The organism is Cytophagaceae bacterium ABcell3 (assembly GCA_030913385.1).
Lineage (GTDB): Bacteria > Bacteroidota > Bacteroidia > Cytophagales > Cytophagaceae > ABcell3.
Genome location: CP133159.1, coordinates 752,843 through 868,185, shown reverse-complemented (window position 1 = coordinate 868,185; position 115,343 = coordinate 752,843). Strand labels below are relative to the sequence as shown.

The window sequence follows — 115,343 nt, the reverse complement described above, 5'->3', positions numbered from 1 at the left end:
TTACGAAAAACGCTACAGCAGTGATTATGAAAAATTTTCTGGGCCATTGGAAAGGCACATGTTTGGCCCAGAGCCTTATAAGAAAAAAGCAGTTAACGCTTACGACAATAGTGTATTGTACAATGATTTTGTGGTGTCAGAAGCCATAAAAGCAGTAAAGGAATACGACAAAACGTCAGCATTGTTATATTTTTCTGACCACTCGGAAGATGTGTTACAAAACAAAGGGCATAATGCAGATGTGTTTACATGGTCTATGGTACAAATCCCCATGCTGGGCTGGTTTTCCGACGGTTACAAAAATACCTATAAAGAGAAATATGAAGCTTTTATTAATAATCGCCAAAAGCTATTTACCAATGACCTTCTTTATGATGGGCTAATAGGCATGACAGGGGTCGCATCAGATCGATACACCAGCAAACATGATGTATTTAGCCCAGACTATCGACTTCCTATTGATCAATGCTTTACCTTACATGGCCACCTGCCATATAACAAGGAAGACAATTATTACTATTATCAACATAAGAACACAAGGTTTTTAGATTCTTTAGGACAGCTTTCGCGGGTTTATCCGCACAGGGTAAACACGATCGGTAAATTAAACAACATACTGTACAATGGACATAACAGTTTTGAAATAGACATAATCTTTAGACAAAACAACGATAGCACTTACTTTGAAATTGGCCATGACGACAACTCTTTGTCAGGTATAAGCCTAAAGTATTTCCTCGAACATTGCAATGTAGATAACCTTAAAAAAATATGGCTTGACTTGAAGAACCTGAACAGCGATAACCTCCAAGCTGTAGTGAAGCAGTTGAATTTGTTGGATGAACAATTCAATATTAAAAGTAAAGCGATCGTGGAATCGAGTATCGGTTCAGAAGATTTTTCATTACTGGCAGACGAAGGGTTTCATACCTCTTTTTACCTGCCGACACATGTCATGGATTATGACAAACCTGCTATGATTAAGGAAGCCAAAATGATAGCAAACCAGGTTCACAAACAAAATGTTTCTGCTGTTTCTTTTGACGCTGGCCTATTTCCATTTGTCAAAGAACATCTGGAACCCCTTCTGCAAAACCACATCGTGTACCATACATGGGATTTACCACGAAACTTTACCATGCCGGATTTACCAGAAATTTTGTTTGATGAAGCTTATTATCATGATGAACGAGTCAAAAGTATTTTGATCAAGTATTACTCTGATTTTGAACTATAACAACGGAAGGCTGAAAACACTAAAATTTTAATTTAGAAGTATTTGAACAAATATAAGAGTATAGAAAAGTGGAGTTTCTGTCCTTGTTTGTTTGCCCCTATAGTTTCTTTTGCCTAGAAAGGCTTCCCGTGAGTTTGTTTTATAACAAAGGAAGGTAGGTAAGGAAGGTTTTTCAGAAGAGCAACAGATATATTGGAAAGCATCGGCTGGCTCATAAGCTTTTGCAGCAAGCGCCCCGCTTTAACTCTAGATGAAAACAGTTTCGTCCATGCCAGCTCATAGGCTTCTTCTAAAACAGACCGGTCAATCTCGTTATTAAAAAACTTAACAACCAACTCCGATAGAATTTTGGCAGAATGAATGGCCATTGCCATACCGTTGCCACATAAAGGCGTAATCATACCTGCGGTATCACCACACATTAAAACATGGTTTTCTATTACTTTTTTATCTGAAAATGAAATGGCATTAATAGTATATGGCCTTTTATGAAGGAACTCAGCATCAGCAAAAACCTTCCTTAAGAAAGGGTTCTGGCTGAGTACTTCTTTTTCCATATCTTTAATGGAGCGTAAGCCCTTCATGTTTTCTTTATCTGTCAGATAACAGAAGCAAAGTTTGTCATCCTCTACAGCAGATATGCCACAGTATCCTTTACTGAAATTATGAAGAGAAATAAGGTCTTTGGGGTAGTTGGGCAATTTTATATGGTACTTCACCCCCATATAAGGTGATTGCTTTTGAAAAAAATCCCTACTTAAAGTCCTGTCCAAGTTAGCTCTTTTACCATAGCACCCTATGACAATCTTGGCTTTTTTTACCGTTCCATCAGAAAGCTGAGCTGTAAAATGATCATCATTGTAACTAACATCTAACACAGACACGCCTTCTCTGATTTCAGCCCCTCTTTCTTTTGCTTTTTGATATAGAAAAAAATCTAAGCTATATCTGGTAATCCCAAAACCACCTGACTCCAATTTTTCCTGAATAATAGCCCCTGATGCAGAACTTAACAGTAGGCGGCCTATTTTTGGGGGATTTAATTCTTCAGGGTAAAGCCCTAAAGTGCGTAAAAACGGAACAGCCTCGTTAGAAACATATTCGCCACAGACCCTGTGAAAAGGATATGACTTTTTCTCAATGAGCAATACATCTATCCCACTGGAAGACAATATTGATGCATTAACTAAACCGGATACACCCCCACCAATAATTATAACATCTCTCAAGCTTGCTAGAAAAATATGACCCCAAAAATGATTAATAAATATAACAGAAAATTGTTCTGTTACCAGATCAAAAGCTACGAAAATCTTTTATATGATTCAACTTGAAAACATGCGATAGAGTTTCTATTATGTAGCAAAATAACCGGCTTCGTCATATACCTTGTAAGGTTTGCCCTTCAGGCTGTCCGTTTCTGGCTGACTGAGGCCAGCACTGTCGCCATAAATAGTTTTCTGCCAGAGGGTAAACGGCTCACCGGCAGTATCACGCGCCCATACCTTTAAGACAACAGCGAAAGAAACGAAGCTGTAGTGCTGAGTGTAGGCCTGTGCAGGAAGCTTGTTGGTGAAAACACCAACAAGTGGGAAAATAGTTTTCTGCCAGAGGGTAAACGGCTCACCGGCGACATCACGCACCCATACCTTTACAACAACAGCGAAAGAAACGAAGTAAAGCTTTCCTGATCCCGAAATTTATACTTCCTACTAATATTACAATTAAAAACAATTACAAAATTCAGGTTAAACCCATAGGCCGTCTGCCCTATGGTAATGTCTTCTAATATATTCTTTTCCGGCGAGTATTGAAAGTTTCTGGTAAAGTTTCCGCCCGTGTCTATGTGCTGCAGGCCCTGAATGTTGCCCATCTTGTCATAGCTGTAGTGTTGGGTGTAGCTGGAAGTTTGTTGGTGAAAACACCAACAAGAGGGAGGTATGCTCAAATATGCCGTCTATGTATGTGGTACTCTTAAAAGAACCGTCCTGTTTACGGACAAGCTTCTTTACCCTGTTGCCACCGCTGTCATACAGATACTGCGCATGCTGGCTTGGGTCATCCCCCCCTGCCTGCACATGAAAGGACTTCAGCCGGTCTGCGTAGTCCCATGCAAAGTGCCGGGACTCTCCTTCTCTTATGATATTGCCGTTTACATCATGTATAAAGCCATAGGCCGTCTGCCCTGTGGTAATGTCTTCTAATATATTCTTTTCCGGCGAGTATTGAAAGTTTCTGGTAAAGTTTCCGCCCGTGGCTATGTGCTGCAGGCCCTGAATGTTGCCCATCTTGTCATAGCTGTAGTGTTGGGTGTAGCTGGAAGCTTGTTGGTGAAAACACCAACAAGAGGGAGTGTATTTGTTACAAGATAACGTTTTTTTCGCCCTTCAAGTTACTGTAATGGATGATATTTCCCAATCTTCTCTTTCAACTCTTCAAGGTCGGTTTGGCGGTATCGTTCTGTAGTATAATATCCCCTAAGATATCCTTGTTTCTTAAATATTGGAAGTTCCTGGTGAAGTTCCCGCCCGTGGCCGTGTGCTGCAGACCCCACCTTGTCGTAGCTGTAGTGTTGGGTGTAGCCCTTTGCTGAAAGCTTGTTGGTGAAAACACCAACAAGAGGGAGTGAAAACACCAACAAGAGGGAACGCAGCAGAAAAGTCCATAGGGCAAAACGAAAAAAGGCACCCGTGCTAGAGTGCCCTTCAAGACTAAAACTTATGGATTTATTGAATCAAGTTTTTCTCAAGTGCTTTTCTCACCAGTTCGGCAGTATTATTTACCTGCAACTTCTTCATTATATTCAATCTGTGTGTTTCCACAGTTCTTATGCTTATGCTCAGCTTGTCTGCAATAAGCTTCGTGCTAAGCCCATCAGCCACCAAAGTCAAAACTTCCATTTCGCGAGGACTTAAGTTTTGCTCTTCCTTACTTTCCTCAATTCTTGAAAGGTTATCAATCATTATATTGGAAATAGTAGCATTAAAATATTTCTCACCCTTAGCGACAGTTTTCACTGCGAGATGCAGCTCTTCAGGTTCCACATCTTTAAGCAGATATCCATGGGTTCCAGACTGAATGGCTTTGATAATATAGTCTGGATCTGCATGCATAGTGAGCAGTATGATCCTTGTCCCTGGAAAATCTTTTTTGATAAGCGGAATTGCTTCCAAACCTGTCAAGTTTGGCATACTAATGTCAATAAGCGCCACATCGGGTTTCGCTTTTTTGAGCAGCTCCAATAATTCTTTACCATCATCAGCCTCTCCGGCTATAACAAAATCTGAACTTTTGGCCAATAAAGCCTTAATTCCATCTCTGACCAACCGATGGTCATCTGCCAATACAATTTTAATTTTACCCATAACTATTCGTGTATCAACTGGCTCTCCTCATTTTCAACTACTTGAAGAGGAACTTCAACCTTTACAACGGTACCTTTATTAATTTCGGATTGAATATAAAAAGATCCGTTCATTAAACGGGCTCTTTCTTTCATATTTTTAATGCCATTACTGATTTTTGCTTTATTATCGGCATATTCTTTCATGTCAAAACCCTTTCCGTCGTCCTTGATAATCATCATAACAAAATCTGAGCCATTGACCACTTCAAGTTCGGCATTCTTTGCTTCGGCATACTTAATCGAATTGTTCAATGCTTCCTGAGCTATTCGATAGAGACCTACTTTTACATCAAAATCAAGATTGCCGCTGGTTTCGTCTACCAAATAATTAAACTGTAAGTTCATATTGGTAAGCCTTTTAATATTGCTGCACAACTGGTTCAAGCCGGCTTCAAGGCCAAAATCCAACAATACCCCAGGCATTACATTATTAGAAATCCTCCTAACTTCCTCAATGGTATCATTCAGCAGTTTCTTTAGCTCATCTTTAGCCTCTCCGCTTTCTTCTAATGCTGCAATACGAAACTTGATGGCAACCAACATCTGCCCCAACCCATCATGTATCTCTCTGGCAAAGCGGCGCCTTTCATTCTCCTGCCCTTCTATTAGAGCTGCTGACCTCTGACGGCTAAGTTTCTTTTCCTGTTCCTTTAGCTTTTTCAGGCTGTCCCTCATGGTAAGAAGCGATTGGCCTAAAACATCTTCATCGCTTAAAGGTACATACTCAGCATCTAGGTCGTTGTTACCTATACGGCTAGCAAAATCTGATGTTCTTTTAATTCCCTCAGAAAGCTTGTTGACGGCTTTGGTCATTTCACCGATTTCATCATTATAAACAGAGTCAGGCATGTCATTGGGAAGTATACCTTTTGCCAGCTTTTCAATAACCCCTCTCAAAACCAGAATAGGATGAGTCAGGTTATTGGCTATCATTAAAGTAAACCAGATAATAAGCACAATAATGGCTACACTTACATAAATAAAATATTTACGTATGCTTAGTACAGGCTGCATAGCCTCTTCCATGTCGATTTCAGAAATAATGACCCAGTCAAGTCCATTCAAATCAAGCCGTCGCCAAACACTCAACACTTCCACGCCTCTGTAGTCATCTAAAATGTGCTCCCCCTCCACACCGCTAAAGGCACTTTTTACAGCATGGGTGTTAACTGTAATGTGCAGGGGCGGTTTAGATGGAGAAAACCGAGACGCCGACCGCATGCGCATATCCCTACCCACTATATAAGATTCTCCCGATGTACCCATTCCGGTACGCTCGAATAATATCTCAGAAACTTTATCAAAGCTCTTATGTAAAAGTACCGTTCCTAAATAAGCGCCTGTTTCAGACTTGAAAGGAAAAGCAATGGCCAGTTCTGTCTCACTTTGATTGCCATACATACTGGCATCAAATCGGGTAGTTTTCAAGTGTGCTTCTTCAAAGAAATGTTTCACGGCCTTATCCTCTGAATTTAAAAGCGTATCAAGAACAGACTCCTTCTCTCCTAGTGGATTAACGGCCTTTCCTTCTTTAGAAACAATTCTAATATCATCATAATCAAAGGATTTGAGAAGTTTCTTGATGTTCCTTTGCTGTTTATCTGTGCTTAAAGCATTAGTTTCTGACAGATGATCGCCTTCTATAAAATAAAAAAATGCTTCTTTCATAGAGGAGTCATTCATCATTAGCGAGAGCTGATTACGCCTGGTGAAGAAGAAATCATCAATTCTGGACTTTTTCAACATATTGATAGACGAAAGCTGGTTCAAAGTCTTTTCTACCACAGCATTACGAAAAGCAATATAGAATAAAGAGCCAATAATGACCACTGTAACCAAACCTATCAACAGGTAGGAGATAAACAGTCTCTGGGAAATAGTTAAATTCTTAATAAAAGACATTGATGACTTAAGAAATCCATATTTGCAATAAAACAAAAAATCCTGAACTTTAAACCTGAAATATGCAATAGATCTTACTATTGCGTAGCAAAATAACTTCAAATCAATCGCTTCGCTCACATTTGTGTCTTAACCATAGCGCTGCTATGCTTTGCGACCCAAAAGTGCTGATTTATTGTTATTTTGCTCCTCATGACAAAATCTATCGCATAACCCAGGTTAAGCAAAGAAAAACAGACAAAAGTACCACAGAATGTAAATTTAATCTATATTTAATGTGCTTGACTTTTCAGGACAAAAGGATTTTGATACAATTTTGATGTATCCTTTGTATAGTACATGAAATAGAGCAAAATAATTTCATTGCCTCTCCTTTTTCCCAAAAGCTACTATTTAAATATAAAAGCTTTCCACACTATAGGGAAAAGGCAATAAAAATCAGGGGCAATACGATTTTATCCTAAAATGGCTAAGTCAAAAAACGAATTGCCACAGATGGCAACTCACCGCAAAAGCTAAGCAAAAACTTAATTTAGTGTTTTAAATACCCTTTTTTGATAATACTTGGCTTATCCATTTCTATAAAAAGTACCTTGGCAGTGCTGTCATTGCTCACTGGGGCAGAGTAAAGATATCCTACATCTTTATTTTTTTGCAAATTAGCACTTAACTCAAGGTTATTTTCTATATTATATTCGTAAGCATCCATCACCTGCGTTTCGACCTCAGAAAGCGTTTGGTCTGCATGATCAAAAGGGGTTATGGTTTTTAATTTGATTCCTCCCGAACTGGTAAGGTCAGTAATAAACGTCAAGGAATCTTCCGAAGTTTGAAACTTAAACAAAGTGTCAGCGATAGACCTTCCTAAAGTATTTGCCAAATCTTGGAATTCAGCATCTGTAAGTCGAACAATTTTCCTTTCGTTTACTGCCTGTTTTACAGAGGACTTATCAATATCTTGACCGTCTTCACAACTAAATAGCGAAAAGAGCATGGCAATAGCCATAGCAGAAAAAGTCAATTTTTTCATAACCTTCATTTGTATCAGAACCACAAATTTATAAGATTTATTGTCAGTCTGAAAAAAAAACTATTTAGGGAATTACTATCTTTGTACTTGTGTTTTACAGAGGATTATGCTTGATAAATTAAAAGAAATAGAAAAACGGTTTAAAGAAGTCTCAGAACTTATTGTTTCACCTGATGCTGTTTCAGACATGAAACGGTACTCAGCTTTGAACAAAGAGTATAAAGATCTCGACAAAATCGTCAATGAGTACAACCGGTATAAAAATATTCTGGGGAATATTGAAAATGCAAAAAAAATCCTATCTACTGAAAAAGACCCAGAGTTCCGGGAGCTTGCCAAAGAAGAGCTTGATAATTTTTCGGAAGAAAAAGAAGAACTTGAGACAAAGCTCAAAGAAATGCTTATACCTAAGGATCCGAATGACAGCAAAAATGTTATTCTGGAAATTCGAGGAGGTGCTGGTGGCGATGAAGCAGCCATATTTGCCGGAGATCTTTTCAGAATGTACCAAAGGTTTGCTGAAAAGCAGGGCTGGCGCTTGGAGTTGATCGATTTTACAGAAGGAACTTCTGGCGGATATAAGGAAATAATTGCCAATGTATCTGGGGAAGATGTTTATGGCAAAATGAAGTTTGAATCAGGCGTACACAGGGTTCAGCGTGTTCCTGCTACAGAAACCCAAGGAAGGGTGCATACATCTGCCGCTTCTGTGGCAGTGCTGCCAGAAATGGAAGATGTGGATGTAGAGATCAACATGAATGATATACGTAAAGACACCTTCTGCTCTTCAGGCCCCGGAGGACAGTCTGTAAATACTACTTATTCAGCCATCCGCCTTACACACATCCCATCAGGAATGGTAGTACAGTGCCAGGACGAGAAGTCTCAGATAAAGAACTTTGACAAAGCCTTAAAGGTGCTTCGTTCCAGACTGTATGAAATTGAACTCCAAAAGCACAATGACCAAGTTGGAGCCCAGCGTAAGCTAATGGTTGGTTCGGGAGACCGCTCAGACAAAATAAGAACCTATAATTATCCTCAAGGAAGGGTTACAGATCACCGCATTGGATATACTGTATACAACCTTCCTAACGTTATGGATGGAGATGTCGGCGATTTTGTCGATCAACTGAGAATAGCTGAGAATGCAGAAAAACTAAAAGAAGGGGGGCAATAAGCCTCCTTTCTTGTAACATATTACTATGCCGAGAATTGCATTTAGAGTTTTTGTTATATTACTGGCCGCTTATTTGTGCTATGCTTGTAAATCCCGCGAAGACAGGATTACTACAGATCAAAGTGCGCGCCTGGAGTTCTCCGGCGATACCATTCTTTTTGATACCATTTTCACTTCCATAGGCAGTACTACCAGAAGATTGGTTGTCTATAACCCCAATGACAATGCTGTAGTTATTGGCAGTGTGCGCTTAGGCGGCTTAGCTTCTTCGGAATATCAGTTGATTATTAATGGAAAGGAAAGTGTGCATGAGAATAATTTGGAACTAAGGGGCAAAGACAGCCTCTTTGTACTGGTAAAGGTAAACATCAACCCGCAGGACAAAGATTTGCCCTACCTAGTCAAAGATTCGGTTATGTTTACGACAAACAATAACCAACAAAGGGTAATGCTGGTAGCATACGGACAAGATGCCAACTTTATCCATAATAAAACTTTATCCTGCAATACCGTATGGGACAGCCAAAAACCTTATGTAATTTCTGGACATGCTACTGTGCCACAAGGCTGTAATTTAACTTTAAAACCCGGAGTACAAGTTCTATTTGGCGATGGCGCATATTTAAAGGTAAAAGGATCGCTCAAATCTGAAGGCAAAGTTGACGATAGGGTCATTTTCTCTTCCGACCGCCTAGAATATCGGATGCGCAACCAGCCGGGGCTGTGGAAAGGAATTACTTTCACCTCTAGCAGTTCTGGAAATAGGCTTGAAGCTACCGAGGTGCGAAATGCCCAAACTGGTTTGCTGTTAGAGAACTCTATGGCCCCTTCTACACCGGTAGTTTCAATTAAACAGTCGGTAGTAGAAAACATGTCCCGATCTGGCGTAGAAGCTGTCAACTCTAACGTTTATATGGAAAATACCCTCATTAATAACTGTGCCAACTACGCTTTTGTGGCTTCAGGTGGAGGGAAAAGCAAGATTGTCCATAGCACGCTAGCTAATTATTCTTATAATTTCTTCAGAAACAACAGCACCGTCGGATTTTACAATACACGTCTAAAACCTGACGGGGGTAGGCTGAAAAACCCTATAGAGGCCGAAATTATCAATTCAATTATCTGGGGAGACAGAAGTGAAGAATTGGTCAAAAACCAATCCGCTGATTATCCGTTTAATGTGGACATACGCCACTCGCTTATAAAAAGTGAAAGCATGTCTGAAGGTGACGGTAACATAATCAATGAAGAGCCTGAATTTAAAAACCCTAAAGACAGAAACTTTAAACTACAGGAAGGCTCTCCTGCCAAAGGTGCTGGCAAAAACACAGGCATTACTACTGACCTTGTAGGAAACTCTAGAAAACCTACACCGGACATGGGCGCATTTGAGTATTATCCGGCAGAAGACTGAGCGGTTTTGAATGTAAATATGAAATAGTATCTTTAAAGATTATGAGGGTAATTCAAGAAACATTTACACTTCCAGCTTTTCAGAGAGGCTTTCATCTGGTTACTGAAAAAATCACTAGGGCTATACCAGAATTAAGTACCATAAAAAAAGGCGTGGCCCATATTTTCATTCATCACACCTCCGCGGGGCTGACCATCAATGAGAATGCAGACCCCACAGTCCGATCGGATTTTGAAAGCCATTTTAACAAAATGGTTCCTGAAAATGCGCCTTACTATAAACATACTTTAGAAGGCCCTGACGATATGCCCGCCCATATCAAATCTTCTTTGTTGGGCAGTTCGGTATCAGTACCTGTTACCAATGGAAGCTTCAACATGGGCACTTGGCAGGGAGTATATCTGTGCGAGCACCGAGATCATGCTTCAGGAAGAACGATAACTATTACGATTACAGGTGAATAAAATTCAATAGCTTATGAAAAAATTACTTTTAGTATCTGTTTTGGCTGTTTTAATGATGAGCTTTCAAATCTTTCCAATCTCCTTAAAAATTACCATTAGGGATGAATTGGGGAATCTCACAGAAGGAGCAACAGTTACCTTATATAAAACAGAAGAAGACTATATCAATAAAGAAAACCCTGTGGGCAGTGCAGAGCTTACCAACCAGAAAGGAATTGCAAGTTTTAAGAACTTAGAGCCCGCTCCTTATTTTATTTATGCAGAAAAAGGTGAGATGAACAACATAGAAAGAGGAGTCCAAACTGACACGCTTCAAAAAGGAAGAGTTAATAAAGCAACCATAATTATAGATTGATAGACACCTGCAAGGGGGAAACCCCTTGCAGGTAATACCTAAACCTTCTACAATTACTATTTCTAGCGCCAGAGCGATGACCAATACAGCGGTTTTTTAGAATAACAACCCTTGCCGGACCCGTTCCGGTATCTGTTGAGGTTTGGCAGAAGAGTGGTATATTTCATATCGCCACCTTCGGGGCTTCTTTAGTAATGTAATTTGATCCTATAATCATATCGCCCCTTTCTGGGGCTTTAAGTATCTTAAACCTGTCACCCCGAGGAATATCGGTAGAAATCATAACCTTATACCAATGAGCCCCACTCGGGGCGAAACCATTTCAAGGGTTCCATATTCCTCTTAGCGATATGCATAAACAACAGAAGAAAAGTAGTTTTTTAAATAGACCTTTTTACGGATACTGCTACTTACAAACAGCCCCCGCAACAAGTGCGGGGAGAGAGCTAAAAGGTTTTATTTTGTACTTTATTTTACCTCATGCAAAACTATTAAGGGCCATCCCCAAAAGCAACAATTGCTACGTTATTTAAAGCCCTATTGCATATTTCAAGGTTTAATCTTCTACAATTACAGCTTCCTCATCTATTGTATTAGGGTCATGGCCAGTGCCAATAATATGCTCATAAGCGGCATAAGTAGCACATAAAGTTACAGGTATGGAAATCAACAACCCGATACCAAAGGCAATGGCACCTAATATATTTATCAAAACCAACAATAGGGCAAAAGCAAAGAAGCTAAACCATTGCTTGGTAATTAACTTGCGAGAATTCTCTAAAGCAGGCCAAAAGTCCATTTTGCCAAAAACCACGAATGGCGTACCCAATAAATAGGCAATCAGCAAGTAAACTCCTGGCAGAACAAGTAAAACAAGTCCTATCAATATCAGCAAGCCACCTATCAGATTTACCATAGCCAATGGTACGAAGTTTTTAAATCCATTAAAAAAATCTGAAAAAGTATAAGTCTCATTATACTGTATTTTTCTAGAAACAATATAGAAGCCGGCAAGTAATGGTCCCTGAAGAATAGCGCTAAGTAAAAACCCTATCCCCGGTATACTGTCCAAAACAATATTGACCAAGAGCACTATCACCATATACCCTACAAACCCACCAAAGTTTTGCTTAAAAATCCCCCAACCTTGCTTTATGTAATCAGAGGGCGTTACGTCATAACCATTGGCGATTAGCCTATCCGTTTTTTCTTGCGAATATCCGTAAGTTTCCATTTAATAGCCTTTTGTGATAAAAACATATTAACCTATAACCGGCACAGTTGTTTACAGACGCTTCTTCACTTAATGTTTGGCAAAATGCTATGCAACAAAAGCAAAGTCATCGCTGCATAACGACCATCCAGCTAAACACAACGGGAGCTAACACCTTCATTAACATGCATTACTAGCAATCCCACCGCTTAGCTGTTTGGTAGAGCAACCTCTTCCTGCAATAAATTCTGATAATGGTTATACCTATTCAATATAGACTTTACATAATTAAAAGGCTCTGACCCTCTACAATATCCATATTTTACAACAGGATCATTAGAATATTTTGGTTTGGACTTGTTCAATACAAAGTATGCGACATTGTCATCCCAAACGTCTGGTTGTTTCTTGTATTTTTTAGCTAGACGGACTGCATCAGCCACATGGGCCTGACCTACATTATAAGAGGCCAAGATAAACTTCAACCTTTCGTCAGGGTCTTCTACTTTATTGCTCCAATAGTTGTCAAGCCACTTTAAATACTTAGCACCGGCTGCAATGGCTTGTTCTGGATCAAAGGGATCGTGTGCCCCAAACTCTTTGGCAGTCGCAGGCATAAGCTGCATCAGACCAGAAGCACCTGCCCAAGACCTGGCCTTAGGATCAAACCGGGACTCTTGATAAATTAATGAGGCCAGCAGCCGCCAGTCCCAACCAATTTCAGTCGCATGTTTTTGGATAATAGTGTCGTAAGGAGACAAGTTCTTGCCACAGGTCATTTCCCTACTACATTTTATTTGTTGGTCTAAGCCCTTCTTAAGTTTAAAATATTTGTTATAAATCACATAATAAAAAGGCTTATTCTTCATTCTTAACACCCAATCATTAACTGCTTCCAATAGCTCAGGAGAATTTTTCCTGACGGCCCAAGCTTGCTTTTGCGAGAAGCTTATAGGCGTAGAAATATCCAAGTCTGCATAATATGACTGGTTGAGCATAGCGATGTTTTCGTCTGCTATGGTATATTCAATCTCCCCCTCGGCTACAGCCTGAATCAGGTCCTCGACCCCTGTGTTGGTATCTTCTTCTATAATATTGATATTACTGCCTATTTCATTGGACAGGTTTCTAAGCCTCATTACGTATGGAGAGCTTTTAATGACATGTACATCCTTATTTCCCAAATCCAAAAGATCTTTGATCAGCACCTTGTTGACCTCGGAAGCTGTCATCTGCCTCCAATTTTTAGGCTTCTTCTGCACCAACACCTGACGAGAAGTATTATGGTGGTGGGTAAATTCTATATAAGGTCGTTTGTTTTTGGTTACGAGAAGGTTTGAAGCAATTATATCCCCCTCACCCTTTCGTAGCATCTCAAACATCTTATCTTTGCTGTCTACTACTTTTATATTCAGTTTTACACCTAAATGATCAGCAAGGTTTTTTAGAAGGTCATACTCATATCCCATAGGAGTTCCTTTGTATAAAAAATATCCCGTATGGGAATATCCTGTAAGTGCTATTATTTCCCCCCTTTCCTTAATATCAGCAAGATCTATTGTGCTTTCTTCTTTTATTTCATAAACCAAGTCAAAAAGTGTATTATTTTCTTCCGACTCCTCTTCTATTTCCAATGTTCCGCTTTCTAAGGCCTCCTCTTTTTCAACTGGTGCAGTCTTAGCTTTTGGCATAAGTCTTTGACCATGTATCTCTACGTTTCTTTCACACGAAACAGTAACAAAAAGCATTGGCAGCAGAACAGCCATGATCCATCTTCTGTCAATCTTCCACATAGGCTTGTTAGTCTGTTGCTCTAACAATATAACCTACCATTTTTAAAGAATGTTAAGGTATTAGCCATAAAAATAGTGACAAAAATCACCCAGGCTAAACCTGAAAACTAAAAAAAGCAGCCTACAAAAGAGGCTGCTTCAAAAAGATCATTTTTTTACTTTTTAATTATTTTTGTGGTATAGCTTTTCTCCTCGTTTGCAATATTGACGATATAAACCCCAGGAGGCAATTGGCTTACGTGGAGGTCGCTTTTGCCAGAATAAATTGTTTCGGTATATACTACACGCCCTTCAATACCTGTAATGGTAACCAAAGCCTCTCCGGTAACATCTGCCTCTATACTTAAACGGTCTACTACAGGATTAGGAAATGCTTTTACTTCCCCATTGGTCAAAGCATTGGCTACATTGGTTATAGTATATTGGTAAGGGTTAGAAGTAGCCTCACAATTTCCTTGAGAAATTAGCTGAACAGTATACTCGCCTTCCACTTCTACTGTCAACTTTCTGTTTGTCTCACCTTCAAGCAGCTCTCCGTCTCTAAACCATTGATAATCCAATGCCTCAGGGGCTTTAAGCACATTCCCTACAGCCGTTATCTCTACATTATCCAAAGGCGCTACAAACACAAGATCGCGTACTTTTACAATATCCGGACAATGCTCGAGAATGATCTCTAATGTGTAAACCCCTGTCTGAGCAGCACTAATTGCATGTACTCGTTCGCCAATGTCCCTTAAATGCTCCCCATTTCTATACCAACGGTAGGTTGCTCCTTTAATACTGTGCAGATATAGCGTAAAGCGTTCTCCCTCACATAAAAAGTATTGTCCATTTACAGGTTCAATCATATCTCCCTCTCTGTTCCTTACTTGATAGTCAACTGTTTCCTCAGTAGCGGAAAAATATGTAATCATTAACCTTTCACTTTCTACTTCTAAATCACCGTTAGTAGCTGATATAAATATTTCTACATCCTCGTTTGGCCTGGTAGGCCAAAAAGGAACATTTATCCTATTATCATTCAGTTCAGCAGGATGCCCAAGTGGAATTGTTCTTTCTTCTGTAACCATAAAAGCCCTAAAGGTTGTCCCTTCAGGGAAGTCCCCTAAAGTCTCAAACTCTATATAGTCCGGTGCGTCATCCCGGCATAATATATCTTCTACACCAGGGATATTTACGTTAACTATTTGCGGTTCTTCTTCAATAGTGTGTTTAATAATGAATAACCCATTTGTCTGTACGCTATCCTCACAAATAACATCCATGTCTCTATTTGAACCTCTGGCATAAAGCCTATAGGTTCCTTCGTCAAGATCGCTGAGAGTAAACTGCATAGGTGTATCAGACATAAACATCCAATCTGTTACACTTTCCTCATTTTCGATATGTACAATTTTGTAAAAAGTTCCATAGCTGTAATTCTGAGGAATCATAAACTCAATCGTTTCTCCTGGCTCAATATTAATTTCTCCATCCGGAAAAATTTCTTTATCAGCCGCCACAGGAGTTACAACATCTAAAGGTAAAGAAGCGCCCGTAACTAGCCCAGCGCTTTCAGGGTCAGGATAGGTAATAACTATAGAATAACTTGCCGCAGTTGGTAGGTTTTCAGGTAAAGTGACAGGCACAACCGTTCCCATACCAGCTTCTTCTACAGGGATTGTGGCCAAAACCTCATGGCCCCCAAATGTTTGTCCTAGAAACTCAATGGTTAAAATGGTTTCATCATCTAATACCCCTTGATAATCAAAACTTAATTCTAACTCCTCCCCTGGGGTATAGCACAACACACCATCATCTAGCCCTGATAAGTTAAGGTTATAAATATTTGCAGGCTCTGAATATGATACCGTAAAACTACCGTCTAGCTTCACGCTATCTTGGCAAGTGGTAGTCCCGTCATAAGTTCTAGCCCTTGCGAAAAGCTGATAAGTACCTTCTTCAGGGTCATCGATATATATAAACCTAGGTGTGTCATGCATACGCAACCATTCAGTGGCACTAGTTTCTGTCTCTAAATGCACCACCAGATATTCCATGAAAATCTGAGAAGGATTTTGAGAAGCTGTATACTCAGGTATAAGAGCGGTAAGTCTCTCACCCGGCAAAATTTCTGAAGGGCCACTTAAACCTGTTGATGTATTTATTTCAGGAAAAATGTGCATGCGTTTAGGGAAGCTTTGTATCCGTTCGTTTCCTACATGCGCTTCTATATAAATAGCTTCATTTCTAAACACGTAATTGTCCAAAAAAGATACTGGGGTAGTGAGGTTGTCAGTCCCTTCTACCCTTCCTATTTCATATGGCATACTTAGCGTACCAATATATGCCACAAATATTGTACTATCCGGAAAATCTCCTTCTATATCAAATGTCATGACAGGATCTGGGTGATCTGACAGGCATAGTACATTATCTTCAGCTCCTTCTATATTCACGTTTATGATTTTTAACCTTGGGTCAATATCAGCGTGGTCAAGTACAAATTGACCATCTACCTGCATACTGTCCTGACATAAAGTTCCATCTGAGGCACGGGCACGGGCAAATAACTGATAAGTCCCTTCTTGGGCATCGGGTATTTCAAAAGGTAAACGGACATTATCTATAGTCATCCAATCCGACACACTGGTCTCTGTTTCGATATGAACGATCTTATACTGCATAAACCGCTGTGAGGGGTTCATATTATCTCTATAAGTAGGTATAGTACCGGTAAGCGTTTCTCCAGGAGCAATGGTTTTTGCATCTGGGTTTAACCCTGTATTTGTATTAATTTCAGGGATAATATCATGATGTATGAAATCACTGGCAACAAGACTACCATCAATTTGTGTTGACACCCTGATTCGCGCATTGTTGTAAACTATATCCTCCGGAAATGTTAGTGGGATAGAAAGGTTTTCTGTTCCTTGGCTTTCGCCCAAAGTTACAGACTGCATCTGAACGGGAAACAGCTCTACTGTAAATTCTACATCTTCTGGAAAGTCTCCCTCCAAATCGAACTCAATATGAAGATCATCATGATCTATGAGGCAAATAACTTTGTCTACATCAGGAATCCTGACATTCACGATTGATTGAGCCGTAACAAAAAATGGCAGCAAAAGCATACACGAAAGCAATACAGCCTTCAAGATTTTACTGGGCACTTGTATAAGTTTCTTCATAAGAGTAAATTTTTAAATGTTGTAAGTCTTAGAAAGTAAATAGAAAAGACCAGTTGCCTGGGAAGCATGCTACGTGATTCTTATATCAGCGAAAGTTAGACGTGAGCTAGCCTAACTAAAACTCCAACTGAAAAACAACAACTTTGTTATTTATATTAATACATTAATAATCAATTCGTAAAACCAAGTACAGCTATTAAAAAGTAGAAAAAAAGGAGGGGTACATCCCTTAAGAAATACAGATGTGGCAGTTTTTGATAGAGCAAGGTTAATATTTTGCTTCAAAAAAAACGCACAGCCGTTAGAGACTGTGCGTTTGCAATAAATATAATTGTTATTGTTTACTGTTTAATAATTTTAAAAGTATATGACTCGCCGGAACTGGTAATATTCACCAGATAAACCCCAGCACTCAACAGACTTACATCCAGTTCAATATTAGTACTGCCAATAATGGTCTCTGAGTGAACCACCTGACCTTCCATGCCTGTTACTGTAATCAATGCTTCTTCCGAAATGTCAGCTTCTATATGCAGGCGATCACTTACCGGGTTAGGGTATGCGCTTACCTTTCCACCGGCCAAGGCATTGCCCACACTAGTTACCGTGTATCGGTAAGGCTCTGAGGTAGCTTCACATCCACCTTGTGTGATCAGCTCTACAGTATAAGAGCCTTCTACTTCGGCGGTATGAGTTCTTTCTGTTTCACCTTCCAATGGCTCACCATCTCTAAACCATTGGTAATTTAAAGCTTCAGGAGCTTTAAGCACATTTCCTACGGCTGTGATTTCTACATTATCAAGAGGCTCTACAAACACAAGATTGCGTTCTTTAACTATATCAGGACAATGCTCGAGAATGATCTTTAAGGTATACACACCAGACTGGTCAACGCTGATGGCATGTACCCGTTCGCCAATGTCCCTTAAATGCTCCCCGTTCCTATACCAACGGTAAGTTGCCCCCTTTATACTGTGCAGATATAGCGTAAAGCGTTCTCCCTCACATAAAAAGTATTGTCCATTTACAGGTTCAATCACATCTCCCCCTCTGTTCCTTACTTGGTAGTCGACTGTTTCCTCAGTAGCGGAAAAATATGTAATCATTAACCTTTCACTTTCTACTTCTAAATCACCGTTAGTAGCTGATATAAATATTTCTACATCCTCGTTTGGCCTGGTAGGCCAAAAAGGAACATTTATCCTATTGGCATTCAGTTCAGCAGGATGCCCAAGTGGAATTGTTCTTTCTTCTGTAACCATAAAAGCCCTAAAGGTTGTCCCTTCGGGAAAGTCCCCTAAAGTCTCAAACTCTATATAGTCCGGTGCGTCATCCCGACATAATATATCTTCCACACCCGGTATGTTCACATTGATAATTTGTGGTTCTTCTTCAATGGCATGCTCAATAATGAAATAAGCATCAGAACGGACACTGTCTTCGCAAACCACACTTGTATCACCTGATGCACCCATCACATAAAGTCGATAAGTTCCTTCTGCCGGCCCTTCTAACCTAAACTGTAAAGGTGTATCAAACATACGCACCCATCCATCTGTGGCACTTTCCTCTGTTTCTTCATGAACCAAATTGAAAAAATATCCATCGTTACTGTTTAGAAAGATAACCCCTTCCACTACTTCGTCACTTTCTATTTCCGTCAGCCCTTCTGGCGACATTCCAATATCGTCAAGATCTATCGGTGTAATTAGGTCAAACAATAGGCCATCACTAACCACTGTATGGTCACCATGCTCATTACTAAAGGTATACCTTACATTCACAGCATACTCCGCAGCTCCAACCATATTTTCAGGGAAAGAAATATCTATAGAGCTGATCCCTTCTTCAGCCTCAGCGTTTCCTACTATTGCAGTTCCTCCATAGGTAACACCACTAAAATCAACCCGTAGTTGGGCGTCTTCCGGAAGCTCTCCTTCTACGTCAAACTGTACTTCATAATCCTTTTCAGGGTCAAAGCAAATGGTGTTGTCTTCCAAGCCCGGAATATGCAGGTTGGTAATTTCCGCAGGGGCTCTGCTAATCATAAAGCTACCATCGGTTTCGACGCTGTCTTGACATACCTGACCTGTATTTTCTCCTACACCACGACCATACAGGTTGTAAGTTCCCGGCTCTGGATCTTCTAAACGAAATGTCGCAGTACCTTCTGCCAATTGCCAACCCGAAACACTATTTCCGGTTTCTTCATGAACCAGATTGAAATAATTACCATCAACGCCAGGTTGACGACTAACGCTTACAGGGATAGTCTGACCTTTGCGTACCACCACTTCTCCGTCACGGTTAAGCGTAATGGAAGGGTCTACCTCCGTTACCAAATCAAAGTATAGATATTCCCCAGCGGCAATTGTTTGCTCAGGATCCAACACTTGTGCAACAACGTAAAAAAGTGCGTTTTCGCTCCTAATTGACTGCTCTGTCCATGAAACAGGAATAGAGGTTGCCTCTTTTCCTGCAACTTGCCCAAGTTCCACAAAACCGTCCAACCCTAAAAAAACTGCCCGAAGCGTAAAAACTACATCTTCAGGAAAGTCACCTTCGGTCTCAAACTGAAACTCTTCGGGTTTTTCCTCTGACAGACAAATGACTTCATCAATTCCTGGAAAGCCAACATTAATAATCTTTGGCTCTTCACCGTTTTGTGCATAAGAATAACTTATGCTAATGGCCATAAAAAATGCCACTGCTACTGAATAGTGTAATCGTATATTCATGAGAACGCATTTATGTTGAAAAATATTTACCTATTAAAAAGTAATAGAAAAAGCTAAAAAAAGTTTAACCGGCCTAGGGGTTTACCAGCAATCTTAATTATAAAGTCACCTATTAACCAATCCATTAATCTAAGGCTTTAAAGCTTTAAACCCGGATTATGCTTAAAACATATTGCTATAAAAAAATTAAACACATACTACACATTTCCAGTTAAGCTTACATTATGGATAGCATAGGAGAAGTTTTAGTGTTAAGTATAGGTTTAGTTGCCGTTTTGGGTCTGTTTTATCTGTTCGGTCCATCTTGGAACATGCTTTTTTTCCTTGTCCCAGTTGTCTGGGTAATAAATTTTCTAAATTGGTGGGCCATCTTTCCTGCCATTTTTTGGTTTGGATGGTGGGGGAATTATTTTTTTAAAGAAGAAAAAGAAGCGCAAAAGATGTTTAGAAACTAAACCCGGCAATGGTATAGCACCTCCCGGGTTATTTTTATTTTTTATCTCTTACTTGCTAATATAAAATAGCTTTCCTGAGGAACACGGTCAGTGAAAAACGGCTTGAACTCTACGAATTGAAGTTCTGGATGATGCTTCAAGAAAACATCTTTAAGATCCCTGGTAAGTATAAATACATTTTCTCCAGCGCTTTCATATTCCTTTAATAATACAGAAGCATCATATTCTTCTTCTACATGCTGAAACCTCTGTAATAAATAAAATGGTAAGCTAGGTGGGTTAGAATAATTATTGGCTATAATAATACGGCTATTTTCGGGAGCTACCGATTCAATATGTTGTGCGATTCTCAATGAGCTATTTTTAAGCTTATCTGCTACAGGCAACAAAACCAAAGACAATACTCCTATAAAAGTCACATTCCCGACCAATAGCCTACGAACAAACCCTTCCTTGTTCCTTCTGGCAAAGTTATATACAAACAACATAATAAAACCCAGTCCACTTATGCCAAATACGATCTTTGTAAGCCAAGGCAAGTCAAGAACAAATGGAGCCGTCAATAATGCGACAAAAATAATGCTGTTTAGTATCAAATGCGCCCAGGACAAGCCATTGTTAGAAGCCAATGGCCGTCTCACCAGCAAAGTTCCAATGGTCAAAGCCATAGGTACGTGGGCTGCTACCACATATGCTGGCAGTTTACTAGGGGTAAGCTCAAAAATAAACCAACCAGCAATAAACCAAACCCCTAAAAGGAAATTACTGTCTTTTACCTTGCCAAAAAGGTTTTTGACGCTATTGATTACCGCAGCTGGGAAAAACATGAAATAGGGCAAAAAGAAAAGCATGATCCCTAAAAGGTGAGTGCCAGGAGGGCCTGTTTGGCCAAAAACACTGCCACCTACACGTTTTAAAATATACCAGTCAACCATCCATGTAATGAACTCTTTCCCCTCTTGACTTTGATAACATAAATATCCCCAAAAATAAAGCGGCAAGGCAGCCAATGGTAAGAAAAACCAAGGATGTAACCGAAAAAGGTTGGTTCTTTGCGGGTGAAACAAAAAAAGTATCGCAGCAAAAACACCTGAAAACAATATGACTGGAGGGCCTTTTACCAAAAGCGCCAACGCAAAAGATGCCCAAAACAAGAACACCCATTTCATTTCTTTATATACCAATACATAAAGCATGGAAAAAGCGCACAGGGTAGTAAAAAACAGCAGCGTTGCATCCGTAACAGATACTTTTGCCAAAGCCACAACCAAAAAAGAAGTACTTAATACTACCATGCCCAAAAAACTCTCTTTCTCTCCAAACAGCCTCCTCCCCATAAAATAGGTAACGGCTAAAGTGAGCAAAATAGATAAGGCAGCAGGCAAACGGGTGGCAAATTCATTTATCCCGAAGATCTTATAGCTTATAGCAATATTCCAGAAATGAAGTGGTGGCTTGCGGTGAACATCAGACCATATAAAATCTGGCATTAGCCAATTGCCAGACTCTACCATACCTTTGGCAAAACCAGCATAAGCGGCCTCGTCTTGATCCCAATAACTCACCCATTGATTACCAAACATCAACACAAAGGCCATCAGAGCCAAATACAGAACGGCCTTGTTCTTAACAACAAATTCTTTATAACTAGCTTTTTGCATGATATCCTTTATGCTTAACGCAGCACAAGTTTTTATATTTTGGGTATGGGTTTATGTGTGAAGTTTAACCTGAAATATGCATTAGAACTTTCTATTGCATAATCCAGGTTTAAGAACACCTCCTGATCAAAACAACAACTGACAAAAATAAATAGAATATAAGTTACTTACAAAGTATGAAAACTTTATACTTCTCCTGCCTTTAACCTTTAAAGATAAACTATACTTACAGGTTATCCTGAATTGTTACCCTTGAGGCTTTTACTGCTGGCCTATAAGAAATAAGAATAGTGATAGCGAATATTACCAGACCTGAGAAAACAAAATCGCCAGCCTCCATTTTTACAGGATATGCGTCAATAAGAGAGGTTTCCATACCCATTGAGATCAAGCCCAATTCTTGTTGTGCGAGACAAATCAAAAAGCCAAGCATCAAACCTATAATTGCGCCTGAGAAAGCGATGATGATACCCTCTGTCATAAATATCTTCCTGATAAAGCCAGGTGTTGCCCCCATAGAGAACATCATTGCCACATCTTTTTTCTTGTCTATGGCCAACATGGTCAGGGAGAAAAAGATATTAAGAGAAGCAATGGCCAGAATAACTGAGAATGTTATGAACACAAACAACTTCTCTATCTTGATAGCCCTGAGCAGACTAGCATGTTGCTCGTCGCTGTTTTGAACAAGAAACTCGCCTCCCAACACTTTTCTAAGCTCATCCCGCACTTTATTGATCTTATATCCTTCTTTTGTTTTGATCTCCAATGAAGTCCGGCGGTCTCCATAGTTCATTAGCTCCTGGGCAAAATGCAAAGGCACAAAAATGTAATTGTCATCATACTGCTTTTCGATGGCAAACACAGCGCCTGCTGGTATAATATTTCTGTTCAAGATATTAGGCGAAGTAACCTGAAGCAGTTTCCTATGATTAGGATAACTGATCTTCAATGGGCTAAGGTCGTTGTTGATGCTAATGTTCAAACTATATTGCACACCTCTACCAATAATGGCATAGTCCATATTGTTCCTGTGGAAAGCATACTCACCTGCCACAATGGCTGAGTTAAGCCGCTGCTGGTCAAGGAAATTTTCAGAAACGCCTTTGATTTTAACCACCCTTCTATCGTCGCGGTACTCTACTAAAGCATTGTCTTCAATGGCTTCGGTCACCATTTCTATACCTGAAACAGCATATACCTTATCTTTTAAGGCATCGTCATAGGTCAAGGACTTACTTTGAGCAGCGGACACTTTGATCTCAGGATCAAAAGTATTGTAAAGTGTTCGGATAAGGTCTTCCATTCCATTAAAAACGGACAGCACAATAACAAGGGCCATTGTGCCAAAAGCCACGCCTGCCATAGACATCATAGATATGACGTTTATGAAGCTTTTTTTCTTTTTAGAAAGGAAGTACCTTCTTGCTATCAGAAAGATTGTTCTCAACCTATTATTCCTCCGAGATTGTTAATGTATTGCTATTCTTTTTGTTTTTCATCGTCGTCATCTTCAGTTGCCGGCGGAATATCGATTTTTGAGAAAAGCTCATCCATCCTTGCCGCATACTCTGCAGAGTCGTCGTAGTGGAAACGTAGTTCAGGTATAATACGTGCCTGTTTACCTATCCTATTTCCCAACAAAAGTCTGATCTGTTTAGTTTGTGAGGTGATATGATCGAGCAGTGCTTGACGGTCTTTTTCCATCAAAAAACTTAAATATACGGATGCCAAACCTAGATCTGGAGAAATTTTCACCCCTGTAACTGTTATAAAAGCACCTTTAAACATGCTTTTGGCATCTTTCTGGAAAATCTCGCTCAGCTCTTTCTGGATAAGCTTTGAAAATCTTTGTTGTCTTTTACTGTCCATATAACAGAGGAATATTTTTTATCTTTATTAAATTTACCCAAACTTAGCGTAAAAATTTTAGGTTTACATATAATTCTATTAAGAATCTAACGGCACTTTTGTTTTGATCTCATATTTTAGGAACTACGGATTTTCCAGGCTACCAGTATTGTTCATCATACTGCTCTTGCTGCGCCTGCCTATGTTTTTTGCAGGCATACCATTAACAATTCCCGAGCTGACCTGGCTGACCGTTGGCGAAAAAGTCGCCAATGGCTTTGTCATGTACCGCGATGTCTGGGAAAACCTTGAACCGCTTTCTGTGGCAGTCTACCATACCATTCACCTTTTGTTTGGCAAATCGGAGACTGCTTACCGGATCATAGCGCTGTTTTTAGTCTTTGTTCAGGCATATTTTTTAAATGAAATATATAATATGCAACAAGCAAGGGAAAAAACTACTTTGCCTGCTCTGTTTTATATTATATTTTCTTTCCTTTATTTCGACTTCCTTACCCTTTCGCCCATGCTTATGGGCCTGACCTTTATTCTGGTCATGCTGTATTATGTTTTCTATTTGATGCGCTCTCCCGAAGACTATGAGAAGGTGCTATATTTGGGCTTGTCAGCGGGCATGGCTATGATGTTCTATTATCCGGCAGCCGTATTTTTCATTTTTATATTTCTAACACTGGTCATATATACTCCAGCAAATCTTGCAAAAGTACTACTGCTGTTGAGCGGTTTCCTGCTTCCTATGGCAATAGCCGCCGTTTACTTCTTTTGGTTTGATGGCCTGAGGGACTTTTACCACAATTTCATTATTACCCCCTTTTCTTTGCAGCGTTTCAGATACGTGGAAAATGAAACCCTGATCTTAGTATTTGCCGTGCCACTGCTTGTGACGGTGCTTTCTTTCTTTGTGTCTACCGGTGCAGGAGGAAAAACCAATTACCAAACCAATGTTATTAAAGTCACTTTCTTATACCTGATATTAGCAGCAGTGGCTTTTGTATTCTTTACCAGAACCATTACTACTAACCAATTATATATTTTCTTGCCTGGAATTGTAATTTACACTGCTTTTGCAATGCAGCAATTAAGGAACCGCAGGCTTCAAGAATTTTCCTTTTGGTTTACCGTATTTTTAGTAGTATTAGTAAGCTATGGCTCATTGTATGATTTTGCTGTCAGAAGCGATTTGGCAGACAATGACCATTTAATTGCTGATAGAGAAGCCTTACACGAGCATTTTACTGGGAAAAATGTATGGACCACCGGAGATGATAGGGATATCTATTTGGACAACACATTGGGCATGCCTTATTTGAACATGGTACTGGCTGAGCGTCATTTTAACAGGTTGCACAGTTTTCAAGTGCTTTCAGAAGTGTATGAAAACTTTATAAGACACAGACCGGAAGTCATAGATGATCAAGGAGGGTTAATGCCGGATATCTTTATGCGCATACCTGTGCTTGAAAACGAATACAAGCAATGGGCAGAAGACGAAAGGGTTTATATTAGAACCGATTTGGAAATTGATTAAACAAACGCAGCCGGTAAATGGCCTTTTTTCGATTTATTGGTTTGTCTCCCTTTTTGGTGTTTTCACCAACAAGAACAGAAACGCCCTACTCCACCAACAAAATTAACCTCAATAACAACCATTCTTTCAGGCTCGAGCATGACATAACAATTATCCATTTGTTCAAGAAAAGCAGAATCAAAGATCCTTTGAAAATAAAATAGACAACAAAATAATTACGCCCTCCCCCTTGTTGGTGTTTTCACCAACAAGAAAAAAAACTCACCCGCCCTATTCCACCAACAAAATTAACCTCAACAACAACCATTCTTTCAGGCTCGAGCATGACATAACAATTTTCCATTTGTTCAAGAAAAGCAGAATCAAAGATCCTTTGAAGATAAAACAGGCAACAAAATAAATTACGCCCCTTCAGGGCTCCCCCCTTGTTGGTGTTTTCACCAACATTCAACCTATAATCATATCGCCCCTTCAGGGCTATGTAGAAATCTGCGACCGTTCTTCTGAAAGTGGATCTTGACAGGACGTGCGAACATATATCTAACGAGACTGGAGCCCCCCCTTGTTGGTGTTTTCACCAACAAGAAAAAAAACTCACCCGCCAAACCCTCCAACAAAATTATCACATAAATAACACCCCTCAGCTCCAGGACATAAAAAAAGGCGAACTGTTAAAGTCCGCCTTTTTTATTAATTATGCTTAGCTTTTGACTCAGCACTGGCTGATTTTATCAACCCTGTTTGCGTGTCTTCCACCTTCAAAATCTGTATTTATAAAAGTTTCAGCAGAGGCTTTAGCTTCGTCAAGCTCCATAAAGCGAGCTGGCAGGCAAAGTACATTGCTATTGTTATGTTGCCTTGCCAGGCCGGCCAATTCCCTGTTCCAACAAAGGGCCGCCCTGATGTCTTTATGTTTATTGGCAGACATTGCCACACCGTTTCCGCTTCCACAAATCAGAATACCAAAATCAACTTCTCCTTTTTCTACAGCAGAAGCTAATGGATGGGCAAAATCAGGATAATCTACAGAAGCTTCGCTTGAAGGGCCAAAATCCTTAACTTCCATCCCTTTTTCTTGAAGAAATTTTATTAGTTGGCTTTTATACTGAAAACCGGCATGATCACCGCCGATGGCTATTTTCTTAGACATTAGTTAACATTTGAGATTATTTCCTTACTTTGATATTTCTTGAATGCCGACCTTGAGATGAAAATACTCAACTCAAAGAGCAGGTACATAGGAGCCGCTACGAGCAACTGGCTCAGTACATCAGGCGATGGCGTAAGAATAGCCGCAATTACGAAAATCAGCACAATGGCATGCTTCCGGTATTTTTTCATAAACTCTGGTGTCAACATTCCAATAGATGTAAGGAAATGTACAATAACCGGTAGCTGAAAAATCATCCCTCCACCTAAAACAATCATGCACAAAGTGGAAACGTAAGACGTGATATCGAACTGATTCATGATAGAATCATCCAGCTTATAGTTAGCAAGAAATTGAATAGAAAGTGGTGAGATCACATAATACCCAAACAAAATACCGATAACAAATAACACCGTAACAAAAAAGATCGTGCTATTGGCTGCCTTGGCTTCTTTTTGATAAAGACCTGGCCTCACAAACCGCCACAATTCCCAAAAAACATAAGGGAACGCTACGATTATACCAAACACCAATGACGCAAGAATGTGCATGGAAAACTGCCCCGACAACTGCCTGCTCTGCAAGGTAAAGTTAACTTCACTCACACATAACAAGTCGCTGATCTTGCACATCATCCGGTAAGTCCAGAAGTCTGAACTTGCAGGCCCTAGAATCACTTCCTGAAATACCCAATTCATAGAGGCAAAGCCAACGAGCATACATACGAAAACAGCTATAACAGATCGGATAAGGTGCCACCTGAATACTTCCAGGTGGTCCAGAAAAGGCATTTCTTCTGGTTCTTCGTCAAATTTACGGGGTGTTATTTCTTTTATGGCCATGCCTGATCAACGAAAATATCGTAATTGATTTTATTTATAAAGCGGAAATTCTTTCATCCACTCATTTACTTCTCCCCTAACAGCAGAAAGCTTCGCTTCGTTCTCATTATTCATAAGAACTGTATCAATCATATCAACAATACGCTCCATATCGCCTTCTTTCATGCCCCGTGTAGTTATAGCCGCAGTACCAATACGCATACCAGAAGTAACAAAAGGTGATTTATCGTCGAAAGGAACCATGTTTTTATTGATGGTGATGTCGGCTTTAATAAGGGTATTTTCCGCCACTTTACCAGTCAGCCCCTTTGATCTAAGGTCAATCAACATCAGGTGGTTGTCTGTTCCGCCTGAGATAACCTGATAACCTTTATCTATAAATGCTTTGCACATTACTTTGGCATTTTTCTGTACCTGAAGTGCATACTCCATGTATTCGTCAGAAAGAGCTTCGTGGAATGCAACTGCTTTTGCTGCAATGACGTGCTCCAAAGGTCCTCCTTGTGTACCAGGGAAAACAGCCATATCCAGTACATTCGACATCATCCTGATATCGCCTTTTGGTGTTTTCAATCCGAAAGGGTTTTCAAAATCCTCGCCCATCACAATCAGACCGCCTCTAGGCCCCCTTAAGGTCTTATGGGTAGTAGTGGTCACGATATGGCAGTGTTCGATTGGATCATTAAGCAGTCCCTTGGCAATTAATCCTGCCGGGTGCGAAATATCAGCCAAAAGCAATGCCCCAACACTATCGGCAATGTCTCTCAAACGTTCATAATCCCAGTCTCTGGAATAAGCAGAAGCACCACATATAATAAGTTTAGGTTTTTCTTTCTGCGCTATTTCCTCTACTTTATCCCAGCTAATCAAACCTGTTTCTTTTTCTACACCATAAAAGAAAGGTCTGTAATACTTTCCTGAAAGGTTCACAGGAGAACCATGTGACAAGTGGCCACCGTGCGACAAGTCAAAGCCTAAAATAGCGTCGCCAGGGTTAAGGCAACCCAGCATAACCGCAGCATTGGCCTGTGCACCTGAGTGAGGCTGCACATTGGCCCATTCTGCATCAAAAAGTTGCTTTGCGCGATCTATAGCCAATTGCTCAGCTTGGTCTACGACTTCGCAACCACCATAATATCTTTTTCCAGGAAGCCCTTCTGCATATTTGTTGGTTAAAACACTGCCCATGGCTTCCATTACCTGCTTAGAGGTGAAATTTTCAGAAGCGATCAGTTCTATACCATGTTCCTGCCTGTCAGCTTCTTTGTTGATCAGGTCAAAAATTGCGGTATCCCTTGCGATCTGTCTGCTTTTTGTTTCCATTTATGATAGATTAAGGTATGAATCAAGATGTAAAATTAGCCTAACTTATACATTATCCCAAAGGATTTTTTTAGAGATAGCATCATAAGCAAAAATGCAGCTAAGCCATGTTCTCCCTATTGGCTACTATTATACCCACATTTGCCTTTTTAACCACCGTTTCCCTCTGGCCATTAGTAGCCCAAACTGCCGTTTGAAAGGAAATGTTTTAAGATAAAAATGTATATATTGTAAATTGGAGTCTATTGAAATTTTTAGGGATATTGCTGATATGCCCTTATTTTGAAGGGTACAACAATTTTCTTAAAAGAAAACATATACCTACCCGTATATGTCTTCTTTCTTTACTGACCGCCACTCCCCTGGCTTGAGGTTGCCAAGCTGAAGATTGATGATGCGGGTGCGGACAAGTTTGACAACTTCATAGCCAAGCTTATAACACATCCTTCTGATTTGCCGGTTGCGCCCTTCGGTGAGGGTTATTTGGAATTCACTGTCGCCCATCTTTTTAACCAAACAAGGGCGGGTCATTTTATCCATAATTTTGACACCTGTAGACAAACGTTTAAGGACTTCTTCTGTGAGTGGCTTGTTTACCGTGACTAGGTATTGTTTTTCCTGAAGGGTTTTACAGTGGACAATATCTTGGTACAACGCTCCATCATTGGTAAATAAAAGCAGGCCTTCCGAGGCTTTGTCCAAGCGCCCGGCGGGAAAAACACCTTCTGGGATATCAAAAGAACAGTACAGGTTGTCGGGTATTTCCCTGTTCAACGTAGTTTCTATACCGCATGGCTTGTAGCAAGCCAGATAAATGCACTTTTTTGCCTCCTGCAACAATTGCCCGTCAAATGTCACCTCATCAGTTTCATAAATCGGTTGGTTTACCTGTGCAGGCTGTCCGTTTACCAGTAACCTTTGCTGCACGATCAAATGCGCTGCTTCTTTATTAGAAACAGAAAGCTTTTGTACGAGAAAAAATCGTGCTGGCTTTTTAGTAAGGTTCAAGGTGAAAAAAAGAGTAGCATGTTCTTACTACTCCCGTCAAATTAAAGATTATTAATAATATAATTGGTCATCATTTCGTACAAGTGCAACCTGGTATTGCCTCCATAGATACCATGATTCCTGTTCGGATAGTAGAAGGTATCAAACTGCTTTCCAGCTGCAATAAGGGCATTTTGCATCTCCAGTGCGTTTTGTATGTGCACGTTGTCATCGGCTGTACCATGTATGAGCAGGTATTTTCCTTTTAGCAAGCCTGCATGGGTTATGGGCGAGTTTTGGTCGTACCCCGCAGCGTTTTCGCTCGGCAGACCTAAGAAGCGTTCGGTGTATATGGTGTCATAAAAACGCCAACTGGTAACCGGTGCCACGGCAATAGCCATTTTAAAATGCTCAGCCCCTAAGGTAATGGCCAGCGACGACAAGTACCCACCAAAACTCCATCCAAAAATACCTATTCTATCACTATCTATATAAGAAAGAGCGGCTAAATGCTTGGCCGTGGCAATCACATCTTCAGTCTCATATTTCCCAAGGTTATGTTGCGTAGATTTTTTGAAAGCCTCACCACGGCCACCAGTACCACGGCCGTCTATACATACAACAATGTAACCTTTCTGCGCAAGCATATGATACCAAAAGTGGTTGTGTCCACCCCAGCGGTTCATGACCTGCTGATGGCCTGGTCCTCCGTAGACGGTCATTAACACAGGGTATTCTTTGTCAGCATCAAAATCCGATGGGGTAATCATAAACCCGTTCAGCTCCGTACCATCAGCGGCTGGAAAGGTTTTAAACTCAAAATTTCCCATATCGTAAGCCTTCAAACGTTGCTCCAAAGACTGGTTGTCCATTATTTTTCTGGAAAACTTCTCGTTTGTTGCATATACAGTGGAAGACGGAGCCTTTGAGATGCTCGTTTGGGTGAGAATGTAGTATTTATAAGAATTACTGAAGTTTGCTGAATAGGTACCGGCATCCTTGGTTAACTGCTTTTTCTTTTTGCCATCTAGACGTATGCTATACAAATGACGTTCCATAGAAGAAACCTCTGTAGAAGTAAAATACAAGGTATTTTGTTGATCCATTCCATAAAAATCGTCTACTTCCCACTTCCCCTTGGTAATTTGCTTTAGCTCTTTACCTTTCAGGCTATATTGGTACAGGTGCTTGTACCCATCTTTTTCACTGCTGATTATAAATGACTTGTTATCACCTACAAAAGTGAGGTCGTTATTTATTTCTATATAGGCATCGTTCTGCTCTTCGTAAACCAGTGCTTTTTCTCCATTATTTACAGAAACAGCATATATGTGCAGGTGGTTTTGGTACCTGTTCATCCGGTACACAAACAAGTCCTCGCTGTTTGGCTGCCACTTTATCCTAGGCACATAAATATCTTCATCCTCGCCAAATAGCTTTTTCTTTTCTGCACCTGCTATATCATACACAAATATCTGAACATCTGAGTTTTTCTCTCCTGCTTTGGGGTATTTCAGAGCTTGGTGTTCAGGATATAAAGTTTGCCATAATTGCATGACATACTCTCGGACATTGCTTTCGTCAAACCTGTAAAATGCTATTTTTTTGCCATCCGGAGACCATTCGAAACCTTTTACCAGTTCAAACTCTTCTTCATAGACCCAATCAGATGCCCCATTGATGATATGGTTATACTTACCATCATCCGTAATGGCCGTTTCTTCTAATGTTTTTGCATTAACTAGGTAAAGATTATTTTCCCTTACATAAGCTATGTGTTTACCGTCCGGAGACCACGTGGCATAGGAACCCTGACCGGCAGGGTTGAGCTTTTTCAATTGCTGACTCTCAGTATTAAACAAATAATAATCGGCGGTGGTGGAGTGCCTGTAGATGCTTTTAGTGTTGGTAGTAATCAATACCTGTGTAAGGTCTGTAGGGTTAAAAGCATACTCTTCTAAAGAAATTTGCTTGTTTTCAGCAACCAACTGCGCTCCTTTGACAAGTGTTTTCACAGCTTTTCCCGAACGTATGTCATACTGCACAATATCTTTAGGTTGGTTAGGTCCTGCCGATGAGAAAGCTGTATAGTAGGGATCTTCCGCCATCCACCGAAGGCCTGAGAGGCTTTGGTAATGGAAATTTCCCGTCATCCATAATTCTTCTAAAGAAATATTTTTAGAGCCTTGTGCCAATGCTTGAGACCAAACAATAACATGAAGGAGTAAAACGAAAAGCGCCCTTTTTAAGACTGATGCAACCATTTATATATAGTAAAATAATGTCCGACCTAAGTCGCCTTATAACAACAAAGAAACTGATGATTTCCCTCTATGAAACCTTTATCTTTTTATCCTGTGATTTATTAATTTCCAAAATTAATTTTTTTCTGTAAACACGAAACCGAAATATTAACTTAACGTAAATTACCCTCATCACACTACAATATATAGTTAACCTTTTGCGAACAGAAAAAATTGTCTTTGGCTAAGGGGGTAGCAATAAATTTAGGCGCTTGCTGATTGTTAGTAAACTGCAAGTAAAAAATTGAATGTAAATATTTTAGCCCTATAGTTAACGTATAAAAAAATGAGTGATTTTTTTAATGACATTTTAATAACTTTAAGGAAAATTTTAGATAATATTGTGCCGTAGAAAATTCAGTTTCTGAACCGATATAGAATAACATTAAACCAATAAATAAACCAATTAAACTTAAGTTCAAACAATGAAAAAGTTCTCGTTCTTTTTTTCAATGCTCGCAATAGCATCTGTTGCGCTTTTTACTTCATGTAGCAAAGATGAAGATCCAAAACCAGGCCCAACAATTTCTTTTACCCCAGGTGACACAGAAGTAACACTTGAAGCAGGGGAAAAGCATAAAGTAGCTGTGGTTTTTTCTGCAGAACAAAGGCTTAACAGAATAACTGTATTTAAAAAACAAGGTGCTAACGAAACCCAATATGGAGAGGCTAAAACCAGCGGATTCCATGAATCAACTAAGCACACAGAACACTATGAGCTAGAAGGTGTAGCTGGCGAAACAGTTACCTATAGGTTCCAAGTAGAAGACAGAGATGGTGTTAGCGCAGCGAAAAGCTTAACTGTTAAGGTTAAAGCTGAAAAAGGTGGAGAAATAAGCAGCTACTCAGCAAAACTATTAGGTGGCGCAAGCAACCCTAATGCAGGTAGTTTCTTCGCTACTTCTACTGGAACAGTTATGAAAATGGCTGAAGCAAACGAAAATTACACTAAAGTAGACTTTATCTATACTTATAGTGGTGAAAATGGCCACTTAATTGCTGCTCCAAATGATGACAGAATTTCTGCTGCACATAGCAACGTAGATGGATGGAGTTCTAAAAACGCTACTAAATTTAAAGCAACTTCACTTACTGCAGAACAATTTGCTGCAATTGATGATGATTTAAAAATTGTTGAAGCGGCTGAGGGTGCAAACGAAACAAGAAAGAACCAGTTATCTAAAGGTCAGGTTTTTGCATTTATCACTGAGGCTGGCAAAAAAGGCGTGGTTCACGTAAAAGAAACTGCTGGTACTGAAGCAAGCAACAGATCTATTACTATAAATGTAAAAGTTCAGAAGTAAGCCATTATAAGCTTTTCAAGAACACTTATAAGAAGCCGATCCCACAAGGATCGGCTTTTTTCGTTATGTTGAGCCATCTCTAGGCGGTCAGTTACAAGTTTGACGTTCATCTCACCTTTGTGCAATGGTAGGTTTTGGTAAGCCGCAGGCTACCCCTGGCAGTGCGTTTTATTTAGTAGTACGATGCTGTAGCTGCAAGCTACAGTAAGCGTAAAGGGGGAGGAAAGGAAAATGGGTTAGCAGTGGGTAGCTGCAAGCTACCCACTGCTAACCCCTCCTCTTGTTGGTGTTTTCACCAACAAGCCCTTCCTGTATCGGAGTACGGTGCTGTTGGAATGTATATATTTGATAGGACAGTAAGTTAAGCTCTTTTTCTTAAATTTGGAACGATAAGTAAAAGAGAAAGAAGGTCATATGACCACGAATTTAAAACCTCCTCTTGTTGGTGTTTTCACCAACAAGCCCTTCCTGTATCGGACACGTAAAAAATCACGCCCCTTCAGGACTTTCTAGATCAATATAATTTAACCTATAATCATATCGCCCCGATATTTCGTCTCTGCTACCGTTCTTCTGAAAGTAGTTTTTGCAGACTTGCAAGCACATATCTAACGAGGGCGCTAATAATGATACGTTTTGGTAGACGCAGGCTACCTCTGGCAGTGCGTTTCATTTGGTAGTACGGTGCTGTAGCTGCAAGTTACAGGGAGCGTAAAGGAGAGGAAAGGAAAATGGCAAGCAATTTCTACTTCATCTAAAAAATACCCCCCCCCACTGCTAACCGTAGCTTCTAGCTACGGAACATCCATATTAGTACGTTTCTGTAGCTGCAAGCTACAGTGAGCCTTGGATATATTTTAGGTTTCGCCCCTACAGGGCTATGTAATAGTGCACAACTCTCCCTACCGATATTTCGTCCCTAACGGGACTGGATACCACGTTAAGGATATCTAACGGTAACGTAGAATTTAATTCCGGTTAAAAGAACTGTCATGGTGAAATCAATATTCCTTGTTCAAAACGCTTCTTGTTAAAGCCAGATATAGCACCAACGGTGCGCAATAATATAGCTATGGGCAACAACAGCCCATAGCAACCGACATCCCCCTTCTTAAAGCCCCAACGGGGCGCAATAGAAATGAACCCAACCGGAAATTCCTTACTTAAAAATAGCAGGGCATTAGCAAAGTTAATTTATTAACCTTTCTGATGTCAGGAAGTACGTTTTGGTAGCCGCAGGCTACCCCTGGCAGTGCGTTTATTTTATAGTACGGTGCTGTAGCTGCAAGCTACAGAGAGCGAAGTAGCCACAGTGGAATGTGGCAATACAGCTTTGTCTGGTATTACGTTTCTGTAGCTGCAAGCTACAGTGAGCGAAGCTAAAAAAATATCAATTATAGCAGAGGTTTACCCTTCCCCTCCAAGTGGTTAACAACCCTTGGAGGGGTTAAATAATAAATAAAAAGTTCCTCTATAGTTAAAAAAAAGGGTTTTGCTTCTTATCAAAACCCTTTATCAACCAACATTAAAAAATTATTTTCTAGCAAAAAAATATCAATTATAGCAGAACTGATCATATAAGTTTATAACAATCCTTTTAAGCTAAAGCACCTGATTGTTTCTCAATACCTTTCATAAAGCCTTTAAATACCCGCAAATGCTTTTCTTCATCTGCCAAGAGCTCAATGCAAAGATCCTGGGTAACGTAGTCTGTACCGTCAGTCAATTTAATAATGTTCTGATAAGTTTTAATGGCATCTGATTCAGCATCTATAACTCCTTGTATAACCTTCTTCAAATCAGTAGTATCTTGGGGAGGTTGACTAGTATGCTGTTCGGCTTTAAAAGACGCAGAACCTTCAACAGTACCGTCCAATTCCTTGATGCGCTCAGCAAGTTTACGGCTATGGCCTAACTCGTCAGATACTTCTTCGGAAAGAATTTCTTTAATTTCCTCAGCCCTAATCCCATCAAGATTGATCGAATGGGCTTGATAGTTCATAATAGTTTCTATTTCTTTCCAATAAGCTTTCTGAAGAGCTTGTATTATTTCTTTGTTATTTTCCATAAAGTAAAAGTTTATATCAAAAAAACTATTACAGAATTAACTAATGAAACCCTATAATGTTTAGATTCTACATGCACATAACTTCTCCTAATGTTAAAAAACAAAGCTCCCTTACACCAGTTTCAATCAGATGATAAAAGGGCTTTCCCAAATAGGTTTTGTGCAGTAATGGTCACTGAAATGGCATGGATGACAGCAAAATCATCCACAAAAGGTATTTGCTCTACTGAAAAGAGGTATGCGCTTGTGATAAAAATCCGGTCTGCTACTTTTTGTTCAATACCTGCATAAAAACGGTTCTGGTCAAATAAATTGTAGTTGGCAATAAACCTGCCTAGGTTGATCATCGTTTCATTCTGAACGGTAAACTTGGTGTTATCACTCAAAAATTTCAAAGGAAACCTGAACCTCAACATATATCTCACCCGATACTCATGCCACCTTCTTTCCAGATAGTCCCAGCGTTGCCTTCTCTCGAAACCGTACCTGTGCATAATGTCAACAGTACCCAACCGTGAAAAGTAGTCTACCCGTGCAGTCAACCTATACTCATTGATCCACTGTTCTCTGATATCTTCTTCATAAGATGTTGGCACCTGGTTTGAAAGAAGAAATGGGCTTAATATAATCCGAACCCGATCCGACAAATAAAAATTAACCCATAAGCGAAGTCCTTGCCACCTAGGCATTTCAAAAATATTAAGCCTATTTCTTTCAGAGTTCTGCCGCCTATAATGATAGTCCATATCCAAAGAAAACCGCTGACTAATTTGTTGGCTTAGCTCTAAAGTCCCCCAAAACTGGTAGTGAGGTATATACTCCCTGTCTACCACATCATTTTGCGCACTATTCACAAAAGGGGCTGTTAAAAAAATCAAGCCTAAGAAAAAGCGTTTAACTGGACTCAAATACAAAAAGGTTTAAATTAAGCACTATAATTAACCTTTTGCCTGCTTTTTTGTTAAATCTCTGTTTTACATAGCAACACCCATGCGATATGCATTTTTCTTAAACAGCATATATATAATATTTCCAAAGAAGGCACCTAACGAACAATAAAAAATCAGAGAACTTTATCCCACAAAAAAATTGTTATGCAAGCATCATAAATTATCTGCATGCATAACAATTTTGATATCATTTGCGTTTAAGCAGGTAAAAGAATTGGTATGAAGAAGGATCAAACTGTTTGTTTTAATATAAAAGCCTGCTGGCATGCCATTTCCAGAATGTACAATGAGCAGGGACAAGCTAAAGGATTAACTACCGCTACAGGCTATGTTTTGTTAAATATAAATGTAAAAAAAGGCACACCGGCAACCAAAATCGCGCCCATGATTGGCATGGAGCCAAGAAGCCTTACCCGTATGTTAAAAAACCTTGAAGAAGAAGGTTTGGTTTACCGCGAAAGTGATGAAAAAGACAAGAGAATGGTCAATGTTTTTTTAACCGAAAAAGGGAAAGAGAAGCGAGAAGTTGCCAGAAACGTAGTAAAAAAGTTTAATAATCACTTGAGAAAAGAAATAGAACCAGAAAAACTTGAAATTTTTTTTGAGGTAATGAAAAAAATAGATAACATCATAGCTCAAAAAGGTATATACTAATTACTTAACCGAAAAAAATATAATATTTTTAATATGGACAGAAGGATAAAAAAAGCTGCTGTATTAGGGTCCGGGGTAATGGGTTCGCGGATTGCCTGCCATTTTGCCAACATTGGATTAGAAGTCCTTTTATTGGACATTTCCCCTAAAGAGCCAAATGAAGCAGAAAAAGCTAAAGGGCTTTCTGCTGATCACCCAGCAGTTAAGAACAGGATTGTGAATGATGCTCTGGCAGCAGCACTTAAGTCTAACCCCTCACCGATTTACGATAAATCTTTTGCTTCCAGAATTTCGACCGGAAATTTCGAGGACAACATGAAGGATATTGCTTCTTGTGATTGGATCATTGAAGCTGTTGTCGAAAATTTGGACATCAAAAAACAAGTCTATGACAATGTAGAGAAATATCGTACGCCTGGCACACTTATTACTTCAAACACTTCTGGAATCCCCATCCATTTAATGGCTGAAGGGCGAAGCGATGATTTTAAAAAGCACTTCTGCGGCACCCACTTTTTTAACCCGCCAAGGTATTTAAAGTTGCTGGAAATTATCCCTACACCACATACAGACCCAAAGGTTATCGAGTTTTTCATGAATTATGGAGACTTGTACCTGGGTAAAACTGCGGTTTTATGTAAAGACACTCCAGCCTTTATTGCCAACAGAATAGGCATATTTGCCATCATGGAAGTGCTTAAAGCCATGCAAGAGCTGGATTTGACGGTAGAAGAAGTAGACAAGCTCTCTGGCCCTGTGACAGGAAGGCCAAAGTCTGCGACACTTAGAACGACAGATGTTGTTGGACTGGACACACTGGTAAATGTTTCCAGAAACCTGAACCAAGCCCTTACACATGACGAATCGAGGGATTCTTACGCAATTCCTGAGTACCTAGATAAGATGGTTGAAAACAACTGGCTTGGCGACAAAACCGGAAGCGGCTTTTACAAAAAAACTAAAACACCTGAGGGTAAAACAAAAATCCTTTCACTGGACCTTAAAACGATGGAATATGGGGAACAGAAAAAGGTGAAATTTGCTACGCTGGAACAAACCAAGCCTATAGAACAGGTAAAAGACAGGTACAAGGTTTTCCTTAGCGGGAAAGATAAGGCCGGAGAGTTTTACAGAAAAACCTATGGAGCCATCTTCCACTACATTTCCCATCGCATACCAGAGATTTCTGATGAGCTCTATCGTATAGACGATGCCATGAAAGCTGGATTTGGCTGGGACCATGGCCCTTTCCAGTCTTGGGATTATGCTGGTGTAGAAAGAACGGTTAAAATGTTGGAAGACCTCGGCAAAAAGCCTGCGCAGTGGGTATACGATATGCTAGCCGCTGGCCATAAGTCTTTCTACAAAATAGAAAACGGCAAGAAAAAGTATTATGACATAGCAGAAAAACAATATAAGTTAATTCCAGGTGGCGAATCCCTGATTATCCTGGAAAACCTTAGACCGTCTGAAGATAAGATCGTTTGGAAGAACTCTGGAGTCACGCTATTTGACATTGGAGACGGGGTATTGAACCTAGAGTTCCATACCAAAATGAACACCCTTGGAGGTGAAGTTATCGAAGGCATCAATAAAGCCATAAGCATAGCTGAGAAAGACTTCCGAGGACTGGTCATAGGAAATGAAGGGCCTAACTTCTCTGCTGGGGCTAACCTGGCACTGGTATTTATGTATGCCATAGAGCAGGAGTATGACGAAATAGACTTTATGATCCGGACCTTCCAAAAAACCATGATGAGGGCGCGCTATTCTTCTGTACCTGTGGTGGTGGCACCTCATGGAATGGCCTTAGGAGGTGGCTGTGAGCTGACACTACATGCGGACCGCGTCCAAGCACATGCTGAAACTTATATAGGACTGGTAGAATTTGGTGTCGGGCTCATCCCTGCTGGTGGGGGTACCAAAGAAATGACTCTGAGGGTATCTGATGCTTATGAAGAAGGTGACCTGCAATTAAATACCCTGAAAAATGCTTATTTAAATATTGGTATGGCCAAAGTCGCTACTTCTGCACATGAGGCCAAAGCCATGCACTATTTACGTCCCGGAGACGGAATTACAGTGAACCGTAGCAGGTTAATTAAAGATGCTAAAACCAGTGTCATCGAACTGGCGGAAAAAGGTTATACACAACCTGTAGAGCGAAAAGACATAAAAGTGTTAGGCCGTACCGGACTGGGAATGTTTCTTGCGGGGGCTAACTCTATGGTATCTGGTAGATACATATCCAAACACGACCAGCTTATTTCCGAGAAACTTGCTTACATAATGTGTGGAGGAGATTTGTCTCAACCAACCTTAGTTTCTGAAAACTATCTTCTTGACCTGGAAAGAGAGGCTTTCCTTTCCCTAACAGGAGAGCGAAAGACCCTAGAAAGGATTCAAAGCATATTGAATACAGGAAAACCTTTGAGAAATTAAGTGCCGGAGAGACACAGTATTTTTTAAATCAATACCACAACCTAAAAATTTAATACAATGGATTCATATATAGTAGCAGCATATAGATCAGCGGTAGGCAAAGCACCAAGAGGAGCTTTTAAATTTACCCGTCCTGACGATTTAGCGGCAGAGGTGGTAAGACATTTGGTCGCTTCAGTTCCAGGCTTAGACAAAGAAAGGATAAATGATGTAATAGTCGGGAACGCTACACCAGAGGCCGAACAAGGGCTAAACATTGCACGACTGGTTTCATTGATGGGGCTTGATACCGTAAAGGTGCCAGGAATGACGGTTAACCGTTACTGTGCGTCTGGCCTTGAAACGATAGCTATTGCCGATGCCAAAATCAAGGCTGGTTTTGCCGATTGCATTATTGCAGGAGGTGTCGAAACAATGAGCCCTATTCCTTTTGGAGGCTGGAAAATTGTACCGAATTATGAAGTGGCCAAACAGAACCCTGACTACTACTGGGGAATGGGACTTACTGCCGAAGCAGTAGCCAACGAATTTAAAGTTAGCCGCGAAGATCAAGATGCTTTTGCCTACCGTTCGCACATGAGGGCTATAGCAGCCATAAAAGATGGCAAATTCAAAGACGATATAGCACCCGTAACTGTCAAAGAGGTTTACCTGGACGACAATGAAAAACGTAAAACCAGAGAGTATGTCGTAGATACCGATGAAGGGCCAAGACCAGACACCAACACAGAAGCATTGGCAAGATTAAGACCAGTTTTCGCAGCCGGCGGTTCTGTAACTGCTGGAAATTCCTCACAAACGTCTGATGGGGCCGCTTTTGTCATGATCATGTCCGAGAAAATGGTGAAGGAACTCAACCTGAAACCTATTGCCAGAATGGTAAGCTATGCAGTAGCTGGGGTAGAACCTCGCATAATGGGCATAGGCCCTGTTGACGCTATCCCTAAGGCATTAAAAATGGCAAACATGAAGCAAGACCAGATAGACCTGATCGAACTGAACGAAGCCTTTGCTTCTCAGTCCGTAGCTATTGTTCGTGAACTTGGCTTGGATATCGAAAAAGTGAATGTCAATGGTGGAGCCATTGCACTTGGACACCCATTAGGATGTACTGGCGCTAAGTTGTCTGTACAGATTTTCAATGAACTGAAAAGGCAGAATAAAAAATACGGTATGGTAACTATGTGTGTAGGTACAGGCCAAGGGGCTGCCGGAATTTTTGAAATGTTGTAACTGATTTGAGGCATATATTGCATTTTATCTTTTACTTTAATTTTTTTTCACATATTATTAAGGCTGAAAGGCTTATAAAGTATTTACCAATTTATTAACTGTTAAAAATTATGGCTACTACAAAGATTAATAAAGGCGGCGCATATATCATCCAGCAGACTTCGGCTGCAGATATTTTTATTCCTGAAGAATTTGATGAAGAACAAAAAATGATGGGCGATATGGCCAAAGACTTTCTGGCTACCGAAGTCCTGCCTAATCTTGACCGGATCGACGCCCAAGAAGAAGGGCTCATGGAAAAGCTTTTGGAAAAAGCTGGTGAACTGGGACTTTTGGCAACTTCTATCCCTGAGCAGTACGAAGGCTTTGGAAAGGACTTTAATACCTCACTACTGCTTACCGAAATTGTAGGTGGCGGACACTCATTTGCAGTTGCTCAAGCAGCCCATACCGGTATTGGTACACTTCCAATTGTATATTTCGGCAATGAAGAGCAAAAGAAAAAATACCTTCCAAAATTAGCATCAGGTGAACTGAAAGCTGCATACTGTCTTACAGAGCCAGGTTCCGGATCTGATGCATTAGCTGCCAAAACCAAAGCTGAACTTACAGAGGACGGCAAACACTATGTTCTTAACGGCCAAAAAATGTGGATCACCAATGGTGGTTTCGCTGATGTCTTTATAGTGTTTGCCCAAATCGATGGAGACAAGTTTACAGGCTTCATTGTAGACAAGGGAGAAGGTGTTACTTTAGGAAATGAGGAACACAAAATGGGTATCAAAGGATCGTCTACCCGCCAAGTATTCTTTAACGACTGTAAAGTACCTGTGGAAAATGTGCTTGGAGAAATTGGCAAAGGTCACTTGATTGCCTTTAACATATTGAACATAGGAAGGATAAAACTGTGTGCCGCAGCACTTGGGGGCGCCAAAAGGGCTGCAAGTCTTTCGGTTCAGTATGCCCTTGAAAGGAACCAATTTAAGCAACCAATTGCAAACTTTGGTGCCATTAAGCATAAGCTTGCCGAACAAGCCATCCAGATTTATGCTTGTGAGTCTGCTTTATACAGGGCAGGTGCAGATATTCAAAAAAAAGAAGAAGAGCTTCAGGCAGAAGGCAAGTCTTATGAACAAGCATTGTTAGGAGCTGCCCAAGATTATGCAATAGAATGTGCCATACTAAAAGTGGCCGGTTCTGAGGTGCTTGACTATGTGTCAGACGAAGGCGTCCAAATCTATGGGGGTTATGGCTTTTCGGCTGATTATCCAATGGACAGGGCTTACAGAGACTCCCGTATCAACAGGATCTTTGAAGGCACCAATGAGATTAACAGAATGTTGATTTTAGACATGCTCTTGAAAAAAGCCATGAAAGGAGAGCTTGACCTCATGTCACCAGCCATGGCTGTTCAAAAAGAACTGACAGGTATCCCTGAGTTTGGCAGTGAAGAAGAAACATTGTTTTCTGTACAAACCAAAGCCATTGAAAACTTCAAAAAAGCGTTGCTAATGACTGCCGGTGCCGCTGCGCAAAAGTATATGGACAAATTGGCACATGAACAAGAGATACTTTTGAACTTGGCAGATATTTCCATCTTAATTTATATGGCAGAGTCAGCGCTATTAAGAACAGAAAAGATCATTCTTCAAAAAGGCCAAGAAGCCGCTCAAGGACAAATAGATATTACCAAAGTATATATTAACGATGTAGCTGATAAAGTAAACTTTGCCGGTAAAAATGTAATTAACGCCATGGCAGAAGGAGACGAACAGCGCATGATGCTGATGGGGCTTAAACGCTTTACCAAAATTGCGCCATTTAATACCAAAGAAGCTAGAAGAAGAATCGCTGCCAAACTTACCGATGCGGGCAACTATTGCTTCTAAACTTTTTAGATTATACCTCATTAATTAAATTTTGAGACAAAGGTTTTCTTGTTTCAAAGCAGGGTCTTTCAGAGGCCCTGCTTTTTTCTTTTCCCATACTTATGATACCCCATAGCACTAGGGTATATTTCCAATCCACCACTTGTTGGTGTTTTCACCAACAAGCTTCCGGTATAGGATTCCCTAAAACATTTCAGTTAATAAATGTTGGACAACACCTAGGTCCTGCAGCAAAAAAACACTATTTTGTATTTATAGGCAATTAGCACCACCGGTGCGCAATAGAAAACACTTTAAGTGAAAAATGTGATATCATTTTCCTTTCGGGATTCTAAATAACATGAATTTTGCTCCCCACTTATTGGTATTTTCAGCAAGATTCAACACCAGAACTTAAACACCATGTGAAAAAACCACTTAAAGCTATATTATTTTAACAAAATTTAACATATTGAGCTTTATAAAAGAGAAACAATCGTTTTTAAAAAATCTATAGCAAATGCTTTTAAGGTTCGTAACCAATAATTTTCTGTCATTTGGGGAAGAAACAGAGTTTAACATGCTCGCAGGTTCTTATAAGACCCATAAACACCACGTTTACAATGTTGGGAAGGTCAACTTGCTTAAAGCGGCAGCTATATATGGAGCTAATGGTGCAGGAAAGTCAAATCTTGTCAAAGCAATAGAGTTTTTACAAGAAGCAATAAAAGAAGGTGGAATCTTTAAATCAATAAATGACAAAAAGTTTAAGCTCAACAAAAGCAACCTTAAAAGCAATGTTTCTTTTGAGGCTGAATTTGTTATTGATGATACAATCCTTTCCTACGGAGTCAGTTTTAATAACAACATAGTCTTTCAGGAGTGGCTTTACGAGGCAAGAGTTACAGCAGATGACAAAATGATATTCGAGCGTGAAGTATCAGACTCAGGCAAAGTGATCATTCGGGTGGCTGCAAAGTACAAAAAAACCCAAAAGCAAAAACTTTTAATAGAGTTAATGGAAGAAAGCCTTTTAAAGCCAAGCGAATTGCTTTTAGGCAAGTCCGAAGAGTTAAAAATACCCGAAATCACCACATTTAAGGAAGCAATAGAGCATTCGTTAATCGTAATTCATCCTGGCAGTAGATTTCAAGGGCTAGTCCCTAAATTGAACTCCTCAAAAAGATTTAAGCTTTTTACTAATGATCTATTAAAAGCCTTTGATACAGGCGTAACGGAATTAAGTGTAGAGGGAATATCTTTAGACAAATTTTTTGGAGATAAAGATGATGATTTAAAAAAAGAGATAATAAACGTCTTAGAAAGTGGAAAAGACTTACTGCTCAATACACAGGAAGGTGGTGTTTTGGCTGTTAAAGAGAACGGGAAATATCTAATTAAAAAAACAATTGCCCAACACACAAATACTCTAGGCGAAGTATTTAATTTTGATTTATCAGAAGAATCAGATGGCACACAAAGGTTACTTGACTTCATTCCTGCTTTTGATGGTATTTTAAATACTCAAGCTACATACGTTATAGATGAGATTGACCAAAGCTTACACCCTGCTCTATTAAAAGCTCTTTTGACAAAAATTATGTCAGATGAAAGGACTAAGGGACAGCTCATTTTCACTACGCATGAATCTAACCTGCTCGATTTAAATATTTTCAGACAAGATGAAATATGGTTTGCAGAAAAAGACACCAACACTGGTGCCAGCCAACTCTACTCCCTAAGTGACTTTAAACCAAGATACGACTTGGATATTAAAAAAGGCTATTTAAAAGGTAGGTTTGGAGCAATTCCCTTTCTTACTCCATTAGAACACCTAAATTGGAAATCTTATGAAGCGGAAGAAGAGAGGCTATAAAAGAGATATCCCCCAAGAATTAATGAGGGATTATAAGCTTTTTGCTATTGCATGTGAGGGCTACAAAAGAGAACCTGAGTACTTCAAAGTTTTTCCATATTTATCACGAAGGATTGCTGTAGATATAATTGAAGATAACAAAATAGATGATTTCTCACATAAATCAGCCCCTAAATGGGTTCTGGACAGAGCGATTAAGTATATAGAGAAAGAGGGGCTTACTGATGAAGACGACCTATATTTCGTAATGGATGTTGACCGATGGAGTAATCAACAAATCAGAGAAATATCGAACTATTGTGAGCAATTTCCTAATTGGCACGTAGTTTTAAGCAACCCATGCTTTGAGGTATGGCTATATTTACACAAAAAAGCTAACTTCCCGAACCATAATACTGCTTCATGTGCCACTTTGAAGAAAGAATTTCTTCAATGTATCCAGGGGGATATCACCCGTTAAGGTTTATTCCTTTTGTCTTAGATGCGATAAGCAATGCAAGAAAAATTGATTTTAATCAGAACCATTATTTCCCCGGCACAATGCAATCAAAGGTATATCTTTTAGCAGAAGCTATTATTGAAGTTGTTGGGATAAATAGCTTCAACAATTTTCTCGAAAAAACACTTCCCAAATTAATTGAGATGAATAGCAAAAAGAAAAAGAAGTAGCTTTTTTATTAAGAATGAAATCAGCAAGTTGATTACAACCTGGTCAACGATTATAGCGTATCTTCGACCTAAGATATTGAAATCTTATAGCTTGTATTAAATTTTCGGGCATTACTTCTGGTTTTCCCCACTTGTTGGTGTTTTCACCAACCAGCTTCCGGCATAAGGCTACTTCAAACATTTCAGTTAATAAATGACGGGCAACATCTAGGGTCTACAGCAAAAAAACGCATCTTGTATTTATAGGAAATTAGCACCAACGGTGCGAAATATAAAACAATGGGTAACAACCCATTGTGCTAGACCACAACCTGCCTAAAGCCCCAAAGGGGCGCAATAGGAAACACTTTAATAGGTGAAAAATTGATACTATTTCCCTTTTCGGGCTTCTAAATAACATCACCCTCCCCACTTGTTGGTGTTTTCACCAACATGCTTCCGACATAGGAGTATACCCAGCATTTCCGTTAATAAATGACGGGCAACATCTAGGGTCTACAGCAAAAAAACGCATCTTGTATTTATAGGCAATTAGCACCAACGGTGCGAAATATAAAACAATGGGTAACAGCCCATTGTGCTAGACAACAACCTACCTAAAGCACCGAAGGGGCGCAATAGGAAACACTTTAATAGGTGAAAAAGTGATACTATTTCCCTTTTCGGAATTCTAAATAACATCACCCTCCCCACTTGTTGGTGTTTTCACCAACATGCTTCCGACATAGGAGTACCCCCAGCATTTCAATTTATAAATGACGGGCAACATCTAGGGTCTACAGCAAAAAAACGCATCTTGTATTTATAGGAAATTAGCACCAACGGTGCGAAATATAAAACAATGGGTAACAACCCATTGTGCTAGACCACAACCTGCCTAAAGCCCCAAAGGGGCGCAATAGGAAACACTTTAATAGGTGAAAAATTGATACTATTTCCCTTTTCGGGCTTCTAACCAACCTCACCCCCCCACTTGTTGGTGTTTTCACCAACAAGCTTCCGACATAGGAGTATACCCAGCATTTCCGTTAATAAATGACGGGCAACATCTAGGGTCTACAGCAAAAAAACGCATCTTGTATTTATAGGCAATTAGCACCAACGGTGCGAAATATAAAACAATGGGTAACAGCCCATTGTGCTAGACAACAACCTACCTAAAGCACCGAAGGGGCGCAATAGGAAACACTTTAATAGGTGAAAAAGTGATACCATTTCCCTTTTCGGGATTCTAAACAACATCGCCCTCCTGAGGAACTTGTTTGACTCTAGCAGTAAAGAAGGATTAAGCTGGTTGGCCTCGGTAAAGGCTGAAGTTAATTTTTCTGCTACTTTTTACCTCAGTAGTAAAAGAGCTTTTTCCTCCTCCCATGACATGAAAAGATTCCTAAAGGAATAACAGGAGAATAGTTGTCATGCTGAGGCACGAAGCATCTGTTTGCTTATGGGCGAATGCGGTCAGTCTGAGCCCTATCTAAAGGTAAGAGGTGTTGTCTGGCAGTACCTTCGCTACACCAGGGTGCCAGGAAGAAAGTCCCGATTCAGACAATACAAGGTTCCCTTAGAAACCTTTGTAAAGCTTTTTTGCCTAGCCATTTTTTATACCGGTGTCCAGTTGTTCATGTAGTTTTGGCGGTTGATGATTACAGCCTTTTCTTTGCCCTCAAGGAGCATATAAGCATATTCATAGCAGCAGTAGTAGATGTTTCCTGAAGAGGTTTTGTAAATATTAGTAAAAAAGCCGAAGTCAAAGTCATATTCTTTCAAATGCTGGATTCGTACAGTAGTTTTTCCAATAGGGTTTAATTTTTTGAGGATCGTTCTGTTTCTTCTCAGTACTTGGTTGGTCTCAACTATGGTTTTTTCGTGGTTGCGTCTTTCGCTGTTGTGGTATGATGCCCTGCACTGATCTGTACAAAACTTTTTATCAAGTCTCCCTGTAAATTTTTGATTACACTGCAGACAAACTTTATCTTCCATATTATTATACGTATAGATACGAATACAAACGTATATATACGGATAATAACACGGATAATCAAGTAAAAGTCCTGATATTCATGTTTTAATCAAATAATAAGAAGATTATGTTTACCAGGACTACGATTAAACAAAACAAGGTTATTCTAAATGGGCATCCGTACTATACTTACCACTTTAAAAGAGATGCTAAACTTTTTAAAGAAATCCTTTCTTTAGACGGCATAGCCTATAATCATGATTTAAAGTGCCTTATTTCTCCTGCAGATGAGCTTTACCCGGACTCTATAGAACTTAATTTTGGAAATAGAATAGTTTTAGATAGGGTGTATTTGAAAAAAGAGGCTGTTAGCAAAGCAAATCAACATGATGGCTCTTGTATCAGAGACGAATACTTTGAGATTCCCACCATTCGACCTTTTTTTAAAGCGACTGTAAGAAAAGCTGAAATTGAGGGGCAGCTTATGTATATGTTAACCTCAGACAGAATTATGGAGTTAAAGAAGTACTTAAAAAACATTGATTTTGTTAAGTATCATCGGAAGATGAGTGCATAATATATGCTTGCGGACGAAAAACTACTTTACCGCCTGCTAAGGTGTGTGCAAGGAACGGTTTATTTTTTCATACACCAAAATATGTCCATACAAAGTCTAATACTTAAAGAGCAACTTTGGACTCAATCGTACAAAGATCGAATACATATTCCTGAGGATTATCTTAAAACATTGAAGGCCAATAATTATAGCGATAAAACCATTAGTTCTTACTATAATAACTTTTACAGGTTTTGTTTTTACTGGCAAAATAAAAGCAAAAAAGTCGACGATCTACACTTTGAAGAAATAAACAGCTATGTATTAGCTTGTAGTACAGCTAGGAAGTATGGAACATCTAGTATTCATGTGATGATTAACGCCATCAATTTTTATTATAGAGAAGTTCTGAAAAGAACAGATGTATGTTTGGCCGTAACAAGTCCACAAAAAGAAAAAAGATTACCGAAAACATTTTCTAAAGAAGAGATACAGAGGATTTTTTCTAAGTGTAAGAATATAAAACATCTTTGTATGCTTACACTGGTATATGCTTCCGGTTTGCGGGCAGGTGAGTTGCTAAACTTAAAAATCTGTGACATAAATAAAGAACAAGGGTATCTGATGATAGAAAAGGGCAAAGGGGCAAAAGATCGTATTACTTTACTTTCTAAACAAAACCTGGACCTGCTTAGAGCTTACTATAAAGCCTACAAACCATCACACTATCTTTTTGAAGGGCAGTTCGGAGGGCAATATTCAAAAAAGAGCCTACAATCGGTCTTTAAAAACGCCTGCCTGGACGCAGGACTTCCTCAAGATGCTACCTTGCATTGGTTGAGACACTCATTTGCCACCCATCTGTTAGAAAATGGAACAGATATAAGGTACATTCAGGAATTATTGGGCCACAACAGTAGTAAAGTGAGATATACACCCACGTAAGTATAAGGTACATTAAAGGTATAAAAAGCCCGGCAGATGATTTGAATTTATCGAACTTAAAGCATATATTGAAGACTAAAAGGAAACCAAAAGGGAAATAGGCGCAATAACATGCGCCTATCCGCAAGTTAGGCGTCAGCTTATAAAAGGTACAACAAATATGGTATCATTAATTCATTTAATAATTACACTTTTCAAGATTACCATCCTTGCAATTATATATGCAACCTTAACTCTTTTGATATTTAAATTGATTGCCAAATTTCAACCAAACAGCTGGTTCGATAGAATTACAAGGAAGAAATTTAAATTTTGGTTTATAAGTGGTTTCATTATTTCTGGAGGACTTTTTTGGTTCATGTTTTCGCACTTTGGAAAGCACGGATTTGGGGACAGTGCAAGAATTCCAATAGGCCACTTTAGGAGCATTCAAGAAATAGATGGGATTCAAGCTTATATTCAAGATGTAGAGAACGGAGTTTATGCTTTGGATATTAATAAATTTTATATTACGGACGACTTTGTTTACGGAATTACTGGAAGCCATTATGAAAATTATAATGGTGGATACTTCCTCTATGACTTGGATAAAAATAAAGTGAGAACATTTGAGCTAATAGATGATTATAAAAACGAACTAATTAAAATCGGACTTGAACCAAATGTTGAGTATAAAGAATTTAATTATTACTACAAGCAATATTGGAATGGATGGCGATTTTGGTTACTTCCATAAGTAAAATGGTGAAATTATAAGAGCCGAACGCCTAACAATAGGTTGTAGCCAGTGCAGGGTGTAGTGGAATAGTCGAGTGTGAAGCTTTAAAACTCGCACTTTTTTATTGTTTTTATAAGGCGTGCTGGCTTTTGTGTAGGAGGATAGTAATGCTCATTCAAGTCCTGCACCGTCTACAACCATAACCGTTAGCGGCAAGGCATGAGTAAACTGGACTTTAACCAATTGAAAACATCAAATTTTTACCACATATAATATGAGTATTAGAGGCCAACTTCTTTCAGTATCAAATGACATTATTCCTTCATTGGGATTAACATTTCAGAATCATTTAAATGACTGGTTAGTTATAGAATTTACTGAGCAGTACCCTGAACCAAATGAAAATTTAATTCGCATTGAAACATTTACACCAACAATTGAAATAAGAGGACAGCAATTCAATATTTGGAGTGAAAGATTTCAAACTCTGGCTGAAGAAAACTTACCGAGAAAATATTCTGTTTCTCTAAATTTAGCACATCAATTTTGTTTCAACTCATTTTGCAATTACTTCGAAATTCTAGCATTAGGACTTTTTGATGATGAAGCCCAAAGAAAATTTGACGAATTTTTGTTTTTTTTTAAAAGCTCAACTTAATCATACAAACGAGTTATTTACCAGCGATTACAAACGTTATTGGAGAGAGTTTCTTTTGCGTATTCATGGTGTATTTACTAGTCAAGAAGCCACTCGATTTACGGTATTATTTCAGCCTACACAAAAGACTAGTATAATAGAAAACTTAAATCAAGCATTGACTTTGACTCCTCCAAGAACAATAAACTAAAAAAAAATATACCCCAGCCGCTAACATTATATAAAAAAGAGCAGCGGGTTCAGCGGTAGCGGAGCCTTCAGTTCTTTTCGCTTCCTGCGGTTTCGGGGGATACTTTACTGCTCTTAAAACCGCTGCCCGTTTTTTATACTAAACGTTGGGGGCTATAGATTACGAATCTCAACCATATCTGCTATAAAACCATGTTCCAATAACGGGGGCAAGTTGGTAAGCTGTCGCAGGATAAAATACGATTCCTTTACTAACTTATAGTTACGGCGCCGGAACGGATTTTCTTCCGTCGCGGCAAAACGCAGCTGCTCATTAATATGATACTGCACCGCCAATAGGAAAGCTGTTAAAAGTTAAAAAATAAAGAGATATCTTTTTAACAGGCGAATGGCTTAAACCTAATACCTTTTCTTCGTTTAACTGCCTGCCCCGAACGGGTTCTTGTTTGTAAAGATAAGAGGTTGAACAAGAGTAACTAAACAGAACCGCAAAAGCTGTGATTCGAAGATGCTCATGCCGTCAGGTATTAACCAACCGGAAAGAAAGCTGTTAAAACACCGGTAGCCACCAGCTGAAGAGCTTTATCAATATACTACAGCCCCCAACAATAGCTATAAGAGACCGCAGGTAATCGTTGATATTTCTCTGTTATTCGTTATATTTAAGCTTTACAAGGCTTCAAGGGTTGGCGCACATAAACTGCGGCCTCTCATAGCCTGACGTTGGGGGCTATAGATTACGAATCTCAACCATATCTGCTATAAAACCATGTTCCAATAACGGGGGCAAGTTGGTAAGCTGTCGCAGGATAAAATACGATTCCTTTACTAACTTATAGTTACGGCGCCGGAACGGATTTTCTTCCGTCGCGGCAAAACGCAGCTGCTCATTAATATGATACTGCACCGCCAATAGGAAAGCTGTTAAAAGTTAAAAAATAAAGAGATATCTTTTTAACAGGCGAATGGCTTAAACCTAATACCTTTTCTTCGTTTAACTGCCTGCCCCGAACGGGTTCTTGTTTGTAAAGATAAGAGGTTGAACAAGAGTAACTAAACAGAACCGCAAAAGCTGTGATTCGAAGATGCTCATGCCGTCAGGTATTAACCAACCGGAAAGAAAGCTGTTAAAACACCGGTAGCCACCAGCTGAAGAGCTTTATCAATATACTACAGCCCCCAACAATAGCTATAAGAGACCGCAGGTAATCGTTGATATTTCTCTGTTATTCGTTATATTTAAGCTTTACAAGGCTTCAAGGGTTGGCGCACATAAACTGCGGCCTCTCATAGCCTGACGTTAGCAGCAAGTTAATAAAATGAAAGAAGGTAAGAACATATATGAGCATGTTGCTGATTTAATGAAGGAAAACCAACAAAAAGCTTTCTTAGGTAATCCACTTTCCGAAGCTTTTTTTCAATTAAATCACTCAACAAATACAAAAAACATTGGTAGGAATTTTCCTCAAACGAGTTACATTAATTTAGATTTTGCGCACCAATTAGAATTTCATTTTCTACCCTCTAATTCTTTAATTTTTGAAAGGATTGAAATTTATAAAACATCAAAATTAACAGATTTAATCAGTACGGCTGCTTTTTCCGCACATGCGTACATTTTAAGTAAAAATGCGGTAAATGTTTTTCAAAAATTTGATTTAGGACAACATAAAATCTATCCAGCTACAGTTTATCATAAAGATATTCCACATGAATATGGTGTTCTACATTTTGTAACAGATTTACAAGACAACTTAGACTTTGCACATTCTAGTTTCTATGTTTCTAATATATTAGGCGGTTTTGAATTTGATATTGACATTGCAAATAAAGAGGATTTTGAAATAAAGCAGAATTTAGTAAAAAATGGAGAGTACCCGAATACTAAAAAATGGTGGAGTGTAGGATTAAAATGGGGGATATGGAAGGGTGAAGCACGTTTTCCGGACATATTTAAAATTTCAAATAGTGACTGCAACCCTTACATTACGAATAAACTTGGACAGGCCATTTTTGATAATAAATTAACTGGTTTTGAAATAAAAGGAGTATTTAATTTAGAAAAATAATAAAACCTGCTGCTAACAATGCATATAGCAGACCAGCAGGTTCTGTGGTTTCCGAAACTTTACAGCTTTATCTATCTTCAGTTTCGGTGGATAGTTTAGTGCTTTAAAACCTGCTGGCCATGCCATATGCTCACGTTGGTGGCTATTTGAAACTCCAACTCTTCAAAAAAGTGAAAAAAAAGAACATATTTGGAATGAGATAAGGCTTTTTTACAAATTAGCTGAAAATTAATAATTATGATTCTATCCAAATTAAAACAGCTAAGAAAAGAAAATGGTTTTACGCAAAAAGCTATAGCTGAACGTCTTCATATGGCTCGTTCAACTTACACTAAGTTAGAACAAGGTAAAACACAGATGACTATTGAAATTGTTAAGAGGATTTCCTGTGCTTATAATATTCCTATTAAAGATATTATTTCAGAAGAGTCTGACGGCGAGAATGATAAACAAAAGGAAGACCTTACTATGATGCTGTTTCAAATGGACTATCAACTGACAGAAAATCTTGTTAGGACAGTTCCATATGATGAATTAAGTGATTTGCAAATTAAAAAATTAAAGGAAAAAGGCTTGTATGAACGAGAAGTATATGAAAGTACTCCATTAGGTGGACGTGTTTACAAGTTCAGTCCTGATTGGATTTTTGATTTTATGATAAGAAAATGTGGGTTAGAGGTTCTTTTTAAGCATAATTTAATAAATAGTGAGTTATGGCAAAATAAATGGAGAAATTATCAAAAGCAGATTCCAAATTACAATGAAATAGCAATTGATGAAACAGATTATTGTGTTTCTTATACGTTTTGCCTGAATATGCCAGGAGGAACAGAAAGGTGGTTTGAATTCGCAGATAGGGATTTTCCATTAGTAAATGGTCACCATTGTGAATGGAAGGCATTAGAACGTTTGGTTGATAAATTCGGAGCACTAACGGGTGACATTATGTGCTACAGTTTTATCGGCTATCACACATTAAGAGAAAGTAAGCCTTCGGGCAAGTGCATGTTGATTTTATAATTTTACCCACTTCCCGGGTAGCAGTTCTTCCAGCCTGTTTACCGGGTGATTGTCTATTCTTTCCAGAACATCTTTCATCCATTCCAATGGGTTTACACCGTTGATTTTGCAGCTTGCCACAAGCGAGTATATTTGGGCGGCTCTCTGGGCAGCATCATGTGAACCGGCAAACAGATAATTTTTCCTTCCTATGGCTACTGGCCTTATTGAGTTTTCCACCAGATTGTTATCTATCTCCAGCTTGCCATCCTCAAGATATATGGAGAGCCTTTCCCATCTGCTCAAGGAGTATTCGAGCGCCTTTCCAATAGGACTCCTAGGGGCAATATTAGGGTACAGGTTTTTCATCCATTCTTCCAGGTCGTCCAATGTTGTTTTTGCATCAAGCCTTGATTCCTTTCTTTCTTCAAAAGACATCCCGGCCTCCCTTGCTTTACGCTCAATATCATATAACTTCTGAAATTCTTTCAAGGCATGTTCTGCATTTTCTTTGTCATTGTCCAATGCTTTCTCAAACATCCTTCTGGCATGTGCCATACAATGGAACAATGTTATGCCCTTGATGTTGGCAAACATATCATATACGTTATACCCGTCACATTGCAGGTATCCCTGAAAACCCTTCAGTATATCTGATGGCCCTTCGCTCCCGCGCCCGGGACGATAGTCGAACAGCACCTGTTTCCCGACAGGGTCATAATATACCCAGTAATACCCCCGGTGGATTTTACTTTTTTTATCCTTGTCGAGAACTTTTATGGGTGTCTCGTCTGCCATCAGGTAACCGGCTTGCAGTGTCCTCTTTTTATGCAGTTCGTATAAGATTTTAAGCTTGTTTACCCCTTGTTTTACCCAGTCTGACATTGTGGAAGAAGGAAAATTAAGGCCTTCTCTCTTAAATATCTGTATCTGGCGGTATAAAGGAAGGTGGTCAACATACTTGCTGACAACAAGGAAAGCGACAAGGCTTGCTCCGGCTATCCCTTTCTCTATCGCCCTGTATGGCAATTCTCCAATGGCAACACCCTCCCCTTCAGGTTTTGCGTATTTCGGGCGTACAATTTTGCGCACATGAAACTTTCCGGTGGTATATTCAAGAACCTCTGTCACCTCTTCCCCAATTTTTTTCATGCCTGAGGTATCTTCTTCAGGCTCAACAACCTCTTCCACCCTTGGTACATGTGCCGGTATAGGGAGGCGGCCCGGGTGCTTGCGGGCTGTTTCTTTTTTGACACGCTTAAACCTGACGACCTCCTCTTTTTCAGGGGCAGTTGCCTGCTCTTCACCAAGTCCCAGGTTTAACTGTTCCGGTGCGGACGAAGGCACAAAACGCTCGCTTTTGGTGCCATATATGAGGCGCTTCAGCTCTTTGAGCTCAAACTTCAAAAGTGCGATCTCGGACATCGCCTCCTCATATTTTTCTTTATAGTCTATACCTTCGGCAAGCATGTTGCAAAGATAAATAATATACCTATGTAGGTGGTATTAGGAAAAAAAGAATAAGTTTAAAGATTTCCAGGACTTTTATATCTTTTGCGGTGCCTGACCGACTCAAGGGAAATCCCTTGTAAGACCAGTTGCAATACCGAGGCGGATATTTCAGATTTGGTCACATTTTTGCAATGGACAGGTATTTCATAAGTCCCTCTTTCAAGGCGTTTGTGATACATACTGAAACCGTCGCCTTCCCATAAAAGGAGCTTGACATGGTTTCGGTTTCGGTTCAGGAAAATAAAAATGTCCCCGTTCATGGGGTTTTCGTTAAGTTTGCTCCTTACAATACCTGATAGGCTGTCAAACCCTTTCCGCATGTCGGTTTTGCCCGAATAGAGAAAGTACCTGCACTGGTGAGACAATGAAAGCATGGCTAGCTGACTAATTGTTTAACAAATGATGGATCTGCCATGCCGTGGAATATGACCTTGGCACCGGAAGGAAAGACAACTTCCATGTTGCCGGCCGCAGGGTTAATTTCATCAGGGCTGCTTACTTTCAGAGGGACAAATCCGGTACCGGGCTCCTCTGTTCTATATTTGCCGCACCAATAGATGAATTTTTGATAATTGATGTTCTGCCGAAGGCTAAATTCTTTTTTACTGATACCGCTTTGTTGCCAGAGCTGATAAAGCTCACGCATCTGGTCAGATACTTTTGTGTTTGTTGCCATTATTTTGCTGTTATAGTTTGTAATGCAAACTTATGGCGTTATTTTTTGGGAATAAAGATGTACTTGGCCGTAGGTATACAAGAGAAATATAATAAAGTAAACAGCCACCAACAATGCATATAGCAGACCAGCAGGTTCAGTAGAAGCCGATACTTCAGGGTTTTAATCTATCTTCTGTTGCGGTGGATAGTTTACTGCTTTAAAATCTGCTGGCCATGCCATATGCTCACGTTGGTGGCAAGTTTACGGACGACCCACACCGACAAAACAAACTATAAAAATGACTGCTAATGCAAACAGAAATGAATAATATTCAAACATACTTTAATAATTACAACGAAAAGATAACAGACTCTAATGCTCAACAAGCTGTAGATGATTTTTTGAATAATTATTCTACTTGGAAGAATGTCGTTGGTTATATGGTAGGTGGTAAAGATGGAGAAAGAGAATATGGAAATGTTCTTGTCATTTTTTCAGCTGCTCTTGCCGATATAAATCCTATCACAGAAGGTACTATTGACACTTTAATTAAAGAGATAGAAGAATATGTAAGCAAAGTGCAGTATATGTTCGAGATAAAATTAGCTCTTTATGGTAATCTTGGATTATGTTGGCACAAATTGGGGCAGTTGTACAATAATATGGCTATCGATGCATTCAAAAAATACATATACTATCAATTAACCCTTTCTAATCATACAAGTTACAGCAGTTTGACTTGCTATTCATTTCGTAATTGTTCTAAATTTCTTTTCCAATCATTAATTAATGATACATTAAATCTTTCTTCACCCACAACTTTCAACGATATTTTTGATTGTCCTATAATCGAATTAATGAATAACGAGGATGAGGTTTCAAAATTTATAAGAGAAGCATATTTAAGTGGTGTAAAGGTGGCGTGTTTTGTAAAAAACGAAAAACTACCATATCCCAATGAAAATGGAGACGATTTGATAAGAGATGACAAAAAGAATGAAAGAGATGAAGAGGAATATCTTAATGAATTAATGTGGTCTCATTATGCCGATTCACATAATGGGATTTGTATAAAATATAATTTTCCTAGTCATGTAACAACCACAGGCAATGATAATAAAAACTATGTGGCTTACTTCAAAGATGTCGAGTACACTTCAGATTTGAAAAAATATTCCCAACAAAATTCTATAAACACGAAGGATGCGTTTTTTGTAAAAGGAGAAGCTTGGAAGTATGAAAATGAACTGCGACTTTTATATTACAATCCGACAAACCGTGATTCTCACATTTCTTTGCCAATATCAAATTGCATCGAAGCCGTCTATTTTAGCGTAAAATGTTCTGACAAAGACAAGCAAACAATAAAAAGCATACTGAAAGACAGAAAATGCATAACTTATAAACACCAATGGACAGGTGAAAAAACGGAAGAGATTAGAGAAGAAAAAGACATTGAATTCTTTCAGATGAAAATTGATGACAAAATATTTGGCACAATAAAAGCTGACAAGATTCTTGAAAATCATTGAGACTATATTGCGGACATAAAACCAGCCACCAACAGGCGTTTGGCAAAAAAGCGGGTTCAGTGTTTAAATGAAGCTTTGTACTTCGTATCAAGTTCAGTGCTGGCAGACAGTTTAGTGCTTCGAAATCCGCTTCTTCGCCAAGCGCCAAAACGTTCCATGCAAGCTAAAGAAAATGAAGTATACCGATAAACTATATGGAAAATGTGAACTTTCAGGAGTTATTGAAGAACTTATTTCAACGGGTGTTTTCCAGAGACTCAGGAAAATTCATCAAGGAGGGGCTCTATTTTTAGTTAATAATAAAATAAATCACACAAGATTTGAGCATTCCGTAGGAGTAATGCTTCTAATTAAAAGGTTAGGAGGGAATATCGAAGAACAAATTGCAGGATTACTTCATGATATTTCACATACAGCTTTTTCTCATCTGATTGACTATGTTTTAGAAATTGAAGAAGAAGATTTTCATGAGAGAAGGTATGAAGAGGTTTTACAAAATCGGGAACTGTTTTTAATTCTTGAAAAGTATGGATTTACAATGAATCAATTCTCAAAAATTGAGCAATACCATATCTTAGAGTATCCATTGCCATATTTATCCGCAGATAGGATCGATTATACCTTGAGAGACTTATTTCAGATTGGTAAAATATCAACAAATGAAATTGATTGGTTTTTGGATGGACTGATAACTCATGAAAATAGAGTTGTGCTTAAATCTGAAGAATATGGAAAATGGTTTCAGTCAAAGTATAATTATCTAAATACCGCATATTTTGGAGGAGAAGAGAGTAAGCTGATCAATACAGTAATGAAGCAAATTATTAAAAACTGCCTAAGAGAGGGAACAATTGAGATAAGCGATTTTTATGAAGATGATTTTTATTTGATTGAAAAAATTGAAAAGATCATGAACTTGAAGAAGCATATCGGGGAATTAACTCTTAAAGGATTAGGTAATAACGATATTAAGACTAAATCAAGAATAGTAAATCCTGAAGTTCTTGTAAATAACAAAGTAACAAGGTTATCGGAAATAAAATAGCCAGCATGGAATCGAGTAGACGGCTCTGCCAGCTAGAAAACTGGCAGAGTGCGCCTCTCACACCACCGTACGTACGGGTCTCGTATACGGCGGTTCACTGAATCTGGGGACGGTATTTCAGGTAATAATCTAACATTGACTCGTAGCCTCTTCTTCTGAGCTTTGACAAGGTAATAGTGGTTTTAAGAATAGGACTTTGAGCTACAGCCCAGCCTCCCATTCTACCCTCCCTGCAGGCTGGCTCGTCACTAAAAATCTCCACAGGAGATTTTCTTCACGTTCCGCCCTTCCAGGCATATGCCATCCCTTGTTCAACTCCCAGTCTGATAAGGTTCTTTCGTTTTCTCTCCGGCTTTTTCTCCCGATAGTTATCGGGACCATATGCAGTATCTCAGCCGGTTTCTCAACCATTCATCAAGAGCTTTCAGTTTTCCGTGAATACTTGCCAACCGGTAGTTGTTCACCCAACCTTTCCACACTTCTTTAAGCTTTCGTAACCGGTTTCCCAGACTGCACGGGCTGGTCTTTTTGGTGAGCCATTTGAGTTCGCGTTTCAGGTTTCCCCAACTTTCTTTCTTTACTACAAGCTCCTCCCCCTGCAGGCTGGCTCCTCGCTAAAAACTTCCACAGGAAGTTTTCTTCACGCTCAGCCCTATATTTCAGTGCTTTGCAGACTGCCTGATGCAGGTTCTTCTTTGGCCGGAAACCATAGCTGGACTCTTCAAAATCCAGTTCGAATTTTGCAGCCAGCTGACGTCCTACGGCTTGTTGCAGCCACCGGTCTGTTACTGTCGGGACTCCAAGCATTCTGGTTTTCCCTTTACCTTTGGGTATCCTTCCCTGCAGGCTGGCTCTTCGCTAAAACTTTCCTCAGGAAAGTTTCTTAACGCTCAACCCTCCCTTTGACAGGTTTGGGTATATACGTCCTGTTCAGTATAGAGCTGGCAATGGCGGTGCGGTTCTCGTCAGCGAAAGCTTTCAGGTCCTTTACCGTCATGTTGTCTATACCTGCTGCCCCTTTATTGCTGATTACTCTCTGCAATGCTCTGGTCAGGTTTTTAGGATGTAATACTTTTTCTATCATAATTTCCTTTGTCTGTTTAAGGACAGGCTATCCGCCATGGCGCATTCCTGACCGAATTCAGATACGATTCAGCGTTCGTCCTTCATCACTTTTATGAGACCTCCGGCTTTATCCTTCCGGTGCCGGCTCGTGTTCCGGTGACTACTACGATCCCGATAGCTATCGGGACTGACTTCTCACTGGCTATCACGTAGCCTGCCCTGCCCTGCAAGCTGGCTCTTCGCTAAAAACTTCCACTGGAAGTTTTCTTAACGCTCAGCCCTACAGGTAGCTCCCCGCCTGCTGGCTCCTCATACTCCCGTATTCGGCCCCCTGCGGTATCTACCAGTTGAGAATTGTTGGTCAGGGGCGTTACAAAGATCCCGAAAGCGTTCGGGACAGGTCGTGCTTGCTTACCCTCCTCAACCGGCCTCTGTATACCGAATCCCAGCCCGCATGTCTCGCTCCATACACTCCCGTGTATGGCCGCAGTACCGGATTTTGCCGTTTGGCTTTATTCACGGGTGTTTATTTTATAAGGTGTTCATGAGATGCTTCGCAGTTCTTCAGTGCATACCTCACGGTAAACCACTCCCGAAGGCTTTCGGGACAGGCTTTGCCACTTGCTAACAGCCTTCACCAACTCGCCTGTAAGGGATCCCGAAGAAGATTCGGGACAGGCATTGCACCCTCTGGAATAATCTGGTATCTTCGATACCAGATGCCCATACTGGGCGCACTCAATTTATAAAAAAAATGCCTGGCTTCAGAATAAGAGTTGAGAGCAGATCTATAAAACCCGCACAATTTTATTATTTTTATAAGGCGTGCTGGCGTGCTACCGGAGGATAGGAACGCTCTTTAAATCCCGGCACTTTTCTTATAATAACGTTATGCACCAGCTTAAGAGACAAAAAGACGTGACAATGAAAAGAGTAACAAAGCAAATAATAATTCTAACGACATTCTTAATAGTTTGTAAGACCCCACTTTTTGCCCAAGAAGACAAAAAACTTAACTTCATCGGCTTAAACCCAAGCGTGACAGTTGAACCATTCTATGACAAAGGAGAATTGGACATAAATATTTTTCCACTTGTTTATCAAAGAACTCTGACAAAGAGACTTGACATCAGATTTTCTTCAATAGTAAATCTTGGAATAAGAAACAGTGGAAACGAAATCAGTCACTTTGGGTTTGAGACAGGTTTGCCCATATTTTTTAAACAGAAGGAAACTCAAAACGAAATCTCCAAGGGATTTTTTGTTGCGCCAATTTTGAGTGTGACTAGAAATAGAATTGAAGAACATAATAACCTAGGACTTTGGATAGAACCTGGATACAACTTGCTGTTTGACAATAATTTTGCTATGACATTTGGACTTCAATTAGGCGGAACTTATTTCGCTTATGACAATGGACAAACAACGTGGGGAAACCATTTTGGCGTTAAAATAATTATCGGAAAATGGCTGTAAAGACAAGAAAGCCAGTGCATAATCGAGTAGATGGCTCTGCCAGCTAGAAAACTGGCAGAGTGCGCCTCTCACACCACCGTACGTACGGGTCTCGTATACGGCGGTTCACTGAATCTGGGGACGGTATTTCAGGTAATAATCCAACATTGACTCGTAGCCTCTTCTTCTGAGCCTTGACAAGGTAATAGTAGTTTTAAGAATAGGACTTTGAGCTACAGCCCAGCCTCCCATTCTACCCTCCCTGCAGGCTGGCTCGTCACTAAAAATCTCCACAGGAGATTTTCTTCACGTTCCGCCCTTCCAGGCATATGCCATCCCTTGTTCAACTCCCAGTCTGATAAGGTTCTTTCGTTTCCTCTCCGGCTTCTTCCAGTCATACCATATGCAGTATCTCAACCGGTTTCTCAACCATTCATCAAGTGCTTTCAGTTTTCCGTGAATACTTGCCAGACGGTAGTTGTTCACCCATCCTTTCCACACTTCTTTAAGCTTTCGTAACCGGTTTTCCAGACTGCACGGTTTGGTCTTTTTGGTGAGCCATTTGAGTTCGCGTTTCAGGTTTCCCCAACTTTCTTTCTTTACTACAAGCTGATATTTGCCTTTTTCTCCTCTCTGATAGGTTGGTACAAAACCATGACCCAGCAGGGTGAAGGTTGAAGGCCTGCGTATCCCGCTTTTCTCTCTGTTGATTGGGAGTTCCAGTTTGTCTTTCAGGAAAAGGTAAACCTTGTTACCAATCCTTTTTGCTTCTGCTTTTGATTTTGTGTAAATACTGAAATCATCTGCATAGCGCACATACCGGACGCCCATTTTCTTGAGTTCTTTATCCAGTTCATCCAGAAAAATATTGGACAGAAGCGGACTCAGCGGGCTGCCCTGTGGCACCCCTTTTCTCCGTTTATGGAGTTTCCCGTCTATCAGGATCGGCACACGTAACCACTTTCGGATCAACCACAGGGTGTCAGGGCATTTCATCTTGTTGTAAATAAGCTGTAACAGTTTACAGTGGCTTACCTCATCGAAAAAGCTTTTCAGGTCTATGTCCACAATGTCCTGATATCCATCATTGATGTATTTCAGTGCTTTGCGGACTGCCTGATGAAGGTTCTTCTTTGGCCGGAAACCATAGCTGGACTCTTCAAAATCCAGCTCGAATTTTGCAGCCAGCTGACGTCCTACGGCTTGTTGCAGCCACCGGTCTGTTACTGTCGGGACTCCAAGCATTCTGGTTTTCCCTTTACCTTTGGGTATTTCTACCCCTTTGACAGGTTTGGGTATATACGTCCTGTTCAGTATAGAGCTGGCAATGGCGGTGCGGTTCTCGTCAGCGAAAGCTTTCAGGTCCTTTACCGTCATGTTGTCTATACCTGCTGCCCCTTTATTGCTGATTACTCTTTGCAATGCTCTGGTCAGGTTTTTAGGCTGTAATACTTTTTCTATCATAGTTTTCCTTTGTCTGTTTAAGGACAGGCTATCCGCCATGGCGCATTCCTGACCGAATTCAGATACGATTCAGCGTTCGTCCTTCATCATCCTGTGAGACCTCCGTAGCTCTTACGGCTCGTTTCTAAACAACTACTACGATCCCGATAGCTATCGGGACTGACTTCTCCCTGATTAACACGTAATCTGAGAGACCTCCCCAGGTAAGGGCATATTCCTTCCTCCGATTCCTGCGGTATCTACCAGTTGAGAATTGTTGGTCAGGGGCTTTGCAAAGATGTGCTTGCTTACCCTTCTCGACTGGCCTCTGTATACCGAACCTGTTCGTCAGTACCGGATTTTGCCGTTTGGCTTTCTTCAGTGCATACCTCACGGTAAACCACCTTGCCACTTGCTAACAGGCTTCACCAACTCGCCTGTAAGGGACTTGCACCCTCTGGAATAATATGGTATCTTCGATACCTGATGCCCATACTGGGCGCACATCGAGTAGACGGCTCTGCCAGCTAGAAAACTGGCAGAGTGCGCCTCTCACACCACCGTACGTACGGGTCTCGTATACGGCGGTTCACTGAATCTGGGGACGGTATTTCAGGTAATAATCCAACATTGACTCGTAGCCTCTTCTTCTGAGCCTTGACAAGGTAATAGTAGTTTTAAGAATAGGACTTTGAGCTACAGCCCAGCCTCCCATTCTCGTCCTGCTCCAGGCATATGCCATCCCTTGTTCAACTCCCAGTCTGATAAGGTTCTTTCGTTTCCTCTCCGGCTTCTTCCAGTCATGCCATATGCAGTATCTCAACCGGTTTCTCAACCATTCATCAAGTGCTTTCAGTTTTCCGTGAATACTTGCCAGACGGTAGTTGTTCACCCATCCTTTCCACACTTCTTTAAGCTTTCGTAACCGGTTTTCCAGACTGCACGGGCTGGTCTTTTTGGTGAGCCATTTGAGTTCGCGTTTCAGGTTTCCCCAACTTTCTTTCTTTACTACAAGCTGATATTTGCCTTTTTCTCCTCTCTGATAGGTTGGTACAAAACCATGACCCAGCAGGGTGAAGGTTGAAGGCCTGCGTATCCCGCTTTTCTCTCTGTTGATTGGGAGTTCCAGTTTGTCTTTCAGGAAAAGGTAAACCTTGTTACCAATCCTTTTTGCTTCTGCTTTTGATTTTGTATAGATACTGAAATCATCTGCATAGCGCACATACCGGACGCCCATTTTCTTGAGTTCTTTATCCAGTTCATCCAGAAAAATATTGGACAGAAGCGGACTCAGCGGGCTGCCCTGTGGCACTCCTTTTCTCCGTTTATGGAGTTTCCCGTCTATCAGGATCGGCACACGTAACCACTTTCGGATCAACCACAGGGTGTCAGGGCATTTCATCTTGTTGTAAATAAGCTGTAACAGTTTACAGTGGCTTACCTCATCGAAAAAGCTTTTCAGGTCTATGTCCACAATGTCCTGATATCCATCATTGATGTATTTCAGTGCTTTGCGGACTGCCTGATGAAGGTTCTTCTTTGGCCGGAAACCATAGCTGGACTCTTCAAAATCCAGCTCGAATTTTGCAGCCAGCTGACGTCCTACGGCTTGTTGCAGCCACCGGTCTGTTACTGTCGGGACTCCAAGCATTCTGGTTTTCCCTTTACCTTTGGGTATTTCTACCCCTTTGACAGGTTTGGGTATATACGTCCTGTTCAGTATAGAGCTGGCAATGGCGGTGCGGTTCTCGTCAGCGAAAGCTTTCAGGTCCTTTACCGTCATGTTGTCTATACCTGCTGCCCCTTTATTGCTGATTACTCTTTGCAATGCTCTGGTCAGGTTTTTAGGCTGTAATACTTTTTCTATCATAGTTTTCCTTTGTCTGTTTAAGGACAGGCTATCCGCCATGGCGCATTCCTGACCGAATTCAGATACGATTCAGCGTTCGTCCTTCATCATCCTGTGAGACCTCCGTAGCTCTTACGGCTCGTTTCTAAACAACTACTACGATCCCGATAGCTATCGGGACTGACTTCTCCCTGATTAACACGTAATCTGAGAGACCTCCCCAGGTAAGGGCATATTCCTTCCTCCGATTCCTGCGGTATCTACCAGTTGAGAATTGTTGGTCAGGGGCTTTGCAAAGATGTGCTTGCTTACCCTTCTCGACTGGCCTCTGTATACCGAACCTGTTCGTCAGTACCGGATTTTGCCGTTTGGCTTTCTTCAGTGCATACCTCACGGTAAACCACCTTGCCACTTGCTAACAGGCTTCACCAACTCGCCTGTAAGGGACTTGCACCCTCTGGAATAATATGGTATCTTCGATACCTGATGCCCATACTGGGCGCACACATTGTATAACCAAGACTGGGCGCGGTCGTTGTAGTTCAACGTTTTTTTCTCTATCTTTCTTTCTGCCGGCGGATAGGAACTGCTTCAAAAGTGCCCAGCCTCGGTTATACTCCACGTTCTCGGCAAGTTAGAATAAAAAAATCCCACCCAAACAATTGTTTCCTTATTAAGAAACTTTTACCTTCGTACAAACGTTAAATAATTGGAACAGAAATTTAAAGTAGAGTTTCTGGAAGAGGCTGCGGAATTTCTTGATAGTTTGGATGATAAAGCAAGGGAAAAGATAATCTTTAACATCCGGAAAGCTCAAATAATAAATGATAATGAGCTTTTTAAGAAACTTTCGGGCGAAATCTGGGAATTCAGAACATTGTATAAGAAGACATATTACAGACTTTTTGCTTTCTGGGATAAGTCAGATAAGTCCAGCACTGTTGTGATTTCAACGCATGGACTTATAAAAAAAACAGGCAAAACTCCCTCGGGAGACCTTGATAAAGCTGAACGGATTAGAAAATTATACTTTGAACAAAAAGATAATTTAAAATGAAAAAAATAAAAAAATATACCCTTGAAGAGATAACAGATAAACATATTGGGGAAAGAGGGACTCCTAAACGTGAGGCATTTGAGTATGAATTACAACTTGATTTAATTGGGGAAGCGATTAAAAAAGCAAGAAAAGAAAGAAATTTGACTCAGGAACAATTAGGAGAACTTGTAGGAGTTAAAAAAGCTCAAATTTCAAAATTAGAAAATAGCTTGACCGATGCCCGATTTGAAACAATAATAAAGGTATTTAAAGCTCTAAATGCTAAAATCAGCTTTAACGTGGAATTGTTAAATCAAAAAATGGACATTGCCTGAACTGGAAGAATAATAAAACCAGCCGAGAACAATGTGTAACCAATACTGGGGGCTGAAGCTTGTAAGTCAGGCGTTTTCTCTCTATCTTTCTTTCTGCCGGTGGATAAGGAACTGCTTTTAAAATCCCCAGCATCGGTTACACGGAACGTTGTCGGTAACTAAAAATATGAATAAACGGGAATTTGAGTTAAAAGCTATATCTAATGAATTTGCAAGGTGGCAAGTTCAAATCCAAAATTTAAATTCACTGAGTTTATATGATGCTAATTTGTTTTCTGAATCTTCTATATGTGAGATTTTAAATTCAATTTTTGATTATCAACTTGCAAATATTAATTCTTCTTTTAAGAACTACCCAGCAATAGATTTAGCAGATGATTATAATAAAATAGCTGTTCAAGTTACCTCTACTAATAGTTCTGTTAAAATACAAGAAACACTCAATAAGTTTTTTGAAAACAAGTTAGAAGCAAAATATGATGAACTATTTTTGTTAATCTTGGGGAATAAACAAAAAAGATATAAAAAATTTATAAGTAAAGAAGATTTTATTTTTGATGAAGGCAAGCATATTATAGACTTTAAAGATTTATTAATGTTCATTAATAAACTTCCAACAAAGAAAATAGAACAGATAAGGGTTGTATTAGAGCAACAACATCTCTCCAAAACAATATTAAAGTCCAAATCAAATGCAGTAAGAGTTAAACGCAATCTTACCTTAAAGAAAAGATTAAAAAAAGATTTACTAGAAGAATTAGATAAACCGTTATGGAGACGAGCCATCTATGAGCCATATATAAGATTTAAATATCACAATATTATAATAAGGTCAGTAGATGATAATACATGGCCAGATGCTAAGGAATCGAAATATGGAGAAATGAGTACTTGGTTTAAAGGTATACCTACGGCCAAGTACATCTTTATTCCCAAAAAATAACGCCATAAGTTTGCATTACAAACTATAACAGCAAAATAATGGCAACAAACACAAAAGTATCTGACCAGATGCGTGAGCTTTATCAGCTCTGGCAACAAAGCGGTATCAGTAAAAAAGAATTTAGCCTTCGGCAGAACATCAATTATCAAAAATTCATCTATTGGTGCGGCAAATATAGAACAGAGGAGCCCGGTACCGGATTTGTCCCTCTGAAAGTAAGCAGCCCTGATGAAATTAACCCTGCGGCCGGCAACATGGAAGTTGTCTTTCCTTCCGGTGCCAAGGTCATATTCCACGGCATGGCAGATCCATCATTTGTTAAACAATTAGTCAGCTAGCCATGCTTTCATTGTCTCACCAGTGCAGGTACTTTCTCTATTCGGGCAAAACCGACATGCGGAAAGGGTTTGACAGCCTATCAGGTATTGTAAGGAGCAAACTTAACGAAAACCCCATGAACGGGGACATTTTTATTTTCCTGAACCGAAACCGAAACCATGTCAAGCTCCTTTTATGGGAAGGCGACGGTTTCAGTATGTATCACAAACGCCTTGAAAGAGGGACTTATGAAATACCTGTCCATTGCAAAAATGTGACCAAATCTGAAATATCCGCCTCGGTATTGCAACTGGTCTTACAAGGGATTTCCCTTGAGTCGGTCAGGCACCGCAAAAGATATAAAAGTCCTGGAAATCTTTAAACTTATTCTTTTTTTCCTAATACCACCTACATAGGTATATTATTTATCTTTGCAACATGCTTGCCGAAGGTATAGACTATAAAGAAAAATATGAGGAGGCGATGTCCGAGATCGCACTTTTGAAGTTTGAGCTCAAAGAGCTGAAGCGCCTCATATATGGCACCAAAAGCGAGCGTTTTGTGCCTTCGTCCGCACCGGAACAGTTAAACCTGGGACTTGGTGAAGAGCAGGCAACTGCCCCTGAAAAAGAGGAGGTCGTCAGGTTTAAGCGTGTCAAAAAAGAAACAGCCCGCAAGCACCCGGGCCGCCTCCCTATACCGGCACATGTACCAAGGGTGGAAGAGATTGTTGAGCCTGAAGAAGATACCTCAGGCATGAAAAAAATTGGGGAAGAGGTGACAGAGGTTCTTGAATATACCACCGGAAAGTTTCATGTGCGCAAAATTGTACGCCCGAAATACGCAAAACCTGAAGGGGAGGGTGTTGCCATTGGAGAATTGCCATACAGGGCGATAGAGAAAGGGATAGCCGGAGCAAGCCTTGTCGCTTTCCTTGTTGTCAGCAAGTATGTTGACCACCTTCCTTTATACCGCCAGATACAGATATTTAAGAGAGAAGGCCTTAATTTTCCTTCTTCCACAATGTCAGACTGGGTAAAACAAGGGGTAAACAAGCTTAAAATCTTATACGAACTGCATAAAAAGAGGACACTGCAAGCCGGTTACCTGATGGCAGACGAGACACCCATAAAAGTTCTCGACAAGGATAAAAAAAGTAAAATCCACCGGGGGTATTACTGGGTATATTATGACCCTGTCGGGAAACAGGTGCTGTTCGACTATCGTCCCGGGCGCGGGAGCGAAGGGCCATCAGATATACTGAAGGGTTTTCAGGGATACCTGCAATGTGACGGGTATAACGTATATGATATGTTTGCCAACATCAAGGGCATAACATTGTTCCATTGTATGGCACATGCCAGAAGGATGTTTGAGAAAGCATTGGACAATGACAAAGAAAATGCAGAACATGCCTTGAAAGAATTTCAGAAGTTATATGATATTGAGCGTAAAGCAAGGGAGGCCGGGATGTCTTTTGAAGAAAGAAAGGAATCAAGGCTTGATGCAAAAACAACATTGGACGACCTGGAAGAATGGATGAAAAACCTGTACCCTAATATTGCCCCTAGGAGTCCTATTGGAAAGGCGCTCGAATACTCCTTGAGCAGATGGGAAAGGCTCTCCATATATCTTGAGGATGGCAAGCTGGAGATAGATAACAATCTGGTGGAAAACTCAATAAGGCCAGTAGCCATAGGAAGGAAAAATTATCTGTTTGCCGGTTCACATGATGCTGCCCAGAGAGCCGCCCAAATATACTCGCTTGTGGCAAGCTGCAAAATCAACGGTGTAAACCCATTGGAATGGATGAAAGATGTTCTGGAAAGAATAGACAATCACCCGGTAAACAGGCTGGAAGAACTGCTACCCGGGAAGTGGGTAAAATTATAAAATCAACATGCACTTGCCCGAAGGCTTACGTTTAAAGGAGAATGTTGGGATTTTTATGACAATGGATTAGAATTAATATCAATGGGTCAGGAAGCAATAATAGACAAAGATGGGAATTGGGACTTGTTAGATAGGAACGGAGATGACAGAATAAATAATGCTAATTACAAAAAAATTATTATTAACCCATTCCTTAGAATTCCATATGACTATATTGTAGACTACGATATGGAACCTGATCCTTATAATGCAATTCCAACTCTTTTTGTGGAATATGCTAAAGACGGTATGCCTTATGAAGAAATTGTGTATGGATACCCTGGGATTTTTAATAAAGATGATGAATTTAAATCCAAGTTTACCCATTATTTAGATAACAATAAAAGATTAAGGTTAAAATAGCTACCGACAACAATATATAAAAAAGAGCAGCGGGTTTGGTGGTAGCGGAGCCTTTAGTTCTTTTCTCTGGCTGCGGTTTCATGGATAGTTACTGCTTTTAAAACCGCTGCCCGTTTTTTATACTTAACGTTAGCGTGCATTTAAAAAGACAATGAAGCAAACAATATTTATACTGACTTTAGCAGTGTAATTATCAAGTTGTAAAACTAGTGTTGAAAAGAACATTTCATTTATAGGCTATGAAAATTTCGATTTAAATAAAACACTTGAAAAAGCAAAACAGGAAAACAAGACCGTATTGCTTTATTTTTCCAGTATAGCTTGCGTCAATTGTCGAAAAATGGAAGAAATGATAAATGAAAATTCAAAAATTAAGGATGCAATACTTGAAGAATATATTTTCATTACTTTAATGGTTGATGACCGGACACCAGCAGAACAAGAGCTCTGGAAACAAAGCGAATTTTCCAAAGACACGTTAAGAACTATCGGAAAATTGAATAGTCAGTTACAGATAGAATTAACTAAAACCGGGCATCAACCACATTTCGCAATCTTAACTGAAGATAAAAAGCTTGTTTCGACAATCAATTTTACAGAAGATAAAAATGACTTATTGAAATTTATAAAGAGAAAAGAATAAAACGACACGCTAACAGCAGCTACCCAAAAGTGGCGATTCAGTGTTCAAATCAAGCTTTGTGATTCTATCAAAGTTTGTGCTTGTTTGACAGTGAAGTGCTTCGAAATCGCCAACTTCTTGTAGCTGCAAACCGTTAGGCGGCAGCTAGAATAAAGACACTACCCAATATATACCTGAATTAGAATGGAACAAAAACTAATAGAATATAAAAACGCAGGTTTCCTAGAAACAAGGACTGTTGATGACGATGAACTATTTCATTTGAGTACGCCATGCAGATTTCGAGTAAATGAAGAAATTGTGTCTGACTTAAAAAGAAACTATAAAACAGACGAAGAAATAGGTGGTGTTCTATGGGCGAAGCCAACTAGAAAAAATGAAGAATTTATTCTCATTATTGACAAAGTAAGCTACATTAGAAATGCTATTGAAGATAATCCGAGAAATGATGGCCGAAATAAATCAAACGCCTATTTGTCTGACAGAATACAATTAAATCAAGCCTTAAACGAACTTTTTTCACAAGGTTATCTTCCTGTAAAATTTCATACACACCCAGTTAAGGGAAAAAATTTTTTGAACTCCTTGACATACCCCAGCCTAAAAACTGAAACATCTAAGCAGGACAAACGAGAAAGTTCTTTGCCTCATATTATCGGAAATAAAAAATTATTAATGCCTCGTGCACTTATTGTTGGCAACGATATTTCAAGTAGTGACATTTTTTTTGGGGTTTACAGTGGATTTATTGCGCCAGCAGAATTTGAGAACAGTAAAAAGGAAGTTCAACATGAAAATTTTCAAAAAACCGCAGAACTTATTTCCTCAATAAAACTTTCTGATGGGGAAAAGATAGGGCTTGCAGTTGGTGCAGCATTGCTGCTTTTTGTAATCGCAAAATATCCGAAACATAGTGTAACGGTAATAATTGGACTTGTAGCTATTTTGCCATTACTTTTGACAAATACGCATAATATTGAAAACCCAAATTATTTCAACAAACTCTCATTTGGAAGTGTAGATATTTTTATTCCAAATCATGAGAAGATGAATAACGAACAGAAAATAAAGCCGTCCGCATAACAGTATATATACCTCAGTGGGGGCGGGTATTGTAAGTCAGGCTGTTTCTCATTATCTTACTTTGGTATCGGTGGATAATTAACTGCTTTGAAATCCCCCACCGAGGCATATATCAACGTTGTGAGCTATATCAGTAAAAATATGCCAAAAAAATTGAATGAAAAAGAAAGGTTGCTTAAAGACCTTCAAGATGACCTAACAAAAGAAATAAAAGAAATTTTACCACATGCATTAAGAAGGGCAAGTATTATTCTTAATGAAAATGTAGAAATGCATAAGCTTAACGGGATTGTAGGTGGTAAGAACAATACATATGTGGATAGTGTTCGAACCCAGTTTGCAAGTAGTGATGATTTTTTTGCACAATGGATTAAAGGCTTAAATGATGCATTTGATGAGGATAAAAAAAATCATTTAAAATATAATCCAACTATGGATTATAATGCAAAGGCTTCTTTTAGGAATGTCAGGTTACTTCAGGATGAAACTGTTTTTACTTATGCTAGTAAATTTCTAGAGCGAAATTTCTATAAACATTTAGACCAAAGGGTAAGATTAAAACCAGATGAAAATCTGTGGTCAATTTGGTTTGGTTATCAATTAACCTATGGTTTAATTATTGCTCCGGTGAGAAGGCTAGATGATTGGACTAATGACAAAAGTGAAATTAGAAGAGTTAAATATAATTACTGGACTATAGGTCATGTGATGAGTACAGGCTTAATTGACCCTTCATCTAATAGTCCTACTGTATTCAAAGAACTAAGTGATTTCTATACATTTTATCTTAGCGTTCTCAAAAGATTATCTAAATCACAGTATGAACAACAAATCTGTGAAAAATATATTGAATATTTAAAATCTTCAAATGATATAAGTAACGAACCTTTCTTAATTCCAGAGTTCCGATATGCTGGGCTAGAGCGTCATCATGAACATAGATTAGATTTTACAATATTAAATCCCCATACTGAAGAATTTATTGGATTTGAAATAAGCCCAGCATCAAGTCATATGGCAGTGGAGAAGTTAAAAGAAAAGCAAGTATTGGTCAATAAAGAATTAAAAGAGAAGTGGGGAAAGAAAATGTCTAAAAGAAACAAGTATTTTGAAAATTTTGGAATTACTACAATTACTTTTACAGATAATGATTTATCTAACTTTGATGATTGTTTCAATGTAATAAAAGATAAACTGAAGAAAAGGCCAAATATTAAACCTTCTCTTAGTAATGAAATTGATAGACTAAAAAATCATTAATAATACAGCTCACAACAACTAAGGCTTCGTTGGGTATGTAATGCCCACAATGAAGCCAGTGTTGTACGAAACCGGGGGTAACGCTATGGGGATTGCTGTTCTGGGTTGGGGTTTTCTGTAGGTTAGAATTGAGGGCCAATGCAGCTTTTTGCAAATTAAGATTTCGCAGTTTTGGGTCTATAAGTTAAATTTACTGCCTCAATTTGCTTTTTTTGGACCTTTTAAAGCTGTTTTTATTGACGTATAGGCATACCTTTCCCATTGCCACCTATGTGGCTGTTTTTTTAATTGGTTATATAGTCCAGGGACTTTTTCCAGTCAGGAGGGCCTCTTTTGTTTATGACACCAATCGGGATCAACGCTTCTTCTTTGCAACAAGGGCAAACTTTTGGGTTGTAGGTTTCCAGGGTTCGTACCTCCTGGGCTTTGTTGATATCTTTTTCCAGTTGCCCTAATATTTCCGGAATGCTTGTCTTTTTGGAGGAGCTGCTCAAAATGCCATAATGCCTGATGCGCATAAAGCCTCTTGGCAGGACATGCATAGAGAACCTTCGTATAAACTCCATGGCACCAAGTTCCATCTCAAGCTTTTTGGCGCCTTGCCGGTAATCCTTATACCCGAACGTGACGGTGTCCTTTCCTACTTCCCTGATGCGGTGATTGCTTATGGCGATCTTGTGGGTGTACCTTCCGAGGTATTCCAGGACAGCTTTGGGATGCCCAAATGGACGTTTGGCATATATGACCCAATCTTTTTCAAAAAGGGAGTTTGCCAAAGCTTTGTCTAAATCCGGGATCTTATATTTCAGCTTTTCAACATATTTTGCCCTAAACACCTTGCTCATGGCCTTTACCGGAAAAAAGGTATTTGGCCTTGCGTTTTCCTGACTTCTTTTTTCCTTTTGCCGCTTTCCACTTTCCCTGTTTTGTAAGCCCGCCCCCCGGGACGATACAGTGCAGGTGGGGGTGCAGGGACAAGGTCTGCCCCCATGTATGGAGGATCGAAACCATACCTGCCTTTGCCCCCAGGTGTTGAGGGTCTGAGGCAAAAGTGGCCACTGTTTCCCAGGCGGCCTCAAACAGTGTGTCATACACTTCCTTAGGCTTGCCCATTGCCAAACCGTTCAGTGTATCTGGCAAGGTGAACACCATATGGAAATATGGTACGGGCAAAAGCTCCGCCTCCCGTTTCCGGATCCAATCTTCCCGGTTCTTGCCCTGGCACTTTGGGCAATGACGGTTCCTGCAACTGTTATAGCTGATCCGTTCCACGCCACATGCTTTACAGGCATATATATGCCCGCCCATGGCATTGGTACGGCAGCGCATAAGGGCACCTAAAGTGCGGAGCTGCCACCTGTTTATGTTGGGGTGGCTTTCCACTTTTGGCCAATGTTTTTTTCAGGACATGGGCCACTTCATGTTGCGCCCTCATTGCTTAGAGGGGTATAAAGAGTCAAGCGGGCTGAACGGTTTTTGCCTGCCGGACTGGGCGACATGGAGGTAGACCATGGTTGTCTGGACACATGCATGGCCGAGGAGGTCTTTAATGGTCATGATGTTGAGCCCTTCCTCCAAAAGGTGCGTAGCGTAAGTATGCCGCAGGGTGTGTACGTTTACCGCTTTTTCAATGCCTGCATCTTTGGCAGCCTGTCTTATGGCCCACTGGACACCGCGCTGTGAATACCTGCCGTCAAAGTCTCCACCTGCACAGCCTTCGGGTTTTCCGTTAAAAAGCCATTCTTCGGGCCGCTCGGCATCAATATAAGTTTTTAGGCCTCTGATGAGCATATCGCTGAGGGGGACATATCGGTCTTTGTTGCCTTTGCCATGTACAAGGAGCGCTTTTCGGTCAAAGTCCAGGTCTGGCAGTTTGATGCCCCGTGCTTCAAAACATCTCAGCCCACAGCCATACAGCAGTCCGATAAGGACCCGGTGCTTGAGCAGCTTTGGAGTGCACAGTAGCCGTTTTACTTCTTCACGGCTCAGTACGACAGGTAGCCTTTTGTCCTTTTTGATAGACGGTAGCTCGATGCGTTTGTCTTTGAGCCCTTCTATCCGGTAAGCATAGCGGAGGGCATAAACGGTAAATTTAAAATAGGTTTCCGATGGGCTTTCGTGCTGCTCTTTAACCAGGAAGAGGTAGTCGTTGATCTGGTCGGGGTCTACTTCTGTGGGAACTTGGTCAAAGTGGAGGGCAATTTTGGCAAGGTGCCGGGTGTAATTGTTGACGGTACTTTGACTCTTCCCGGCGACAGTTATTTTTTTGCGAAACTTGTCATAAAATTCCTGAAAACCTGCTACCTTAGAACATGCGGTTTGAATAATGGTTGGCTTTTTTTTTCATGGTAATTAATTTAAAGTGAAAATTTACTTTGATAAAAAGTTAACCTTTATTCGCTGCTTTCAAAAACTACCGTAGGTTTAGTACAACAATAGCTATAAGAGACCGCAGGGATCGTTGACTTTTCCCTGTTAATCGTTATATTTAAGCTTTACAAGGCTTCGAGGTTGGCGTACATAAACTGCGGCCTCTCATAGCCTGACGTTATGCCCTATGCAGAAAAAATCGTACTTTAGTCAAAAATAACAGCTGAATGCCAAATCTTTATATAATTTCTGGATGTAACGGAGCAGGAAAAACAACTGCTTCCTATAATATACTTCCTGAAATACTTAATTGTAAGGAATTTGTAAATGCAGATGAAATTGCAAAAGGACTTTCTCCATTTCAGCCAGAAAAAGTTTCTTTAGAAGCCGGAAGGATTATGTTGGAGAGGATTGATGATTTGATGAGAATTAAAGCTGATTTTGCCTTTGAGACAACTTTATCTACCAGAAGTTACGTTAATACTGTAAAACGGGCAAAAGAAAGTGGATATGAGGTGACCTTGTTGTACTTTTGGCTCAACTCTCAGGAACTTGCAATAGAAAGAGTAAAAGAACGGGTTAGAGAGGGAGGACATAATATTCCTGAGCAAGTTATAAGGAGAAGGTATAACAAAGGCAATGTCGTTTAGTTAGTGATAATGGTCACAGTTTTTTATAGTTCATCGAGTGTGGTTTTTTTATTTTTTTAGGTCGATCTACTTTTCTGTCTGGCCTTACAACTTCTTTGGTTCTGGAGACAATATCATCAAATGCTTTAACGGCTTTTCGGTATTTTCTTTTAAGGAAAATTGGGATAAGCATGTCCATTAAGTTTGCTAAAGCATTTGTCTTATTAGGTTTTTGCCGGTATTTTCGCTTCTTTTTTCCTTTCTCTTCTTTCTGTTCCTCTTCCTTTTGTTCCTGTTCCTTTTGCTCCTCCTCATATTCAGCCAGGACTTTAGCTTCAATAGGATGGCAATATGCTGCACATAGTGTTAAAAGGAAAACTTTGGCATGAAAATCCTGACGTACAGCCTTTGCCGTTTTTCCAGAAAAAGATTCCAGATCAAGACGACTTTTCAGTAATTTATAGCACTCTTCCTCATTCCACCGATAATGATAAAGCCGCTTAAACTCCTCAATATCGTATTTTTTTAAATCTGTCAGGGAAGTACAAAGTATTTCTGTCTCACCTGTTTCAAGCTTTACTTTTATAAGCCTGCAGTCTATTTCTTGACTGATAATTTCCGGGTATTCACTCAGTTTACCATGGTCTTTTTTAGGGAGCCGAAACTTCACTATGCGTTCCTGTTCAGGGCTGGCCATCAGACTTTCAACTTCTTTCCACCATTCATTCTCAAGCCTTATGCAAAACTCTACCCCCTTGGCTTTAAGCAGAAAAAACAACCAAAAACAAGGATATCCCCTGTCCAGAAGGAGCAAATCGCCCTTTTCAACTTTTTTAAGGTGCTGTACAAGCAAATCTCTTTCGCTTGAAGCATAAGGTGCTATTTCTGCATCGAGAGTTATGTGATTAAGTACATCATAAAGCATAGAACCCATTGCCATAGAGCGAGGAGTGCTTGCTTTAGGCCCAAACATATATTCCCCAAATTCTTCTTTTACTGTGGGATGATTTGGAAGTTGAAGACGGGTGCCATCAACAGCAAGAGTACGCATGCCATGCCATGTGTAATAGGAGGCCTTTTTGTAGAAAAAATCCACACTTATTTCGTTCAACCTAACAAATGCCCATGGATTTAGCTTGGATCTGGACTGAGAAAGGGCGCTTTTAGTAACCTCGCGAATATTAAAATCGCTATTGGACATTGCTTTGTAAAATCTGTCAAGATCACGTTGCAATGCTGACTTAAAAGACATGATAAAAACAATTAACTTCCTGATATCCAGCTTTCTTTGTCTAGAGAATACCCTTTCACAGCCGTCTTTAACACGGCTAATGAACTCTTTACAGTTAATCTCATGGCTGATATGTTTGGTTAGTTCTTCTCTATAGTCAGAGTTTTTATTAGTCCCTATATACCCTCACAATTTACAAAAAAATATCTTACCAATACAACAAGAAAAGCTTAACTAAACGACATTGGATATTGCAGTAGTTAATCCAACAAGACCTAGACCAAAGTTTGATCCTGATAAGCTTGTGCCATATGTGGGTTTACCTCAAACTGATGAGCACTCACATGAAATTGTTGAAGTTGTAATGCGGCCATACAAAGAAGTCGCGGGAAGAAGTGTTATCTATCCTAATGATATTCTTTTTGCGAGAATTGAACCCAGCGTGTTCAATAAGAAATATATTGAAGCGAAAGACCTACATGGCCATTCATTTGCATTTACATCAACAGAGTTTTACGTTGTAGAAACCCCTTCTATTGATCCACAATACTTGTTCTTCATGTTTTTAACGGATTATGTTTATAATCAAGTCAAAGGCAAAACCACTGGATCAACAGGAAGAAGAAGGTTAGACCCCGATGTTTTTGCTAAACTTTTAATCCCTGTGCCATCTGAAAATATAATATATGATGTTGTAAATATTATTAATGATGCTCGAGCATTAAAATCAAAGAAGCTCTTAGAAGCTAAATCTTTGATTGATGGAATTGACAAATATCTCTTAAAAGAACTTGGAATTGTTTTACCTGAGAAGGATGTCAGCATTGAGGCCAGAATGTTTACTACTTCGTTTCAAAAAGTGTCAGGAAAACGCTTTGACCCAAAACTATTTGACACACATTCCCAAAATCTTTTCAAATCAATCGAAAAGTCAAAATTTCCAAAAAGCCCTTTAAAGCAATTACTTATTCAATCAATTGCTGGCGATTGGGGACTTGATGAAAATTCTACGGTAAAAGAAGATGATTATTCAAAATGCTTAGTTATCAGAGCAACTGAATTTGACAACCTCTATAACCTCAAACTAGAGAATGACAGAGTGAAATTCAGACTAATCAAAAATGACAAACTTAAGAAACTGGACATTCAGTCAAATGACCTACTCATAGAAAAATCAGGGGGTAGCCCTGATCAGCCTGTTGGTCGAATCGCATTATTAACTGAAGATATCTGTAGTAACAACACTATTTGTTTTAGCAATTTCATTCACAAAATCAGAGTAGATGAAAGCAAGGTTTCGCCTGAGTATTTATTCTGCTTTTTGAAAACCATACATAATATTAAGATTACAGAAATCATGCAGAGTCAAACTAATGGTATCCGTAACTTGATTATGGGAGAATATTTAGGTCAATCTATTGTCCTGCCGCCAATAGAAAAACAAATAGAAATTGGACTCGAAGCGAACCGCAGAAGGTATGAAGCACAACGTTTAGCACAGGAGGCGAATGCAGTTCTTGAAAATGTTAGACTTCAAGTTGAGGAAATGATATTAAAACCTTAGCCTATGGAATTAAGAGGAGTATTAGATACATCATTAGGTAATTTTCTTTGTATAAGAGGTTTTGCAAAGTTGGGAGAATTGCATGATGTTTCCGATTTTGATGAAAGCTTCCAAAGAAATTTAATCAAGACACATAAACAAGAAGTGGTTGATTTCTTGAATGATAGCAAGTTTTTATTTTTCCCAGAAGTTATCCTTGGTGCTGAGCTTGTTGATTCGCTTGATGAAAATGATTCAGTAAAAGAACTTTACGAGAAATTTGGTTTAGGTGAAAACTTTAAACTGAAATTCAAAAACTTCTCTATTCAATGCAGTACCAATAAAACCAAGAAAAAAGAAGACACTCGAGTGTACGATTTTTTCAGGAGAGTTACCGTTAGTGTTCCTGATTCAGCGTTTAAAAATAAAGATCCCAAACCATTTACTCGCATTGATGGGAACCATAGAATAAGCGCAACTAATGCAGAACCACATTTTAAGGACATCAACACCCCGTTTTGCATTATTCTATTTAGAAGAACCTCAGAGAAATCAGATTATAGTCGAGTCATTTTTCACAACATCAATTCAAAGTCAATCCCAGTTGGACTAGAACATAGTACAAGGCTCATTCTTGAAAACTCCAAGGCATATCCAGATGATACTTTAAAGGAAAGTGCTTCGTTTGGGCAACACTACTATTTCGCAAGAAAACTGTATCGAAACATAGACTTTGATTTATTGGATAGCGTGCACAATTCTTTTAAATCATTATCAGGGAAAGAAGATGAATATGCAAGTACTTTTTTAAAGTTATTCAAGTTTTTGATTGAGGAGAAAATCCTAACTGATAGTGAGAATTCAATCAAAAGATTTAAACATGCATTAACAGACGTAAATGCTCTTTATAGCAAGACTAGTAGTTTAAAGAACTCAAAGAATGATGGCCTACTCGCTGCTTTTTTGTTCTTCCAACTTCGACAAGACAATGATGTTGTAATTCCAAGTTTCTATCAATGGGTTCTCACTAATCACATTACCGAAATTGATTATTTAAACCCAAAAGACTTAACCAAAGTATTTGACAAGATAATAAAATCAAAAAGCAGAAAGATATTTGTATCAATGCCATTCGGAAAACCTGTCACTGAGAATCACTTTAGAATTATTGATCGGGTTTGCACAGAAATAAACACAGAATATAAACTGAAAATTAAGATAAAGGCTGAAAGAGTAGATTGGTTTGAAGATGGTACATCATATGATATTAACGAACGTATTCTTAATATGATTTCTAATTGTGGTATGCTCATTGGGAACTTGACATACGCTCGTCCTAATGTTTATCATGAAATTGGTTTCATTATGGGTAGAGATAAAGCAATTGGTCAGATCAATAACAATTTCATTTTAATACTTGATGAATCTGTGCAAGAAGAACAAGATAAAATAGTTGGTTTTAATCTAAGGAGCATTAAACAAATCCGTTTTGATCAAACAGAACTTTTGGCCGAAAAACTGAAAGAGAATATCGTAAAATTCTACGGTCTAAAGCAAATAAATTAAGTAATTATGATTGATAAAGATAAAGTAAACAAAATTGAGGCGATATGGGATAATTATATCAAAACTGAAAAACGTGTTTTAGACACAAAAGGTAACGAATTACCCAATATTGATGAATCCAGACTTAAAGCAATTGTAGAATTAAAATCAATTGTAGAGCAGTTTCAAGTTGGGACTGTAAATATTTTCGAATTCAAAACGAATATTGATAGTTTTAACAAACGAAACAATCTTTGGGGTTTCACTGCAACGAAGGGTCAAATGTTTTTTAATCAATTAGTCAAATACAGTGAAACACAAATTGACAAACTAACCAAGATTTTAAAAGAGTGTATTTTAAAGCCATCCAATTTAAACAATGCTCTTGAAAAAATTGACACTCTTGAGAATTACTGTTTAACTATCTTTAATAAGGCAAAAGACAAACGTAAAGCTCCAAATCCTGGATCAGTAGGTTACTTTCTATCCTACTTCTGGCAGATTCAAGATCATTCATCATGGCCGATACTTTATACTTCTTTGATTAACGCATACATTGAACTCGAGATATGGGAGGAAAAGTCTAGCCAAAAAGAATCATACTACTATTTCTATCAACTTAACCAAGAGATAAAAAAACATCTAAAGGATTACACCAAAAAGGAAATATCGAATTGGGATGCAGAACATGCTTTTTGGAACTTCAAAGGGAATCCCAACAAACCAGTAGCAAAAAAGAAAGAACCAAAAATAGCGGATATTGAGGAAGAAACTATTATTACAATAAATCCTTCTTTCAAGCTGGTTATTTCGGTGATATGGTGCCAGTTATTTCGGAGGATATAGTGCCACTTTCCAGTACAAGATTACGAATATAATTTCTCTAGTTCAAGTTTTGTTTTTTACGCAATGATTCACCTTGCAAGTCTAACCTGTGAGAGGAGTAGACAACACGGTCTAAAATAGCATCAGCAATGGTTCCTTCACCTATTAGTTCATGCCATTTACTTACTGGTATTTGAGAACAAAATATGGTAGAAGCTCTCTGATGCCTTTCTTCTATAAGATCTAAAAGTATTTGTCTATCAAACTGATCCATTGCATGTAGCCCAAAGTCATCAAGGATTAAAAGAGGCGTTTTATGCAACTGATTCAAAAGCTTAATGTATGTACCGTTTAATTTGGCTAGTTTAGCTTGATCAAAGAACCTTGCGGCTATATAATAGCGGGTTTTATATAACATTTGACAAGCATGATTTCCAATAGCTTGGGCGATGTAACTCTTTCCTACACCTGTAGGGCCTGTAGCAATGATGTTCTCTTTGTTCTTTATAAAGTTTAAGGTAAAGAGCCGCTGTAAAAAAGTTTTATCAAGGCTTCTATTGCTTTGGTAATCAATATTGTTTGCAGAAGCATCCGTTCTAAAACCGGCCAGTTTGATTAGCCTGGCGATCTTTTTTCTTTGGCGTTCTTCCCATTCATTATCAACAAGCAAGGTCATGAATTCATCCGTGCTCATGTCTTTATACAGGTTCTCGGTTATGGCTTGATGATATAGGGTTGCCATAGACGAAAGTTGCATCTGCCGAAGTTTTTCTACTGTGTTGTGTTGGTTCATTTATGTATTGTTTTGATGTTAAATAGTTTATATGTAGTTAGAAGCTCCCCTGATATTATCATGGTCAGGCGTGTTACTTTGGAGGTTGCAGGTAAAATTTGCCTCTTGGTCCAAGTTGTTTTTCAGTATTCGATCAATAGTCTTGTAGCTGGCCTTATGGTACTGCAAGGCTCGTTTACAAGCACTTTCTAGTCTTTCTGCAGAGTAAGCCTTCAAGAATGACAAAATGCCTTGTGCTTGTTTATAGGCTAGCTCAGGATAATTGTATTGGCTGATTAACCTGGTAATATAATCACAGGTATACCTGCCGACTTTTTCAGCTTTTTGGATAAAGTACTCCGGATTCCAATCGTTATAAGCCTGATGGCTAGAAGGTAGATGCTCTTTTACAGTGCTATACCCGCCTGCCTTATAACTTCTTCTATGGGAGGCAACGCGTTCTTTATTGAAGAATACCTCAACATTACAAGCGTCATATTGAACTTCGACATGTTGACCTATATACCGGTGAGGAACACTGTAATAGTTTCTGTCTTCACTTAAAAAGACATGGCCAATCTTCTGAACCTTAGCTCTTTTATAGTTTTTTATCAGGTATGGGGACGAAGGCAAAGGAGCCAAGAACTCCTTTTCGATTTCCTGAAAACGCTGCTTTCGGGTCACCCTACTGGTTTGAAAACAGTATTTGTCATTGTAGCTAATTAATTGTTCAGCAATGGCATCATTGAGCTCTTTGAGGCTAAAAAAGGTGTGTTTTGATAAAGGGTAATAAATCCTTTGATAAACGAGCTTTACAGCTCCTTCTACCAGGGCTTTATCTTGTGGATGATATGGCCTTGTGGGGTCTATTACGCATTTATAGTGCAAGGCGAGTGATTTGAGTGTTTTATTAATCACCGGAGCATATTTATGCCCTTTGCTAACTGCCGCTTTCAAGTTGTCTGACACAATAGCTTTAGGTACTCCTCCAAGCCATTGCAAGCATCCATTGAGACAGGAGATGAAATCTTCCCTTTTTTGACTTTCAACCGCCTGAACATAGGTATATTGACTGCAGGGAAGGATTGCTACGAATACTTCAGCTCCTTTTACTTCACCGGTGCTTCGGTCAACATAGCTGAGTTTTTTACCTGCAAAATCCACATAAAGCTTCTCTGCTGCCTTATGTATTAATATTCCACTACCATTCTTTGCATTGCTCCACTGGTTGTAATAAGTGACAAATTGTGTATAGCGGTAACCATCAGCATGTTTACTGAGATATTCATGCCAAAGTACCTGCAAGGTACAGCCGGGCTTATTAAGCTCTTTTTGGAAATAAGGAAAGCATTTAATTAGCTGCTCGTAGCGAGTGCTATCTTTATAGTCCGCTTTAGGGAAGAGGTCGGCCAAATCAGTCTCAGTAAGCCCTTCAAGGTCTTCAATGCTGAGCTGGTGCTCTTTGAAGGTTTTAAAATAGGAATTGACCGTATTGCGGCTAATTCCAAGGGCAGAGGCAATCTGACGATTGCTCATTCCTTTTTTCTTTAATTGAATTATTTGAAGTATTTCCATAATGTCCAATCGTTGACCTGCCATTGCTTTTTATGGCAAGACTAATAAGTATTATGGAAAGTGGCACAATGATCTCCGAAACAATGCTCAAGGGCTAGCTATAAACTGGCACAATGACGTCCGAAATGGGTGGCACAACATGGCCCGAAATGGGTGGCACAATGATCTCCGAATTATCCACAAGCTATCAGATTACTTAATACCCAAAGTATCTAAGTTAATTGAATTAGGAAATCAGACAGACAAGTCAGCCTCATCTAAAGGGAGTGAATATGAAAAACTTGTAGCCGAAATTTTTAAACAACTAGATTTTGAAGTTGAAATCTTAGGTCAAGGTAGTGGTAGAAATCCAGATGCAATTTTAAGATTAAGAGAAGAGAATACTGCATTTATTGTTGATGCCAAGGCCTATACAAACGGATATAGTTTAGGTGTTGATGACAGAGCAATAAAAGAATATATCAATCATTATTGCCCAAAGCTTCAAAAGGAAGGATATAAAAAAATTGGGTTCATTATCGTGAGCAATTCTTTCAAGTCCAACTTTGATAGCTTTATAAATGAAATTACATGGAACACTGACATTAAAAGATTTATTCTTTTGACATCTGAAGCATTGCTATATCTCTTGGCATATAAGACAAAAGACAGATTGGGTCTCTCAACAATTATTGAAAGCATAATAGGTTTTGGAAATCCCGTTGAAGCTCAAAACATAATTCAAGAATTTGATGATGTATAATCCAACGCTCAACAGCCACACACATTGCCAAGCCGCACCAGCCAAGGCTCAAACCCAAGCTTGGCAAAGAGTGTGTCTTTCCAAACGCACGACCAAAACGACCGACAAACAAGCGGACGAAAAAGAAGCACGATTGCCTAACAGCGTGTATGTGGCAATAGCGGGTGAAGTGGTAAATCGAAGGTCTGTGCTTTTAAGAAACTTTGTGCTAAACGGACAGGAAAGTGCTTCTAATCCGCTACTGCACATACACGCAAACCGTTAGGTGCCATACAAGATGAAAGAAACCGCAACCGTTATAATAATTTTAACTTTACTTTTTGCCTGTTCTCACTCCGAACAGTCGGATAATATACTTGAGAAGCAAATACAACAAGATATAAATACCAGAATTTTGTTTGATACCTTGACTCCGAAGGGAACACGAATTACTATTTATGGAGAACTTGACCTAGTTGATTCTTTAATATGGAAAGGCGAAGAATATGAGCGAAAAATAGTTTATCAAGAAGATGATTTTAGGAAACAAGGAACATTCCGATGGGAAAATGACAGTTTAATTGGAATTAGCTATTCTTGCGGTTCACCATGTTGGGGATACTGGATATTTCCGAAAAATAACCATCAAGAAATTAAGAATTATTTTTTCACTATAAATTTTGACTTAGAGAATAATCTTGTTGCTTACTATGAAGATAATATGAATGACAATCCGACCATTATTATAGAAAATATGATTAATGATGAAAAGGATAAATTTAGAATTAAGATCTTTTGTGAAGCAACATTTCCATATTACTGTGAATTAAATTCAGATTTTAGGAATAAAGAATTATACTATGAATGGACTACTTCATTGGACTCGGCAAACGCTGAAATAAAAAACGAAATCTTTAAATACAGAAAAAAATAAAGTACGGGCACCTAACACTATGTAACCAATACTGGGGCTGAAGCTTGTAAGTCAGGCGTTTTCTCTTTATCTTTCTTTTCTGCCGGTGGACATGGAACTGCTTTAAAATCCCCCTACGAAGGTATATATAAACGTTATACGGCATTAGATATATTAGTACGATCTAAATAAATTCAATGAAAAAATTCGGTAAAACTATCAAAATATTCCTTATTGATGGAGAGCCCAATGGTAGAATGACATGTGAGTTGTCAAATTGGACTGGAAAGGCTTTTAGGATACCTCGAAAAAAAATCAAGGACTCAATTGATAGGCCAGAATTAGAGTTTACAGGAATATATATACTTTTTGGAAGGTCTGATAAATCTGAAAACAAAGATTTAGCATATATAGGGGAAGCTGAGTGTATTTACAAAAGACTAATTCAACATTTATCTTCAAAAGATTTCTGGAATGATGCAATTGTTTTTGTGAGTAAAGATGAGAATTTAAATAAAGCACATATAAAATATCTGGAAAGCAGATTGTATGAAATTGCATTGGATGTAAGCAGATATGATTTAGATAATACCAATGTTCCCACAAGACCTAATATTTCAGAGTCCGATCAAGCTGAAATGGAGGAGTTTATTGAAAATATTAGGTTGTTAGTTAATACTTTAGGGTATAAGATTTTTGAAGAAATCAGAAAAGTAAATCAAACAATTGAAGAACAAAAAAATAATACATTTTTGATTGAAGCAGCAAGAGGTGCAAATGCTAAAGGACAAAGAACTAATGAAGGATTTGTTGTTTTAAAAGATTCTGAAATTGCTAATACTATCACTAACTCTTTCCCTAAGAACTGGGGGAATTTAAGAGAGAGCTTAATCAATGATGGGATCATAAAAGAAAACAATGGAAGATTGTTTTTTAGTAAGGATTATTTATTTACTAGCCCGTCGGCAGCTGCAGCAATAGTAATGGGTAGAAGCGCAAATGGATTGACTGAATGGAAGCTTAATGACGGAAGAATTTTAAAATCAGTTGAATTAGAAAATAGTAACGCCGTATAACAACTAAGGCTTCGTTGGGTATGTAATGCCCACAATGAAGCCAGTGTTGTACGAAACCGGGTGTAACGCTATGGGGATTGCTGTTCTGGGTTGGGGTTTTCTGTAGGTTAGAATTGAGGGCCAATGCAGCTTTTTGCAAATTATGATTTCGCAGTTTTGGGTTTATAAGTTAAATCTACCGCCTCAATTTTCGATTTTTTGACCTTTTAAAGCTGTTTTTGTTGCCGTATAGGCATACCTTTCCCATTGCCACCAATGTGGCTGTGTTTTTAATTGGTTATATAGTCCAGGGACTTTTTCCAGACAGGAGGGCCTCTTTTGTTTATGACACCAATCGGGATCAACGCTTCTTCTTTGCAACAAGGGCAAACTTTTGGGTTGTAGGTTTCCAGGGTTCGTACCTCCTTGGCTTTGGTGATACCTTTTTCCAGTTGTCCTAATATCTCCGGAATGCTTGTCTTTTTGGAGGAGCTGCTCAAAATGCCATAATGCCTGATGCGCATAAAGCCTCTTGGCAGGACATGCATAGAGAACCTTCGTATAAACTCCATGGCATCAAGTTCCATCTCAAGCTTTTTGGCGCCTTGCCGGTAATCCTTATACCCGAACGTGACGGTGTCCTTTCCTACTTCCCTGATGCGGTGATTGCTTATGGCGATCTTGTGGGTGTACCTTCCGAGGTATTCCAGGACAGCTTTGGGATGCCCAAATGGACGTTTGGCATATATGACCCAATCTTTTTCAAAAAGAGAGTTTGTTAGGGCTTTATTTAAGTCCGGAATCTTTTGTTTCAGCTTCTCGACATATTTTGCCCTAAACACCTTGCTCATGGCCTTTACCGGAAAAAAGGTATTTGGCCTTGCGTTTTCCTGACTTCTTTTTTCCTTTTGCCGCTTTCCACTTTCCCTGTTTTGTAAGCCCGCCCCCCGGGACGATACAGTGCAGGTGGGGGTGCAGGGACAAGGTCTGCCCCCATGTATGGAGGATCGAAACCATACCTGCCTTTGCCCCCAGGTGTTGAGGGTCTGAGGCAAAAGTGGCCACTGTTTCCCAGGCGGCCTCAAACAGTGTGTCATACACTTCCTTGGGCTTGCCCATTGCCAAACCGTTCAGTGCATCTGGCAAGGTGAACACCACATGGAAATATGGTACGGGCAAAAGCTCCCCCTCCCGTTTTCGGATCCAATCTTCCCGGTCAAAATCATTACCGAAGCGGAAGCACTAAACAGGAATTAAAAGGTGCTGCGCTTGACAAATTTTTGTTGCAAAAGAAAGGTAAAAGATGGGATGGAGTTCCAGTGCCGAATATTTCAACAAAGGACCTCAAACAAGAGACATTTGATTTTTTTCGCAAACGAGCTTTAAGAAGCCAAAGAATTGATGAAGAAACTCTATCTGACAGCAACGACCACCTAATTGATAATCTTCAGCTTAAAGAGGATAAATTTCTTAAACGTGCGGCAGTTCTGCTATTTCATTCTAACCCGGAAAAATTCTTTACGGGGCATACATTAAAATTGGCTATTTTGAATCTGACAGCGATTTGAGGTTTCAAGATGAAATTCATGGAAATCTTTTAGAACAGATTGAGAAGAAAACTGAATTGCTTTTTACAAAATACATCAAAGCATTGATAAGCTATGAAGGTATTCACCGTTTGGAAACCTTTGAATACCCCAAAGATGCAATCAGAGAAGCATTACTCAATGCTGTTGCTCATAAGGACTATTCAGGCGGGACTCCTATTCAAATCAGTGTTTACAAAGATAAAATAATGATTTGGAATGAAGGACAACTTCCTGAAAATTGGACAGTTGAAACACTTTTGGACAAGCACTCTTCAAAGCCATTTAATCCTGACATTGCAAATGCACTTTTTCGAAGTGGATATATTGAACCCTGGGGACGTGGCATTGCTAAAATGACAGAACAGTGCTTTAAATATGGACTTCCTTCACCCTTATTCTTTTTCAAGAGTTCAGGTTTTTGGGTAGAGTTCAGAAAAGATATTTACAATGAAAAACACCTGCAATCGCTTGACCTAAACGAGCGACAAGTAAAAGCAGTGCTGTACACGAAAGAAAAAGGGAAAATCACCAACAGCGATTATCAGGCTTTGAATGAGATTTCAAGAGAAACGGCAACAAGAGACTTAAAAGAATTGATTGATAAACAGCTGATAAAACCAAGTGGGCAAAAGGGAGCAGGAGCATTTTACACGCTAAATTGAATTGCGTCATAATTGCGTCAATTGCGTCATAAATAATATGGCAGACATTAGTTGCAAGGTCGATGAACAAAAACACCAGCTGCCAATCGTGTAGACGGCTCTGCCAGCTAAAAACTGACAGAGTGCGCCTCAGATGATATAAGAGCGTCTCGCCCACCCTACAAGCCGACACGTCGCTAAAAATCTCCACCGGAGATTTTCTTTACGCTCTGTCCTCTAACGGTAAGCCATCCCGATAGCTATCGGGACCACTTGCTAACAGGCTTCACCAACTTGTCCGCCAGCTGGCGGAGATCCAGAAAGTATTCGGGACAGGCATTACGCCCGGTATGGGCATCTGGTATCTTCGATACCAGATGCCCATACCGGGCGCACACAATGTGTAGCCAATACTGGGACTGAGGCTTGTAAGTCAAACGTTTTCTCTCTATCCTTCTTTTCTGCCGGTGGATAGGAAACTGCTTTAAAATCCCCAGCATCGGCTACACTCACCGTTACCCAACATTCAAAAAAAGCATTCTCCCTAATAAAAACTTTTTCTTTGATATTTGCGTTAAAGTAATAACTTTGTAATTACTATGGCTATGAAAACACAAATTATCAAAATTGGGAATTCAAAAGGACTTAGGCTCAGTAAGGCAATCCTCGATAGATATAACATCAAGGACAATGTTGAATTAATCCTTGAAGAAAATCAGATTATTTTAAGGCCTATCGATGAACCAAGAAAAGGATGGAGGGATGCCTTTAAAAAAATGGCCGAAAGGGGTGAGGACAAATTGATTATAGATGATGTATTTGATGATGAAAATTTTGATGAATGGAAATGAAGCAATATTCAATTGTTCTGGTCAATCTTGACCCCACCATCGGCAGCGAAATTCAGAAAACCAGGCCTTGCGTAATAATTTCACCAGATGAATTAAATGATTATTTAAGAACAGTTGTTATAGCTCCTATGACTACTAAAAGCCATAGTTATCCTACCAGAATTAAAGTGAATCATAATAATCAGGAAGGATGGGTTGTAATTGACCAAATCAGGACAATTGACAAATTAAGAATTATAAAAAATTTAGGAATGCTTTCTACCGGAGAAATTGCAAAATGTAAAAAAGCTATAAGCGAAACATTTGTGGAGTAAAAGAAGTGAACGTTGAGTAATCGTGTAGACGGCTCTGCCAGCCAGAATAACTGACAGAGTGCGCCTCAGATGATATAAGAGCGTCTCGCCCACCCTACAAGCCGGCTCATCGCTAAAAATCTCCACCGGAGATTTTCTTTACGCTCTGTCCTCTAACGGTAAGCCATCCCGATAGCTATCGGGACCACTTGCTAACAGGCTTCACCAACTTGTCCGCCAGCTGGCGGAGATCCAGAAAGTATTCGGGACAGGCATTACGCCCTCTGGAATAATATGGTACCTTAGATACCAGATGCCCATACCGGGCGCACACACGAGGCTATAATCTATGGCCGGTGTGTAGGTAACGGAAACTTTTCTGCTTTTCACTATCTTTATCTCGGGCGGATATTGAAGCTATTTTAAATCGGCCACAGATCATAGCCCAAACGTTGTGCGTCATGCTAGTAAAACCAATCTAACTTTAAAAATGTAAATTATGTGGCAACCATTACTAAATGTAAACCAACTACGTTTAAGACAAGTTGTTTATGAAGGTAACTTTCAAAACGAAACAATTTATATTGTCACAATGATTGGACAACTATTTTTCATGGTCCAGGTAATAGAACAGAATCATAATCAGTTACCAGAAGATCAACAGATAGTACTTCCGCTTCGCACTCAGGGCATTCCATATTATGGATGTGAAATATGGACTGAATAAATTGCTTGTCATGGCTATGAAGTTCTCTTTTTGATCGGATACCGAACTTGTTTCTCCTTAAATTCCGATATTTCATCCTTCAACTTTTTATTGGCACTGTTCAGTAACTCATTTTGATGCTTCATGATGCTTAACAAATCGTGCATAGCGTTAAGATTTTCTAATTGTGTGTATACAATTTGTTCAAAATCATCTTTCGTGTATCTTCTGCTCACAATTTCAAAAATTTAAATTTGAACGAACAATACAAGCGCAAAATAAAATTACATTAATGTAATGTTGATTATCATATTTAACTTCCATTTATGATAAAATGAGTTTCATTAGTGTAAAAAAATATTGCATTTTATACCTTTATCGGTATGAACGAACGAATCAACAAGATCAAAGAGGTTTTGGTACGAAAAGGTGTAAGTCAAAAAGAGTTGGCTACCCGGCTAAACAAAAATGAACATACCATTTCTAATTGGTGTATCAATAAATCTCAACCTCATTTAAAAGAATTGAAAAAAATTGCTGAAATCTTAGAAGTAGATATTTGTGATCTTCTTGTTTCAGGCAATGACAAACCATCATTATAAATGACCCCCGAAAAGTTCAAAGAAATATTGCAAAAAGGCGAGGGCATTGAAATCGAGTTCAAAACCTCTCAATTTGAACTGAACAAAGATGCCTTTGAATCTATCTGTGCCTTTCTCAATCGCAGAGGCGGGTATTTACTGCTGGGCGTGAAGAATGATGGAACAGTTGAGGGTGTGATAGAAGATTGTGTTCAGGACATTGTCAATAACATTATTACCAATGCCAACAATCCGCAAAAGCTGAGTCCACCGTTTTACGGGTCACCGTATTTTTCTGGGGATTTAAGCAAAAAGCTTAGAGAGCCTGAACAAGAAAAACCTGGTATCTACAACGCCTCTTAAGTTTGCCCTGAAGAGCTTTATTTTTGAATTAAAAGATTCCGCATTTGCATTGGTAGATCTATTGTCAAAGAAGTTTAGAATATTGCTCATATGGTTGCTTACTGTATTTGCTACCGTTAAAAATTCTTTAATTTCCATCTCATGAGTTTTATTGATCCATTCATTAAACTTTTTTTCAGCGGAAATTTTTGTGTTGCTTTCATATATTAGCCTAAACTCAAGAACATGGTCATAAGCTTTTTTGAGGTCTGGATAATTTTCAAAAGCTATGTTGGCTCTCTGCTCTTGGCTTTGAGTCCAATCAGCTTTCTTTTTGGCAAAGACATACCTGCAGCGGGCCAAAAGTTGCTTTGGGGTGTCCCCATTGGGCAATAAGGGTGCTTTATACCTAACGCCATTCTTTTTGGCAGCTTCGATAGCCTTGTTTTCCATATCTAGTTCAACCCATCTTTGATTGACCCTTATATGTTGTAGAGCCTCCAGGGCCAGCCTTACTACATGAAAGCGGTCTGTAACCAAATTTGCCATGGGGAAACATGTTCTTGCGGATGACTCCATGTTTTTTGCCATGTCAAGGGTTACTTCCTTTACTTTATTCCTTTGTTCCAGAGGGATTTTCTCCAGAACTTGTATGATATTTGCCGACAATGTGCCTTTTACAGAAGCTACCAAAGAGCCTCTTTTGCCTCTCCCGTTTTTATTGGTAATAAAAGTGTACAACTCTCCTTTTGACAGTGCAACTTCGTCTATACTGAGATGCTCTCCGATATTGTCCGGAAAGACCAAATAGTCTTCTGCATGCTCTTTTTGTTCCCACTGCTTAAACCCACTGCTTTTCTTCTTATAGTGCCTCCTCAACAAATCCCCTTTGACCTCATAATAGCTGCCAATGTTACCAATGGTATCTTCGCGGGTCTCGACCTGTACCTTTTAAAAAATCTGAAAGCTCTTGAGTGATTTTAGAGCCTTCAGCTACAAATGAATAGTCATTGTAAACTATTTTGTTCTTGCATGTTTTATGCCTCCACCTTCGTCGCTTAAATTCAAGATAAACGGCTTTTCCCCTTATAGGGAAATCTTGCACAATTTTAGGTTCATAAAAACCTTTAGACTCGTACTCTTCAGGATTATGTTTTCCTAATAGCCGGTTCTGCTCAATGAGGTTGATTTTATAAAAGGATCTTTTGCTGTTCAGGTCACATAGCTCTATTACAGCTTCTATTTCAAAAAAATCTAGTATGCCTTCCGGCAAAAAAGGGGCAATAATGTTTTCTTTCATCTTGCCTTAAAATTAACAAATCAAACCAAAACTCCCCAACTTTTACGTGTGAGCCCGTTTTACCTGTCAACGCAGGTGGTCGACTTTGAAGACAAGAAAGTGATTTATGTATATGTACCGGAAAGCTCACAGGTATACAGCACCAACGGAAAGATATTCGACCGGAATGAGGACGGGGATTTTGACATTACTCGGCAAACCGAACAAGTCACCCAACTGTACCTGCGAAAACAAGCCACCTATTCTGAAAGCCGGATTTATCCTTACCTGAAACTTTCCGATTTTAAACAGGAATTGTTCAGTTGTGTCCGCACATTGGCCAAAAACGAACGGTCAGACCATCCCTGGTAGGACATGACAGATGAAGAACTACTACGTTCAGCCGGACTGTTCAAGCACGACCATCAAACCGGAAAAGACGGTTATACACTGGCAGCCGTATTGCTGCTCGGAAAAGATGAAGTCATACAGAGCGTATTGCCTCACCATAAAACGGATGCTATTCTCCGGGTAGAAAATGTAGATCGCTATGATGACCGGGATGATATTCGTACCAACCTTATAGAAAGCTACGATCGGCTCATGGTTTTTGTGCGGAAACATTTACCGGACAAATTTTATCAGGAAGGTGAACAACGCATCAGCCTCCGCGACCGCATTTTCCGTGAAGTAGTCGGAAATCTGCTAGTCCACCGGGAATTTGCCAATGCTTTTCCGGCCAAACTCATTATTGAAAAAGACCGGGTATTAGCTGAAAACTGGAATCGTCCCCATGATGGTGGAGTGATTGATCCGGCCAACTTTTCACCTTATCCTAAAAATCCAGTGATCGCCAAGTTCTTCAAAGAAACTGGCCGGGTAGACGAACTGGGTTCAGGCGTTCGGAATACCTTCAAATATTGTGGCATTTATACTCCGGGAACAAAACCGGAATTTATTGAAGATGACATTTTCAAGACGATCATTCCGTTGAAACCCAAAGATAGAACTACCCAATTGACTACCCAAAACACTACCCAAATGACTACCCAAATCATTTCGGAGAAAATTATTGAACTACTCAGACAACATCCGTCTATGAGCAGAAAGAAGCTGGCGGAAGCATTGGGTGATATAACCGAAGATGGAGTTAAATACCATCTGGATAAACTGAAAGAAGAAGCAAAAATTGAACGCATTGGTGGAACAAGGGGAAAATGGAAAGTATTATGAAACGATTTCGGTTACCAAGAAAAATCAAAAAATCTTTAAAAGGGAATCTTTGGTTATACCCTACCGATGAAAAAGGAAATTCATTGATGGCGTTTCCTACCAAATCTCAGGAGGATTATGCAGCACTTAAAAAAGGGATTGTACGAAATCTGATCGATCCGAAAAATTCCAAAGCAAGAAGGAAAGCGTTTAGAGAAAAACTTGATAAAGAAACGATTGTTTCGGATGAAGAATTAAAGCGTTATGTAGATGATATCATCCGGGAAGACCTTCGAACTTCATCATATAATATCTTGATAGCGGCAAAGAATAATCCAAAAGCAATTATTGCTTACTACAACTTTGTTAATGTTTATCAATTATATGAAAGAGGAGACGAGTCTTATGGAAATATATGCTGTTTGTCTCTAGATAAAGCAGAAGAATTATTAAAAAAGAAGAAGAAAAAGAAATAAAGCACGAACGCACAATCGTGTAGACGGCTCTGCCAGCTAAAAAAACTGACAGAGTGCGCCTCAGGTGACATAAGAACGTCTCGTACCTCCCCTACAAGCCGGCTCATCGCTAAAAATCTCCACTGGAAAATTTCTTAATGCTCCGCCCCTCACGGTAAACCATCCCAATATTAAGGACCACTTGTTAACAGGCTTCACTAATTTGTCCGCCAGTTGGCGGAGATCCCGAAAGTATTCGGGACAGGCATTGCACCCTCTGGAATAATATGGTATCTTCGATATCAGATGCCCATACCGGGCGCGCGCAGTATAATATATATCAGAGGGGGTGAGCATTGTTAATCAGGCTGTTTCTCTTTACCTTCACATTTTAGCGGTGGATAGGAAATTACTTAAAAATCTCCAGCATCTGTTACGCTCAACGTTAGCAAAGATAAAAAGAAAAAGAAAGTAGCTTTTAAGTTAAATTTTTCGTTATTTAATTAGGTAAAGAGCTTAACGCCATGATTAGAAAAACAAAATTGATAAAAACTCTTGATGACCTTCCTGAAGAATTTTCTATAGATGAACTTGTGGATAGATTAATCATAATTCAAAAAGTGGAAGAGGCACAAAAACAATCTCAAGAAGGATTGAAATATTCAGAAGACCAAGCAAAAAGCATGATAAAAAAATGGTCCAAATAATATGGATTAAAAGGGCAATTCAGGATTTAAATGATATTGCTGAATATATAGCGAAAGATAGTCCGAGATATGCTGATTTAACGATTGAAAAGATATTTGATAAAACCCAAATATTAAAAGAATATCCTGAAATGGGGAGAGTGGTTCCTGAAATTAATGATAATAAAATAAGGGAATTGATTTCGGGACGATATAGGATAATTTACGAGATTAAAAATTCCGAATTGATTGAAATCCTAACAGTAAACCACAGTTCAAAGCTACTAAATTGATAATTACGCCTGCTAATCAATCTAGACAGCTCTGCCAACTAAAAAAACTGGCAGCGTGCGCCTCTGCCTACCGAAGGTAAGCCTGCCGTTGCCGGCATCACAACTTTATCCCGCCACAGGCGGGATAACCGTACCCGATAGCTATCGAATTTTATTCTTTTAACCCTCATAACCAGATCTAATGCATTATCCATGTTAAATAGGAGCAAAACCAACCAGAGTTCAAAAAATATTTTTATCTCAACCAAAAAAATCATAAAAATAAAAAGAAATTAAACTAACTTTAGAATTTAATAGCCGGAGGCAAATAGAGCTTCTACGAATAACAAGTGAAATATTTTCTTTTAGGTGTCCTTGTTGCTATTGCTTTAGAAGCGACCGCACAGAATCAATTTATTGGGATTAAAGGTGGTGTAAATCATACAAATGTTAACTTTCGCGACCTTGATGCTCAACCAAACTTCAGGACTGGGGTTTCTGCTGGAATGACTTATGAATACTTATTAACAGACCGCTTTTCGCTTGGGGTTGATCTCATTTATAACCAACGTGGATATACTGAAGACATTATCTTAACGGATTGGAACGGCAACATGTTGATTCATGACTTAATAAGATACAACATTGATTACGCTTCAATACCGATAAAAGTAGGGTTTAATACAGGAAATAAGCTGTATGCTTTTACAAATGTAGGGCTAATCCCCTCTTTTCTGGTATCTGCAACCCTAGTCGAACCCAGGTTTACCTCTCAATGGGGTCAAGTAAGAACCACTGGCACTGATAGACATAATATCACCAGTGAGTTGGCAAATTTTGATTTGGCAGGCTTTGCGGAGCTGGGGGCAGGTTATAAATACATGAACAATTATTGGTTGTTTACGTCATTCTCTTACCAAACAAGTTTCAATTCCTTTGCAAACCCTAAACACCACCAAGGTAATAGAATAACACACTATGGAATGACACTTTCCGTAGGCATGAAATACTTGCATTAAATTAAATAGGGTTACCCATTTAGACATCCAAAGTGTTATTAGCTTACTTAGGCTCGCTAAGTTACTTTTTGCCTCGCCGGCAGGGCCTTACTTTTTTTCTTAGACAAAAAAAGTAAGCAAAAAAGTCAAGGCCTGTGATGAAATTTGCTAAACTTTATAACCATTACGCTATCCCGATAGCTATCGGGATGAAACTCACCCTCCTTGCGTCGGGCTTAAACAGCAAATTTTTTGGCCGCTTCACTTAACGCAATTTCATCAATGGCCGCCTTATTTTCTAACAATGGCACATACAGCCATTTAATGAAGACCGTTTAAAGCAATATAAATACAAAAAAACTTAATAGTTCCTAGAGACTTAAATGGGTAATCCTAAAATTAAAAATGCGTCCGTTCACTTGGTCGTTACCCCCTGCTACGAATTTTCCCGAAAGGGCTAAGCATGCTACTTTAGCCTTTTTCTTAAGAAATGATATTGTTTTCGCGGTGTCCCCATACCTATGACAGCTTTGTGTAATGCAAAAAATCGGGTTTATTAATAACTGGAATCTGATGCAACAGTTATTCTCTAAAGGAGTAAAATGAATGAACGGAAAATTACTGACCGTAGGCATATTGCTGTTGCAAGCGTTATGTGGCCAAGTGTTTGGTCAAAACAACGGTTTTAACAGGCAACAAATACACCAAGATCTTTACTGGCTAAGGTACCACAACCGTATTTTCTTGTCTGACAAATGGGAGTGGCAAGCTCATGCCGATGACCGCAGGCATTTCTATCCAAATGTGAGGCACCATTTTTTGTTTAGAGCGCAACCCTTCTTTCATATTAGTGAAAATGTTTCCTTGTCACAGGGCTTTGTATATGCTATGCAGCACCCTCATGAACCAATGAATCTATCTGAGCTTGCTGTACCTGAATTACGGCCATTTCAGGAAGTGGTGGTAAAGAACGACCTTGGGGAATGGCAGATTCGGCACCGCTACAGGCTGGAGGAAAGGTTCTTTCGAAGGGCAGATGATGAGCGGTTGTTAGCAGGCTACAATTTCAATTGGAGGGTAAGGTATCAGTTACAATTGCAAAGACGACTGTTTAAGTTAAACCAATCACGGGGTGTACACTTTAGGATTGCAGAAGAAGTAATGATTAACATGGGAAGGAATGTAGAATACAATGTATTTGACCAAAGTAGGTTTTCGGCTGCTTTTTTTGTCAACCTAAGCGACCATTTCGACCTTGAGCTAGGGTATTCTCATTGGTACCAACAGTTGAGGGATGGAGAATCCTTCTTTAACAGAAATATCTACAGGATGACCCTGTACCACAACATTGACTTGAGGCCCTAGCTACTCTTTGCGGAAAGACAAGCCCACACGGTTCACCTCGCCAAAAGAAGCGGGAATATCGCCAACAACAAACAAACTCTTCTTTCTTAACTCCCTAATGGTATAAACTTCTGTTCGATCGTTAGCATCAAAAGAAAGTTTGAGTTCAGTTTTATCATTGATAAACTCCCACGACCCTGTATAAGCCCTATGACTTTCTCTCTTTCTATAAGACGGTTCACAATAGTTAGACGTTTCCTTGATTTCAAAACGCTGTTCCATGTGCATCTTTCCAGACTCCTCAAGAATCAAATCCCATTTTAAGAGCTTATCAGCTCGACGCAGTACCCTTTCTTGGTTGCCATTGCACACCACCTGCTCAAAAACCTCTATAATTTCAGCATTTTCACCATCAATGTAATATCCCTCTATAGCCCAATTGCCAGTAATTCTGGTTTCTGGTGAACGAAGGCTTACCAGTGGACCGTCTTCATATTTTTTACAACCGGTAATTGTTATGAAAAGCAGTGCCAAGATGAAGAAGTAATTTCTCATTGTAAAAAAGTAAGTAAAAGAAACATGCTAAAAACTAACCTGTCCTGCATTTTGTTTTACTATTTGTAGAATACTAATTTTACTTTGATAGATTTATCAGATTGAAAGAACCTATGGCCTAAATAGATACAATGAAGGATATATTGCATTTTCTGGAAGAACTCAAAGAAAACAACCATAGAGAATGGTTTCATGGGCAAAAAGAAAGGTACACTGGCTGTAGAGATATGTTCATGCAGTTTATAGCCTCTCTCATTGCAGGCATAGGCGACTTTGACCCTATGGTGGCACTGCAAAGCCCGAAAGACTGTGTGTTTAGGATTAATAGAGACATCCGCTTTTCGAAGGACAAAACACCATATAAACTTCATTTTGGGGCTTTTATATCATATGAAGGCCGAAAATCTACCGGCCCTGGATACTATGTCCATATACAACCAGGCAAAACGTATTTTGGAGCAGGTGTTTATGCCCCTGAACCAGCAAAGCTCGCAGAAATCAGAAATACGCTGGATGAAAACGGACAAGCACTCTTGGACATCATTAACGCTAAGTCATTTAAGGACTTTGAATTGGAAGCGGTAAAACTGAAGCGGATGCCAAAAGCCTACCATGATACCCATCCCTTTGCAGATTTGCTTAAATACAAGAGCTTTTTTGCTGGCAAACAGTTTTCTGATGAGGAAGTTGTCTCCGAAAATTTCCACGCCACCCTTATTGACACAGCCAAACGGCTGCTGCCTTTTAACAACTTTTTCTATCAAGGGCTGAATATTGCTTAAAACAGGCATTTCAAACTACAAGGCTTAATCGGCAAGCCTGTTTTGGTCCTGTAAAATATTTATTTTCTCTTCTTTAATATTGAATCCAATTTTTTCATTCACCTGAATTGCAGTATCGGCTGGTACCCTAACCATCAAACAACATGTCTCTTTGGGATGCTCTACCTCTATAATGATTTGTTTTTGATCGCCCAGATAGGTTACCGACTTGATTCTTCCCCGGTAAGGGCTTTCTGAATAGGAGCAAACATCAATGTTTTCCGGGCGTATGGCCATAATGACTTTACCTGGGGTATGGCATGGACAAGGTATAAAGCCTACAGGTGTTTTTAACCCTCCATCCTCAGGCGTGGCATTTAGAAGGTTTGTTTTGCCAAAAAAGTTTGCCACATAAGTATTGGCAGGCGTGTTATAAACTTCTTCAGGATAACCAATCTGTTGAATTTCACCGTCTTTTAAAATTGCTATTCTATCAGCGGTCGAAAGTGCGTCTTTCGTATCGTGGGTAACAAATATTGCCGTTGTGCCAGATGTTTTAATGATATTTCTTATCTCTTCCCTTACCTGGTCCTTCAGGACACCATCGAGATTGCTAAAAGGTTCATCCAGTAAGATCAGACCCGGGTTGGGAGCCATGGCCCTTGCAAGGGCTATACGTTGCTGTTGTCCACCAGAAAGTTGATGGGGGTATCTTTTTTCATAGCCACTCAAGCCCACAAGTGAAAGACATTTTCCCACCCGTTCTTTCTTTTCCTTGCCAGAAAGCTGTTTAATTCCAAAACCTACATTTTCAGCAATGTCCATATGCGGGAATAAGGCATAATCTTGGAAGACCATGCCGACTTGTCTTTTTTCGGGAGAAATAAAATTTCTTTTTCCAGCTACACATTGGTCATTAATAAATATCTCTCCATCATCAGGATCTTCAAACCCAGCAATCAGCCGCAAAAGGGTACTCTTTCCGCTACCGCTTTCGCCAATAAGGGCAAGAAGCTCGCCCTTTTCCACTTCCAGGTTAATATTCTTCAGCGCCCAAGGGCCTTTGCTGGAATACTTTTTAGATAGCGTATTTATTTGCAGGATATTCATTTTTTAGTTCCTCCGGAAATGAGGTTGCTCAATATAATGATAGGAACAACCCCTGTTGCTATAATAATTAAAGCCGGGATAGCAGATTCGGCTATCATTTCATCACCGGCCAATTCAAATGTCTTCGTCGCCAAGGTGTTGAAGTTAAAAGGCCGCAATATCAATGTCAAAGGAAGCTCTTTTAAGACATCAACAAAAACCAATAATGCACCACTCAGCAATGCTCCCTTAATAAGCGGAAGATGTATTTTTGTTAACGTTTTAAATGGTCCAGCACCCAAAGACCTAGAGGCCTCGTCGACACTGTTGCCAACTTTCTTAAAGCCTGCATCGATAGGGTTATAAGCTACGGCCAAAAACCTTACTAAATAAGCGAAAAGCAAAGCAAAAGATGTTCCAGTTAACAGAAGGCCATAAGCAGAGCCGGTTAGGTCTTCCAAAAGAGGCACCAAACTCTTGTCCAAGAAAAGAAGTGGCACCATAACCCCCACAGCAATAACAGCGCCTGGAATGGAATAACCCAGCACCGAAAACCTGGCCAAGGTTTTCATTGCCAGCGATTGATTTAGTTTTACAGAATATATCAATACGGTAGCTGCGAGCAAGCAAATGACAGAAGCGGCTACCGCCAAGGAGAAACTGTTTATGATAAGTTGCAAGAACTGCCAGTTAATGACTGAAGAGAACGTGCTTGTTGCCCAGACGAACAATTGTATCAAAGGCAACAGAAACCCAAAAAACAAAGGGGTAAAACATATTACAAATACCACTGTTTTTTGCCATCCTTTAAGCTGGTATGGACGCAATGGTTTAGGAGTTGCATTGCCATCGTCATATTTGGCTTGTCCACGTTGATACCTTTCAAGTAAAATTAAAGTTAAAATAAAAAGCATTAGAATGGCTGAAAGATATACTGCAGCATTAAAATCACCCAGCGATAGCCAGGCCCTGAAAATACCGGTTGTAAAGGTAGAAACACCAAAGTACTTAACAGCTCCGTAATCATTGAGGACCTCCATTAGCACCAAAGTCAATCCACCTATTATGGCTGGACGGGTTACAGGAAGCGCTAATTTAAAGAATGTGGCATAAGAACCGGCGCCTAACATCCGCCCCGATTCTAATATCGTCCTGGACTGACTGGTAAAAGATGCTCTTGCGATTAAATATATATAAGGGTATAGGACAAATGACATGATCCATATTACACCATATATATTCATTACATCTATGCTAACATAACTACCGGTAATTGCCTTCAGTGAGGTCTGAAAAAAGCCTGTAAAATCGGCAATACCTGCATAGGTAATGGCTATGATATAAGTCGGGATGGCCAAAGGAAGGATTAACGCCCACTCAAATATTTTTTTACCTGGAAATTGACATGTGCTGACAAACCACGCTGTACTTATTCCCAGCAACAGGCTAAGCAGCCCTGTGCCCACCATGATAGCAACAGAGTTGACAATATAGTCTTTTAAAACCGTAGTGCTTAAATGCTGCATTGTTTCGCCAGGCCCTTCAAGGATACTCACGGCAATGGTCAAGATAGGCGTAGCAATAAGCAGTACAATCAAAAGCGCAAAGGCCATCCATATAGTGAATGACCTGCGCAGTTTGTATAAATTATTACTTAGTATAGTTAGCAAACCAGTTATATTATTTCCACCCGATTTCATCCATGAGAATGACGGCTTCACGATTTTTTTCTCCTAACACACTCAGATGTGTGGTATCTGCCTTGAATGTTCCCCACGACTGAAGCAAAGTAGACCACTGAACATTTGTGTTTACAGGATACTCATAATTTTGATCTGTAAATATTTGTTGTGCTGTTTCGCTAGAAAGGAATTTCAGAAATTTGACAGCGTTGTCTTTATTAGGTGCATGGGCAGCAACTCCTGCTCCACTTATATTAATGTGTGTCCCGTACCCTTCCTGATTTGGGAAAAAGACACCTGTTTTTTCTACAGCGGCTATTTCTTCAGGGTTTTTAGATTCTAAAAGCTTACCAAGATAGTAAGTGTTAACAATAGCCACATCGCCAAGGCCTGAAGCCACGGCTTTTATTTGATCTCTATCATTCCCCTTAGGTGTTCTGGCAAAGTTACTTGTAAGCCCTTCGGCCCATGTTCTAGTTTCTTCTAACCCTTTATCTGCAATAACAGAAGCAACCAATGACTGATTGTATACATTTTCAGAAGAACGTGTCAGTACCCGACCTTGCCATTTTTGCTCCGCAAGTGCCTCATAAGTGCTAAGCTCTTCTGCTTGTACTTTGTCCTTATTATAAACTAGTGCCCGCGCTCGATAAGTAAAGCCAAACCACTTATTGTCGATGTCCCTAAAAGCAGAAGGAATATTTTTTTTCAAGATTTCAGAATCAACCGGTTGAAGCAAACCTTTAGAGGCCGCACTTTGCAAACGTCCTGCATCAACAGTAATAAGTATATCGGCAGGTGAACGACTGCCTTCCATTTCCAGCTTTTTGATAAGCTCGTCTGCACTTGCGCTTACCACATTAACTTTAATGCCAGTTGTTTCTGTAAACTTTTCAAAAAGCAACTGATCTACATCATAATGTCGATGCGTGTAAACATTTACTGCATTATCCGAAGATTGAGTATCTGTTCCTGAATTGCATGATGATAGTAATACCGTTGCTAATATTAAACTATAAAGAAGTTTTAGTGTAGAGGACATAGTTTTTGGAATTGATAGCCCAAATTTAACAATTGTTTAGGATAAATCTTATTAACCGCACAGATCTAAAACGAATGTTAAATAATATTTATTTACATAAACCCCTTTTTGCGGATGATAATTCACATAGAATATTTACCTCCACCTTTAACTTGAGCTAGCATGTTCAACATAAACGAAATAGCATAAAAAAAGACCTGCAAGCAGGTCTTTAAAATTATACATCGGCGTAAAGCTCTTCCCGTTGTTTCTTGATATATTCATCATTTACATAGTCTTCATAGCTCATAAGCTTATCCAATATGCCATTTGGTGTGATTTCGATAATCCTGTTAGCGATGGAGTTGACAAATTCAAAGTCATGAGAGGTAAACAAAACGTTTCCGGAAAAGTCTTTCAAACCATTGTTTAGGGCAATAATGGATTCAAGATCCAGGTGGTTCGTAGGTTCGTCTAATACCAAAACGTTCGCTTCGGAGAGCATCATTTTTGAAAGCATGCACCGCACTTTTTCACCTCCGGAGAGTACGCTTGCCTTCTTTAAGGACTCTTCTCCCGAAAACAACATCTTTCCTAAAAAACCACGTACGAAGCTTTCATCCTTTTCTTCAGAATATTGCCTTAACCAATCAACCAAATTTAGGTCAGTATTGAAATACTCTGAATTGTCTGCTGGGAAATAAGATTTATTGATGGTTATTCCCCATTTAAAACTTCCGGCATCGGCTTTATCCTTGTCATTGATAATATCCAACAAAGCAGAAATAGCTAATGAGTCTTGGCTTACAAAGGCTATTTTATCGTCCTTGTTGACAGTAAAGGATACATTATTGAAAAGGGTCTCTCCATTCTGGCATTTCGAAAGCCCTTCTACAGTAAGGATTTGATCGCCGGGTTCTCTTTCTGGTTTAAAGATAACAGCAGGATATTTTCTAGACGAAGGTTTAATGTCTTCAACTGTGATTTTGTCCAGAAATTTCTGTCTCGAAGTTGCCTGACGTGACTTTGAAGCATTGGCGCTAAACCTTGCAATAAATTCCTGAAGCTCTGCACGCTTTTCTTCGGCCTTCTTGTTTTGGTCTGCCCTTTGCTTGGCGGCCAACTGACTTGTGTGGTACCAGAAAGAGTAGTTACCTGTAAACAACTGTATTTTCCCATAGTCAATATCTGCGATATGCGTACACACCTGGTCAAGGAAGTGCCTATCGTGGGAAACGACAATTACCGTATTTTTAAAATTATATAAGAAGTTTTCCAGCCATCTGATAGACTCTATGTCAAGGTGGTTGGTAGGCTCATCGAGCAATAGGATGTCAGGGTTACCAAAAAGTGCCTGTGCCAAAAGCACTCTTACTTTTTCATTGGGCTCAATGTCCTTCATCAAAGAATAATGAATGTCTTCTTTAATACCTAAGCCACTAAGCAACTCTGCAGCTTCCGCTTCAGCATTCCAGCCGTTCATATCGGCAAATTCGGCTTCAAGCTCAGAAGCTCTTACACCATCTTCTTCTGAAAAATCAGGCTTGGCATAAATGGCGTCTTTTTCCTGCATAATAGCATAAAGCTGCTTGTGTCCCATAATGACAGTTTGAAGAACAGGGTGCTCGTCAAATTCAAAATGGTTCTGCTTTAAAACAGCCAACCGCTCACCTGGAGTAATTTCCACACGCCCTGACTGCGCATCTTGTTCTCCAGATAATACTTTAAGAAAGGTAGATTTCCCTGTACCATTTGCGCCAATGAGGCCATAACAGTTACCTGGGGTAAATTTTATAGTAACGTCTTCAAATAAAGTTCTCTTGCCAAAACGGACAGTAAGATTACTGGTACTGATCATAGTTAAGTATGTAAGGTATAATGATAACTTAGTTACAAAATTAAACTTCTTAAAGGGAAATAAGAAGTTATTGGGATTTATTATTCCCTCTGATGTAAAAAATTAACTAAGGAATACGCATTAGGGTTCGTAATGCGACGACAAAAGAACAAAGATTCCACATATTTTTAGAAAGAATAGCTACATAACAAGCGAGGAAATGCGAGCAACACATCGTAAACTATTACGGCGGAACCACTGATATTTATTATAAAAATGAAGCGTCTACCACGGTGAAAATAACACTTCCTGAATTGGAAACTGTAGGCCCTATGTAGAGGTAAGGTGAGCGCAAAGTCTAGCTTGGCAGTCTTTACGCTCACTATATAATTTATTCAGGTGTAGTGAACACTACATCACCGGAAGAGCCGATTACTTTAGAGTCAGCATTATAACCTTTTACTTTAACATGGTACTCAGTATCGCCTTGAATACCCTCGTTGATGGTAAACCTGATTCTGTCGCCATCCTCATCAATAGTAGCAATTTTCTCTAAGTCGTTTCCTTTTTCAGCAAAGTAAACATTGTAATAGTCAACCCCTTCTAAATGATCCCAGTCAAGTTGCACCATTAGGTTTGTATAAAAACTAGACAAGAAAATTTCTTCGACTTCATTCTCTTCTGGCTTTGGATCTTCATCTTTAGAGCAAGAAAAAAGGGATAATGTTAATAACGCTGTAAGCAAAAATAGCAAAGACCTTTTCATGATTATTTTATAAATTTGGTTTAAAATATTGTCACTATAGCCATGATTGGCCAAATGACGTGACTTTATAAATGGCAAATATATACATTAGTTTTAATAATCTACAAAAACACACCATTAAAAGAAGCCAAACAACACCATATCGTCACGTTACATTGAAAGTGTTTATATAAACTTGTAAAATGGGCCAAAACAGACGTCAATTCATAAAAAATGCAGGGTTGTTAACTTCCCTTTTATTATCTCCCTCAACCTTATTTGCATCTAAGGAAAAACTGGATTTTAACATATCCCTTGCGCAATGGTCTTTCCACCGATCTCTTTTTAAGGGCGAAATGGACACATTTGATTTTATAAAAATGGCCAGGGAAAAATTTGATATTGATGCGGTTGAATATGTCAACCAGTTTTTTGCCGATAAAGCCACCGACAAAGGCTTTTTGAATCAACTAAAGAGGCAATCAGAAGATCTAGGGGTAAAAAACCTGCTCATTATGGTAGACGGAGAAGGAAACTTGGCCGACAGAAATAAGAAAGTGCGGGAAAAAGCCGCGGAAAACCACTTTAAATGGATTGAAGCTGCCAAATTCTTGGGGTGTCACTCCATTAGGATTAACCTTCACGGAGACCATGACGAAGATATATGGAAAGATGCCGCTATAGACGGATGGGCAAGGTTGGCAGCCTTTGGCGCCGAACATGATATTCACGTATTGGCCGAAAACCATGGGCAATGGTCTTCCAAAGCAAGTTTAGTGGTGGAAGTACTGAAAGCCGTCGATAACCCTTATGCCGGCACATTGCCCGATTTTGGCAACTTTTGCGTTCGCCGGGAAAAAGGCGACTTGTGGGAATCTCCCTGCGTAGAAACTTATGATAAATATAAAGGGGTAAAAGAGCTGTTGCCTTTTGCCAAGGGGGTAAGTGCCAAAGCCTTTGACTTTGACGAAAAAGGAAACGAGACCACTATAGATTATGGCAAAATGCTATCATTGATAAAACAGTCTGGTTTCAAAGGCTATTTGGGCATTGAATATGATGGAGACCGGTTAGACGAGGTAGAAGGCATAATGGCAACAAAAAGGTTATTAGAGAAAACCAGGGAACTGATCAATGAATAAAAAAGGATTTGAAGATGAAGTTACCCAAAGCATATAATTAACTATTTTACCATCTATAATTATTCATGATGACCAAAACCTATGTTCTACCGTAGGACATACTCTAGCTTTTGAGGCTTTGTTTCCACTAACCTTTTAGCAATATATTCAAGTTCCTCGTTTTTGGATTTAGCTTTTTGCTCACCTATCCTGATGAGGTTTTGTATATTTTCAGGAGAAGCATTATCCATACTTGCCTCACCAGATTCTAACCTAGGCTCAAGCCTTATATATTGGTCTGGCACTTCTGCTGCCTCAAATATTTTTTTTAGCTGATACGATGTTGTTTGTGAAACACCGCTCATCATAGTGTCTATCAGCGGCTTTACCCAATGAATTGTGCCCCAGTTCTTGGCTTTGCTATAATCAATGCGCACCCCTGTGGTACCTGTGCTAAGAGACACTATGAACATGTCCTTGGCTTTGGGCTGTGATACTGCTTTGCGTACTTCTGCATAAGCACATAAGGTGGGGTTATTGGCAAAAACACCACCATCGATAGTACCCATTCCCTCACCAAAATTAGACAATGCAAAGGCAGGTGGGAAATACGTTGGGGCTGCCGATGTGGAACGGCAGACTTCTTTTAGAGAAAAATTTTCTTTAGGTTTTAGCTTTGCGTCATGCTGGGTGAAAAAATAAGGCCTATTCTTTTCTAAACCGTCTGACACATTTGGCCTTATAGAAAAAGAAGGTATGATACAGGGTTTGAGTAGCTGGTCAAGGGTGGATTCTCCAAAATATTTGTCAAGGCATTCTTCCAGCACATCTGGAGCGTATTTGCCTCTTAACAGACCCCAAACTGTGGTGATCTTGCGCCATAGCGTTTGCCTGAAAATCTTCTCTCCATAAGATTTGTAAAAATTCAATGCATCGTTTGCCGAAAACTTTGGACGGTTGTTGTTGTCGGGAAACAAGTAGATACACGCCAAAATACCTCCGGTACTGGTTCCAGCAATGAAATCGAAATAATCGGCTAATCTGGCATCAGGATTATTGCTGTGCTTTTTCAGCTTATCTTCCAGCGAGATAAGTATGCGTGCAGGAATAATGCCCCGTATTCCACCACCATCTATCGAAAGAATTCTGACCATTTTCTTGATAAAAAAGTTTAGTTAAAAATCGAACTGTAAGGTAGCTCTTTTATGTGAAACAGTTTTGCTATTGATAGTGCAAAACTGAAATATTGGCAATGAAATTATTTAATGTACTTGCCGTTTACCCAACCCTCCAAAAGGGTTTGTACTTTGTACCAGCCATCTTTCGCTTCTAATATTTTTACTTTTGTGCCATTGGGCAAGGGGCGAGCCGCTCTTTCTGATTCGACATCTGGCTGTAAACGTATATTTAAACTGCTGGCGGAAACTACACCTTCTTCTGGAATTTCTGGAGATTCAGCCTCATTTTGGCTCCTGTCCGGGTTCAAAATTTTATCTCTTAACTTATCAAGCGGAAATGCTGGCCCAGGATCTAATTTTCTGTTCGGCGACACCTCTTCATGTCCCAAAATATACTTAATGTTATACGTTTCCTTCAACAGTATGCACAAGTCATAAACTAAAGCGATTTGCCGTTCTGAAAAGGCATGCCAATATTTCTCGACCGTTTCATTCCTATGCACCGCTTTGACAACTTCTTCCTTAGCATACCTTCTACCAAACCAGCTATAATACCCACCATTCCGACGGGTCAGCTCACCGGCATTGTCCAGTTCAATACCAATGGAATATTGGTTAAAACCTGTCCGTTCTTTATACTGGCTTTGCCCTGCATGCCAAGCAATAATGTTGAAAGGAGCTAATTGCCTGATTTCACCATCCCTGCCAATAACAATATGCGCCGATGCACGCGATGAGGGGTTGGTAAGCGTATTGACCGCAGAAGACAAATTAGGGCCTGCTGTATAGTGTATCAGCACAGTGTCAGGCAATCCTTCCGCAAAGGCACCGCTCCTATTGGGCGTTTCCGTTACCGAAACTCCTTCCCCATGTAAATAGTAGTCTCTAATTTCCATAAAAAACTTGCGTAAAATATTAAAAAAATATGAACCGTTTTAAAAATGAAAAATAGTAAATTCGAAAGAGCATAACAACATTGTTATGAGCAAATTGCAAAACTAACTTCTTTTAACCACCCTCAGCAAAGCCGATTTGCTATCGGCCATCCTCCCCACTTGTTGGTGTTTTCACCAGCAAGCTTCATGCACATACTTTAAATCGGATGTATATGTAAGTAAACTTCGGTAGGGCAGTAATCAACTTATTGATCTTATGTAGTTGTAATGACCATATTTGTAGGTTAGCGAAAACTAAAATTTAGATAAACGGTTTTTTAAGTTCTTATTTCACCTAATTTAGCAGTTATTTTTAACTAAATTAATCCATGAAAAAACTGTTTACTTTTGTTGCTGTTGCTTTTGTAGCAACACTTACGTCGCTTAATGCTGATGCACAGGTTGCTTTAGGCGTAAGGGGCGGTGTTAATATTGCCAAATTGTACAAGATTGGACCTGGCGAATGGTCAAGCGATGAGATAGGGCCGCACTTAGGTTTAATAATTGGCTATTCCTTTAGTCAAAAATTTTCTTTGCAAACAGAGGTTAATTATTCCGGACAAGGAGATCTTATTGGATATATACGTTCAGAGGATGGATTAACTGAAAGTGGTGTGATTAACACAAGAATTAATTACCTGAGCATTCCAGTTCTGGCAAAGGCCAGGTTTGGCAGTGAAAAATTTGGATTTTTTATTAATGGCGGCCCATATATAGGATATGCTTTAAGTGGTCGCTTTCGTGAAAGTCATACTTTGGAAGGGTTTGGCTTTAGGCATAACATTAGAGATGAAGGAGAAATTGATTTTAAAGAGGATGGTTTGAAACGTTTTGATTTTGGAGTTACGTTGGGAACTGGTGTGATGTTTAAAGTGGGACCTGGTGATATTTTTGTGGAAGGAAGGTACAGTTATGGCTTAATGGATATAACAGACTGGGATGGAGAAAGGCCAGAAGGAGAAAGCCCCTTAAGAAACCGCTATTTTACCGTTTCAGCAGGCTATATCATACCATTAGGCGGTAGATAATTTATAAAATTATATAGAAGGTGCTAAAACTGTTAGTGTTGACATTTTTAGCACCTCACCCTGACCGTGTCTCCTGATCGCCTTGCCACTGCCGTTGTTTTACCCTAGTTATTATGGCAAATACATAACCGACACCAAATGGTGGATGAGTTTGGCTGGTCGCATAATATCGTTATTATGGAGAAATGTTAAGACGATCTGGAACAGGAGATACGAATGGCAAAGAAAAACGGTCAGTACCGTAAATTTTAAACATTTTTTTGGGTGTAGTATATTTACACGATAATTACCACCGTTAACTACCTGAATAATTCAAACCCATATATCGCAAATGGTAAGGTCGCCTCTTTTTTAAGAAGCGGCCTTTTTTTATCCTGGATTATGCATTAAATTTCGTTATGAGGGGCAAAAGAACAAAAAACCAGCGTATTTGGGGCATAGTGGTTCTATGGTTAAAAACCAAATGCGAGCGAAGCGTCTGATTTGAAGTTATTTTACTACGCAATAGAAAGCTTTAATGCATATTTCAGGTTTAATTTACCGCTTCAGCACTAAAAAGCCTTTTAGCGGCTCTTCCCCAGCTTCTAGGATAATGCTGTAAAAATACGTGCCCTCAGGCAGGGTTGATGCCCCAAGGCCTCTTAACCTGTTGGCCCTTCCGTCAAACACCTTATCGGAATTATTATAAGCGCTTTCTGAAAAGACCAGATCTCCCCAACGGTTATACACAGTAACCTCGTTAAAAGGATAGTTCTCTATGCCACGAATAATCCAGTCATCATTGATACCATCATCATCTGGGGAGAAACCTTTAGGAATTAAGATATCTACCACTTTAATGGTAAGTTCATCATGTGCCGAGCAACCTTTATGATCAGTAAAAGTAACACGGTAAACAGTAGTTTCCTCTGGAGAAGCCTCAGGGTATTTGATGTCATCATAGTTTAAACCAACCGAAGGCTCCCATAAGAAAGTGCCATCAGAGGGTGCATTTACTTCCAATGTGTGGGTTTCACCGCTTACAATTGTTGCATCTGAGCCTGCTGAAACAGACGGCACTGAAAACTCTTTTATATGTGTATTAATAGCGCAATTGCTGCTGTTTCCACTTTCGTCTGTTACGGTGACGTTTATAAGCTCTTCAGAAGAAACTAATTGTTCCGACAGTGGCTCTTGCGTGACCTCCCATCCTGATCCGCAAGAGTTAATTTCAATAAGTTCAGACACGTCCGGTATCATAGCTTTACATTCCGTTGAGACTTCTAGTTCAAAGCTCTCTGGGCAGGTAACTTGTAATTTACCTTGATGTATGGCAAAAGTACACTCATCAATTCCAGCTTCATTTTCTGCGGTAATGGTCACGGCCATGCCGGCAGAAACAGGTATACCGGGCGAGGGTTGTTGTGTAAGGGTTATTTCTTCTGTGCCATTTGCCTCTGCCATTTCTGTAAAGTCTGGCAGTTCGGTAACTGCGCAGTCTAATTCTTGATCGCCGGGACAAGTAACGGTCGGAGCAACGATGTCTTGGATGATGGCAAAGGTACATGAGCCTTCATTGCCATAATCATCGGTGGCTGAAAGGGTAACGGTAATTTCTTCACTAAATACAGTGCCGGATTCGGGAGACTGGGCAACCTCCAATACATTCCCACAGGCATCCATCGCCTCAACATCTGCAGTATAATCAGGTATTTCTTCACCGCTTGCCAGAACTTTGTCACCAGGGCAGGATATTGTTGGCCCTTCGGAAGGCGCTGCTATGGAAACGGTAAAAGTACATTCATCCGTACCTCCATCATTTTCCGCAGTAATGGTTATTGTCATGCCGGCAGAAACAGGTGTACCGGGCGAGGGTTGTTGCGTAAGGGTTATTTCTTCTGAGCCATTTGCCTCTGCCATTTCTGTAAAGTCTGGCAGTTCGGTAACTGCGCAGTCTAATTCTTGATCGCCGGGACAAGTAACGGTCGGAGCAACGATGTCTTGGGTGATGGCAAAGGTACATGAGCCTTCATTGCCATAATCATCGGTGGCTGAAAGCGTAACGGTAATATCTTCACTAAATACAGTGCCGGATTCGGGAGACTGGGCAACCTCCAATACATTCCCACAGGCATCCATCGCCTCAACATCTGCAGTATAATCAGGTATTTCTTCACCGCTTGCCAGAACTTTGTCACCAGGGCAGGATATTGTTGGCCCTTCGGAAGGCGCTGCTATGGAAACGGTAAAAGTACATTCATCCGTACCTCCATCATTTTCCGCAGTAATGGTTATTGTCATGCCGTCAGAAACAGGTATACCGGGCGAGGGTTGTTGCGTAAGGGTTATTTCTTCTGAGCCATTTGCCTCTGCCATTTCTGTAAAGTCTGGCAGTTCGGTAACTGCGCAGTCTAATTCTTGATCGCCGGGACAAGTAACGGTCGGAGCGACCATGTCTTGGGTTATGGCAAAAGTACATGAGCCTTCATTACCATAATCATCGGTGGCTGAAAGCGTAACGGTAATATCTTCACTAAACACTGTGCCTGCCTCGGGAGACTGTGTAACCTCCAATACATTCCCACAGCCATCTATCGCTTCAACATCTGCAGTATAATCAGGTATTTCTTCACCGCTTGCCAGAACTTTGTCACCAGGGCAGGATATTGTTGGCCCTTCGGAAGGCGCTGCTATGGAAACGGTAAAAGTACATTCATCCGTACCTCCATCATTTTCCGCAGTAATGGTTATTGTCATGCCGGCAGATACAGGTATACCGGGCGAGGGTTGTTGCGTAAGGGTTATTTCTTCTGAGCCATTTGCCTCTGCCATTTCTGTAAAGTCTGGCAGTTCGGTAACTGCGCAGTCTAATTCTTGATCGCCGGGACAAGTAACGGTCGGAGCAACGATGTCTTGGGTGATGGCAAAGGTACATGAGCCTTCATTGCCATAATCATCGGTGGCTGAAAGCGTAACGGTAATTTCTTCACTAAATACAGTGCCGGATTCGGGAGACTGGGCAACCTCCAATACATTCCCACAGGCATCCATCGCCTCAACATCTGCAGTATAATCAGGTATTTCTTCACCGCTTGCCAGAACTTTGTCACCAGGGCAGGTAATTGTTGGCCCTTCGGAAGGCGATGCTATGGAAACGGTAAAAGTACACTCATCCGAACCTCCGTCATTCTCCGCAGTAATGGTCACTGTCATGCCGGCAGATACAGGTGTACCGGGCGAGGGTTGTTGCGTAAGGGTTATTTCTTCTGAGCCATTTGCCTCTGCCATTTCTGTAAAGTCTGGCAGTTCGGTAACTGCGCAGTCTAATTCTTGATCGCCGGGACAAGTAACGGTCGGAGCAACGATGTCTTGGGTGATGGCAAAGGTACATGAGCCTTCATTGCCATAATCATCGGTGGCTGAAAGCGTAACGGTAATTTCTTCACTAAATACAGTGCCGGATTCGGGAGACTGGGCAACCTCCAATACATTCCCACAGCCATCTATCGCTTCAACTAGTGCGGTAAAGTCAGGCACTTCCTCTCCAGCCATCAGTTCCTGATCTTCTGGGCAATCAAATTCAGGCAACTCTGTTGAGGTTAACACAGATATGATAAACGAACATTCCTCTACCCCACCTTCGTTTTCTGCCGTAATAGTCACCGTCATGCCATCGGTAATTTCAGAACCTGGCGCTGGCTCCTGTAAAACAGTCATTACCCCTTCTCCCGTAACTTCAACCACTTCCGTATAATCTAGAAGCTCTATTTCACTACAATCTACTTCCAGATCTTCTATGCACACAATTTCTGGCGGCGACTGTTCCTTTATTACCCTGAACGTGCAACTGCTGGCATTTTCGCTTAAGTCAGTAGCAGTTAGGGTTATGGTAGTATCTTTGGTAAAGACAACCTCAGGCATGGGACTCTGTTCTACAAAAGGATTCTGATCGCAGTTGTCACTTACTTCTGCCAGAGAACCAAAGTCAGGCAATTCGCTGTCAATGGTCAACATTTGATCCTCAGGACAGGTTAAGTCGGGTGCTTTATTATCTATTTTTTTGTCTGTTCCGAAGAGTATAAAACTTGCACCCCAGAGAGGGTTAAAGGAAGATGTTGGTGGAGCTCCAAGTATAATATCGTCAATTCCATCACCATTAAAGTCTCCAGCAAACATACAACTTCTGAGTTCAACACCTGGTGTAGTATTTCTTATATGAAGCCCATTAATTCCGTTAATGTCTCTCAGGTGGAAAAACGGCTCCCAGTCATGTGTACCGAAAAGAACATAAGCTTTTCCGTTATATCTTCCATAAGGAGCGATTAGTAATAGGTCGTCTATACCATCATTATTAAAATCACCTGCTTTACTCAATCTAAATCCTGCCTGACCGATATGAGTATTTCCATATACAGCAAACCCATTTGTTCCATTCAGCTCATTAAGATCAAAAGAGTTTCCATAGTTGTCGGTTTGGCCGAATACCACATAACTTATACCAGCACCACTGTTTACAATGCCAACCGGAGGGGTCGCTTGTGGTGAGGAAATTACAAAGTCGCTGATCCCATCATTATTAATATCAAATCCGCTGCTTACGGATACACCTAATTCTCCATCTGTAATACCATCAATAGAGAAACCTGTTTCTTCAGAAAGGTCGCTGGTTTCAATAGTTGCTGACTCAGGGGCGGGAGCTCCATAAATGACGATCACTTGGCCACTTCGTGTAATCTCCGGATTTGGACGTGCTCCTGGTACACCAACTATCAAATCATCAAACCCGTCATTATTGATATCTCCTCCCGCATCCACCGACCTGCCAAGGTTAACACTTGCCGCATAACCATTTATTGTAAAACCATTGTTGCCGTTCAGGCCTTCTAAATCAAAAGATTGTGGGAAAGTTTGCGTACCATACACTACATAAACCTGACCTGCATTAGACATACCATTGGGATTTGCTCCCTCCGCACCAATTACAATGTCATTAATTCCATCGCCATTTATATCACCGGCGCTGCCTATTGTAAATATGCTATTATTATAAACTTGGGGAATTTCAAAACCTGTAGTTTCATCTAAATCCGCCAGGTCAAAAAGTTCAGGAAGGCCATTGGCAGAGCCATAAATTATATAGCAACCGCGTTCAGAAACTACAGCCAAGTCATTATATCCATCATTATTGATGTCTCCTAATTGCCTTATTTCATTAATTATAATAGATGTATTAGGAGCAACGATTCGGGACACTCTTGATTCGTCCAGCATATACAGATCATCAGCCGGAGGTAATTCGTCAGCAGTACCATATACAATATAAACTTCACTTGGAATGTCTTCATCCAAGTCCCTATGTTTATTGACAACGATTCCAACATCGTCATAACCGTCGTTATTGATATCGCCTAGTCCTGCAACAGCCGATGTCCTGAAATGGCGCTCAATATATGGGCCGAAAAGTGTATAGCTATTGGAGGCGTCCGTATTGTCTGGTATGGTAAATGTTCCCGGGCATTCTAGTTCTGAAACTTCTCTGATGTTGACATTGAACACACACTGGCTACTGTTTCCGCTAAAGTCGGTAGCAGTTAACACAACCTCCATTTCACCAGTAACAGGCGTTCCTCGTTCTGGGCTTTGCTCCAAGGTTACCGGCAAGTCGCAATTGTCAGAAACATGGTTTTCTGCAATGGCCCGATAGTCCAGCAAGGTAGTCCCGGCCGCTTGTACCCTGTCGTCGCAGCGGGAAAAAGAGGGAGGGATAGTATCTATATAGTCTCCTTGCGGCCTGCCATAAAATATTTGGCTGTTTCCGGCATTTCTGTCACTAGTAGACCCTATAATTATATCATCAACCCCATTATTATTAAAATCACCAGCGGCACTAATAGCGTGTGCAAAATTTCTAATCATATTGGTTCCTCGGACACTAAAACCATTCTCACCATCCACACTTCCACTATTGAAAACCGTCCCCGGCCAATCAGGACTACCGTAAATCACCCAAAAACTTCCTGAGTTAAATGATGAACTTAATATTATATCGTCCACGCCATCATTGTTCACATCTCCGGCATAACCCACCCTATTTCCTAATGAGGCAAATTGAACGTTGCCTTCTATGGTAAACTTACTACTACCACCATACTCCAGGATGCTTTGGCTTGCAGGAAAAGGTTGTTCTCTTCCATAAATTACAAAAACCTTCCCTTGCCTAACATTACCGTCAATTTCTGTATCAGGTGCAGATATTATAAAATCGTCGATGCCGTCATTATTGAAGTCTCCAGCCGAGGAAACCGTGCTGCCAAAACGGCCACCATCCTGCTCGCCTATGATTTCAAAACCAATGTCTTCATTCATGTTGGAGAGTTCGACTTCCAACGTCCTATCCTGGCTCCCGTAAACCACAAAAGCTTTCCCAGTATTCCCTTCGCCAGATGTAGCATTCGGCGCCCCTACAGCTATATCGTCCAGTCCGTCATTGTTAATATCGCCAATATACCTAGGCAATAAAGTGGAGATACTGCTGGTAAATGTAAAGCACTCGTCTTCCCGTTCAAAAATGTCAAATGCCTCACCAATTCTTTCTTCATTTCCAAAAAGAATATAAGAGGTACTTTCAGACTGTGACATGATATTCCTGGTTCTTAAAATAAGATCGTCATAACCATCACCGTCAAAATCCCCGTTTCCGATCACGGAGACATACGTATAAGCAAATGGATTAGAATAGCTTCTATATATAGCAAAACCGTTTGACCCATCAATGTCCGATACCAACAATACTTCAGGTAGGTTTGTGCCACCAAATATCACATAGTTGGTATCTCGCCCAGCTACGACCAAGTCACTAAAACCATCCCCATTAAAGTCGCCAGCAGGGCTAGAAACGCCTAGCCTATTGCCTTCAAAATGGCCTCTAATGGTAAAACCGTTAGACCCATCAAGCGATGCTGGGTCAAATTCTGTATCAAGCCCACCTTCTCGTCCAAATAAAACATAAACTTCGCCTACGTTGCTTTCGTCGGCATCCATAGTAGGGGCTGATATAGCAACATCACTAATGCCATCCCCATTCATGTCGCCTATATGGATTACCTGGCTTCCCATTGACGACTCACCATCTACGGCATTTACAATAGTCATTGACGAGTCTGGCACATCTGTAACAAGCACTTGTGGACATTGACTGCGAAGCTCGTCTGATAGACCAACCTTAAATATTAGAATTAGAAGCAAGCAAACTTGCTTAATATTAATGCCACCTAAAACAGCAACCGATTTATATTTAGGGTAATTCATTGAATGCTAATTTCTTATTA

At 39.8% G+C, this 115,343-nt stretch carries 107 protein-coding genes and 1 pseudogene (1 of these 108 cut by a window edge); 57 read left to right on the top strand and 51 right to left on the bottom strand.

Translation table 11 applies throughout. The features are described 5' to 3' along the window. Nucleotides 1–1,237: the 3' end of a phosphoethanolamine transferase gene (locus RCC89_03740; protein WMJ72280.1), read on the top strand. The gene continues 1,358 nt to the left of window position 1, outside the view; only the last 1,237 of its 2,595 coding nucleotides appear in the window; its start codon lies beyond the left edge, outside the window; the stop codon is at nt 1,235–1,237. 113 nt (nt 1,238–1,350) lie between these two features. On the opposite strand, the gene RCC89_03735 is transcribed toward RCC89_03740, so the two are convergent. The 7 genes from RCC89_03735 to RCC89_03705 all read right to left on the bottom strand — a co-directional run bounded on the left by RCC89_03735 (nt 1,351) and on the right by RCC89_03705 (nt 7,575). Beyond that, the gene (locus RCC89_03735) at nt 1,351–2,466 is read right to left on the bottom strand and encodes an NAD(P)/FAD-dependent oxidoreductase (protein ID WMJ72279.1); all 1,116 of its coding nucleotides are present in this window, start codon (nt 2,464–2,466) and stop codon (nt 1,351–1,353) included. A 126-nt stretch (nt 2,467–2,592) separates the two neighbouring features. Beyond that, entirely contained in the window at nt 2,593–2,880 is a 288-nt protein-coding gene (locus RCC89_03730; protein ID WMJ72278.1) for a hypothetical protein, read from the bottom strand. Between the two features lie 8 nt (nt 2,881–2,888). Then, the gene (locus tag RCC89_03725) at nt 2,889–3,110 is read right to left on the bottom strand and encodes a hypothetical protein (GenBank protein WMJ72277.1); all 222 of its coding nucleotides are present in this window, start codon (nt 3,108–3,110) and stop codon (nt 2,889–2,891) included. Nucleotides 3,111–3,114: 4 nt separating this feature from the next. Next, nucleotides 3,115–3,525 carry a hypothetical protein gene (locus tag RCC89_03720; GenBank protein WMJ72276.1) on the bottom strand — a complete coding sequence of 137 codons (411 nt, stop codon included), beginning with the start codon at nt 3,523–3,525 and terminating at the stop codon, nt 3,115–3,117. A gap of 438 nt (nt 3,526–3,963) precedes the next feature. Next, nucleotides 3,964–4,602, bottom strand: a complete 639-nt coding sequence (locus RCC89_03715) for a response regulator transcription factor (GenBank protein ID WMJ72275.1) — start codon at nt 4,600–4,602, stop codon at nt 3,964–3,966. Nucleotides 4,603–4,604: 2 nt separating this feature from the next. Beyond that, a complete protein-coding gene (locus tag RCC89_03710; GenBank protein WMJ72274.1) occupies nt 4,605–6,665 on the bottom strand; it encodes a histidine kinase in 2,061 nt (686 codons plus the stop codon). 412 nt (nt 6,666–7,077) lie between these two features. After that, nucleotides 7,078–7,575, bottom strand: coding sequence for a hypothetical protein (locus RCC89_03705; protein ID WMJ72273.1), 498 nt, complete (start codon nt 7,573–7,575; stop codon nt 7,078–7,080). Nucleotides 7,576–7,681: 106 nt separating this feature from the next. On the opposite strand from RCC89_03705, the gene prfA reads away from it, so the two are divergent. From prfA to RCC89_03685, 4 genes are read left to right on the top strand one after another with little or no spacing between them, the layout of a single operon-like run. Further along, nucleotides 7,682–8,752: a peptide chain release factor 1 gene (gene prfA / locus RCC89_03700; protein ID WMJ72272.1), complete on the top strand. Its 1,071-nt coding sequence runs from the start codon at nt 7,682–7,684 to the stop codon at nt 8,750–8,752. 25 nt (nt 8,753–8,777) lie between these two features. Next, nucleotides 8,778–10,166 carry a choice-of-anchor Q domain-containing protein gene (locus RCC89_03695; protein ID WMJ72271.1) on the top strand — a complete coding sequence of 463 codons (1,389 nt, stop codon included), beginning with the start codon at nt 8,778–8,780 and terminating at the stop codon, nt 10,164–10,166. A 41-nt stretch (nt 10,167–10,207) separates the two neighbouring features. Beyond that, the gene (locus tag RCC89_03690) at nt 10,208–10,630 is read left to right on the top strand and encodes a secondary thiamine-phosphate synthase enzyme YjbQ (protein ID WMJ72270.1); all 423 of its coding nucleotides are present in this window, start codon (nt 10,208–10,210) and stop codon (nt 10,628–10,630) included. A gap of 13 nt (nt 10,631–10,643) precedes the next feature. Then, the gene (locus tag RCC89_03685) at nt 10,644–10,985 is read left to right on the top strand and encodes a carboxypeptidase regulatory-like domain-containing protein (protein WMJ72269.1); all 342 of its coding nucleotides are present in this window, start codon (nt 10,644–10,646) and stop codon (nt 10,983–10,985) included. A 556-nt stretch (nt 10,986–11,541) separates the two neighbouring features. On the opposite strand, the gene RCC89_03680 is transcribed toward RCC89_03685, so the two are convergent. From RCC89_03680 to RCC89_03665, 4 genes are all read right to left on the bottom strand, one after another. Then, the gene (locus tag RCC89_03680; protein WMJ72268.1) at nt 11,542–12,219 is read right to left on the bottom strand and encodes a hypothetical protein; all 678 of its coding nucleotides are present in this window, start codon (nt 12,217–12,219) and stop codon (nt 11,542–11,544) included. 188 nt (nt 12,220–12,407) lie between these two features. Then, nucleotides 12,408–13,991, bottom strand: a complete 1,584-nt coding sequence (locus RCC89_03675; protein WMJ72267.1) for a transporter substrate-binding domain-containing protein — start codon at nt 13,989–13,991, stop codon at nt 12,408–12,410. Between the two features lie 155 nt (nt 13,992–14,146). Further along, complete coding sequence (locus tag RCC89_03670) at nt 14,147–17,164, bottom strand: T9SS type A sorting domain-containing protein (protein WMJ72266.1); 3,018 nt, start codon at nt 17,162–17,164, stop codon at nt 14,147–14,149. Between the two features lie 341 nt (nt 17,165–17,505). After that, entirely contained in the window at nt 17,506–19,902 is a 2,397-nt protein-coding gene (locus RCC89_03665) for a T9SS type A sorting domain-containing protein (GenBank protein ID WMJ72265.1), read from the bottom strand. A gap of 224 nt (nt 19,903–20,126) precedes the next feature. Here RCC89_03665 and RCC89_03660 point away from each other — a divergent pair, with 224 nt between their 5' ends. Next, nucleotides 20,127–20,357 carry a hypothetical protein gene (locus RCC89_03660; GenBank protein ID WMJ72264.1) on the top strand — a complete coding sequence of 77 codons (231 nt, stop codon included), beginning with the start codon at nt 20,127–20,129 and terminating at the stop codon, nt 20,355–20,357. A gap of 41 nt (nt 20,358–20,398) precedes the next feature. Here the strand turns inward: RCC89_03660 and RCC89_03655 are convergent, their stop codons facing one another. The 3 genes from RCC89_03655 to rbfA all read right to left on the bottom strand — a co-directional run bounded on the left by RCC89_03655 (nt 20,399) and on the right by rbfA (nt 23,890). Beyond that, nucleotides 20,399–22,018: a glycosyltransferase family 39 protein gene (locus RCC89_03655; protein WMJ72263.1), complete on the bottom strand. Its 1,620-nt coding sequence runs from the start codon at nt 22,016–22,018 to the stop codon at nt 20,399–20,401. A 226-nt stretch (nt 22,019–22,244) separates the two neighbouring features. Then, complete coding sequence (locus RCC89_03650; protein ID WMJ72262.1) at nt 22,245–23,468, bottom strand: FtsX-like permease family protein; 1,224 nt, start codon at nt 23,466–23,468, stop codon at nt 22,245–22,247. Between the two features lie 32 nt (nt 23,469–23,500). Continuing rightward, nucleotides 23,501–23,890: a 30S ribosome-binding factor RbfA gene (gene rbfA / locus RCC89_03645; GenBank protein ID WMJ72261.1), complete on the bottom strand. Its 390-nt coding sequence runs from the start codon at nt 23,888–23,890 to the stop codon at nt 23,501–23,503. Between the two features lie 103 nt (nt 23,891–23,993). On the opposite strand from rbfA, the gene RCC89_03640 reads away from it, so the two are divergent. Beyond that, nucleotides 23,994–25,418 (top strand): DUF6427 family protein, encoded by a 1,425-nt coding sequence (locus RCC89_03640; protein WMJ72260.1) that lies wholly within the window; start codon nt 23,994–23,996, stop codon nt 25,416–25,418. Nucleotides 25,419–26,130: 712 nt separating this feature from the next. Here RCC89_03640 and rpiB read toward each other — a convergent pair. From rpiB to RCC89_03615, 5 genes are all read right to left on the bottom strand, one after another. Beyond that, entirely contained in the window at nt 26,131–26,568 is a 438-nt protein-coding gene (rpiB, locus tag RCC89_03635; protein ID WMJ72259.1) for a ribose 5-phosphate isomerase B, read from the bottom strand. Continuing rightward, nucleotides 26,568–27,410 (bottom strand): twin-arginine translocase subunit TatC, encoded by an 843-nt coding sequence (gene tatC / locus RCC89_03630; protein WMJ72258.1) that lies wholly within the window; start codon nt 27,408–27,410, stop codon nt 26,568–26,570. The genes rpiB and tatC overlap by 1 nt, the downstream gene beginning before the upstream one ends. Nucleotides 27,411–27,440: 30 nt before the next feature. Continuing rightward, entirely contained in the window at nt 27,441–28,733 is a 1,293-nt protein-coding gene (gene glyA / locus RCC89_03625) for a serine hydroxymethyltransferase (protein ID WMJ72257.1), read from the bottom strand. A 321-nt stretch (nt 28,734–29,054) separates the two neighbouring features. Beyond that, nucleotides 29,055–29,741: a pseudouridine synthase gene (locus RCC89_03620; protein WMJ72256.1), complete on the bottom strand. Its 687-nt coding sequence runs from the start codon at nt 29,739–29,741 to the stop codon at nt 29,055–29,057. 41 nt (nt 29,742–29,782) lie between these two features. Then, the gene (locus tag RCC89_03615; GenBank protein ID WMJ72255.1) at nt 29,783–31,984 is read right to left on the bottom strand and encodes a S9 family peptidase; all 2,202 of its coding nucleotides are present in this window, start codon (nt 31,982–31,984) and stop codon (nt 29,783–29,785) included. Nucleotides 31,985–32,448: 464 nt separating this feature from the next. Here RCC89_03615 and RCC89_03610 point away from each other — a divergent pair, with 464 nt between their 5' ends. After that, nucleotides 32,449–33,327 carry a hypothetical protein gene (locus tag RCC89_03610; GenBank protein WMJ72254.1) on the top strand — a complete coding sequence of 293 codons (879 nt, stop codon included), beginning with the start codon at nt 32,449–32,451 and terminating at the stop codon, nt 33,325–33,327. 1,597 nt (nt 33,328–34,924) lie between these two features. Here the strand turns inward: RCC89_03610 and RCC89_03605 are convergent. After that, complete coding sequence (locus tag RCC89_03605; GenBank protein ID WMJ72253.1) at nt 34,925–35,395, bottom strand: ferritin-like domain-containing protein; 471 nt, start codon at nt 35,393–35,395, stop codon at nt 34,925–34,927. 122 nt (nt 35,396–35,517) lie between these two features. Then, nucleotides 35,518–36,249: a DUF2490 domain-containing protein gene (locus RCC89_03600; GenBank protein WMJ72252.1), complete on the bottom strand. Its 732-nt coding sequence runs from the start codon at nt 36,247–36,249 to the stop codon at nt 35,518–35,520. A gap of 315 nt (nt 36,250–36,564) precedes the next feature. Here RCC89_03600 and RCC89_03595 point away from each other — a divergent pair, with 315 nt between their 5' ends. From RCC89_03595 to RCC89_03570, 6 genes are all read left to right on the top strand, one after another. Beyond that, nucleotides 36,565–36,999, top strand: coding sequence for a MarR family transcriptional regulator (locus RCC89_03595; GenBank protein ID WMJ72251.1), 435 nt, complete (start codon nt 36,565–36,567; stop codon nt 36,997–36,999). Between the two features lie 33 nt (nt 37,000–37,032). Further along, nucleotides 37,033–39,441, top strand: coding sequence for a 3-hydroxyacyl-CoA dehydrogenase NAD-binding domain-containing protein (locus RCC89_03590; GenBank protein ID WMJ72250.1), 2,409 nt, complete (start codon nt 37,033–37,035; stop codon nt 39,439–39,441). 57 nt (nt 39,442–39,498) lie between these two features. Beyond that, on the top strand, nt 39,499–40,674 hold the full coding sequence (locus RCC89_03585) for an acetyl-CoA C-acyltransferase (protein ID WMJ72249.1): 1,176 nt from the start codon (nt 39,499–39,501) through the stop codon (nt 40,672–40,674). Nucleotides 40,675–40,784: 110 nt separating this feature from the next. After that, entirely contained in the window at nt 40,785–42,563 is a 1,779-nt protein-coding gene (locus RCC89_03580) for an acyl-CoA dehydrogenase family protein (GenBank protein ID WMJ72248.1), read from the top strand. Between the two features lie 499 nt (nt 42,564–43,062). After that, nucleotides 43,063–44,418 carry an ATP-binding protein gene (locus RCC89_03575; protein ID WMJ72247.1) on the top strand — a complete coding sequence of 452 codons (1,356 nt, stop codon included), beginning with the start codon at nt 43,063–43,065 and terminating at the stop codon, nt 44,416–44,418. Then, a complete protein-coding gene (locus RCC89_03570; protein WMJ72246.1) occupies nt 44,393–44,878 on the top strand; it encodes an RloB family protein in 486 nt (161 codons plus the stop codon). Before RCC89_03575 ends, RCC89_03570 begins: the two co-directional genes overlap by 26 nt. A 1,808-nt stretch (nt 44,879–46,686) precedes the next feature. Here RCC89_03570 and RCC89_03565 read toward each other — a convergent pair. Continuing rightward, entirely contained in the window at nt 46,687–47,067 is a 381-nt protein-coding gene (locus RCC89_03565) for a hypothetical protein (protein ID WMJ72245.1), read from the bottom strand. A 107-nt stretch (nt 47,068–47,174) separates the two neighbouring features. On the opposite strand from RCC89_03565, the gene RCC89_03560 reads away from it, so the two are divergent. The 6 genes from RCC89_03560 to RCC89_03535 all read left to right on the top strand — a co-directional run bounded on the left by RCC89_03560 (nt 47,175) and on the right by RCC89_03535 (nt 53,202). Then, nucleotides 47,175–47,624 carry a hypothetical protein gene (locus tag RCC89_03560; GenBank protein WMJ72244.1) on the top strand — a complete coding sequence of 150 codons (450 nt, stop codon included), beginning with the start codon at nt 47,175–47,177 and terminating at the stop codon, nt 47,622–47,624. An 81-nt stretch (nt 47,625–47,705) separates the two neighbouring features. Continuing rightward, nucleotides 47,706–48,548: a tyrosine-type recombinase/integrase gene (locus tag RCC89_03555; GenBank protein ID WMJ72243.1), complete on the top strand. Its 843-nt coding sequence runs from the start codon at nt 47,706–47,708 to the stop codon at nt 48,546–48,548. A gap of 160 nt (nt 48,549–48,708) precedes the next feature. Beyond that, on the top strand, nt 48,709–49,284 hold the full coding sequence (locus RCC89_03550) for a hypothetical protein (protein WMJ72242.1): 576 nt from the start codon (nt 48,709–48,711) through the stop codon (nt 49,282–49,284). Nucleotides 49,285–49,540: 256 nt separating this feature from the next. Continuing rightward, on the top strand, nt 49,541–49,924 hold the full coding sequence (locus tag RCC89_03545) for a hypothetical protein (GenBank protein WMJ72241.1): 384 nt from the start codon (nt 49,541–49,543) through the stop codon (nt 49,922–49,924). A gap of 1,508 nt (nt 49,925–51,432) precedes the next feature. Beyond that, the gene (locus tag RCC89_03540; protein ID WMJ72240.1) at nt 51,433–52,182 is read left to right on the top strand and encodes a hypothetical protein; all 750 of its coding nucleotides are present in this window, start codon (nt 51,433–51,435) and stop codon (nt 52,180–52,182) included. Between the two features lie 237 nt (nt 52,183–52,419). Further along, nucleotides 52,420–53,202, top strand: a complete 783-nt coding sequence (locus RCC89_03535) for a helix-turn-helix transcriptional regulator (protein ID WMJ72239.1) — start codon at nt 52,420–52,422, stop codon at nt 53,200–53,202. Here RCC89_03535 and RCC89_03530 read toward each other — a convergent pair. From RCC89_03530 to RCC89_03520, 3 genes are read right to left on the bottom strand one after another with little or no spacing between them, the layout of a single operon-like run. Further along, nucleotides 53,197–54,651 (bottom strand): IS66 family transposase, encoded by a 1,455-nt coding sequence (locus RCC89_03530; GenBank protein WMJ72238.1) that lies wholly within the window; start codon nt 54,649–54,651, stop codon nt 53,197–53,199. The genes RCC89_03535 and RCC89_03530 overlap by 6 nt on opposite strands. A gap of 56 nt (nt 54,652–54,707) precedes the next feature. Continuing rightward, nucleotides 54,708–55,067, bottom strand: a complete 360-nt coding sequence (gene tnpB, locus RCC89_03525) for an IS66 family insertion sequence element accessory protein TnpB (protein ID WMJ72237.1) — start codon at nt 55,065–55,067, stop codon at nt 54,708–54,710. 2 nt (nt 55,068–55,069) lie between these two features. Then, a complete protein-coding gene (locus RCC89_03520) occupies nt 55,070–55,369 on the bottom strand; it encodes a hypothetical protein (protein WMJ72236.1) in 300 nt (99 codons plus the stop codon). Nucleotides 55,370–55,659: 290 nt separating this feature from the next. Between RCC89_03520 and RCC89_03515 the strand changes: the two genes are divergently transcribed. Both RCC89_03515 and RCC89_03510 read left to right on the top strand, forming a co-directional pair. Further along, nucleotides 55,660–56,883 (top strand): DUF2971 domain-containing protein, encoded by a 1,224-nt coding sequence (locus tag RCC89_03515; GenBank protein ID WMJ72235.1) that lies wholly within the window; start codon nt 55,660–55,662, stop codon nt 56,881–56,883. A gap of 172 nt (nt 56,884–57,055) precedes the next feature. After that, nucleotides 57,056–57,928 carry an HD domain-containing protein gene (locus RCC89_03510; protein ID WMJ72234.1) on the top strand — a complete coding sequence of 291 codons (873 nt, stop codon included), beginning with the start codon at nt 57,056–57,058 and terminating at the stop codon, nt 57,926–57,928. A 94-nt stretch (nt 57,929–58,022) separates the two neighbouring features. Here RCC89_03510 and RCC89_03505 read toward each other — a convergent pair whose 3' ends face one another. The 4 genes from RCC89_03505 to RCC89_03490 form a co-directional block, all read right to left on the bottom strand. Then, a complete protein-coding gene (locus RCC89_03505; protein ID WMJ72233.1) occupies nt 58,023–58,190 on the bottom strand; it encodes a hypothetical protein in 168 nt (55 codons plus the stop codon). Between the two features lie 106 nt (nt 58,191–58,296). Next, nucleotides 58,297–58,437 (bottom strand): group II intron maturase-specific domain-containing protein, encoded by a 141-nt coding sequence (locus RCC89_03500; GenBank protein WMJ75635.1) that lies wholly within the window; start codon nt 58,435–58,437, stop codon nt 58,297–58,299. Next, a complete protein-coding gene (locus tag RCC89_03495) occupies nt 58,412–58,735 on the bottom strand; it encodes a hypothetical protein (GenBank protein WMJ72232.1) in 324 nt (107 codons plus the stop codon). The genes RCC89_03500 and RCC89_03495 overlap by 26 nt, the downstream gene beginning before the upstream one ends. A gap of 76 nt (nt 58,736–58,811) precedes the next feature. Then, a complete protein-coding gene (locus tag RCC89_03490) occupies nt 58,812–59,012 on the bottom strand; it encodes a hypothetical protein (protein ID WMJ72231.1) in 201 nt (66 codons plus the stop codon). Nucleotides 59,013–59,917: 905 nt separating this feature from the next. Between RCC89_03490 and RCC89_03485 the strand changes: the two genes are divergently transcribed. After that, nucleotides 59,918–60,469, top strand: coding sequence for a hypothetical protein (locus RCC89_03485; protein ID WMJ72230.1), 552 nt, complete (start codon nt 59,918–59,920; stop codon nt 60,467–60,469). A 105-nt stretch (nt 60,470–60,574) separates the two neighbouring features. Here the strand turns inward: RCC89_03485 and RCC89_03480 are convergent, their stop codons facing one another. From RCC89_03480 to ltrA (RCC89_03470), 3 genes are all read right to left on the bottom strand, one after another. Next, on the bottom strand, nt 60,575–60,742 hold the full coding sequence (locus RCC89_03480; protein WMJ72229.1) for a hypothetical protein: 168 nt from the start codon (nt 60,740–60,742) through the stop codon (nt 60,575–60,577). A 12-nt stretch (nt 60,743–60,754) separates the two neighbouring features. After that, the gene (gene ltrA, locus RCC89_03475; GenBank protein ID WMJ72228.1) at nt 60,755–61,912 is read right to left on the bottom strand and encodes a group II intron reverse transcriptase/maturase; all 1,158 of its coding nucleotides are present in this window, start codon (nt 61,910–61,912) and stop codon (nt 60,755–60,757) included. 568 nt (nt 61,913–62,480) lie between these two features. Then, a complete protein-coding gene (gene ltrA / locus RCC89_03470) occupies nt 62,481–63,761 on the bottom strand; it encodes a group II intron reverse transcriptase/maturase (protein ID WMJ72227.1) in 1,281 nt (426 codons plus the stop codon). A 688-nt stretch (nt 63,762–64,449) separates the two neighbouring features. Between ltrA (RCC89_03470) and RCC89_03465 the strand changes: the two genes are divergently transcribed. The 10 genes from RCC89_03465 to RCC89_03420 all read left to right on the top strand — a co-directional run bounded on the left by RCC89_03465 (nt 64,450) and on the right by RCC89_03420 (nt 71,656). Further along, nucleotides 64,450–64,797 (top strand): type II toxin-antitoxin system RelE/ParE family toxin, encoded by a 348-nt coding sequence (locus RCC89_03465; protein ID WMJ72226.1) that lies wholly within the window; start codon nt 64,450–64,452, stop codon nt 64,795–64,797. Next, the gene (locus RCC89_03460) at nt 64,794–65,114 is read left to right on the top strand and encodes a helix-turn-helix transcriptional regulator (protein WMJ72225.1); all 321 of its coding nucleotides are present in this window, start codon (nt 64,794–64,796) and stop codon (nt 65,112–65,114) included. The genes RCC89_03465 and RCC89_03460 overlap by 4 nt, the downstream gene beginning before the upstream one ends. Nucleotides 65,115–65,280: 166 nt before the next feature. Then, complete coding sequence (locus RCC89_03455; GenBank protein ID WMJ72224.1) at nt 65,281–66,057, top strand: SMEK domain-containing protein; 777 nt, start codon at nt 65,281–65,283, stop codon at nt 66,055–66,057. Nucleotides 66,058–66,095: 38 nt separating this feature from the next. Then, the gene (locus tag RCC89_03450) at nt 66,096–66,395 is read left to right on the top strand and encodes a hypothetical protein (protein ID WMJ72223.1); all 300 of its coding nucleotides are present in this window, start codon (nt 66,096–66,098) and stop codon (nt 66,393–66,395) included. Between the two features lie 2 nt (nt 66,396–66,397). After that, the gene (gene tnpB / locus RCC89_03445) at nt 66,398–66,757 is read left to right on the top strand and encodes an IS66 family insertion sequence element accessory protein TnpB (protein WMJ72222.1); all 360 of its coding nucleotides are present in this window, start codon (nt 66,398–66,400) and stop codon (nt 66,755–66,757) included. A 56-nt stretch (nt 66,758–66,813) separates the two neighbouring features. Then, nucleotides 66,814–68,268 carry an IS66 family transposase gene (locus RCC89_03440; GenBank protein ID WMJ72221.1) on the top strand — a complete coding sequence of 485 codons (1,455 nt, stop codon included), beginning with the start codon at nt 66,814–66,816 and terminating at the stop codon, nt 68,266–68,268. An 81-nt stretch (nt 68,269–68,349) separates the two neighbouring features. Continuing rightward, entirely contained in the window at nt 68,350–68,670 is a 321-nt protein-coding gene (locus RCC89_03435; GenBank protein ID WMJ72220.1) for a hypothetical protein, read from the top strand. Between the two features lie 223 nt (nt 68,671–68,893). Beyond that, nucleotides 68,894–69,313, top strand: coding sequence for a thioredoxin family protein (locus RCC89_03430; GenBank protein ID WMJ75634.1), 420 nt, complete (start codon nt 68,894–68,896; stop codon nt 69,311–69,313). Nucleotides 69,314–69,496: 183 nt separating this feature from the next. Continuing rightward, nucleotides 69,497–70,396, top strand: coding sequence for a hypothetical protein (locus RCC89_03425; GenBank protein WMJ72219.1), 900 nt, complete (start codon nt 69,497–69,499; stop codon nt 70,394–70,396). Between the two features lie 141 nt (nt 70,397–70,537). After that, complete coding sequence (locus RCC89_03420) at nt 70,538–71,656, top strand: hypothetical protein (GenBank protein ID WMJ72218.1); 1,119 nt, start codon at nt 70,538–70,540, stop codon at nt 71,654–71,656. A 473-nt stretch (nt 71,657–72,129) separates the two neighbouring features. Here RCC89_03420 and RCC89_03415 read toward each other — a convergent pair. Further along, nucleotides 72,130–73,021: pseudogene (locus tag RCC89_03415) on the bottom strand (IS91 family transposase). 66 nt (nt 73,022–73,087) lie between these two features. After that, a complete protein-coding gene (locus RCC89_03410; protein ID WMJ75633.1) occupies nt 73,088–73,645 on the bottom strand; it encodes a tyrosine-type recombinase/integrase in 558 nt (185 codons plus the stop codon). A gap of 608 nt (nt 73,646–74,253) precedes the next feature. Between RCC89_03410 and RCC89_03405 the strand changes: the two genes are divergently transcribed. After that, a complete protein-coding gene (locus RCC89_03405) occupies nt 74,254–74,676 on the top strand; it encodes a zeta toxin family protein (GenBank protein ID WMJ72217.1) in 423 nt (140 codons plus the stop codon). A 13-nt stretch (nt 74,677–74,689) separates the two neighbouring features. Here RCC89_03405 and RCC89_03400 read toward each other — a convergent pair whose 3' ends face one another. After that, nucleotides 74,690–75,988, bottom strand: coding sequence for an IS4 family transposase (locus tag RCC89_03400; GenBank protein ID WMJ75632.1), 1,299 nt, complete (start codon nt 75,986–75,988; stop codon nt 74,690–74,692). A 142-nt stretch (nt 75,989–76,130) separates the two neighbouring features. Between RCC89_03400 and RCC89_03395 the strand changes: the two genes are divergently transcribed. Genes RCC89_03395 through RCC89_03385 form a run of 3 tightly spaced genes read left to right on the top strand, consistent with a single transcriptional unit; the run spans nt 76,131 to nt 79,820 of the window. Next, the gene (locus RCC89_03395) at nt 76,131–77,450 is read left to right on the top strand and encodes a restriction endonuclease subunit S (protein WMJ72216.1); all 1,320 of its coding nucleotides are present in this window, start codon (nt 76,131–76,133) and stop codon (nt 77,448–77,450) included. 3 nt (nt 77,451–77,453) lie between these two features. Further along, entirely contained in the window at nt 77,454–78,995 is a 1,542-nt protein-coding gene (locus RCC89_03390) for a hypothetical protein (GenBank protein WMJ72215.1), read from the top strand. Nucleotides 78,996–79,001: 6 nt separating this feature from the next. Beyond that, nucleotides 79,002–79,820: a hypothetical protein gene (locus RCC89_03385; GenBank protein ID WMJ72214.1), complete on the top strand. Its 819-nt coding sequence runs from the start codon at nt 79,002–79,004 to the stop codon at nt 79,818–79,820. 37 nt (nt 79,821–79,857) lie between these two features. On the opposite strand, the gene istB is transcribed toward RCC89_03385, so the two are convergent. Both istB and istA read right to left on the bottom strand, forming a co-directional pair. Further along, complete coding sequence (gene istB / locus RCC89_03380; GenBank protein WMJ72213.1) at nt 79,858–80,592, bottom strand: IS21-like element helper ATPase IstB; 735 nt, start codon at nt 80,590–80,592, stop codon at nt 79,858–79,860. Between the two features lie 27 nt (nt 80,593–80,619). Next, nucleotides 80,620–82,170 carry an IS21 family transposase gene (istA, locus tag RCC89_03375; protein WMJ72212.1) on the bottom strand — a complete coding sequence of 517 codons (1,551 nt, stop codon included), beginning with the start codon at nt 82,168–82,170 and terminating at the stop codon, nt 80,620–80,622. A 115-nt stretch (nt 82,171–82,285) separates the two neighbouring features. On the opposite strand from istA, the gene RCC89_03370 reads away from it, so the two are divergent. The 4 genes from RCC89_03370 (at nt 82,286) to RCC89_03355 (ending at nt 84,856) form a co-directional block, all read left to right on the top strand. Further along, complete coding sequence (locus RCC89_03370) at nt 82,286–82,888, top strand: restriction endonuclease FokI C-terminal domain-containing protein (GenBank protein WMJ72211.1); 603 nt, start codon at nt 82,286–82,288, stop codon at nt 82,886–82,888. Then, on the top strand, nt 82,878–83,153 hold the full coding sequence (locus RCC89_03365) for a hypothetical protein (protein ID WMJ72210.1): 276 nt from the start codon (nt 82,878–82,880) through the stop codon (nt 83,151–83,153). The genes RCC89_03370 and RCC89_03365 overlap by 11 nt, the downstream gene beginning before the upstream one ends. A 12-nt stretch (nt 83,154–83,165) precedes the next feature. Then, on the top strand, nt 83,166–83,801 hold the full coding sequence (locus tag RCC89_03360) for a hypothetical protein (GenBank protein ID WMJ72209.1): 636 nt from the start codon (nt 83,166–83,168) through the stop codon (nt 83,799–83,801). A 176-nt stretch (nt 83,802–83,977) separates the two neighbouring features. Next, nucleotides 83,978–84,856: a GIY-YIG nuclease family protein gene (locus RCC89_03355; protein ID WMJ72208.1), complete on the top strand. Its 879-nt coding sequence runs from the start codon at nt 83,978–83,980 to the stop codon at nt 84,854–84,856. Between the two features lie 269 nt (nt 84,857–85,125). Here RCC89_03355 and RCC89_03350 read toward each other — a convergent pair whose 3' ends face one another. Together RCC89_03350 and RCC89_03345 are read right to left on the bottom strand one after the other, a co-directional pair. Then, the gene (locus tag RCC89_03350; protein ID WMJ72207.1) at nt 85,126–85,686 is read right to left on the bottom strand and encodes a transposase; all 561 of its coding nucleotides are present in this window, start codon (nt 85,684–85,686) and stop codon (nt 85,126–85,128) included. Then, the gene (locus RCC89_03345; GenBank protein WMJ72206.1) at nt 85,670–86,014 is read right to left on the bottom strand and encodes a transposase; all 345 of its coding nucleotides are present in this window, start codon (nt 86,012–86,014) and stop codon (nt 85,670–85,672) included. The genes RCC89_03350 and RCC89_03345 overlap by 17 nt, the downstream gene beginning before the upstream one ends. Here RCC89_03345 and RCC89_03340 point away from each other — a divergent pair. The 4 genes from RCC89_03340 to RCC89_03325 all read left to right on the top strand — a co-directional run bounded on the left by RCC89_03340 (nt 86,002) and on the right by RCC89_03325 (nt 88,230). Continuing rightward, complete coding sequence (locus RCC89_03340) at nt 86,002–86,403, top strand: hypothetical protein (GenBank protein ID WMJ72205.1); 402 nt, start codon at nt 86,002–86,004, stop codon at nt 86,401–86,403. The genes RCC89_03345 and RCC89_03340 overlap by 13 nt on opposite strands. Beyond that, nucleotides 86,400–87,086, top strand: coding sequence for an ATP-binding protein (locus tag RCC89_03335; protein ID WMJ72204.1), 687 nt, complete (start codon nt 86,400–86,402; stop codon nt 87,084–87,086). The genes RCC89_03340 and RCC89_03335 overlap by 4 nt, the downstream gene beginning before the upstream one ends. A 584-nt stretch (nt 87,087–87,670) precedes the next feature. Next, nucleotides 87,671–87,916, top strand: coding sequence for an AbrB/MazE/SpoVT family DNA-binding domain-containing protein (locus RCC89_03330; GenBank protein ID WMJ72203.1), 246 nt, complete (start codon nt 87,671–87,673; stop codon nt 87,914–87,916). Further along, the gene (locus tag RCC89_03325) at nt 87,907–88,230 is read left to right on the top strand and encodes a type II toxin-antitoxin system PemK/MazF family toxin (GenBank protein WMJ72202.1); all 324 of its coding nucleotides are present in this window, start codon (nt 87,907–87,909) and stop codon (nt 88,228–88,230) included. Before RCC89_03330 ends, RCC89_03325 begins: the two co-directional genes overlap by 10 nt. A 720-nt stretch (nt 88,231–88,950) precedes the next feature. Here the strand turns inward: RCC89_03325 and RCC89_03320 are convergent. Then, nucleotides 88,951–89,151 (bottom strand): hypothetical protein, encoded by a 201-nt coding sequence (locus RCC89_03320; protein ID WMJ72201.1) that lies wholly within the window; start codon nt 89,149–89,151, stop codon nt 88,951–88,953. A gap of 147 nt (nt 89,152–89,298) precedes the next feature. Between RCC89_03320 and RCC89_03315 the strand changes: the two genes are divergently transcribed. Together RCC89_03315 and RCC89_03310 are read left to right on the top strand one after the other, a co-directional pair. Next, nucleotides 89,299–89,517: a helix-turn-helix transcriptional regulator gene (locus tag RCC89_03315; protein WMJ72200.1), complete on the top strand. Its 219-nt coding sequence runs from the start codon at nt 89,299–89,301 to the stop codon at nt 89,515–89,517. Further along, complete coding sequence (locus RCC89_03310; protein WMJ72199.1) at nt 89,518–89,859, top strand: ATP-binding protein; 342 nt, start codon at nt 89,518–89,520, stop codon at nt 89,857–89,859. It begins immediately after the preceding gene. On the opposite strand, the gene RCC89_03305 is transcribed toward RCC89_03310, so the two are convergent. After that, a complete protein-coding gene (locus RCC89_03305) occupies nt 89,800–90,720 on the bottom strand; it encodes a transposase (protein WMJ72198.1) in 921 nt (306 codons plus the stop codon). The genes RCC89_03310 and RCC89_03305 overlap by 60 nt on opposite strands. 31 nt (nt 90,721–90,751) lie before the next feature. Next, complete coding sequence (locus RCC89_03300; protein ID WMJ72197.1) at nt 90,752–91,138, bottom strand: hypothetical protein; 387 nt, start codon at nt 91,136–91,138, stop codon at nt 90,752–90,754. Between the two features lie 48 nt (nt 91,139–91,186). Here RCC89_03300 and RCC89_03295 point away from each other — a divergent pair, with 48 nt between their 5' ends. The 7 genes from RCC89_03295 to RCC89_03265 all read left to right on the top strand — a co-directional run bounded on the left by RCC89_03295 (nt 91,187) and on the right by RCC89_03265 (nt 96,105). Then, nucleotides 91,187–91,489, top strand: a complete 303-nt coding sequence (locus RCC89_03295; GenBank protein WMJ72196.1) for a hypothetical protein — start codon at nt 91,187–91,189, stop codon at nt 91,487–91,489. A 3-nt stretch (nt 91,490–91,492) separates the two neighbouring features. Then, nucleotides 91,493–92,350: a hypothetical protein gene (locus tag RCC89_03290; GenBank protein ID WMJ72195.1), complete on the top strand. Its 858-nt coding sequence runs from the start codon at nt 91,493–91,495 to the stop codon at nt 92,348–92,350. After that, on the top strand, nt 92,347–92,805 hold the full coding sequence (locus tag RCC89_03285) for a hypothetical protein (protein ID WMJ72194.1): 459 nt from the start codon (nt 92,347–92,349) through the stop codon (nt 92,803–92,805). Before RCC89_03290 ends, RCC89_03285 begins: the two co-directional genes overlap by 4 nt. Before the next feature lie 503 nt (nt 92,806–93,308). After that, nucleotides 93,309–93,491 (top strand): hypothetical protein, encoded by a 183-nt coding sequence (locus RCC89_03280; GenBank protein WMJ72193.1) that lies wholly within the window; start codon nt 93,309–93,311, stop codon nt 93,489–93,491. Further along, nucleotides 93,479–93,763: a type II toxin-antitoxin system RelE/ParE family toxin gene (locus RCC89_03275; protein ID WMJ72192.1), complete on the top strand. Its 285-nt coding sequence runs from the start codon at nt 93,479–93,481 to the stop codon at nt 93,761–93,763. The genes RCC89_03280 and RCC89_03275 overlap by 13 nt, the downstream gene beginning before the upstream one ends. Nucleotides 93,764–94,092: 329 nt before the next feature. Beyond that, a complete protein-coding gene (locus tag RCC89_03270) occupies nt 94,093–94,761 on the top strand; it encodes a porin family protein (protein WMJ72191.1) in 669 nt (222 codons plus the stop codon). A 585-nt stretch (nt 94,762–95,346) separates the two neighbouring features. Continuing rightward, entirely contained in the window at nt 95,347–96,105 is a 759-nt protein-coding gene (locus tag RCC89_03265; protein ID WMJ72190.1) for a DUF2490 domain-containing protein, read from the top strand. On the opposite strand, the gene RCC89_03260 is transcribed toward RCC89_03265, so the two are convergent. Further along, nucleotides 96,106–96,639: a hypothetical protein gene (locus RCC89_03260; GenBank protein WMJ72189.1), complete on the bottom strand. Its 534-nt coding sequence runs from the start codon at nt 96,637–96,639 to the stop codon at nt 96,106–96,108. Nucleotides 96,640–96,770: 131 nt separating this feature from the next. On the opposite strand from RCC89_03260, the gene RCC89_03255 reads away from it, so the two are divergent. Then, the gene (locus RCC89_03255; protein ID WMJ72188.1) at nt 96,771–97,421 is read left to right on the top strand and encodes a DUF2461 domain-containing protein; all 651 of its coding nucleotides are present in this window, start codon (nt 96,771–96,773) and stop codon (nt 97,419–97,421) included. Nucleotides 97,422–97,445: 24 nt separating this feature from the next. Here RCC89_03255 and RCC89_03250 read toward each other — a convergent pair whose 3' ends face one another. From RCC89_03250 to RCC89_03230, 5 genes are all read right to left on the bottom strand, one after another. Next, on the bottom strand, nt 97,446–98,510 hold the full coding sequence (locus RCC89_03250; protein ID WMJ72187.1) for an ABC transporter ATP-binding protein: 1,065 nt from the start codon (nt 98,508–98,510) through the stop codon (nt 97,446–97,448). Continuing rightward, nucleotides 98,507–100,210 (bottom strand): iron ABC transporter permease, encoded by a 1,704-nt coding sequence (locus RCC89_03245; GenBank protein ID WMJ72186.1) that lies wholly within the window; start codon nt 100,208–100,210, stop codon nt 98,507–98,509. Before RCC89_03245 ends, RCC89_03250 begins: the two co-directional genes overlap by 4 nt. Continuing rightward, complete coding sequence (locus RCC89_03240; GenBank protein ID WMJ72185.1) at nt 100,170–101,213, bottom strand: Fe(3+) ABC transporter substrate-binding protein; 1,044 nt, start codon at nt 101,211–101,213, stop codon at nt 100,170–100,172. Before RCC89_03240 ends, RCC89_03245 begins: the two co-directional genes overlap by 41 nt. A gap of 217 nt (nt 101,214–101,430) precedes the next feature. After that, complete coding sequence (locus RCC89_03235; GenBank protein ID WMJ72184.1) at nt 101,431–103,050, bottom strand: ATP-binding cassette domain-containing protein; 1,620 nt, start codon at nt 103,048–103,050, stop codon at nt 101,431–101,433. Nucleotides 103,051–103,420: 370 nt separating this feature from the next. Then, nucleotides 103,421–103,795, bottom strand: a complete 375-nt coding sequence (locus RCC89_03230) for a hypothetical protein (GenBank protein WMJ72183.1) — start codon at nt 103,793–103,795, stop codon at nt 103,421–103,423. A gap of 359 nt (nt 103,796–104,154) precedes the next feature. On the opposite strand from RCC89_03230, the gene RCC89_03225 reads away from it, so the two are divergent. After that, nucleotides 104,155–104,916, top strand: coding sequence for a TIM barrel protein (locus RCC89_03225; protein WMJ72182.1), 762 nt, complete (start codon nt 104,155–104,157; stop codon nt 104,914–104,916). A gap of 86 nt (nt 104,917–105,002) precedes the next feature. Here RCC89_03225 and RCC89_03220 read toward each other — a convergent pair whose 3' ends face one another. Next, nucleotides 105,003–106,049, bottom strand: coding sequence for a CBASS cGAMP-activated phospholipase (locus RCC89_03220; protein WMJ72181.1), 1,047 nt, complete (start codon nt 106,047–106,049; stop codon nt 105,003–105,005). Between the two features lie 104 nt (nt 106,050–106,153). Then, entirely contained in the window at nt 106,154–106,969 is an 816-nt protein-coding gene (locus RCC89_03215) for an N-acetylmuramoyl-L-alanine amidase (protein WMJ72180.1), read from the bottom strand. Between the two features lie 368 nt (nt 106,970–107,337). Between RCC89_03215 and RCC89_03210 the strand changes: the two genes are divergently transcribed. Further along, on the top strand, nt 107,338–108,036 hold the full coding sequence (locus RCC89_03210) for a porin family protein (protein WMJ72179.1): 699 nt from the start codon (nt 107,338–107,340) through the stop codon (nt 108,034–108,036). 537 nt (nt 108,037–108,573) lie between these two features. Here the strand turns inward: RCC89_03210 and RCC89_03205 are convergent. Next, complete coding sequence (locus RCC89_03205; protein WMJ72178.1) at nt 108,574–115,323, bottom strand: gliding motility-associated C-terminal domain-containing protein; 6,750 nt, start codon at nt 115,321–115,323, stop codon at nt 108,574–108,576. Between the last annotated feature and the right edge of the window lie 20 nt (nt 115,324–115,343).

Excerpts from the sequence above, each read along its gene's own strand:
- ltrA (WMJ72227.1), bottom strand. The coding sequence starts at position 63,761 with ATGATAGAAAAAGTATTACAGCCTAAAAACCTGACCAGAGCATTGCAA.
- RCC89_03535 (WMJ72239.1), top strand. The coding sequence starts at position 52,420 with ATGATTCTATCCAAATTAAAACAGCTAAGAAAAGAAAATGGTTTTACG.
- rbfA (WMJ72261.1), bottom strand. The coding sequence starts at position 23,890 with ATGGACAGTAAAAGACAACAAAGATTTTCAAAGCTTATCCAGAAAGAG.
- RCC89_03385 (WMJ72214.1), top strand. The coding sequence starts at position 79,002 with ATGATTGATAAAGATAAAGTAAACAAAATTGAGGCGATATGGGATAAT.
- RCC89_03280 (WMJ72193.1), top strand. The coding sequence starts at position 93,309 with ATGATTAGAAAAACAAAATTGATAAAAACTCTTGATGACCTTCCTGAA.
- RCC89_03340 (WMJ72205.1), top strand. The coding sequence starts at position 86,002 with ATGGTACGGGCAAAAGCTCCCCCTCCCGTTTTCGGATCCAATCTTCCC.
- RCC89_03690 (WMJ72270.1), top strand. The coding sequence starts at position 10,208 with ATGAGGGTAATTCAAGAAACATTTACACTTCCAGCTTTTCAGAGAGGC.
- RCC89_03240 (WMJ72185.1), bottom strand. The coding sequence starts at position 101,213 with ATGTCCTCTACACTAAAACTTCTTTATAGTTTAATATTAGCAACGGTA.
- RCC89_03720 (WMJ72276.1), bottom strand. The coding sequence starts at position 3,525 with ATGGGCAACATTCAGGGCCTGCAGCACATAGCCACGGGCGGAAACTTT.
- RCC89_03615 (WMJ72255.1), bottom strand. The coding sequence starts at position 31,984 with ATGGTTGCATCAGTCTTAAAAAGGGCGCTTTTCGTTTTACTCCTTCAT.
- RCC89_03290 (WMJ72195.1), top strand. The coding sequence starts at position 91,493 with ATGACAGATGAAGAACTACTACGTTCAGCCGGACTGTTCAAGCACGAC.
- RCC89_03660 (WMJ72264.1), top strand. The coding sequence starts at position 20,127 with ATGGATAGCATAGGAGAAGTTTTAGTGTTAAGTATAGGTTTAGTTGCC.
- RCC89_03310 (WMJ72199.1), top strand. The coding sequence starts at position 89,518 with ATGACCCCCGAAAAGTTCAAAGAAATATTGCAAAAAGGCGAGGGCATT.
- prfA (WMJ72272.1), top strand. The coding sequence starts at position 7,682 with ATGCTTGATAAATTAAAAGAAATAGAAAAACGGTTTAAAGAAGTCTCA.
- tnpB (WMJ72237.1), bottom strand. The coding sequence starts at position 55,067 with ATGCTTTCATTGTCTCACCAGTGCAGGTACTTTCTCTATTCGGGCAAA.
- istA (WMJ72212.1), bottom strand. The coding sequence starts at position 82,170 with ATGGCAGGTCAACGATTGGACATTATGGAAATACTTCAAATAATTCAA.
- RCC89_03570 (WMJ72246.1), top strand. The coding sequence starts at position 44,393 with ATGAAGCGGAAGAAGAGAGGCTATAAAAGAGATATCCCCCAAGAATTA.
- RCC89_03325 (WMJ72202.1), top strand. The coding sequence starts at position 87,907 with ATGGAAATGAAGCAATATTCAATTGTTCTGGTCAATCTTGACCCCACC.
- RCC89_03545 (WMJ72241.1), top strand. The coding sequence starts at position 49,541 with ATGAGTATTAGAGGCCAACTTCTTTCAGTATCAAATGACATTATTCCT.
- RCC89_03235 (WMJ72184.1), bottom strand. The coding sequence starts at position 103,050 with ATGATCAGTACCAGTAATCTTACTGTCCGTTTTGGCAAGAGAACTTTA.
- ltrA (WMJ72228.1), bottom strand. The coding sequence starts at position 61,912 with ATGATAGAAAAAGTATTACAGCCTAAAAACCTGACCAGAGCATTGCAA.
- RCC89_03725 (WMJ72277.1), bottom strand. The coding sequence starts at position 3,110 with ATGGGCAACATTCAGGGCCTGCAGCACATAGACACGGGCGGAAACTTT.
- istB (WMJ72213.1), bottom strand. The coding sequence starts at position 80,592 with ATGAACCAACACAACACAGTAGAAAAACTTCGGCAGATGCAACTTTCG.
- tatC (WMJ72258.1), bottom strand. The coding sequence starts at position 27,410 with ATGGCCATAAAAGAAATAACACCCCGTAAATTTGACGAAGAACCAGAA.
- RCC89_03450 (WMJ72223.1), top strand. The coding sequence starts at position 66,096 with ATGGCAACAAACACAAAAGTATCTGACCAGATGCGTGAGCTTTATCAG.
- RCC89_03490 (WMJ72231.1), bottom strand. The coding sequence starts at position 59,012 with ATGATAGAAAAAGTATTACATCCTAAAAACCTGACCAGAGCATTGCAG.
- RCC89_03455 (WMJ72224.1), top strand. The coding sequence starts at position 65,281 with ATGAATAAACGGGAATTTGAGTTAAAAGCTATATCTAATGAATTTGCA.
- RCC89_03495 (WMJ72232.1), bottom strand. The coding sequence starts at position 58,735 with ATGCTTGGAGTCCCGACAGTAACAGACCGGTGGCTGCAACAAGCCGTA.
- RCC89_03440 (WMJ72221.1), top strand. The coding sequence starts at position 66,814 with ATGCTTGCCGAAGGTATAGACTATAAAGAAAAATATGAGGAGGCGATG.
- RCC89_03390 (WMJ72215.1), top strand. The coding sequence starts at position 77,454 with ATGGAATTAAGAGGAGTATTAGATACATCATTAGGTAATTTTCTTTGT.
- RCC89_03585 (WMJ72249.1), top strand. The coding sequence starts at position 39,499 with ATGGATTCATATATAGTAGCAGCATATAGATCAGCGGTAGGCAAAGCA.
- RCC89_03515 (WMJ72235.1), top strand. The coding sequence starts at position 55,660 with ATGCAAACAGAAATGAATAATATTCAAACATACTTTAATAATTACAAC.
- RCC89_03260 (WMJ72189.1), bottom strand. The coding sequence starts at position 96,639 with ATGAGAAATTACTTCTTCATCTTGGCACTGCTTTTCATAACAATTACC.
- RCC89_03550 (WMJ72242.1), top strand. The coding sequence starts at position 48,709 with ATGGTATCATTAATTCATTTAATAATTACACTTTTCAAGATTACCATC.
- RCC89_03435 (WMJ72220.1), top strand. The coding sequence starts at position 68,350 with ATGGGTCAGGAAGCAATAATAGACAAAGATGGGAATTGGGACTTGTTA.
- RCC89_03665 (WMJ72265.1), bottom strand. The coding sequence starts at position 19,902 with ATGAATATACGATTACACTATTCAGTAGCAGTGGCATTTTTTATGGCC.
- RCC89_03670 (WMJ72266.1), bottom strand. The coding sequence starts at position 17,164 with ATGAAGAAACTTATACAAGTGCCCAGTAAAATCTTGAAGGCTGTATTG.
- rpiB (WMJ72259.1), bottom strand. The coding sequence starts at position 26,568 with ATGTCTAAGAAAATAGCCATCGGCGGTGATCATGCCGGTTTTCAGTAT.
- RCC89_03420 (WMJ72218.1), top strand. The coding sequence starts at position 70,538 with ATGCCAAAAAAATTGAATGAAAAAGAAAGGTTGCTTAAAGACCTTCAA.
- RCC89_03575 (WMJ72247.1), top strand. The coding sequence starts at position 43,063 with ATGCTTTTAAGGTTCGTAACCAATAATTTTCTGTCATTTGGGGAAGAA.
- RCC89_03580 (WMJ72248.1), top strand. The coding sequence starts at position 40,785 with ATGGCTACTACAAAGATTAATAAAGGCGGCGCATATATCATCCAGCAG.
- RCC89_03300 (WMJ72197.1), bottom strand. The coding sequence starts at position 91,138 with ATGAAAGAAAACATTATTGCCCCTTTTTTGCCGGAAGGCATACTAGAT.
- RCC89_03355 (WMJ72208.1), top strand. The coding sequence starts at position 83,978 with ATGAAAAAATTCGGTAAAACTATCAAAATATTCCTTATTGATGGAGAG.
- RCC89_03250 (WMJ72187.1), bottom strand. The coding sequence starts at position 98,510 with ATGAATATCCTGCAAATAAATACGCTATCTAAAAAGTATTCCAGCAAA.
- RCC89_03330 (WMJ72203.1), top strand. The coding sequence starts at position 87,671 with ATGAAAACACAAATTATCAAAATTGGGAATTCAAAAGGACTTAGGCTC.
- RCC89_03215 (WMJ72180.1), bottom strand. The coding sequence starts at position 106,969 with ATGGAAATTAGAGACTACTATTTACATGGGGAAGGAGTTTCGGTAACG.
- RCC89_03485 (WMJ72230.1), top strand. The coding sequence starts at position 59,918 with ATGAAAAGAGTAACAAAGCAAATAATAATTCTAACGACATTCTTAATA.
- RCC89_03530 (WMJ72238.1), bottom strand. The coding sequence starts at position 54,651 with ATGCTTGCCGAAGGTATAGACTATAAAGAAAAATATGAGGAGGCGATG.
- glyA (WMJ72257.1), bottom strand. The coding sequence starts at position 28,733 with ATGGAAACAAAAAGCAGACAGATCGCAAGGGATACCGCAATTTTTGAC.
- RCC89_03590 (WMJ72250.1), top strand. The coding sequence starts at position 37,033 with ATGGACAGAAGGATAAAAAAAGCTGCTGTATTAGGGTCCGGGGTAATG.
- RCC89_03555 (WMJ72243.1), top strand. The coding sequence starts at position 47,706 with ATGTCCATACAAAGTCTAATACTTAAAGAGCAACTTTGGACTCAATCG.
- RCC89_03405 (WMJ72217.1), top strand. The coding sequence starts at position 74,254 with ATGCCAAATCTTTATATAATTTCTGGATGTAACGGAGCAGGAAAAACA.
- RCC89_03540 (WMJ72240.1), top strand. The coding sequence starts at position 51,433 with ATGAAAGAAGGTAAGAACATATATGAGCATGTTGCTGATTTAATGAAG.
- RCC89_03370 (WMJ72211.1), top strand. The coding sequence starts at position 82,286 with ATGGCCCGAAATGGGTGGCACAATGATCTCCGAATTATCCACAAGCTA.
- RCC89_03655 (WMJ72263.1), bottom strand. The coding sequence starts at position 22,018 with ATGCAAAAAGCTAGTTATAAAGAATTTGTTGTTAAGAACAAGGCCGTT.
- RCC89_03265 (WMJ72190.1), top strand. The coding sequence starts at position 95,347 with ATGAACGGAAAATTACTGACCGTAGGCATATTGCTGTTGCAAGCGTTA.
- RCC89_03715 (WMJ72275.1), bottom strand. The coding sequence starts at position 4,602 with ATGGGTAAAATTAAAATTGTATTGGCAGATGACCATCGGTTGGTCAGA.
- RCC89_03425 (WMJ72219.1), top strand. The coding sequence starts at position 69,497 with ATGGAACAAAAACTAATAGAATATAAAAACGCAGGTTTCCTAGAAACA.
- RCC89_03230 (WMJ72183.1), bottom strand. The coding sequence starts at position 103,795 with ATGAAAAGGTCTTTGCTATTTTTGCTTACAGCGTTATTAACATTATCC.
- RCC89_03595 (WMJ72251.1), top strand. The coding sequence starts at position 36,565 with ATGAAGAAGGATCAAACTGTTTGTTTTAATATAAAAGCCTGCTGGCAT.
- RCC89_03610 (WMJ72254.1), top strand. The coding sequence starts at position 32,449 with ATGAAAAAGTTCTCGTTCTTTTTTTCAATGCTCGCAATAGCATCTGTT.
- RCC89_03520 (WMJ72236.1), bottom strand. The coding sequence starts at position 55,369 with ATGGCAACAAACACAAAAGTATCTGACCAGATGCGTGAGCTTTATCAG.
- RCC89_03365 (WMJ72210.1), top strand. The coding sequence starts at position 82,878 with ATGATGTATAATCCAACGCTCAACAGCCACACACATTGCCAAGCCGCA.
- RCC89_03565 (WMJ72245.1), bottom strand. The coding sequence starts at position 47,067 with ATGGAAGATAAAGTTTGTCTGCAGTGTAATCAAAAATTTACAGGGAGA.
- RCC89_03315 (WMJ72200.1), top strand. The coding sequence starts at position 89,299 with ATGAACGAACGAATCAACAAGATCAAAGAGGTTTTGGTACGAAAAGGT.
- RCC89_03285 (WMJ72194.1), top strand. The coding sequence starts at position 92,347 with ATGAAACGATTTCGGTTACCAAGAAAAATCAAAAAATCTTTAAAAGGG.
- RCC89_03695 (WMJ72271.1), top strand. The coding sequence starts at position 8,778 with ATGCCGAGAATTGCATTTAGAGTTTTTGTTATATTACTGGCCGCTTAT.
- RCC89_03680 (WMJ72268.1), bottom strand. The coding sequence starts at position 12,219 with ATGGAAACTTACGGATATTCGCAAGAAAAAACGGATAGGCTAATCGCC.
- RCC89_03225 (WMJ72182.1), top strand. The coding sequence starts at position 104,155 with ATGGCCAGGGAAAAATTTGATATTGATGCGGTTGAATATGTCAACCAG.
- RCC89_03350 (WMJ72207.1), bottom strand. The coding sequence starts at position 85,686 with ATGAGCAAGGTGTTTAGGGCAAAATATGTCGAGAAGCTGAAACAAAAG.
- RCC89_03685 (WMJ72269.1), top strand. The coding sequence starts at position 10,644 with ATGAAAAAATTACTTTTAGTATCTGTTTTGGCTGTTTTAATGATGAGC.
- RCC89_03605 (WMJ72253.1), bottom strand. The coding sequence starts at position 35,395 with ATGGAAAATAACAAAGAAATAATACAAGCTCTTCAGAAAGCTTATTGG.
- RCC89_03675 (WMJ72267.1), bottom strand. The coding sequence starts at position 13,991 with ATGTGGAAGATTGACAGAAGATGGATCATGGCTGTTCTGCTGCCAATG.
- RCC89_03210 (WMJ72179.1), top strand. The coding sequence starts at position 107,338 with ATGAAAAAACTGTTTACTTTTGTTGCTGTTGCTTTTGTAGCAACACTT.
- RCC89_03360 (WMJ72209.1), top strand. The coding sequence starts at position 83,166 with ATGAAAGAAACCGCAACCGTTATAATAATTTTAACTTTACTTTTTGCC.
- RCC89_03705 (WMJ72273.1), bottom strand. The coding sequence starts at position 7,575 with ATGAAAAAATTGACTTTTTCTGCTATGGCTATTGCCATGCTCTTTTCG.
- RCC89_03220 (WMJ72181.1), bottom strand. The coding sequence starts at position 106,049 with ATGGTCAGAATTCTTTCGATAGATGGTGGTGGAATACGGGGCATTATT.
- RCC89_03275 (WMJ72192.1), top strand. The coding sequence starts at position 93,479 with ATGGTCCAAATAATATGGATTAAAAGGGCAATTCAGGATTTAAATGAT.
- RCC89_03205 (WMJ72178.1), bottom strand. The coding sequence starts at position 115,323 with ATGAATTACCCTAAATATAAATCGGTTGCTGTTTTAGGTGGCATTAAT.
- RCC89_03510 (WMJ72234.1), top strand. The coding sequence starts at position 57,056 with ATGAAGTATACCGATAAACTATATGGAAAATGTGAACTTTCAGGAGTT.
- RCC89_03560 (WMJ72244.1), top strand. The coding sequence starts at position 47,175 with ATGTTTACCAGGACTACGATTAAACAAAACAAGGTTATTCTAAATGGG.
- RCC89_03460 (WMJ72225.1), top strand. The coding sequence starts at position 64,794 with ATGAAAAAAATAAAAAAATATACCCTTGAAGAGATAACAGATAAACAT.
- RCC89_03255 (WMJ72188.1), top strand. The coding sequence starts at position 96,771 with ATGAAGGATATATTGCATTTTCTGGAAGAACTCAAAGAAAACAACCAT.
- tnpB (WMJ72222.1), top strand. The coding sequence starts at position 66,398 with ATGCTTTCATTGTCTCACCAGTGCAGGTACTTTCTCTATTCGGGCAAA.